This is a genomic window from Kineosporia rhizophila (genome assembly GCF_021277265.1).
In the GTDB taxonomy this organism is placed as follows: domain Bacteria; phylum Actinomycetota; class Actinomycetes; order Actinomycetales; family Kineosporiaceae; genus Kineosporia; species Kineosporia rhizophila.
This window is the reverse complement of sequence record NZ_JAJSOH010000012.1, coordinates 115,344-230,686: the sequence shown is the minus strand read 5'-3', so window position 1 is coordinate 230,686 and position 115,343 is coordinate 115,344. Positions and strand designations below refer to the sequence as shown.

Below are 115,343 nucleotides of genomic sequence, written 5' to 3'. Positions count from 1 at the left end.
CGCGGCCGCCTGATGCAGGCCCGGCCCGCCGGTGGCGCGATGGGCGCGCTGCAGGCGAGCGAGGACGAGGTGCGGGCCTGGCTGGCGGGCGTCGAAGGCGTCGAGATCGCCGCCGTCAACGGGCCGAACGCGATCGTCGTGTCCGGTGACGAGGCCGGCGTCGACGAACTGATCGAGCACTGGCGGGCGCAGGAGCGCCGGGTGCGCAGACTGCGGGTCAGCCACGCCTTCCACTCCGCCCGGATGGACCCGGCGCTGGACGAGCTCACCGCCGTCGCCGCCGGCCTGTCGCACCAGGCGCCCGCGCTGATCTGGGCCGGGGCCGCCTCCGGCGCGCTCATCACCGAACCGCAGGCCTCCTACTGGCCCGAGCAGGCCCGCCGGCCCGTGCGTTTCGCCGACGCCGTGAGCGCGCTGGCCGACCAGGGCGTCACCGTCTTCGTCGAGATCGGTCCCGACGCCACCCTGACCTCGATGGGCCCGGCCGCCCTGGGCGAGCGCGAGGGCACGTTCTTCCCGGTGCTGCGGCCCAAGACCGACGTGCCGGAATCCATCATGGCCGCCTTCGCCCGGCTCCACGTGGCCGGTGCTCCGTTGGCCTGGAAGGCCGTGCTGCCGGCTGGGCGCCGGGTGGCGCTGCCGACCTATGCCTTCGCCAGGCAGGAGCTGTGGGCCATGCCCACCCAGGGCTCCCGCCCCGCCTCTGTTGCCCCGACCCAGCCGGTGCTGCACACCGAAGCCCGGGATGCGGGCTCTGCATTGGGCCAGCGCTTGGCCGGGCTGCCCGAGGCCGAGCAGGACCGGGTGATCTCCGACCTGGTGCGCACCTGGGTGGCCGGAGTGCTGGGTCACGCCTCGCCCGAGGACGTGGACCTGGACTGGCCCTTCGGCGAGCTGGGCTTCACCTCGCTGATGGCGGTGGAGCTGCGCGACCGGCTCAACGCCGCCACCGGGCTGCGGCTGTCCGCCACCCTGGCCTTCGACCACCCCACGCCCGCCGCCGTCGCCCGGCACCTGCGCTCGCGCCTGGTCGACGGCGAAATGGTCGACCTGTCCGCCTTCGCCGCCCACACCTCGGCCACCGACGACCCGATCGCCGTCGTGGGCATCGGCTGCCGCTACCCGGGCGGCGCCAGCAGCCCCGAAGCGTTCTGGGAGCTGCTCGCCAACGGTCGCGACGTGGTCGGGCAGTTCCCCGGCAACCGCGGCTGGAACACCGACGACCTGTTCGACGAGGACCCCGAGCGCCGCGGCACCACCCACATCCAGAACGGCGGCTTCCTGCACGAGGCCGACCAGTTCGACGCCGGCTTCTTCGGGATCAGCCCGCGCGAGGCCCTGACCATGGACCCGCAGCAGCGGCTGCTGCTGGAGACCACCTGGGAAGCACTCGAGCGTGCGGGCATCGACCCGTCCGGGCTGCGCGGCTCCCGTACCGCCGTCTTCGCCGGGGGCACGGCCTCCCGCTATGGCGCCGACCAGCCCGAGGGCGCGCTCGACGGCGGGCTGGTCACCGGCACCGCCACCAGCGTGCTGTCCGGCCGCATCTCGTACACGCTGGGCCTCGAAGGCCCGGCCATGACCGTGGACACGGCCTGCTCCTCCGGCCTGGTCGCCGTGCACCTGGCCGCCGCCGCGCTGCGCTCCGGCGAAGCCACCCTGGCCCTGGCCGGATCGGCCTTCGTCACCGCCAGCCCGGTCATGTTCACCGACTTCAGCCGCGCCCTGGGCCTGGCCCCCGACGGGCGCTGCAAGGCGTTCGGCGCCGGGGCCGACGGCATGGGCGTCGCCGAGGGCGCGGGCATGATCGTCCTGGAGAGGCTTTCGGACGCTCGTCGCAACGGCCACCCGGTGCTCGCGTTGGTCGCGGGGTCGGCAGTGAACCAGGACGGCGCGTCCAACGGCCTCACCGCGCCCAACGGGCCTTCGCAGCAGCGCGTCATCCGATCCGCCCTGGCCTCGGCCGGACTCTCGGCTTCCGACGTCGACGCGGTGGAGGCGCACGGGACCGGCACGCCGCTGGGCGACCCGATCGAGGCCGGCGCACTGCTCGAGGCCTACGGTCAGGACCGCCCTGAGGACCGGCCGCTGTGGCTGGGCTCGGCCAAGTCGAACATCGGGCACGCCCAGCAGGCGGCCGGATCGGTCGGCCTGATCAAGATGATCCTGGCCCTGCGCAACGGGCTACTGCCGCGCACCCTGCACTCCGAAGAGGCCTCACCGCACATCGACTGGTCGGCCGGCGCGGTCTCGCTGCTGACCGAGGCCCGGCCCTGGCCGTCCGAACTGGCCGACGACGGACGGGTGCGGCGGGCCGGGGTGTCCGCCTTCGGCATCAGCGGCACCAATGCCCACGTCATCCTGGAAGAAGCTCCCCTCGAGAACGCGACCGTTGCCCCGTCCGTTGTTGAGACCCCGCTGCTGAGCGAGGTTGCGCCGGTCTGGTTGCTCTCCGGACGTTCGGCCGCGGCCCTGAATGCTCAGACCGAGCGCCTGGCCGCTTTCGCTGCTGAGCCGTCCTTGGATCCGCTTGACGTGGCTTGGTCGCTGGCCGCCACCCGTTCCACGCACGAGTACCGCGCCGCGGTGGTCGGCGAGCCCGGTGGTCACGCCGGTCTTCTGGGCGGCCTGACGGCCTTGCTTGCCGGTGAGCGCCGGCCCGGTGTCATCCCCGGCCCGGCCAACGGCACCTCCTCCGGCACCGGCCGCGTGGTCTTCGTCTTCCCCGGCCAGGGCACCCAGTGGCTCGGGATGGGCCGCGAACTGGTCGCCGAATCCCCGCTCTTCGCGGCCCGTCTGGCCGAGTGTGGTCAGGCCCTGAGCCCGTACATCGACTGGTCCTTCGAGGACGTTTTCAAGGGCGTCGAAGGATCTCCGGGCATCGAACGTGCTGATGTGGTGCAGCCTCTGCTGTGGGCCGTCATGGTCTCGCTCGCCGCGCTCTGGGAGGCCGCGGGCGTGCGTCCGGAAGCGGTCATCGGGCACTCGCAGGGCGAGATCGCGGCCGCGGTCGTGTCGGGGGCGCTGTCGCTGGAAGATGGCGCCCGCGTGGTCGCCGTCCGCAGCCGCGGCCTCTCGAGCCTGGCCATCTCGGCCGGGATGCTCTCGGTGGTCATGCCGGTGGCGGCTGTGGAGGAGCTGCTGGTCTCGAAAGAATCCTGGAGTGAACGGCTCTCCGTCGCTGCGGTCAACGGCCCGGCCACCACGGTGGTCTCCGGCGACATGGATGCCTTGGACGAGTTCGAGCGGGCCCTGTCCAAGCGGCGGGTGCTGCGCTGGCGCATCCCGCAGACCGACTTCGTGGCCCACTCCGCCCGCGTCGAGGTACTCGCCGAGCAGATCGTCCAAGACCTGGCCGGCATCCGGCCGCGGGCCGGGCGGGTGCCGCTGTACTCGACCGTGACCGGGGAACGTGTCGACGGCTCGGCGCTGGACGCCGGGTACTGGTACTCGAACGTGCGCGAGCGGGTCCGCTTCCAGGACGCCGTGGTTGCCCTGGCCGCGACCGGCCACCGCACCTTTGTCGAGGTCTCCCCGCAGCCGGTGCTCACCGGGCCGATCACCGAGACGTTCGAGGAGCTCTCGGGCCAGCCGGTGGTCGTGGGCACGCTCGAGCGAGAGGACGCCGGTGCGCGCCGCTTCGTGACCGCGCTGGCTCAGGCGCACGTGCAGGGCCTGAAGGTCGACTGGCTGCAGGTGCTGCCTGCTGGTCGCCGGGTCGATCTGCCCACCTATGCTTTCTCCCGCCAGTCCTACTGGCTCAAGTCCATGGCCCGGCAGACAGTCGCGGAACAGCCTGCGCGCGAGGTCGTGATCGACGACTGGCGCTATCGCGTCTCCTGGCCCGTGGTGGCCGGTGCAGACCGGGTGCGCCTGTCCGGCTCGTGGCTGCTCATCACCGGGGAAGCCGGTGCTGCTCAGGCTGCTGCGGTTACCCGGATGCTGGGCGAGTTCGGCGCTGTGGCAACGGTCTTGTCCGTAGGCGCGCTCGAGCGGGAGACGCTTCTGGAAGGTCTGGGGGAGACCGGAAAGCTCACAGGAGTGCTGTCCTTCCTGGCGCTGGACGAGACCCCGGTACTCGATCAGGTCAGTGCCGGGCTCGTGGGCACGATGGCGGTGTTCCAGGCCCTCGGCGATGCCGGGATCTCGGCGCCGCTGTGGGTGTTCACCTCCGGCGCGGTCTCGACGGCTGCCGATGACCCGCTGACGCGGCCGGTGCAGGCCCAGGTCTGGGGTTTCTCGCGGGTGGTTGCGATTGAGAACCCGGACCGCTGGGGTGGTCTCATTGACCTCCCGGACGACTTGGATGAGCTTGCCCTGCACCGGGTGGGTTCGGTGCTGGCGGGTCTGCGTGAGGACCAGGTCGCGATTCGGCCGAGCGGTATCCGGGCCCGGCGGCTGCAGCGGGCGCGGCGGGACGGTGCTCCGGCCGGGAATTGGAAGCCGCGCGGCACGGTGATGATCACCGGTGGTACCGGTGCGATCGGTCGGCACCTGGCTCGCTGGGGGGCTCAACGAGCGGTCTCGGCCCAGGCCGGACTCAGCCCGGTGGGTGCGCAGACCAGCCCTGGCACCAGTCGGATCGTACTCACCAGCCGCTCAGGCCCTCACGCGGCCGGGATCGCCGCCTTCGCCGCCGAACTGGCCGAGACCGGCACCAGAGTCGACGTGATCGCGGCCGACAGCGCCAACCGCGCCGAGGTGGCCGGGCTGCTCGCCTGGATCGGTTCCGACCTCAGCACGGTGATGCACACCGCCGGTGTCGTGGACAACGGTGTGGTGGACTCGCTCACCCCCGACCGCCTCGGCCCGGTGCTCAACGCCAAGGCCACCAGCGCCCAGCTCCTCGACGAGCTCACCGCCGACCTTGACCTCGACGCGTTCGTGCTCTTCTCCTCCGCCTCAGCGACCTTCGGTGCCGGTGGGCAGGCGAACTACGCCGCGGCCAACCACTACCTCGACGCCCTGGCCCAGAACCGTCAGGGCCGCGGCCTTCCCGCCCTGTCTGTGGCCTGGGGGCCGTGGGCTGGCGGCGGTGTGGCCGCGGCCAGCGAGGCAACGCGCAAGCGGCTGAGCCGCAACCGGTGGGAGGTCCTGATGGACCCGAAGCCGGCCCTGCGCGCCCTGGCCGACGCCCTGGAGGGCCCGGACAGCGCCCTGACCGTGATGGACATCGACTGGGAGCTGCTCACCACCGCGGGCGGCGAAACCGGTCTGCAGCACGCACCGTTCGTGCGCGACCTGCCCGAGGTGCAGCGGATGAACGCTGCCACCGCCGGCGACGGGGCCCTGCTGACCCAGCTTGCCGCGCTCTCGCGCGAGGAGCAGCTGCAGAATCTGATCGCCGTGGTGCAGGCCGAGGTCGGCGCCGTCCTGGACTACTCGAACCCCGAAGACGTCGACCCTGGGCGGGCGTTCAGCGAACTGGGCTTCGACTCATTGACATCGGTCGAACTACGCAACCGGCTCAGCGGCGTCACCGGTCTGCGGCTTCCCGCGGGCCTGCTCTTCGACCACCCCACACCGAGCGCCCTGGCCGAATACCTGCGCGGTGAAGTGCTGGGCGACGCGGCTGAGCTGGCGGCCGCCCCGGTCGCGGCGGTCGAGGGTGAGCCGATCGCGATCGTCGGTATGGGCTGCCGCTACCCGGGCGGCGTGAGCTCGCCGGAACAGCTGTGGCAGCTCCTGGCCCGCGGCACCGACGCGATCTCGGGCTTCCCGACCGACCGCGGCTGGGACCTGCCCGCCCTTTACCACCCCGACCCCGCCACCGCCGGGACGACGTACGTGCAGTCGGGCGGATTCGTCCATGAAGCAGGCGAGTTCGACCCAGCCTTCTTCGGGATCAGCCCGCGCGAGGCCCTGGCCATGGACCCGCAGCAGCGTCTGCTGCTGGAGATCTCGTGGGAGGCGCTGGAGCGGGCCGGGGTCGAACCGGGATCGCTGCGCGGCTCACGCACGGGTGTGTTCGCCGGTGGTTACAGCTCCAATTACGCGGTGGTCGGCGCACAGACCGGGCACGAGACGGCCGACGCCATCGAGGGCCACCTGATGGCCGGCAACGCCACCAGCGTCATCTCCGGGCGGGTCTCGTACGTGCTCGGCCTCGAAGGCCCCGCCGTCACGATGGACACGGCCTGCTCCTCATCGCTGGTCGCCCTGCACCTGGCCGCCCGCGCCCTGCGCTCGGGCGAGTGCGACCTGGCCCTGGCCGGTGGCGTCACCATCATGGCCACCCCCTGGGACCTGGTGGTCTTCTCCCGCCAGCGGGGCCTGGCCACCGACGGCCGGTCCAAGGCATTCGGCGCCTCGGCCGACGGTATGGGCATGGCCGAAGGCGCGGGAATGATCGCGCTGGAGAGGCTTTCGGACGCCCGCCGCAACGGCCACCCAGTGCTCGCGGTGCTTCGGGGTACAGCGATCAATCAGGACGGCGCCTCGAACGGGCTGACCGCGCCCAACGGTCCTTCGCAGCAGCGGGTGATCCGGGCCGCACTGGCCGACGCGCAGTTGAGCGTGGACGACGTGGACGTGGTGGAGGCGCACGGCACCGGCACGCCGCTGGGCGACCCGATCGAGGCCGAGGCGCTGTTCTCGACCTACGGACGCGGGCGCGAGGCCGACCGGGCGCTGTGGCTGGGATCGGTGAAGTCGAACATCGGGCACACGCAGGCGGCTGCGGGTGTGGCCGGCGTGATCAAGATGGTGCTGGCCCTGCAGCACGGCGAGCTTCCGCGCTCACTGCACACCGACGAGCCGACGCCGCACGTGGACTGGGCTTCTGGCGGCGTGCGGCTGCTGCAGGCGCCCGTGCCCTGGGCTGCGGGTTCGCGGGTGCGGCGGGCTGGGGTGTCGGCGTTCGGGATCAGTGGGACGAACGCGCACGTGATCGTGGAAGAGGCTCCCGTTGCTGCCGGTTGGGCGGGGGCGTGGGCTGACGACGGCGGTGGCTTCGGCGAGGCTGAAGGCCTGTCTCGGGCTGGTGAACCGGTAACGAGTGAACAAATGGTTGTTGGGGGGCCATCTATTCATTCGTTGTTCGGGGGTGGCGATAACAGGCCGTCGCCGAAGTGGGGAGGAGAGGGTTCTGGCGCCGTAGGTGAGGGTGGCGGAGCGTCGCTGGCGGACGGGGCGTCGCTGGCGGACGGGGCGTCGCTGGTTGACGGGGCAGCGCTGGTTGCCGGGGCGTCGCTGGCGGCCCCGATTGGCTGGCTGGTGTCTGGGCACACCACTGCGGCGCTCGCTGGGCAGGCGCGGCAGTTGGCGGCGCACCTGAAGACGCAGGAGTTCGAGCCGGCCGATGTGGCCTACTCCCTGGCCCGGCGCACTCTGCTGGAGCACCGGGCGGTTGTGCGCGGTCGGAGCATGGACGAGTTGGTGGCCGGGCTGAGGGCGCTGGCCGAGGGGCAGCCGGCGGCCAACGTGGTCACGGGTAAAGCGGGGCGGGCGAAGGTGGGCTTCGTGTTCGCCGGGCAGGGCGCGCAGAAGGCGGGGATGGGGCGGGAGCTGTACAGCGCCTCGCCGGTCTTCGCTGAGGCGTTCGACCAGGCTGCCGCAGCGGTCGAGGCCGAACTGGGCCACCCGATCCGCGATCTGGTGCTGGCCGCAGCTTCCGACGAGGAACCCGATCCGCGGGCCGACCGCACGCTCTACGCCCAGACCGGGCTGTTCGCGGTCGAGGTCGGGCTGGTCGCGGTGCTGGCCGCGGCCGGGATCCGGCCGGACGCGGTGGCGGGTCACTCGGTGGGCGAGATCGCGGCGGCGCACGCGGCCGGCGTGCTGAGCCTGGCGGATGCGGCGAAGCTGGTCGCATCCCGGGCCCGGCTGATGGAGAGCCTGCCGGAAGGCGGGGCGATGGGCGCGATCGAGGCCACCGAGGCCGAGGTCCGGGCGTCCTTGGAAGGTATTGCGGGCATTGGGGTCGCGGCCGTGAACGGGCCGACCGCAGTGGTCGTGTCGGGTGACGAGGCCGCCGTCGACCAGGTTGTCGAGCACTGGCGTGAGCAGGGGCGGCGGGTGCGCAGGCTGCGGGTCAGCCACGCCTTCCACTCCGCCCGCATGGATCCGGTGCTCGACGAACTGCGCGAGGTCGCGGCCTCGCTGCCGCACTCCGCGCCCGACGTCACCTGGATCGGAGCGCTCACCGGCGAGGCCGTGAGCACGCCGGAGCCGGGGTACTGGCCGTCGCAGGCCCGCGAAGCAGTGCGTTTCGCCGACGCGGTGACGGCCATGGCCGCCGCCGGAGTGTCGGTCGTGGTTGAGATCGGGCCGGACGGAACGCTGTCCGGGATGGGCGCCGGCGTGCTCGGCGAGCAGGTGGAGTTCGTGCCGGTGCTGCGCCCGCGCGCAGAGGCTGCCGACTCGCTGCTGGCCGCACTGTCCCACCTGCACGTGAGCGGGGCGGTCGTGGACTGGACCCGGGTGCTGCCGGCCGGGCGCCGGGTGGAGCTGCCCACGTACGCCTTCCAGAACCAGCGGTACTGGGCCGTGGGGCCGCGAAAGCTGCGGCTCGACGGAGGTTCTGCCTCGGTCGCGGCCACGGGCAGCGAAGCCGGCTTCTGGAGCGCGGTCGAGGACGGCGACCTGAGCGGTCTGGCCAAGACCCTGGAGATGGACGGCGAACGGCTGAGTGAGCTGCTGCCCGCGCTGACCTCGTGGCGCCAGCGCGAGCTGAACCGGTCGGCGACCGAGGGCTGGCGTCACCGGGTGGTCTGGAGCGCCCTGGCCGACCCAGAACCCGCGACGCTTACGGGCACCTGGTTGCTGCTGGCCCCCGAGGCCCCGCACCCGCTGCTGGACGCCTGCGCCCAGGGCCTGACGGCCGCCGGAGCCGAGGTGAGCGTCGTCCATTGCTCGACCGCCACGGTGACCAGAACCGAACTGGCCGCTCGAATCCCCGCCGACCTTGCCGGAATAGTCAGCCTGCTGGCGCTGGAGGAGACGCCACGGGCCGACTTCGCCGCCGTCAACAGCGGACTCGCCGCCAACCAGAACCTGGTACAGGCGCTCGGCGACGCCGAAAGTATCGCGCCGCTGTGGATTGTGACTTGCGGCGCCGTCGAGTCGGTGACGAACCCGGCACAGGCCCAGAACTGGGGGCTCGGGCGAGTGGTCGGGCTGGAACACCCTGAGCGCTGGGGTGGTCTGGTCGACCTGCCGTCGGTTGCGGACGAGCGCACGATTGCCCGGCTGGTGGCTGTGCTGTCGGGCGCTCTGGGCGACGAGGACCAGATCGCGATCCGCGGTAACGGATTGCTGGGGCGCCGACTGGAGCACGCCGGGGCTCCGCAGACCAAGCGCGTGTGGGCTCCGCAGGGCACCGTCCTGATCACCGGTGGCACCGGGGCGATCGGTGGGCACGTCGCGCACTGGATGGCCGAGCGTGGCGCTGAGCGGATCGTGCTCACCAGTCGGTCCGGCGCTCACGCCGACGGGGCGGTCGAGCGCGCGGCCAGATTGGCCTTGCAGGGCACAACTGTGGACGTCGTCCAGGCCGACATCTCTCGGCGCGCCGATGTCTCGGGTCTGGTGGATCGAGTTGCGGCCTCCGGCCCGCAACTGCGCGCGGTCATGCACACCGCGGGTTCCGGGCAGGCGACGGCGCTCGCTGAGACGAGCGTCGAACAGTTGTCCTCAATGGCCGCGGTGAAGACGGCCGGTACCCGGCACCTGGACGAGCTGACCGCCGACCTGGACCTGGACGCGTTCGTGCTGTTCTCGTCGATCTCGGCGGTCTGGGGCAGTGGCCTGCAGCCTGGCTACGCCGCGGTGAACGCCTTCCTCGACGCCCTGGCCGAGAACCGGCGGGCCCGTGGCCAGACCGCGACATCGGTGGCCTGGGGTCCGTGGGACGGCGGCGGTATGAGCGACCGCGAGGGCAAGGCCGCGATGGTCAAGCGCGGTCTGCGGCTGCTGGACCCGGAACCCGCCGTACGAGCGCTGAGTCAGGCGCTGGACGCGGACGAGACCACTCTGGTGGTGGCCGACATGGACTGGGCCACCTTCGCCCCGGCCTTCACCCTGCGTCGCCCCAGCCCGCTGATCGAGAACCTGCCGGAAGTGCGGGAGGCGCTGCAGGCGTCCTCTGGTGGTACTGAAACTGGCGAGACCAACGAACTGGCCGAGGAACTGGCCGGGCTGGAACCGGCCGACCAGGACCGGCGCCTGGTGGAACTGGTCCGGATCCAGGCCGCGGCCGTGCTCAGCTACCCCTCGCCCGAGGACGTGGACGCCGACCGGGCCTTCACCGACCTGGGCTCGGACTCGCTGACCGCGATCGAGCTGCGCAACCGGCTGAACACGGCCACCGGGCTGCGCCTGTCGGCCACCCTGCTGTTCGACCACACCAGCCCGCGGGCGGTGGCCTCGCACCTGCGCACGCTGCTGGTGCCCGAGGGTCTTTCGGCCGCCCAGCCGGTGCTGAGCGAACTGGACCGGCTCGAGGAGATGCTCGACGGCGCCGTGAAGGGTGATGCGGACGCGGCCGAGGCCGCCCGGATCACCGCGCGGCTGGAGTCGGTGCTGGCCCGCTGGAAGGAGACCCGCGCCGGAAAGGGCGGCGAGGACGTCTCCAAGAAGCTCGAGTCCTCCTCCGACGACGAGGTCTTCGACTTCCTCGGCAAGGAGCTGGGGATCTACTGACGTGACGAACCGCTGCTGCGCGAAAAATGGAGTCCGCAAGTGAGTGATGACGACAAGCTCCGGTATTTCCTGCGGCGGGTCACGGCGAACCTGCACGAGACCCGGCAGCGGCTGGCCGACATCGAGTCCGCGGCCGGGGAACCGATCGCGATCGTCGGGATGGGCTGCCGCTTCCCGGGCGGCGTGACCAGCCCGGAGTCGTTCTGGGACCTGATCGCCGGCGGGGTGGACGCGATCTCGCAGTTCCCCGACGACCGCGGCTGGGACCTGAGCGACTCCCAGGTCGAGGCGGGCGGTTTCATCGAGGGCGCCACCGAGTTCGATCCCGGCTTCTTCGGGATCAGCCCGCGTGAGGCCGTGGCGATGGACCCGCAGCAGCGCCTGATGCTGACGGTCGCCTGGGAGGCGCTGGAGCGCGCCGGGATCGACCCGCTGACGCTGCGCGGTTCGTCGACCGGTGTGTTCGCGGGCGCCTCGCACTCCGGCTACGGCTGGGGCTCCGGCGCGCTCGAGGGGCACCTCGTCACCGGTACTTCTGCCAGCATTTTGTCCGGCCGTATCGCCTACACCCTGGGCCTGGAAGGGCCCGCCGTCACGGTCGACACCGCCTGCTCCTCGGCCCTGGTCTGCCTGCACCTGGCCGCTCGCGCGCTGCGCGCCGGCGAGTGCTCGATGGCCCTGGTCGGCGGCGTCTTCGTGGCCTCCACGCCGGTCATGTTCACCGACTTCAGCGCCCAGCTCGGCCTGGCCCCGGACGGGCGCTGCAAGGCCTTCGGCGAGGGCGCCAACGGCATGGGCGTGGCCGAGGGCTCGGGCATGGTCGTGCTGGAGCGGCTGTCCGACGCACGCAAGAACGGCCACCAGGTGCTCGCGGTGATCCGCGGCAGCGCAATGAACCAGGACGGCGCCTCCAACGGGCTCACCGCGCCCAACGGGCCCTCGCAGCAGCGGGTGATCCGGGCCGCGCTGGCCGACGCCAAGCTCTCGCCGGCCGACATCGACGCGGTCGAGGCCCACGGCACCGGCACCTCGCTGGGCGACCCGATCGAGGCGCACGCCCTGCTGGCCACCTACGGCCAGGACCGCCCGGAAGAGCGCCCGCTGATGCTGGGCTCGGTCAAGGCCAACATCGGGCACGCCCAGCAGGCCGCCGGCATGGCCGGGCTGATCAAAATCGTGATGGCGCTGCGCAACAACCTGCTGCCGCGCACCCTGCACTCCGAGCAGCCCTCGTCGCACATCGACTGGGACTCGGGCAACGTCCGTCTGCTCACCGAGGAACGGCCCTGGGAGCCGGGGGAGCGCCCGCGCCGGATGGGCCTTTCCGGGTTCGGGATGAGCGGGACCAATGTCCACGTGATCCTTTCCGACCCGCCGGAACCCGAGGCTCCGGCGGCCGAGGAGCCGGAAGAGGGCGCAGCCCCGGCCGAACCGATCGAGGAGGAGGTGCCGGTTACCCCGGTGCTGTCCTCCGCGCCGTCGGTTTGGGTGGTTTCCGGTCGGACCGAGGCGGGCCTGGCCGAGCAGGCCACCCGCCTGGCGGCGTTCGCCCAGGCTCGGCCCGAGCTGGCCCCGGCCGACATCGCCTGGTCGCTCGCGCATACCCGTTCGAAGTTCGAGTACCGCGCCGCGGTGCACGCCGAGAACCGCGAAGATCTGATCGCCGGGCTGCAGGCGCTGGCCGCTGACCGTCGTGACCCCCAGGTGGTCTCCGGCGTGGTCACCACCACGGGCAAGACCGTGTTCGTGTTCCCCGGCCAGGGGGCGCAGTGGGCCGGCATGGGCGAGGAGATGCGCCGCGTTTCGCCGGTCTTCGCGGCCCGTCTGGCCGAGTGCGCCGCCGCGCTGGCGCCTCATGTCGACTGGAACCTGGAAGACGTTCTGGCCGGGCGGGAAGGCGCGCCCGGCATTGAGCAGGCGGCTGTGGTGCAGCCTGCGCTGTGGGCCGTCATGGTGTCGCTGGCTGCCGTCTGGGAAGCCTCCGGCATCGTTCCGGACGCCGTGGTCGGTCACAGCCAGGGCGAGATCGCGGCCGCGTCTTTGGCCGGGATCCTGTCGCTGGAAGACGCTGCGCGGGTGGTCGCCGCCCGCAGCCGGGCCCTGTCCGGTCTGGCCGTCGAGGCCGGGATGCTCTCGGTCGTGATGCCCGTGGCGGCGGTCGAGGAACTGCTGGCTACCAAGGAGAGCTGGCCTGAGCGGCTCTCGGTCGCGGCCGTCAACGGCCCGGCCACCACCGTGGTCTCCGGTGACCTGGACGCCCTCGACGAGTTCGAGCGGGCCCTGTCCAAGCGACGCATCCTGCGCTGGCGCATCCCGCAGACCGACTTCGTGGCGCACTCCGCCCGGGTCGAGCCGCTGGCCGCCGTGCTGCGCGAGCAGCTGGCCGCGATCACACCGCAGGCCGGCCGGGTGCCGCTGTTCTCCACGGTGACCGGTGAGCGGATCGACGGGCTCACCATGGACGCCGGCTACTGGTACTCCAACGTGCGCGAGCGCGTTCGCTTCCAGGACGCCGTCGTCGCGGCCGCCCGCTCCGGTGCCCGCACCTTCGTCGAGGTCTCGCCCCAGCCGGTACTGGCCGGGCCCATCGGTGAGACCTTCGAGGAACTGGCGCTGCCCACCGCGCCGGTGGTCACCGGCACTCTCGAACGCGAGAACCCCGGCGCTGCTCGCTTCCTCGCCGGACTGGCCCACCTGCACGTGCACGGGGTGAAGGTCGACTGGGCGCGGGTGCTGCCGTCCGGCTCGGTGGTCGACCTGCCCACCTATGCCTTCCAGACCGAGCGCTACTGGCTGGAGCCCGCCGCGGCCAAGGCCGTGCAGCGCGAGATCGAGCGCACCGATACGGCCTCCTGGCGCTACAGCGTCGAATGGATGCCGGTGGCCGGTTCCGGCCCGGCCCGGCTTTCGGGCCGCTGGGTCCTGGTGACCGGCGACGAACCAGATGTGGCTCAGCACTGCCGCCAGATGCTCAGCGCTCACGGCGCTGAGGTGCTGGAGATCGCCGGAGCCGGCCTGGACCGGGCCGCGCTCGCGGCGGCGGTGTCGGGTCTGAACGGTGTGACAGGCGTGTTGTCGCTCCTGGCCCTCGACGAAACACCGGTTTCCGAAGCAGAGGACGTGGTGGCCGGGGTCGCGGGCACGCTTGCCTTGATTCAGGGGCTGGGTGACGCGGGCGTCGAGGCTCCGTTGTGGATGCTCACCTCCGGTGCGGTGGACGCGGTGGAGGGCGACGAGCTCACCTCTCCCGTTCAGGCGCAGGCCCGGGCCCTGGGCCGGGTGGCGAGCCTGGAACACCGCGACCGCTGGGGCGGTTCGATCGACCTGCCGGTGAGCGAGTGGGACGGCGCCCAGAGTGCCCGCCTGGCCACGGTGCTGTCCGGCACCACCGGCGAGACCGAGGTGGCGATCCGCTCCGAGGGCCTGTTCGGGCGCCGCCTGGTGCCGGCCGACGTCGAGCACGAGAGCGACTGGCGGCCCGAAGGAACGGTCCTGATCACCGGCGGCACCGGGGCCATCGGCGGGCACGTCGCCCGCTGGCTGACCACCCGCCAGGCCCGGCGCATCGTGCTCACCAGCCGCTCCGGCCCGGCCGCGGCCGACCCGGTCCTGCTCGCCGAACTGGCCGAGGCCGGGTGCACGGTCGAGGTGATCGCCGCCGACGTGTCCGACCGCGCTGCCCTGACCGCGCTGCTGGAGCACATCTCGTCCTCCGGCCCCGAGCTGTCCAGCGTCATGCACACCGCCGGGTTGGTGGACAACGGCACGCTGGAACGACTCGACGTGCCCCGTCTGGCCAAGGTGCTCGCCGCCAAGGCCACCAGTGCCGCCCTGCTCGACGAGCTCACCGGCGACCTCGACGCGTTCGTCCTGTTCTCCTCGGCCGCAGCCACCTTCGGCGGCGGTGGGCAGGGCAACTACGCCGCCGCCAACGCCTACCTCGACGCACTGGCCCAGAACCGCCGCCACCGTGGCCTTCCCGGCACATCCCTGGCCTGGGGTCCGTGGGCCGGCGGCGGCGTGGCCCAGTCCAGCGAGAAGACCAAGCAGCGCCTGGCCCGCAACAGCTGGGAAGTGCTGATGGACCCGGCCCTCGCCGTGAAGGCGCTGGGCGAGGCCCTGGACGGCGACGACACCGCGCTGACGGTGATGGACGTGGACTGGTCGAAGATGTCCGGGGTGCCGGGCATGTCCGACCTGCACACCGTTCCGCTCGTGCGCGACCTGCCGCAGGTGCGCGCCCTGGCCCCCGAGGTCGTGGTCGAGAGCAGCGGGGTCAAGGCCGACGGCGCCCTGGCGCAGCAACTGCTGCGCCTGTCCCGGGCCGAGCAGGAGCGCATCCTCACCGACCTGATCCGCTCCGAAGTGGCTGCGGTACTGAACTATCCGTCGCTGCAGAGCGTGGACGCGGCCCGGGCCTTCAGCGAACTGGGCTTCGACTCCCTGACCGCCGTGGAACTGCGCAACCAGCTCAGCAGCGCCACCGGACTGCGGCTGCCCGCCAGCCTGCTGTTCGACTACCCCACGCCGTTGGTCTTGGCCGGTCACCTGAGGACGGGCCTGATCGGCGATGCGGGCGCGGCTTCGGTCGAGCCCGTGGCCGGGCACGCGTCGGCCGTCGACCTGGAGCCGATCGCGATCGTCGGCATGGGCGGGCGCTACCCCGGCGGCATCGACGGCCCGGAAAGCTTCTGGCAGATGCTGGACTCCGGGTCCGAGGGCATCTCCGGCATCCCGGCCAACCGCGGCTGGGACACCGCGAACCTGTTCGACCCCGACCCTGACCAGCCGGGCACCGCCTACGTGCAGGCCGGTGGATTCGTCCAGGAGGCCGGGCAGTTCGACCCGGCGTTCTTCGGGATCAGCCCGCGTGAGGCGCTGGCCATGGACCCGCAGCAGCGCCTGCTGCTGGAAACGTCCTGGGAGGCGCTGGAACGGGCCGGGATCGACCCGCGCTCGCTGAGGGGCTCGGCCACCGGCGTGTTCGCGGGCGGCTACAGCTCCGGCTACGCGATGGGCCTGCAGACCTCACCCGAGGGCACAGCCGGGCTCGAGGGCCACATGGTCACCGGCAACGCGGGAAGCGTCATCTCCGGGCGGGTCTCGTACCTGCTGGGCCTGGAAGGACCCTCGCTGACCATCGACACCGCCTGCTCCTCCTCGCTGGTGGCCATGCACCTGGCCGTGACCGCGCTGCGCTCGGGCGAATGCCGGCTGGCCCTGGCCGGCGGTGTGACGATCATGGCCACCCCGGCCGAACTGGTCGGCTTCTCCAAGCAGCGCGGCCTGGCCCAGGACGGGCGCTGCAAGTCGTTCTCCTCCTCGGCCGACGGCATGGGCATGGCCGAAGGTGCCGGGCTCATCGTGCTGGAGCGTCTTTCGGACGCCCAGCGCAACGGCCACCCGATCCTCGCGGTGATCCGCGGTACCGCCGTCAACCAGGACGGCGCCTCCAACGGCCTGACCGCGCCCAACGGCCCCTCTCAGCAGCGCGTCATCCGCGCCGCCCTGGCCAACGCCGGGCTGACCACTGACGACATCGACGCGGTGGAGGCCCACGGCACCGGCACGGTGCTGGGCGACCCGATCGAGGCCCAGGCCCTGGCCGCCACCTACGGTGCCGACCGCACCGATGAGCGGCCGCTGCTGCTGGGCTCGGTGAAGTCGAACTTCGGGCACTCGCAGGCCGCTGCCGGTGTGGCCGGAGTGATGAAGATGGTGCTCGCGCTGCAGCACGAACGTCTGCCGCAGAGCCTGCACTCGGCCGAGCGCTCCCCGCACATCGAGTGGGACGGCTCGGGCCTGCAGTTGCTGTCCGAGCCGGCCGAGTGGCCCTCCCGGCTGGCGTCCGAGGGGACGCCGCGCCGCGCCGGAATCTCGGCCTTCGGGATCAGCGGGACGAACGCGCACGTGGTGATCGAGGAAGCGCCGCTCCCGGTCAGTGAAGATCCGATTGAGGACGCCCGTGAGGCTCCGGGTGGCTCGGGCGCCCTGGTCGCTGCAGACGGTTCGATGGTGGTCGAAGCCGGGGCTGCTGCCGAACAGTCTGAGCAGTCCGGCCGGGCGTTGGTGGGTGGCCCCGTGGTCTGGCCGGTCTCGGCGCGCAGCACGGTGGCGTTGCCCGCGCAGGCTTCGCGGCTCGCGGAGTTCCTGCTCGCGCGTCCGGCGTGTGACGCGGCGGCGGTGGGGCGTTCGCTCGCCACCACACGCTCTTCGTTCGAACACCGCGCGGTTGTGCTGGGCTCAGGGACCGACGAATTGCTGACGGGCCTTGCCCATCTGGCGGGTGGGGCTTCTTCGGCGACTGGTTCGGCGGGTCTGACCGGCGTTGGTGAGGCTTCGGACGCCGCTTCCGTCATCACCGGTGTCGTACCGGCCTCCGCCCCGCGCGTGGGCTTCGTGTTCGCGGGTCAGGGCGCGCAGCGGGCCGGTATGGGCCGGGAGCTCTACGCCGCCTCGCCTGTGTTCGCGGACGTGTTCGACCGGGTCTGTGCCCTTCTCGAGCCTGAGGTGGGCCTGCCCATCCGCGAGGTCGTGCTGAGCGAGGGGGCGGACCCGCGCGCCGACCGCACCGGTTACGCCCAGGCCGGGCTGTTCGCCGTCGAGGTCTCGCTGGTCGCGGTGCTGGCCGCGGCCGGGGTCGTGCCGGCGGCGGTGGCCGGGCACTCGGTGGGTGAGATCGCTGCGGCCTACGTGGCCGGGGTGCTCACGCTGGAGGACGCCTGCCGCCTGGTGGGTGCGCGGGCGCGGCTGATGGAGGCCCTGCCCGAGGGCGGGGCGATGGCGGCGGTCGCGGTCACCGAGGCCGAGATGCTCGCCGAGCTGGCGAAGGAGCTGCCGACCGGGCTGTCCGGCGACCCGTCGCAGGACCGTGCTGCTGGATCCTCGGTCCGTCTGTCCGACGTCGTTTCGGTCGCTGCCGTCAACGGCCCCTCCTCCGTCGTCATCTCCGGCGACGAGGCGGCGGTCGACGCCCTGGTCGAGTTGTGGCGCGAGCGCGGCCGTCGGGTGCGCAAGCTGCGGGTCAGCCACGCCTTCCACTCGGCCCGGATGGAGCCGGTGCTCGACGAGCTGAGCGCCGTCGCCATCGGCCTGTCGCACGCCACGCCGACCATCACCTGGGTGGGCGCGCTGACCGGTGACGTAGTGACCAACCCGGAGCCGGGCTACTGGCCCGCGCAGGCCCGTCAGGCCGTCCGGTTCGCCGATGCGGTCACGTCGATGGCGGCGCAGGACGTCTCGGTGTTCATCGAGATCGGTCCCGACGCGACGCTGTCGGGGATGGGCCCGGGCGTGCTCGATTCGGCCGAGTTCGTGCCGCTGCTGCGCGCCCAGGCGCCGGCCGCCGAGTCGGTGACCACGGCCCTGGCCCGCGCTCACGTGCGCGGGGTCGAGGTGGACTGGACTGCGGTGCTTCCGCCCGCGCCGATCGTGCCGCTGCCCACCTATGCGTTCCAGCACCAGTACTTCTGGCCCGGTGGACCGCAGCGGCTGCGCCCGGTGGGGGAGTCTGCATCGGGCACCAGCGACTGGCTGTACCGCACGTCGTGGGTCTCCGCGCCGGTGGCTCCCGCCTCCACGCTGGACGGGACCTGGCTGATCGTCACCGGCGAAGCGGGCCGCGAGCGGGCCGAAAAGTTCGCACGCGCAGTCACTGTCGCCGGTGGGGAAGCTGCATTCGTCGAGCTGTCGGCCGGATCGGTCGACCGTGCCGGTGTCGCTGAGCAGGTCCGGGCTGCCCTCGGCGACGGTCTGAGCGGTGCGGACGGGGTTGGGGGTGGAGCTTCGGGGGATGCCGTTTCGGGTGTGATCTCGTTCCTGGCGCTCGATGATGCGGTGCTGCCGGGTGCTCAAGCAGTTCCGGCCGGTGTCGCGGGCACCCTTCTGCTTCTTCAGGGCTTGGGCGACGCCGAGATCGCTGCTCCGCTGTGGGTGCTGACTCAGGGCGCCGTCTCCACCTCCGACTCCGACCCGCTCACCTCGCCCGCCCAGGCTCAGGTCTGGGGCCTGGGACAGGTCGCGGCGCTGGAGCACCCGGACCGTTGGGGCGGTCTGCTCGACCTTCCCACCGACCTTGGTGACTCGACGACGTCCACAATCATTGCTGTTCTGGCCAACCGCCCCGGTGAGGACCAGCTGGCGATCCGGGCGGACAAGGTCCTGGCCCGCCGCCTGACCAAGGCCGTGGGCGTGCCCGAGCGGGCGCCGCGCTACAGCGGCACCGGCACGGCCCTGGTCACCGGCGGCACCGGCGCGATCGGCCGGCGGGTCGCGCGCTGGCGGGCGGCGCACAGTACCCCGGGCCTGGTGCTGACCAGCCGCACGGGCGCCCTGGCCGGCGGTGTCGCCGAGCTGGCGGCCGAACTGGCCGAGGCGGGCAGCGCTGTCGAGGTGCTGCAGGCCGACGTCTCGCAGCGCACAGACGTCGTGGGTCTGCTGGCGCACATCGACCATCTGAAGACTGTCGTGCACACGGCCGGCATCGTTGACGACGGCGTGCTGGACCGGCTGGACCCGTCTCGGTTCGACTCCGTGCTCGCGGCCAAGGCCCAGGGGGCGGCGCTGCTCGACGAGCTGACCGTCGACCTCGACTCGTTCATCCTGTTCTCCTCCTCGGCGGCTACTTTCGGCGGTGGCGGGCAGGGCAACTACGCCGCGGCCAACGCCTATCTCGATGCCCTGATCCAGAACCGCCGCGACCGTGGTCTTCCCGGCACCTCCCTGGCCTGGGGGCCGTGGGCCGGAGGCGGTATGGCTCAGGCCGACGACGCCGTGCGGCAGCGCCTCGAGCGGGGCGTACTGCGGGCCCTGGCTCCCGACCGGGCGCTCGATGTGCTCGGCCACGCGCTCGCCGGCCACGCCGAGGGCGTGCTGACCGTGATGGACGTGGACTGGGCCAAGGCGGGCGCCACGGCCGGGCTCGCGCAGATGCCGCTGGTGCGGGAACTGCCGGAAGTTCAGGCGTTGCTGCGGGCGGCCGAATCGTCGGTGCCGGTCGTGCAGGCCAACGACCTGACGCGCCGGCTGTCCGGGATGAACCGGGCCGGGCAGCTGCAGAACCTCACCGATCTGGTGCGTTCCGAGGCCGCGGCGGTGCTCGGACATGCGGGCGCGGCGGCCGTGGACAGCGAGCGCCCGTTCAGCGACATCGGGTTCGACTCCCTGACCGCGGTCGAACTGCGCAACCGCCTCACCGCCCTGACCGGGCTGACGCTCCCGGCGACCCTGGTGTTCGACCACCCGAGCCCGGCCGTGCTGGCCGCCTTCCTGCGGGCCGAACTGCTGGGCGACGCCGACCAGGGCCAGATCGCGCGGGGCCCGGCCGCGGTCGACGACGACCCGATCGCGATCGTCGGTATGGCCTGCCGTTTCCCCGGCGGGGTGGAGAGCCCGGAACAGTTCTGGGAGCTCCTGGCCAGCGGCACCGACGCGGTGACCGGCTTCCCGGTGGACCGCGGCTGGGACCTGGACACCCTTTTCGACGACGACCCCTCACGGCCGGGCAGCTCGGTCACCCGCGCCGGTGGTTTCGTGCATGACGCGGCCGACTTCGACCCCTCGTTCTTCGGGATCAACCCGCGCGAGGCGCTGGCGATGGACCCGCAGCAGCGCATCCTGCTGCAGACCTCGTGGGAGGCCGTGGAGCGGGCCGGGATCGACCCCCGCTCACTGCGGGGGAGCGAGACCGGCGTGTTCGCCGGGTCCGGCTTCAACGGTTACGGCGTGGGCGCCGAGGACAGCGGGCTGGAGGGCTACCAGCTCACCGGCATGGCCGCCAGCGTCATCTCCGGCCGGGTCTCCTACACCCTGGGCCTGGAAGGCCCCGCCGTCACGGTGGACACGGCCTGCTCCTCCTCGATGGTCGCCCTGCACCTGGCCGCCCAGGCGCTGCGCTCGCAGGAGTGCAGTCTGGCGCTGGCCGGCGGTGTGACCGTGATGGCGGTGCCCACCGGGTTCTCGGAGTTCTCCCGCCAGCAGGGCCTGGCCTCCGACGGGCGCTGCAAGGCCTTCTCGGCCTCGGCCGACGGCACCGGCTGGGCCGAGGGCGCGGGCATGCTCGTGCTGGAAAGGCTTTCGGACGCCCGCCGCAACGGCCACACGGTGCTCGCCCTGGTCGCGGGGTCGGCCATCAACCAGGACGGCGCGTCCAACGGCCTCACCGCACCCAACGGCCCCTCGCAGCAGCGGGTCATCCGGGCCGCGCTGGCCTCGGCCGGTCTTTCCACGAGTGACGTGGACGTGGTCGAGGCGCACGGTACCGGCACCACGCTGGGCGACCCGATCGAGGCGCAGGCTCTGCTGGCGACCTATGGGCGCGACCGGGACGAGACCCGTCCGTTGTGGCTCGGCTCGGTGAAGTCGAACATCGGGCACACCCAGTCGGCGGCCGGTGTGGCCGGCGTGATGAAGATGGTCCTGGCCCTGCAGAAGGGGGTGCTGCCGCGCACCCTGCACGTCGAGCGGCCCACCGACCAGGTGGACTGGTCGGCCGGGCGGGTGCAGCTGCTGACCCAGGAACAGCCGTGGCTGCCCGAGGGCCGTCGGCGCCGGGCCGGTGTCTCCTCGTTCGGCATGAGCGGCACCAACGCTCACGTCATCCTGGAAGAACCGCCCGCCGTCGACGTGGTCGACGCCGTCGCACAGATGCCCCAGGCGGCTCCGGCGCTGGGCCGGGTGCTGGCCTGGCCGGTGTCCGCGCGCACACCGGAAGCCCTGCGGCGCCTGGCCGCCCGGCTCACCGACCGGCTCGAGCACGCCGACGGAATGGACCCGGCCGACGTGGCCTGGTCGCTGGCCACCACCCGCTCGTCGTTCGAGCACCGGGCCGTCGTGCTCGGCCTCGACCGTGACGAGCTGATCGCCGGACTGGCCGCCCTCGCCGAAGGAACGTCCGACGCCGGTGTGGTCACCGCCGCCTCCGGCTCGGCCGGTGCGCCCGTGTTCGTGTTCCCCGGCCAGGGCTCGCAGTGGGTCGGCATGGGCCGCGAACTGGCCGCAGCATCGCCGGTGTTCGCCGCCCGCCTGGCCGAGTGCGGTGCCGCCCTGGCGCCGTTCGTGGAATGGGACGGCCGCTCGCTCGATGAGGTCCTCGGCGACGAAGAGGCTCTGCAGCGGGTGGACGTGGTGCAGCCCGCCCTGTGGGCGGTGATGGTCTCGCTGGCCGCCACCTGGCAGGCCGCCGGAGTGGAACCGGCCGCCGTGGCCGGGCACTCGCAGGGCGAGATCGCGGCCGCCGTGGTGGCGGGCATCCTGTCCCTGGAGGACGGCGCCAAGGTCATTGCCCGGCGCAGCCGCGCCCTGCGGGCCATCGCCGGTCAGGGTGGCATGCTGTCGATCGCCGAGCCGGTGGAGGTCATCACCGACCGGATCGAGCCGTGGGCCGGGCGGGTCGCGGTCGCCGCGATCAACGGCCCGGACGCGACGGTCATCTCGGGCGACCTGTCGGCCCTGACCGAGATCGCCGAGGTGTGCGAGAAGGCCGGGGTGCGGCGTCGGCTGCTTCCGGTCGACTACGCCTCGCACGGCCCTCAGGTCGACGCGTTGCGCGAAACCGTGCTGGAGGCGCTGGCCGGCATCGCGCCGCAGGCCGGGCAGATCCCGCTCACCTCGTCGCTGACCGGTGGGCTGATGGCCGGGCAGGACGCCGGGCCGGACTACTGGTACGCGAGTCTGCGCGCCACGGTCGAGTTCTCGCACGCCATCCAGACGCTGCACCACGCCGGGCACAACGTGTTCATCGAGGTGTCGCCGCACCCGGTGCTGGTCAACGCGATCAGCGCCACGGTGGAGCGGGAGATCGAGGTCGCGGCCGAGGACGGCGCCGAGTTCGCCGAGCCGGTGGTGGCGGGCACGCTGCGCCGCGAAGACGGCACGGCGCAACGGTTCCTGACCTCGCTGGCCGAGGTGCACGTACGCGGTGTGCGGGTGGACTGGGCCTCGGTGCTCACACCCGGCGGCACGGTCGCGCTGCCCACCTATCCCTTCGCCCGCGAGCGGTTCTGGGTGGAGGGACGCCTGGCGCCTCGGCGTTCGGACGTGGCTGCGGCGGGAGACTCGGGGGCGGACCTGCGATACCGGGTCACCTGGACGCCGGTTGCTGCGAGCGGGGCGGCCGGATCGGTGGAGCCGGATCAAAAGTGGCTGCTGGTCGTGGGCCCGGCCGGTGCCTCCTGGGCCGAGGTGGTGGCACGGACGCTGGCTGATCGCGGTGCGGACGTCGTGGTCGCCGCAGTGCCCGTCGGCGGGGTTGAGCCCCAGGTGGGCACGTTCGCAGCAGCGACGGCGGTCGAGGGCGCGGTTGTCGCTGCGCCGAGTTCGGCCGAGGTTGCGCGCTCCGTCATCATGAACCGGTTGCAGGAGGCATTGACCGATGGCCCGGTGGCCGGGGTCGTGTCGTTGCTCGCCCTGGAAGAACTCACCGTGTCCGACGCCGGAGCACTGTCGACCGGGCTGGCCTCCACGGTCGGGCTCGTGCAGGCGCTCGGTGACCTTGGGCTCGATGCACCGCTGTGGGTGCTGACCTCGGGTGCCGTGGCGGCTGGGGCGGACTCGGCTCCGCACAACCCGGCGCAGGCGCCGGTGTGGGGCCTGGGCCGCGTGGCCGCGCTGGAGCACCCGGATCGCTGGGGCGGTCTGATCGACCTGCCGCAGGAACTGGACCCGGCTGCGGCGGAGAAGCTGGTCGGGCTCCTCGCCCAGGGGCCGATCGCGGCAACTGCCCAGGGCTCGCCGTCCGATGCGAAGACGGGGGCCGAGGACCAACTGGCCATCCGGGGCGCGGGCGTGCTGGCCCGGCGTCTGGCGCGGGCGGGACGCCCTCGCAAGCAGATCAACACCTGGACGCCGCGCGGCACGGTCCTGATCACCGGCGGCACCGGCGCCATCGGTGGCCGCCTGGCCCTCCTGGCGGCCGAGCGGGGCGCGACCCGGGTGGTGCTCACGAGCCGCTCCGGGCCCGAGGCCAGCGGCGTCGCGACCCGGGCGGCCGAGCTGGCCCAGCAGGGCACAACAGTGGACGTGGTGGCCGCCGACGTGGCCCGGCGCGAGCAGGTTTCCGGGCTGGTTTCCTTCGCCGGGGACCTGAGCTCCGTCTTCCACGCCGCGGGCGTGGGTGGTGGCGACCCGCTGAACGAGCTCACCATCGAGGCGCTCGCTGCGGCGATGGCGGCCAAGGCGGCGGGTGGTGCGCATCTGGACGAGCTGGCCGGGGACGACCTGGACGCGTTCGTGACCTTCTCCTCCGGCGCGGCGGTCTGGGGCAGCGCGCACCTGGCCGGATACGCAGCCGCCAACGCGGCGTTGGACGCGCTGGTCGAGAGCCGGCGGGCACGGGGCCTGGCCGGTACGTCGGTGGCCTGGGGGCTGTGGGGCGGCGGGGGCATGGCTGAGGGCCGCTCCGGCGAGTTCCTGCAGCGCATGGGCCTGCGTGAGATGGATCCGGAGGTCGGCATCGAGGCCCTCGCGGCCGCGCTCGACCACGGCGACGTCACGCTCACCGTGGCCGACGTGGACTGGGAACGGTTCGCATCGGTGTTCAGCGTGCACCGGCCCAGCCCGCTGATCACCGGCGTGGCCGAGGCGCGGGCTGCGCTCACCGCGACGCCCACCGCCTCGCCGGCTCCCACCGCGGCGCCGGACAACGCCCTGGCCGCCCGCCTGGGCGGACTGACCCGCGCCGAGCAGGCCCGCACGCTCACCGACCTGGTGCGCACCGAGGCCGCGATCGTGCTGGGCCACAGCTCGGCCGAGGCTCTTCCGGCCGGCAAGGCGTTCCAGGAGCTGGGCTTCGACTCGCTGACGGCGGTCGACCTGCGCAACCGGCTGGGCGCGGCCACCGGGCTCACGCTCCCGGCGACTCTGGTCTTCGACTACCCGACCCCGTCCGCGCTCGGCGTCTTCCTGCGCTCCCGCCTGCTCGGCGACGAGACCCCGGCACACGAGACCGGCTCGCGGGCATCCTCCGACGAGCCGATCGCGATCGTCGGTCTGGGGCTGCGGTTCCCGGGCGGCGCAGACACGCCGGAGTCGTTCTGGAAGCTGCTGTCCGATGGCGCGGACGTGGTGGCGGATCTGCCGGCCGACCGCGGCTGGGACATGAACGCCATCCTCGACGCCTCACCCGACGGCCGGGCCCCGAAGGGCGGCTTCCTCTACGGCGCCGGCGAGTTCGACCCGGGCTTCTTCGGGATCAGCCCGCGCGAGGCCCTGACCATGGACCCGCAGCAGCGACTGCTGCTGGAGACCTCGTGGGAGGCGCTGGAGCGGGCCGGGATCGACCCGGGCAACCTGCGCGGATCGGCCACGGGCGTGTTCATCGGCGCTTCCTGGTCCGGCTACGGCCTGGACCGGCACGGCGGCGGGGACCAGGGGCACCTGCTCACCGGTACGTCGAGCAGCGTGCTCTCGGGCCGGATGTCGTACGTGCTCGGGCTCGAAGGCCCGGCGGTCTCCGTCGACACGGCCTGCTCCTCCTCCCTCGTGGCGATGCACCTGGCCAGCCAGGCGCTGCGCTCGGGGGAGTGCGGGCTGGCGCTGGCCGGTGGCGCCTTCGTCGCCGCCACGCCGGTCATGTTCACCTCGTTCAACACCCAGCTCGGCCAGGCGTCGGACGGGCGCTGCAAGGCGTTCGGCGCCGATGCCGACGGCATGGGCATGGCCGAGGGCGCCGGTGTGCTGGTGCTGGAGCGGCTTTCGGACGCCCAGCGCAACGGGCACCGGATCCTGGCGGTGATCCGCGGCAGCGCGGTCAACCAGGACGGCGCCTCGAACGGTCTCACCGCGCCGAACGGTCCCTCGCAGCAGCGGGTGATCCGGGCGGCGCTGGACTCGGCCGGACTGCAGGCGAGCGACGTGGACGTGGTCGAGGCGCACGGCACCGGCACCTCGCTGGGCGACCCGATCGAGGCCGGCGCTCTGATGGCCACCTACGGTCAGGATCGCGGCGAGAGCGCGCCGCTGTGGCTGGGTTCGGTGAAGTCGAACATCGGCCACACCCAGGCCGCCGCGGGCACGGCTGCGGTGATCAAGATGGTGCTGGCCCTGCAGAACCAGGAACTGCCGCGCACCCTGCACGTGGACGAGCCGTCCCCGCACATCGACTGGAACGCCGGGGACGTGCGCCTGCTGAGCGAGCCGGTCGCCTGGACCTCCGGTGGGCGAGTGCGGCGTGCGGGCGTCAGCGGGTTCGGGATGAGCGGCACCAACGCGCACCTGATCCTCGAAGAGGCTCCCGCGCCGGTCGAAGCGCCGATCGAGGACGAGTCGGGCGCGCCCGCGGTTCTGGCCGAACCGCTCGCGGTGTGGCCGGTTTCCGGACGGACCCCGCAGGCGCTCGCGGCGCAGGCCCAGCGCCTGATCGAGGGCCTGATCGAGGGCCTGAGCCAGGAGACCGGGGCCGAGGACGTGGCCTGGAGTCTGGCCACCGGACGGGCGGCGTTCGAGCACCGGGCCGTCGTCGTCGGCAGCGACCGCGCCGAACTCCTCGCCGGTCTGAGCGCCCTTACTGAAGGCGCATCTTCGTCCTCGGTGATCGGGGGAGTGGCTGACGGACGTCCTCGGGTTGGCTTCCTCTTCGCCGGCCAGGGCGCGCAGCGCGGCGGCATGGGACGCGAGCTGTACAGTGCCTCGCCGGTTTTCGCGGCGGCGTTCGACGAGGTCATGGCACTGCTGGAGGACGAGCTCGGGCCGCAGCTGCGGGAGCTGGTGCTGGGCGAGGCGGACGACCCGCGCGCCGACCAGACCGTGTACGCCCAGGCCGGGCTGTTCGCGGTCGAGATCGGTCTGCTGGCGGTGCTGAAGGCGGCCGGGGTCACGCCGGACATGGTGGCCGGGCACTCGGTCGGTGAGATCGCGGCGGCCTGTGCGGCGGGCGTTCTGAGCCTGAGCGACGCCGCAGCCCTGGTCGCGGCCCGGGGCCGGCTCATGCAGGAGCTGCCCACCGGCGGGGCCATGGCGGCGCTGGAGGCCACCGAGGCGGAGGTACTGGGGACCCTCGTGGAGGGGACCTCGATCGCAGCGGTGAACGGACCGACGTCCATTGTTGTCTCTGGTGACCAGGACGCCGTGGACGCCCTGGTGGAGGGGTGGCGCGAGCGCGGCCGGCGGGTGCGGCGGCTGCGGGTCAGCCACGCGTTCCACTCGGCGCGGATGGAGCCGGTGCTGGCCGAGCTGGGCCGCACCGCCGAGCGCCTCGAGCACTCCTCGCCGACCGCGACCTGGGTGGGGGCGCTCACCGGTGAGGTCGTCACCGACCCGTCACCCGCCTACTGGCCGCAGCAGGCCCGGGAAGCGGTGCGGTTCGCCGACGCGGTGCGCACCATGCGGGCCGCCGGGGTGAGGGTGTTCGTCGAGATCGGACCGGACGGGACCTTGTCCGGAATGGGCTCGGGCGTGCTGGCCGAAGACACGGATGCGGTGTTCGTTCCGGTGCGTCGTGAGCAGCTCAGCGCTTCGGAGGGTGTGCTGACGGCGCTGGCCCGCATCCACACGCACGGCGCCGACGTGGACTGGGCGCGGGTGCTCCCGGCCGGACGCACCGTGGACCTGCCCACCTACGCCTTCCAGCACGAGCGGTTCTGGGTCGAGCCCGCCACCGAGCCCGCCACCGAGCCCGCCACCGAGGACTCCGCATTCTGGAAGGCGGTCGAGGACGGCGACGCAGACGCGCTGGGCCTGCAGGACCAGGCGCAGTTGGACGCGGTGCTGCCGATCCTGAACTCCTGGCGCTCGCGCCGCAGCGCGCAGTCGGCCACGGCCGGCCTGCGCTACCGGGTCGACTGGGAGCCGGTGCCGGCGCTGAACACCGCCGTACCTGCGGCTTTGGCGGGCACCTGGCTGGTTGTGACGGCCTCGGACAGTGGGTCGGGGGCGGATGCGGGCACGTCCGGTGAGGTGACCGGCGCGGTTGATCGGGTCTTGCGTGGGGGTGGCGCCGAAGTGTTCGGTGTCGCGGTGACCTCGGAGGACGACCGGCGCACCATCGCCGGGAAGGTGGCCAATGCGTTGGCCGCCCAGAGCAGCGACGGCGGCGATGCGCTGTCGGGTGTGCTCTGGCTGCCTCCGGCCGGGTCCGACGCGGGTCTGCTGCGCACCGTCGAACTGGTGCAGGCGCTCGGCGATCTGGCCGTCGAGGCCCCGCTGTGGGTGCTCACCCAGGGCGCGGTCTCGCTCGGAACGGACATCGCGGACGCCCCGGACCCTGCCCAGGCGGCGATCTGGGGCTTCGGCCGAGTGGCCGCGCTCGAACACCCCGAGCGCTGGGGCGGTCTGGTCGACCTGCCGGCCTCGCTCGACGACACCTCGATGGCTGCTCTCGGTGCGGTGCTGGCCCAGAGCGAGCCCGGTCACGAGGACCAGGTGGCCCTGCGTGGGGACGTCCTGGCTCGCCGGCTCGTGCATGCGGCACCTTCGCGTCCGGTCGCCTTGGACGAACAATGGACGCCGCGTGGCCCGGTCCTGGTGACCGGTGGCAGTGGGGCGCTGGGCGCCCGGGTGGCCCGCTGGGCGGCCGAGCGCGGCGCCGAGCACCTGGTGCTGACCAGCCGCTCGGGTGCGCTGGCGGCCGGTGTCGGTGAGCTGGCGGCCGAGCTGGCCCGCAGTGGGACTGAGGTGAGCGTGCTGGCCGGGGACATCGGCGAGCGCGACCACGTCGCCGGGCTGCTGGGCTGGATCGCCGACCATGACGCGCCGGTGGACTCCGTGTTCCATGTGGCCGGCACTCCCGAGGCGGTGGCGGTCGAGGCCGTGGACGCCGAGGGCCTGCGTAAGGTCACCTCGGCCAAGGCCGATGGCGCCCTGTGGCTGGACCAGCTCACCGCCTCGCTGCGGCTGAGCGCGTTCGTGGTCTTCTCGTCGATCTCGGCCACCTGGGGCAGCGGGCACCAGCCCGGCTACGCCGCGGCCAACGCCTACCTGGACGCCCTGGTCGAGAACCGCCGGGCCCGGGGCCTGGTGGGTATCTCGCTGGCCTGGGGACCCTGGTCCGGCGCAGGCATGGCGGCGCTGGGCGAGGCCGAGACCGCCTTCCGCTCAAGGGGTCTGCGCTACCTGGACGGCGACCGGGCCATGACGGTCCTGGCCGACGCCCTGGACGCGGGCGATGCCCTGCTGACCGTCGCGGACGTCGACTGGGACCGGTTCGCCGGGGTGTTCACCCTGCGCCGCCCCAGCCCGCTGCTGCTCGGTCTGCCCGAGGTGCGCACCGCCCTGGCCACCGAAGACGTGCCCGAGACCACCGGCGTGGTCCATGACCTGACCGCCCGCCTCGAGGGCCGCCCGCGGGCCGAGCAGGACCGTATCCTGACCACCCTGGTCCGCACCGAGGCGGCCGCGGTGCTGGGCTACGCCTCGATCGAGCCGGTCGGTGCCTCGAGGGCGTTCAAAGACCTGGGCTTCGACTCCCTGACCGCCGTGGAGCTGCGCAACCGCCTGATCGCGGCCACCGGGCAGCGCCTGGCCGCCACCGTGGTCTTCGACTACCCGACCTCCGCCGACCTCGCCGCGCACCTGCGCGGCAGCCTGCTGCCCGAGGTGAACACCGCCCCGCCGGTGTTCACCGACCTGGACGCCCTGGAAGCCCGTCTGTCGGACATCCCGCAGGACAGTGCAATTCGGGCGGACGTCACCGTGCGGCTGCAGACTCTGCTCTCGAGCTGGATCGGCACCGGCCAGACGGGCGACGTGGCCCAGGACGCGGCGCAGCGCCTCGAGACCGCGGGTGCCGACGAGGTGTTCGACTTCATCGACCGGGAACTCGGGGTCTCACCCCTCGATGGCCAATGACCCGGTCGCCGCAGTTCCTGAGGGAGACCTGAAGATGGTTGAGAACGAGAAACTTCTGGCCTACCTGAAGCGGGTCTCCGCGGAACTGCACGAAACCCGTGCACGGCTGCGCCGGTTCGAGTCCGGCGAGGCCGAGCCGGTGGCGATCGTGGGAATGGGCTGCCGGCTGCCGGGAGGCGTCGACAGCCCGGAGGGAATGTGGGACCTGCTGGTCTCGGGCACCGACGCGATCTCTGGGCTACCCACCGACCGGGGCTGGGAACCGTCCACCGCCCAGGGCGGATTCGTCGAACGCGCGGCTGATTTCGACGCATCCTTCTTCGGGATCAGCCCGCGCGAGGCCCTGGCCACCGACCCCCAGCAGCGCCTGCTGCTGGAGACGGCCTGGGAGGCCCTGGAGCGCGCCGGGATCGACCCGCGCTCGCTGCAGGGCTCGGCCACCGGCGTGTTCGCCGGGGCCTCCACCTCCGGCTACCCCTCGGCCGCGGCGCCCGGTGCGGGCATGTACCAGCTGACCGGCACCGCGACCAGCGTGGTCTCCGGCCGGATCTCCTACACCCTGGGCCTGGAAGGGCCCGCGGTGACGGTGGACACGGCCTGCTCCTCCTCGATGGTCGCGCTGCACCTGGGCGCTCAGGCCCTGCGGGCCGGAGAGTGCTCGCTGGCCCTGGCCGGCGGCGTGACCGTGATGGCCGTGCCGGTGATGTTCTCCGAGCTCTCCCGCCAGCAGGGGCTCGCCCCCGACGGCCGGTGCAAGGCCTTCTCGGACGCCGCCGACGGCACCGGCTGGGCCGAGGGCGCCACCATGATCGTGCTCGAGCGCCTCTCCGACGCCCGCAAGAACGGCCACCCGGTGCTCGCCGTGGTGGCCGGCAGCGCGGTCAACCAGGACGGCGCCTCCAACGGTCTCACCGCCCCCAACGGTCCCTCGCAGCAGCGGGTCATCCGCGCCGCGCTGGCCTCGGCCCGGCTGACGGCCTCGGACGTGGATGCGGTGGAGGCCCACGGAACCGGCACCACGCTGGGCGACCCGATCGAGGCGCAGGGCCTGCTGGCCACGTACGGGCAAGACCGCGACCCCGAACGCCCGCTGTGGCTGGGGTCGATCAAGTCGAACATCGGGCACACCCAGGCCGCCGCGGGGGTGGCCGGGGTGATGAAGATGGTGCTGGCGCTGCAGCACGGCGTGCTGCCCGCCACCCTCCATGCCGACGAGCCCTCCGGGCACGTCGACTGGTCCTCCGGTGACGTCAGCCTCCTCACCGAGGCCCGCTCCTGGACTCCGGGCGAGCGCGTGCGCCGGGCCGGAGTCTCGGCGTTCGGCGTCAGCGGCACCAACGCCCACGTGATCATCGCCGAGGCCCCGGTGGCCGAACCAGCTTCTACGGGCGCGGCCAGCGGCTCGTCGGACGCGGCTCCTGATGCGCCGAGCGCGGCTTCCGGCCCGCTGGCGGTGCTCAGCGAAGCTCCCCACGCCTGGCTGATCTCCGGCCACACCCCCGAAGCCCTCACCGCCCAGGCTCAGCGGCTGCAGCACGCGGCTGGTGACCTGGACCCGCAGGACGTGGCCTGGTCCCTGGCCACCACCCGTTCGGCCTTCGAGCACCGGGCCGTGCTGCTGGGCGACTCCACCGCCCTACAGACCGATCTCGCCGCACTCATCTCCGGCTCGGCCGAGTCCGGCGCGATCGTCGGCTCGGTGCTGGGCGAGGACGCCGACCGTGTCGTGTTCGTGTTCCCCGGCCAGGGCTCGCAGTGGGTGGGCATGGGCCGCGAGCTGATCGCTTCCTCACCGGTCTTCGCCGCGCGGATGGCCGAGTGCGAGCTTGCGCTCGCCCCTTTCACGAGCTGGACGCTGACCGACGTCCTCAATGATGCAGTTGCTCTTGAGCGCGTCGACGTGGTGCAGCCCGCGCTGTGGGCCGTCATGGTCTCGCTGGCCGCCGTGTGGCAGGCGGCCGGAGTCCAGCCCGACGCCGTGCTCGGGCACTCGCAGGGCGAGATCGCGGCCGCCGTGGTCTGCGGCGCCCTGTCGCTGGAAGACGGCGCGCGCGTCGTGGCCCTGCGCAGCCAGGCCCTGAAAGCCCTGTCGGGCCGAGGTGGGATGCTCTCGATCGCCGCGCCGGTAGACGTCGTGCGGCAGCGCCTGACCGCCTTCGACGCGCTCACCGTGGCCGCAGTCAACGGGCCCAACGCCACCGTGGTCTCCGGCGATCCGGCCCAGCTCGCCGCCCTGATGTCGGCGGTCGAGGCGGACGGCGGCCGGGCCCGGCTGCTTCCGGTCGACTACGCCTCGCACGGCCCGCAGGTCGACGAGCTGCAGGCCGAGATTCTCCGGCTGCTCGCCGCAGTCACGCCTCGCACCGCGCAGATCCCGATGATCTCGGCGCTGTCGGGTGCCTGGCTGGACGGCAGTGAACTGGACGCCGGCTACTGGTACGACAGCCTGCGGGGCACGGTCGAGTTCAACCGCGCCGTGCAGGTTCTCGCCGAGGAGGGCTACCAGGCCTTCATCGAGGTCTCGGCCCACCCGGTGCTGACCACTTCGATCAGCGAGACCGACGCCGCACTGACGGTCAACGGCACCCTGCGACGCGACGAGGGCGGCGCGGCCCGCCTACTCACCTCGTTCGCCGAGGCCTGGGTGCGCGGTTGCCGGGTGAACTGGACCGCCGTCCTGCCCCCGGCCCAGCGCATCGCCCTTCCCACCTACGCGTTCCAGCACCGCCGCTACTGGCCCGACGTCGCTGCCGGTGCGGCCGACGTGGCCGCGGCCGGCCTGGGAACCGTGCGCCACCCTCTGCTCGGCGCCCGACTGGAGCTGGCCGACGGTGACGGGGTGGTCTTCACGGGTCGTCTGTCCACGGCTGCGCAGCCCTGGCTGGCCGACCACACCCTGGCCGGCACCACCATCTTCCCGGGCACCGGCCTGGCCGAGCTGGCCCTGGCCGCGGGATCACGGCTGGGCTGCCCGCACCTGGACGAGCTGACCCTGACCGCGCCGCTGGTTCTCAACAGCAGCGGCGTGCAGGTGCAGGTGGCGGTCGGTGCTGCGGAGGCTCACGGCGGCCGTTCGGTGGAGATCTTCGCCCGGCCCCTGGAGAGCAGCACGGTCTCCGGGGACGGCGCTGAACTGGACGGTGTGCCGGCCTGGACCAGGCACGCTTCCGGACAGCTGGGCCTGGCTGTCGCCGTCGAGGCGGAAGACCTGACGGTCTGGCCGCCCGCCGGGGCCGAGCCGGTTGCCGTCGGCGGCCGTTACGACGAACTGGCCAAGGCTGCCGGTCTGGGCCCGGCCTTCCGCGGCCTGCGGGCGGTCTGGCAGCGCGGCACCGACATCTTCGCCGAAGTTGCCCTGCCCGAAGGTCTTTCCACCGACGCCGAGTCGTTCGGTCTGCATCCGGCGCTGCTCGACGCGGCGCTGCACGCGCTGTGGGTGGCCGGGCCGCAGGGAGAGGGCGAGCCGCAGATGCCGTTCGCCTGGTCCGGGGTCTCGCTGCACGCGGTGGGCGCCGGGGTTCTGCGCGCCCGGGTGCGGCGTTCCGACAGCGGCGCGGTGTCGCTGGTGGCCGTGGACGCGACCGGGATGCCGGTGATCACCGTCGACTCGCTGGTGATGCGCCCGGTGACGCTGCCGGACTCGGCGGCCACGCCGGGCTGGGTGCGCGACGCGCTGTTCACCGTGCAGTACGCCCCGGTCAAGCTGCCGGTGGGCTCGGTACGGCGCTGGCAGTTGCTGGGCCTGGACCGCTGGAACCTGGCCGCCGGGCTGGAGCAGGCCGGAGCTGAGGTGGGCACATTTTCAGCTGCGGACACACCCCGCCCACCCGGGGAGACACACTCAGCTGAAGCAGAGGTTGAGGCGGCCGGCAGCCCTGGCGCTGCACCCGGTATCGAGGCTGCACCCGACGCCGCGTCGGTGGTGCTTGCCTTCCTGGCGTCGGAACCCGGGTTATCCCCGGCCGACGAGGCCACGCGCCTGGCCGGTGAGGCGCTCACCCTGGTGCAGCAGTGGCTGTCCTCCGAGACCACGGCCCGCCTGGTCGTGGTCACCCGGGGTGCGGTGTCGGTAGGCGAGAACGAAGAACTTACGGACGTGGGTGCGGCGGCTGCCCGGGGCCTGTTGCGTTCGGCTCAGTCGGAGAACCCGGACCGGATCGTCCTGGTCGACCTGGCTCCCGATCTCGACGGCGAAACCCTGGTGAGGACGCTGGCCGCGGCTGCGGAGGCGGGCGAGGCGGAGCTGGTGGTGCGGGAAGCAGGGACGTTCGCGCCCCGGCTCGCGCGCCCGGCCGCGCTGCCGGCCATCGGGTCCGAGGTGGGCGTGACCGCGGTCGGCGCCGAGACAATGGCGGCGGCCGGCGACGCCGATTCCGTACCGGCGACCGTGCTCATCACGGGCGGCACCGGCCGACTGGGTGGTGTCGTCGCCCAACACCTCGCCGACACCGGCCGCGCCGGCTCGCTGCTGCTGGTGAGCCGGTCCGGCCCCGCCGCGCCCGGTGTTGCCACCTTGGCGGCGGACCTCGCGAACGCCGAAGCCGACGTGACGATCCTCAGCGGCGACGTGGCGGAGCGCGCGGCCCTTGCCGCCATGCTCGACGGCCGCCGCGTCACCGGCGTGATTCACACCGCCGGTGTGGTGGACGACGGCACGATCGGCTCGCTCACCCCCGAGCGGGTGGCGACGGTCATGCGTCCCAAATCGGATGCCGCCTGGGCGCTTCACGAACTCACCCAGGACCTGGACTTCTTCGTGCTGTTCTCCTCGGCCGCAGCCACGATGGGCGCGCCGGGTCAGGGTAACTACGCCGCGGGCAACGCGTTCCTCGATGCGCTCGCCGCTCACCGCCGCGCTCGGGGCCTGCCCGCGATCTCGCTGGCGTGGGGCGCCTGGATGGCCTCGGAGGGAATCGGCCGGAACCTGAACCAGGGCCTGCTGAACCGGGCTACTGACGGCGGATCCGGTGAGCTGGACCGCGAAGAGGGTCTGCTGCTGCTGGATCTGGCCCTTCGGCGCCCGGACTCTCTGCTCCTGCCGGTGAGGTTCGACGTGGCCGGCCTGCGGGCGCGGGCCGAGCAGGGCGCCGACGTCCCGCCCGTGATGCGTGCACTGGCCGGAGCGGCCGGGCTGGCCCGGTCGGCCCGGTCGGGAACGGACGGGCGCGCCGCAGCGCTGCGCACGCAGCTTGCCGGGCTCACCGTGGCCGAGCGCGAGCGGGTGCTGATCGATCTGGTGCGGGCCCACGTCGCGGCCGTGCTGGGGCACTCCTCGGCCGACGAGATCGACGCCTCCCGTGCCTTCACCGACCTCGGCTTCGACTCGCTGACCGCGGTGGAGCTGCGCAACCGGCTGAGCACGGCGACCGGCCTGCGGCTGCCCGCCACCCTGGTCTTCGACTACCCGACCACCGCGGTCCTGGCCTCCCATCTGGGAGGCGAGCTGATCGGCGTCCTCAATGCGGTTTCCGCCCTGCCGAAGCCGGCCCGCGAGGACGACGACCCGATCGCCATCGTCTCGATGGGTCTGCGTTTCCCGGGCGGGGTGCGCGACCCGCAGGCGCTGTGGCAGCTGCTCTCCAGCGGCGGCGACGCCATCTCGACGCTGCCCACCGACCGGGGCTGGGACCTGGCGGGCCTGTACGACCCGGACCCCGACCAGGAAGGCACGTTCTACACCAGCCAGGGCGGCTTCCTGCACGATGCGGCGCAGTTCGACCCGGGCTTCTTCGGGATCAGCCCGCGTGAGGCGCTGGCCATGGATCCGCAGCAGCGGCTGCTGCTGGAGGTCAGCTGGGAGGCGTTCGAGCGCGGCGGGATCGACCCGGCCACTCTGCGCGGTTCGTCGACCGGCGTTTTCGCGGGCGGACAGTCCTGGGGTTATGGGCTCTTCGGTGACGCGGGCGGCTCCGAGGGGCATCTGCTGACCGGTGGCTCGACCAGCGTCCTGTCCGGGCGCATCTCGTACACCTTCGGCCTGGAGGGCCCGGCGGTCACGGTCGACACGGCCTGCTCGTCGGCGCTGGTGGCCATGCACCTGGCGGCCCAGGCTCTGCGCAGCGGCGAGTGCGAGCTGGCCCTGGCCGGCGGCGCGACGGTGATGGCCAGCCCGGGCGTGATGGTCGGCTTCTCGCGGCAGAAGGGCCTGGCGGTGGACGGACGCTGCAAGGCGTTCTCCGCCTCGGCCGACGGCATGGGCATGTCCGAGGGCGTGGGCATGATTCTGCTGGAGCGCCTTTCGGACGCCCAGCGCAAGGGCCACCCCGTGCTGGCGGTGCTGCGCGGGAGTGCGGTCAACCAGGACGGCGCCTCGAACGGACTCACCGCCCCCAACGGTCCCTCGCAGCAGCGGGTGATCCGGGCCGCGCTCGCCAACGCCGGGCTGACGGCGGCGGACGTGGACGCGGTGGAGGCGCACGGCACCGGCACCACGCTGGGCGACCCGATCGAGGCCCAGGCCCTGATCGCCACCTATGGACAACTCGACCAGGACCCTCCAAGGACTGGGCCGCTCTGGATCGGCTCGGTCAAGTCGAACATCGGCCACACCCAGAGCGCGGCGGGTATCGCCGGCGTGATGAAGATGATCCTCGCCCTGCAGCACCAGGAGCTGCCGCGCAGCCTGTACACCGAGGCGCCGGCCGAGAACATCGAGTGGTCGGCCGGACATGTCGCCCTGCTGGCCGAGTCGCAGCGTTGGGAGACCGAAACCAATGGACGGCGGCGGCGGGCCGGGGTGTCGTCGTTCGGCATCAGCGGCACGAACGCCCACGTCATCCTCGAAGAGGCCCCGCAGGCCGCACCCGTCGAGCCGGACCAGCGCCAGGCGCTGGTCGAGGGCGCGACGGCCTGGGTGACCTCCGGGGTCTCGGCACCCGCCCGGCAGGCTCAGGCCACCCGCCTGAGTGAGCTGACTGGGCTCACAGAGCTGGAACCGGCCGACGTGGCGTGGTCGCTGGCCACGACGCGTTCGCTGTTTGGGCACCGGGCGGTCGTCGTGGGTGGGACGCCGGAGGACCTGCACGCCGGCCTGGCCGCGCTGGCCCAGGGCCGTCCGTCGGCCAATCTCGTGACCGGTACGGCCAGTGCTCGCGGCGCCGGACGCGTGGTCTTCGTGTTCCCCGGTCAGGGCTCGCAGTGGGTCGGCATGGGCCGCGAGCTGGCGGCCTCGTCCCCGGTGTTCGCCAAGCGCCTGGAGGAGTGTGCGAGCGCGCTGCGGCCGTTCGTCGACTGGTCGCTCACCGACGTCCTGGGCGACGAGAACGCCCTGGAACGGGTGGACGTGGTTCAGCCGGTTCTGTGGGCCGTGAACGTCTCACTGGCTGCGGTCTGGGAAGCAGCCGGGGTGAAGCCGGACGCGGTGATCGGCCACTCGCAGGGTGAGATCGCCGCCGCGGTCGTCTCGGGGGCCTTGTCGTTGGAGGACGGCGCCCGCGTGGTGGCGCTGCGCAGCCAGGCCCTGAAGGCGCTGTCCGGCCGGGGCGGCATGCTCTCGATCGCCGAGCCGGTGGCCGAGGTCGAGCAGCGTCTGGTCGGCGACGTCACGGTGGCCGCGGTGAACGGCCCCAACGCCACGGTGGTCTCCGGTGACCCGGCCGCGCTCGAGGCGATCATGCAGGCGGTCGAGGCCGAGGGTGGCCGGGCCCGGATGCTGCCGGTGGACTACGCCTCGCACGGCCCCCAGGTGGACGAGCTTCAGGACGAGATCCTGCGCCTGCTCGCCGACGTGAGGCCGCGCCGGGCCGGCGTCCCGATGGTCTCGGCGATGACCGGCGAGCACCTGGACGGCACCGAGCTGGACGCCCGCTACTGGTACGCCAGTCTGCGCGCCAAGGTCGAGTTCGCGCGCGCGGTGGCAGTGCTCGGCGAGGCCGGGTACGGCGCCTTCGTCGAGACCTCGGCGCACCCGGTGCTGGCCTCTCCCACGCTGGAGACGCTGGAGAACATCCACACCGACCCGATCGTGGTCGGCACCCTGCGCCGCGAGGAGGGCGGTCCGGCCCGGCTGCTCACCTCGCTGGCCGAGGCGTTCGTGCGCGGCGTACCGGTGAACTGGAGCCTGGTGCTGCCCGCCGCCGAGCGCGTCGACCTGCCCACCTACGCGTTCCAGCACCGTCGGTTCTGGATCGAGTCGGCAGCCCCTGGAGCCTCCGGCCCCGCCAAGGACGTGACCGCGTCCTGGCGCTACCGCATCACCTGGCCCCTGCAGACCGACCTGGCCCCGGCCCGCCTGGACGGCACCTGGCTGCTGGTGCACAACGGGCAGGACGCTCTCGCGGCGTCCTGCCAGGCCGCGCTGGAAGCCGCCGGGGCAACCGTCCGAACGCAGCAGTTCCCGGGTGTTCTGGCCGGGGGTGAGCTTTCGGGCGTGCTCTCGCTCCTGGCGGCCGTCCAGACCGACGTCACTCCCGTCCAGAGCCTGGAGCTGATCCAGGCGCTGGGTGCGGCGGGCATCGAGGCCCCGCTGTGGTCGGTCACCCAGGGCGCGGTGGCCACCACCTCCGACGACAGGGTGAACGCCCCTGAGCAGGCTTCGGTCTGGGGCCTGGGCCGGGTCGCCGCTCTCGAGCACTCCTCACGCTGGGGCGGCCTGATCGACCTGCCCCCGACCATGGACGAGCAGGCCGGGCAGCGCCTGGCCGCGGTGCTGAACGGCAGCGAGGACCAGGTGGCCGTCCGGCCCGCCGGGATTCACGCCCGCCGTCTGGTGCGGGCCACCCCGAGCCCGGCCAAGAAGCCCTGGACGCCGCAGGGCACCGTGCTGGTGACCGGGGGGACGGGCGCCATCGGGGCCCGCGTCGCCCAGCTGGCCGCTCGTCGCGGAGCCCAGCAGATCGTCCTGACCAGCCGCAGCGGCCCGGCCGCGACCAACGTTCCCACGCTGGCCGCCGAGCTGGCCGAGAACGGGGCGACCACCCACGTCCTCTGTTCCGATCTGGCTGTTCGCGACGACGTCGTTGCTCTGCTGAACCACATCGGCCCGGTGGACTCGGTGTTCCACGCCGCCGGCGTGGGCCAGGTGATCCCGCTGGAGGAATCCAGCGCCCAGACCCTGGCCGAGGTGTCTGCCGTGAAGGCGCTCGGAGCCAAGCATCTCGACGAACTGACCACCGACCTCAGCGCCTTCGTGCTCTTCTCCTCCGGCGCGGGTGTCTGGGGCAGCGGCCACCAGGGTGGCTACGCCGCGGCCAACGCCTACCTCGACGCTCTGGCCGAGAACCGGCGCAGTCGAGGCCTGAACGCCACCAGCGTGGCCTGGGGGCTGTGGGGCGGCGGGGGCATGGCCTCCGACAACGACGGCCGCCTGGAGCGGATGGGCCTGCGGGAACTGAACCCGGCCCGGGCCATCGAGGTCCTGGGATCCGTACTGGACAGCGGCGAAGCCACTCTCACGGTCGCCGACGTGGACTGGCCCACCTTCCACCCGGTGTTCACCCTGCCCCGGCCCAGCGCCCTGCTGGCCGATCTGCCCGACCTGCGCGCCGCCGAGCCGCCGGCCGACGAGGCGGGCGGCTCGGACCTGCTGGACCAGCTGAACGCCGCGGACCGGGCCGGGCAGGAGGAGCTTCTGGTCGACCTGGTGCGGGCCGAGGCCGCCGCGGTGCTCGGGCACGCCTCGATCGACGACGTGGAGGCCGACCGGCCCTTCCGCGACCTGGGGCTGGACTCGCTCACCGCGGTCGAGCTGCGCAACCGGCTGGGCTCGGCGAGCGGCCTGCGCCTGCCCGCCACCCTGGTCTTCGACTACCCCACCCCGGAACTCGTGGCCGGGCACCTGCGCTCCGCCCTGGTCCCGCAGCTGGGGGCGAACGAGAACGAACCGCTGTCGGTCATCGACGAGATCGAGCGGCTGCAGACCGCACTGGGCCGGCTGAGCAGTTCCGCGCCGGACTTCGACCGGCATGACGACGTCACCCGGCTGCTGCGCGGGCTGCTGTCGAACTGGATCGGCCAGGCGCCCGCGCAGGAGCCCGCCGGCCCGGACCTGGAGTTCGGATCGGCCACCCCGGAGGAGGTGTTCAGCTTCCTGGACACCGAGCTCGGGCTGAACGGCTCCGCCGCCGCCGACCAGGCCAACTGAACCACCCATTCGCTTCAGGGAGTCCGTCATGGATAGCCAGGAAAAGCTTTTCGACTACCTCAAGCGTGCGTCGGCCGAGCTGCAGGAGACCCGCAGGCGGCTGCGCCGGATGGAGGCGGCCGAGCAGGAGCCGATCGCGATCGTCAGCCTGGGCTGCCGTTACCCCGGTGGCGTGAGCGACCCGGAGAGCTTCTGGCAGCTCCTGGAGTCCGGCACCGACGCGGTGGCCGGCCTGCCGACCGACCGTGGGTGGGAGAACCTTCGTCCCGAGGGGCTGGAGCCGGACGAGATCCCGTTCGCCCCGGTGGGCGGTTTCCTCTACGACGCGGCCCAGTTCGACCCGGCCTTCTTCGGGATCAGCCCGCGTGAGGCGCTGGCGATGGACCCTCAGCAGCGGCTGATGCTGGAGGTGGCCTGGGAGTCGCTGGAACGGGCCCAGATCGACCCGCGCTCGCTGCGCGGATCGGCGACCGGCGTCTACGTGGGCGCCGGTTTCGCCGGTTACGGCGAGGGCCTGGTGGAGGCCGACAGCGGCTCGGAGGGCTACCTGCTCACCGGCAGCCAGACCGCGATGATCTCCGGGCGGGTCTCGTACACGCTGGGCCTGGAGGGCCCTTCGGTGACGCTCGACACCGCCTGCTCCTCCTCGCTGGTGGCCCTGCACCTGGCCTGCCAGGCGCTGCGCTCGGGCGACTGTTCGATGGCCCTCGCGGGCGGTGTCGTGGTGATGGTCACCCCGGCCGCCTTCGCCGAGTTCACCAAGCAGCAGGGCATGGCCGCCGACGGGCGCAGCAAGGCCTTCGCGGCCGCCTCGGACGGCATGGGCTGGGGTGAGGGCGCCGGGATCCTGGTGCTGGAGCGCCTTTCCGACGCCCGCCGCAACGGCCACCCGGTGCTCGCGGTGATCGAGGGCAGCGCCGCCAACCAGGACGGCGCCTCCAACGGCCTGACCGCGCCGAACGGCCCCTCGCAGCAGCGGGTGATCCGCGAGGCCCTGGCCAACGCCCGGGTGCGCACCGACCAGGTCGCGGTGGTGGAGGCGCACGGCACCGGCACCACGCTGGGCGACCCGATCGAGGCCCAGGCCCTGCTGGCCACCTACGGATCACCCGGCCAGGAGCCCCGAAGGACAGCGCCGCTGCGGCTGGGCTCGGTGAAGTCGAACATCGGGCACACCCAGGCCGCCGGTGGCGTGGCCGGGGTGATCAAGATGGTGCTGGCGCTGCAGAACCAGCAGATGCCGCAGACGCTGCACATCGACGCGCCCACGCCGCAGGTGGACTGGTCGGCCGGCGAGGTCTCGCTGCTGACCGAGCCGGTGGCCTGGCCCTCGGTGCTGGCCGACGGTGGGGCCCCGCGTCGCGCCGGTGTCTCGGCGTTCGGGGCCAGCGGCACCAACGTCCACGTGATCCTGGCCGAGGCTCCGGCGGCTGCTCCATCGGACGAGGACGCGGAGCCGGCTCAGGTTGCCCCCGCGGCCGAGTCGGTGCTCAGCTCCGGAACCGCCTGGCTGCTCTCCGGCCGTACCGCCGACGCCCTGAGCGGTCAGGCTCATCGTCTGGCCGAGTTCTGCGGCGCCCGCGACGACGTCCCGGTCGTGGACCTGGGCTGGTCGCTGGCCACCACCCGTTCGGTGTTCGAGCAGCGCGCAGTGGTCGTCGGCACCTCACGCGAAGAACTGCTGAGCGGTGTGTCGGCGCTGGCTGCGGGGCAGCAGTCCGGTTCGCTCGTGCGTGGGGTCCCGAGCAGTGGACGCTCGCGTTCGGTCTTCGTCTTCCCCGGGCAGGGTTCGCAGTGGGTGGGGATGGGCCGGGCGCTGCTGGCCGAGTCGCCGGTCTTCGCCGCGCGCCTGGCCGAGTGTGCGAGCGCCCTGGCGCCGTACGTGGACTTCTCGCTCGAGGACGTGCTGGGCTCCGAGACCGACCTGGAGCGGGTGGACGTCGTCCAGCCGGTTCTGTGGGCAGTGAACGTCTCGCTGGCTGCGGTGTGGGAAGCGGCTGGTGTGAAGCCGGATGCGGTGGTGGGGCACTCGCAGGGTGAGATCGCTGCTGCGGTGGTTTCTGGTGCGTTGTCGCTGGAGGACGGCGCGCGGGTGGTGGCGTTGCGCAGTCAGGCGTTGAAGGCTTTGTCGGGTCGGGGCGGGATGCTCTCGATCGCTGAGCCGGTGGCGGCGGTGCAGGCGCGTCTGGTTGATGGTGTGACGGTGGCGGCGGTGAACGGGCCGAATGCCACGGTGGTGTCCGGGGATCCGGCTCTGTTGCAGACGTTGGCCGAGCAGGTGGAGGCTGAGGGTGGCCGGGCGCGGATGCTGCCGGTCGACTACGCCTCCCACGGCCCGCAGGTCGATGAGCTGAAGGCCGAGATCCTGCGGCTGCTCGAGGGCATCGCGCCGCAGACCGCCCGCATTCCGATGGTCTCGTCGATGAGCGGCGAGAAGCTGGAGGGCACTGAGCTCACCGCGCAGTACTGGTACGACAGCCTGCGCGCCCGCGTGGAGTTCTCCCGCGCGGTCGAGGCGCTGGCGCAGCACCGCATCTGGATCGAGGTCTCCGCGCATCCGGTGCTGGCCTCGTCCGTGCTCGACATCCTCGAGGCCGTCCCGGCCGCGGAAGGCACCACCCGGCCCGCGCCGATCGTCACCGGCACCCTGCGCCGGGACGAGGGCGGCGCGACCCGGCTGCTCGCCTCGCTGGCCGAGGTGCACGTCAACGGCGGCACGATCGACTGGGCCAAGGTGCTCCCGGCCGGGCGCCGGGTGGACCTGCCCACCTACGCCTTCCAGCGTCAGCACTTCTGGCCGATCCCGGCTCCGCGGCAGACGCGCACGGTCCAGGGCCTGGAGTCCCCGGCCCAGGAGAAGTTCTGGAACGCGGTCGAGACCGGCGACGTGGCCGCGCTGGCCGACACGCTCGCCCTCGACGGGCAGCGGCTGGAGGACGTCGTCCCGGCCCTGGCCAGCTGGCGACGGCGCGAGCGCGACGACTCCGCGACGGCCGACTGGCGTTACCGGATCACCTGGGTGCCGGTGCCCGGCCAGAGCCTGAACAACGTGATCGGCACCTGGCTGCTGGTCACCCCGGCCAACGAGGCCGGCCAGTCGCAACTGGTCCAGGACGTGACCGCCGCGCTGACCGCCCGAGGCGCGCACATCGTCCACAAGCAGATCGACACCAGCCAGACCGACCCGGCCGCCGTGGCCGCACAGTTGGCGGGCACCGACACGCCCAGCGGTGTGCTGTCGCTGCTCTCACTCGACGAGAGCTGGCTGCCCGGACACGGGCACACCACCGGCGGATCCGCTTCCACCCTCACCCTCGTGCGTGCTCTCGGCCTGGCCGGGATCGAAGCGCCGCTGTGGCTCATCACTTCCGGTGCCATCGGGGCCGCGCCCGGCGAGACCCCCGCGAACCCGCCGCAGGCGCAGGCCTGGGGTCTGGGCCGGGTCGCCGGTCTGGAGCACCCGGAGCGCTGGGGCGGCCTGATCGACCTGCCCACCACTCTCGACAGCCGTTCCGCGGAGCACCTGGTCACCGCGCTGACGCTCGGGGAGGACCAGCTCGCCGTTCGTCCCTCGGGGGTTCTGGCCCGCCGCCTGATCCGCGCCACGTCGGAGGGCGCACGCTCCTGGAGCCCGCGCGGCACCGTCCTGGTCACCGGTGCCAGCGGCGAGATCGGCCCCGAGCTGGCGCGCTGGCTGACCGGTGCCGGCGCCGGCAAACTCGTGCTGATCAGCCGCCGCGGCCCCTCGGTGGCCGGCGCCGCCGAGGTGATGGCCGCGCTCGCCGCGGCCGGGACCACGGTCAGCCTGATCACCTGCGACGTGACCGACAAACGTTCCGTGGCCGCTCTTCTGGACCACATCGACGCCCAGGGCCCGGCCCTGTCCAGCGTGATCCACGGCGCCCTGAACGTGAACCTGCAGCCCCTCACCGACACCGACGTGGACCAGCTCGACCTGGCCCTGGGCGCCAAGGTCACCGGTGCTCGCAACCTCGACGAGCTGACCGCCGACCGCGACCTCGACGCGTTCGTGCTCTTCTCCTCGATCGCCGCGACCTGGGGCGTGCTTGACCACGGCTCGTACGCCGCCGCCAACGCCCACCTCGACGCGCTGGCCCAGAACCGCCGTGCCCGAAGTCTTCCCGCGACCTCCGTGGCCTGGGGGGTGTGGGACACCGGGCAGGAGTCCGAGGCCAAGGCCGGGGTGGAACGCGCACTCAGCGTGGACCCCGAACGCCTGCGGCGCCAGGGTCTTCGTCTTCTGGAACCGGCCCGGGCCCTGACCGTTCTGGGACAGGTGCTGGCCGACGACGAGACCGCGGTCGCGGTGGCGGACGTGGACTGGAAGCGTTTCTCCGCGGTGTTCAACGCGGTGCGCTCCTGGCCGCTGCTGCAGGAGATCCCCGAAGCCCGCCAGGCCGAGAACACCGGCGAAGCAGCCGTTGTCGCCACCGGCGAGGCCGCGGATCTGTTGGGACGCCTGTCCGGCGCCTCGGTCGGTCAGCGCGAGCGCACGGTCACCGAGCTGGTGCGTCAGCACGCCGCCGCGGTGCTGGGCTTCGGCTCGGCCGGCGCGGTCGAGGCCGACCGGGCCTTCCGGGACATGGGTTTCGACTCGCTCACCGCGGTCGAACTGCGCACCCGGCTGAACCAGGCCACCGGCCTGCAACTGCCCTCCACGGTGGTCTTCGACTACCCGACGCCGCTGATGCTGGCCCGGCAGATCATCGAGCAGCTGCTGGGCAGCCAGAAGCTCCTCAACGGGGTCGTCGCCACGCGCGGCCCGGTCACCGACGACCCGATCGTCCTGGTCGGCATGGGCTGCCGCTTCCCCGGCGGGGTCGACAGCCCGCAGGCGCTGTGGCGGATGCTCGCCGACGGCGGTGACGCGATCGGTGGTTTCCCGGACGACCGGGGCTGGAACCTGGAGGAGCTGCTCGACGGATCGGCCGCCCGCGAGGGCGGTTTCATGTCCGGCGCGGCCGACTTCGACGCGAACTTCTTCCGGATCAGCCCGCGCGAGGCGCTGGCGATGGACCCGCAGCAGCGGCTGCTGCTGGAGACCTCCTGGCAGGCCCTGGAGAGCGCCGGTCTGGACCCGAACTCGCTGCGTGGCTCGCTGACCGGGGTGTTCGCCGGGGCGGCCTCGTCCGGCTACTCGGGTCAGGCCGGATTCACCGAGGACGTGGCCGGTCACCTGATCACCGGGAACGTGACCTCGGTGATCTCCGGGCGGGTCTCGTACGCGCTGGGCCTGGAAGGTCCGGCCGTCACCGTGGACACGGCCTGCTCCTCGGCCCTGGTCTCGCTGCACCTGGCCGCCCAGGCCCTGCGCGGCGGTGAGTGCGACCTGGCCCTGGCCGGCGGTGTCATGGTGATCACCGACCCGGGCGAGTTCATCGGCTTCTCCCAGCAGGGCGCGCTGGCCCTGGACGGGCGCTGCAAGGCGTTCTCGGCCGACGCCGACGGCATGGGCCTGGCCGAGGGCGTCGGCATGGTGGTGCTGGAACGGCTTTCGGACGCCCGCCGCAACGGTCACGAGGTGCTCGCGGTGATCGCGGGCAGCGCGGTGAACCAGGACGGCGCCTCCAACGGCCTGTCGGCGCCGAACGGGCCCTCGCAGCAGCGGGTGATCCGCGCCGCCCTGGCCTCGGCCGGGCTGTCGGCGGTGGACGTGGACGCGGTGGAGGGGCACGGCACCGGCACGAAGCTGGGCGACCCGATCGAGGCTCAGGCGCTGCTGGCGACCTACGGTCAGGAACGGGCCGGGGACCAGCCGCTGTGGCTGGGCTCGGTGAAGTCGAACATCGGGCACGCCCAGCAGGCCGCGGGTGTGGCCGGTGTGATCAAGATGGTGCTGGCGCTGCAGCACGGGCTGCTGCCGGCCTCGCTGCACGCGGGCGAGCCGAGCGACCAGGTGGACTGGTCCAGCGGCGCGGTCTCGGTGCTGACCGAGTCCCGGCCCTGGGCCGCGGGTGAGCGGGTACGCCGGGCGGGTGTGTCGGCCTTCGGGATCAGCGGGACCAACGCGCACCTGATCCTGGAGGAGCCGCCGGCCGCCCCGGCCGTCGAAGTAGCCGACCCGGACGTCAGGCCGGGGCTCGTGGGCGAGACGGCGTGGCTGGTCTCGAGCCGCACGCCGGCTGGGCTGGGCGTCGCCGCCGGACGCCTGCTGGCGGAGTTGGACACCGCGATCGAGCCGGTGGACGTGGGCTGGTCGCTGGCCACCACCCGCTCCACCTTCGAGCACCGCGCGGTCGTCACCGGTCAGCTGCATGAAGGGCTGCAGGCTCTGGCCGCCGGCCGGCCCTCGCCGGGGGTGGTCACCGGAACGGCTGCCGGGGTCGGGCAGAGCGTGTTCGTCTTCCCCGGGCAGGGTTCGCAGTGGGTCGGTATGGGCCGGGCGCTGGCGGCTGCTTCGCCGGTGTTCGCTGAGCGGCTGGCCGAGTGTGCGGTGGCTCTGTCGGCCTTCGTGGACTGGAACCTCCTGGAGGAGTTGGACGGCCCGCTGGAGCGGGTGGACGTGGTGCAGCCGGTGCTGTGGGCGGTGAATGTCTCGCTGGCTGCGGTGTGGGAAGCGGCCGGGGTTCGACCCGATGCTGTTGTCGGGCACTCGCAGGGTGAGATCGCTGCTGCGGTGGTTTCTGGTGCGTTGTCGCTGGAGGACGGCGCGCGGGTGGTTTCTCTGCGCAGTCAGGCGTTGAAGGCTCTGTCGGGTCGGGGTGGGATGCTCTCGATCGCTGAGCCGGTGGCTTCGGTGCAGGCGCGTCTGGTTGATGGTGTGACGGTGGCGGCGGTGAACGGGCCGAACGCCACGGTGGTCTCGGGTGATCCGGCTCTGTTGCAGGTGCTGGCTGAGCGGGTGGAGGCTGAGGGTGGCCGGGCGCGGATGCTGCCGGTCGACTACGCCTCCCACGGCCCGCAGGTCGATGAGCTGAAGGCCGAGATCCTGCGGCTGCTCGAGGGCATTGCGCCGCAGGCCGCGCGTATTCCGATGGTCTCGTCGATGAGCGGCGAGAAGCTGGACGGCAGCGAGCTGACGGCGCAGTACTGGTACGACAGCCTGCGCGCCCGCGTGGAATTCGCCCGGGCCATCGAGGTTCTGGCCGACGAGGGCTACGGCGTGTTCATCGAGTCCTCGGCCCACCCGGTGCTCACCGCGCCGATCGCCGACATCCTCGACGAGCAGGAAGCGGTGGTGGCGGGCACGCTGCGCCGCGAGGACGGCGGGGCCGACCGGTTGCTGGCCTCGCTGGCCGAGGTGCACGTGCGCGGGGTGCACGTCGAATGGCCCGAGGTGCTCCCGGCCGGGCGCCGGGTGGCCCTGCCCACCTACGCCTTCGAGCGTCAGCGCTACTGGCCCAAGGCCACGCCCAAGGCCGAGACGGGCGCGGTGCTGTCCGCCGAGGAGAGCGCGTTCTGGTCGGCGGTCAGCGGCGGCGACCTGAACGGCCTGGCCCAGACCCTGGCCGTGGACGAGGCGCACCTGCGCGAGGTGCTGCCCGCCCTGGCCGCCTGGCGCGAGCGCGAGCAGGGCGAGTCGGTGGTGGCTCCCTGGCGCTACCGGATCACCTGGACCCCGGTCGCGACGCCGGCCACGGCATCCCGGCCCCCGCTGTCGGGGACCTGGCTGCTGGTCGCTCCGGCCGGTTCGGTCGAGGCGGCCGGCCTGGACGCGGCCGAGGAGTCGGGCGCGGTCCCGGTGCAGGTGGCCCGGGCGCTTGCCCAGGCCGGTGCGGCGCTGCTGATCTGCGAGGTCGCCCCCGGCGAGGTGTCCCGCGACGTGCTGCGCACCCAGATCGCGGCGGCCGGGCAGGACCTCGCCGGCGTGGTCTCGCTGCTGGCGCTGGAGGAGGCCCCGCTGGCGACGGCCCCGATCGTCCCGACCGGTCTGGCCGCGACCACCAGCCTGATCCAGGCCCTCGGCGACGCCGGTGTGCAGGCACCCCTGTGGGTGCTCACCACCGGCGCCGTGAGCACGGTGGCCGGCGAGCCGGCGAGCAACCCGGTGCAGGCCCGGACCTGGGCGCTCGGCCGGGTGGCGGCCCTCGAGTTCCCGACCCGCTGGGGCGGGCTCGTCGACCTGCAGACCTCCTCGATCGGCAACCTGGCCGCCGTCCTGGCCGGAACCACCGGTGAGGATCAGGTCGCGCTGCGCGACAACGGAATCCACGCCCGCCGCCTGGTGCGGGCGGGCCGGGCCAAGAAGAAGGGCGCCGGCTGGACGCCGCGCGGCACGGTGCTCATCACCGGCGGCACCGGGGGAGTCGGCGGGCACATCAGCCGCTGGCTGAGCACCCGCGGCGCCCAGCGAGTGGTGCTCACCAGCCGCTCCGGTGCCACGGCGGCCGGAACCGCCGCGCTGGCCGCCCAGCTGGCCCAGGCCGGCACGAGCGTGGCCGTGCTCAGCAACGACATCGGCGACCGCGAGCAGGTCGAGAACCTGCTGGCCTGGATCGGGCGCACCGGCCCGGCCCTGAGCTCGGTGCTGCACGCCGCGGGAGCGCCGGTCGGCGGTCCGCTGGAAGAGGTCGGCCTGGCCGACCTGGAGCGCGCTCTGCAGGCCAAGGTCGGCGGCGCCGAGCTGCTGGACGAGCTGACCGAGGACCTCGACGCGTTCGTCATGTTCTCCTCCGGCGCAGCGACCTGGGGCAGTGGGCGCCTGTCGGCCTACGCCGCGGGCAACGCCGCCCTCGACGCCCTGGTCGAACAGCGCCGCGCTCGCGGCGAAGCCGGAACCTCTGCCGCCTGGGGCCTTTGGGGTGGCGGCGGCATGGGCGAGGGCTACGCCGGTGAACTGCTGCAGCGTCTGGGTCTTCGCGAGATGGACCCGGCCCCGGCGGTGGCGGCGCTGGCCCAGATCATGGACGCCGGCGAGGACCTGGTCACGGTCGCGGACATCGACTGGGACAAGTTCGCGACGCTTTTCACCGTGCAGCGCCCGAGCCGGCTGCTGGCCGACATCCCCGATGCCCAGCAGCAGCCGGTCTCCGAGGACGTCGGCGCCCAGGACACTGCGCTGCTGCGTCAGCTGCGCGGCCTGAGCGACGCCGACGCCGAGCGGGTCCTCACCGATCTGGTGCGCGGTGAGGTCGCGGCGGTGCTGGGGCACTCCTCCGGCGAGGTGGTGCTGCCCACCCGCCCGTTCAAGGACCTGGGCTTCGACTCTTTGACAGCGGTCGATCTGCGTACCCGGCTGAACACGGCCACCGGTCTGAAACTGCCCGCCACCCTGGTCTTCGACCATCCCACGGTGGCCGCGGTGGTGCAGTTGCTGCGCTCCGAACTGCTCGGCGAGCTCACCGAGCTCGACGCCCACGCACCCACCCTGCGCGCCGCCGACCTCGGTGAGCCGATCGCGATCGTGGGTATGGGCTGCAAGTTCCCCGGCGGGGTGAACGACCCCGAGGGCTACTGGCGGCTGATGGCCGAGGGCATCGACGCGATCTCGCCGTTCCCGACCGACCGCAACTGGGACAGCGAGGGCCTGTACTCCAACCTCGACGGCACCACCTCCGAGACCCGGGTCGGCGGTTTCCTCTACGACGCCGGGTACTTCGACCCGGAGTTCTTCGGGATCAGCCCGCGCGAGGCGGTCACCCTCGACCCGCAGCAGCGGCTCCTGCTGGAGACCGCCTACGAGGCGGTCGAACGGGCCGGCATCGACCCGGCCGCGCTGAAGCGCACGCCCACCGGCGTCTTCGTCGGTGCCGGCTTCGGCGGTTACGGCGCCGACCTGATCCACGAGGGCGGGCACGAGGGCTACATGCTCATCGGCGCCCTGACTTCGGTCATCTCCGGGCGCATCTCGTACACCCTGGGCCTGGAGGGGCCGGCCGTCACGGTCGACACCGCCTGCTCCTCGGCCCTGGTCGCGATGCACCAGGCCTGCCAGGCGCTGCGCGCCGGGGAGATCTCGATGGCCCTGACCGGCGGCGTGGCCGTGATGGCCACCCCCTCGGCCTTCGCCGAGTTCTCCCGCCAGGACGGCCTGGCCTTCGACGGCCGGTCCAAGGCCTTCGCGGCCGACGCGGACGGCATCGGCTGGGGCGAGGGCGCCGGGATCATCGTGCTGGAGCGCCTCTCCGACGCCCGGCGCAACGGCCACCAGGTGCTCGCGGTGATCGCCGGCAGCGCGATGAACCAGGACGGCGCCTCCAACGGCATCACCGCCCCGCACGGTCCCTCGCAGCAGCGGGTGATCCGGGCCGCGCTGGCCTCGGCGGGCCTGCGCCCGGACGAGGTGGACGCGGTCGAGGCGCACGGCACCGGTACCGCGCTGGGCGACCCGATCGAGGCCCAGGCGCTGCTGGCCACCTACGGCAGGAACCGTCCCGAGGGCCGGCCGCTGTGGCTGGGCTCGGTGAAGTCGAACATCGGCCACACCCAGACCGCCTCCGGCGTGGCCAGCGTGATCAAACTCGTTCTGGCGCTGCAGAACCAGCAGCTGCCGCGCACCCTGCACGCCGCCGAGCGCACCCCACAGGTGGACTGGTCGGTCGGTGACGTCGAACTGCTGAACGAGGCGGTGCACTGGCCCTCGACCCTGGCCGAGGACGGCCGGGCCCGCCGGGCGGGTGTGTCCTCGTTCGGGGTGAGCGGCACGAACGTGCACGCCATCATCGAAGAGGCCCCGATCCTCGAAGAGCTTCCAACCAAGGACGAGGGGCAGCTCGCCGAAGCGGGGGAGCTGCTCGAGCCGGCCCTGCCCGTGCTCACCGGCAACCAGGTGCCGTGGCTGGTCTCGGCCCGCTCCGGCGCCGCGCTGGCCGCCCAGGCCGCCCGGGTGGGCGCCTTCCTGCGCAGCCACGAGCGCGGGGCCGCCGAGGTGGCCTGGTCACTGCTGGCCAGCCGGTCGCTGTTCGAGCACCGCGCCGCCGTGATCGGCAGCGCCCCGGACGAACTGCTGGTTGGGCTCGGGGCCGTGGCCGGCGGTGAGCCGGCCGGGAACGTGGTGACCGGCGCGGTGCCCATCGGGGTCGGCATCGGCAAGGTCGCGTTCGTCTTCCCGGGGCAGGGCTCGCAGTGGGTCGGCATGGGACGCGCCCTGCTGGCCGATTCGCCGGTGTTCGCCGCGCGGATGGCCGAGTGCGCGGCCGCGCTGTCAGCCTTCGTGGACTGGAACCTGCTGGACGAGCTCGAGGGGCCGCTGGAGCGGGTGGATGTGCTGCAGCCGGTGCTGTGGGCGGTGAACGTCTCGCTCGCCGCCGTTTGGGAGGCCGCCGGCGTGCGTCCGGACGCCGTGGTCGGGCACTCGCAGGGTGAGATCGCCGCTGCGGTCGTGTCCGGGGCGTTGTCGCTGGAGGACGGCGCCCGGGTGGTGGCGCTGCGCAGTCAGGCGCTGAAGGCGCTGTCAGGTCGCGGCGGGATGCTCTCGATCGCCGAGCCGGTGGCCGCGGTCGAAGCCCGTCTGAGCGACGGGGTGACGGTGGCGGCGGTGAACGGACCGAACGCCACGGTTGTCTCCGGTGATCCGGACGAGCTGGCCGCGCTGCTGGCCCAGGTCGAGGGCGAAGGTGGCCGGGCCCGGATGCTGCCGGTGGACTATGCCTCGCACGGCCCGCAGGTTGACGAGCTGCGGGAGGAGATCCTGCGCCTGCTGGCCGAGGTCAAGCCCCGCCCGGCCCGCGTTCCGATGGTGTCGGCGATGACCGGCGAGAAGCTGGACGGCACCGAGCTCACCGCGCAGTACTGGTACGACAGCCTGCGCGCCCGGGTCGAGTTCTCCCGCGCCATCGAGGTTCTCGCCCGAGACCACTTCGGCGTGTTCATCGAGTCCTCGGCCCACCCCGTCCTGACCAACCCCGTCACCGACACCCTCGAGAAGGTGCTCGACGGCGCCGGGGCCCTGGTGCTGGAGCCGGTCGTGGCCGGCACCCTGCGCCGCGAGGACGGCGGCGCCGCCCGGATGCTGGCCTCGCTGGCCGAGGTGCACGTACGCGGGGTCGAGGTGGACTGGACCCGGATCGTCGCCGAGACCCCGATCGTCGAACTGCCCACCTACGCCTTCCAGCGCCGCCGGTACTGGCCCAACCCGGCGCCCGCGCCGGTCGCGACGCCGGCCAAGCAGCACGACGACGAGTTCTGGGACGCGGTGGAGTCCGGCGACCTCGAAGGCCTGGCCGGGAAACTGGCGATCGCCTCGGACGACCTGGAGCCGCTGCTGCCCGCCCTGGCCGGCTGGCGTCACCGCGAGCGCGACGAGTCGCTGAGTGCGGCCTGGCGCTACCGGATCACCTGGGTGCCGATGCCGGACGCCGCGCCGGCCCCGCTGAGCGGGACCTGGGTGCTGGTGGTCCCGGACCGGACCGACGCCTCCGAACTGGCCGACGCACTCAAGTCCGCCTTGAGCGAGCGGGGTGCCCAGGTCGTCCTCTGTTCGGTCCCGACCGACAAGGTGAGCCGCGCCGCCATCGGCGAGCTGCTCGCCGACCGCGTGGGCGAACAGGCCCTGGCAGGCGTCATCTCGCTGATGGCGCTGGCCGAGGAGCCGCTGCCGGGCCAGGTGCACGTGCCCACCGGCACCGCCGGTCTACTCGCGCTGGCCCAGGCGCTGGGCGACCTGGGTGTGGGCGCGCCGCTGTGGGCCCTCACCCGGGGTGGCGTGGGTACCGACCACGCGCCCACGAACCCGGTTCAGGCGCAGACCTGGGGCCTGGGGCGGACCATCGGCGTCGAGCACCCGGACCGCTGGGGTGGTCTGGTCGACCTGCCCGAGGTCTTCGACGAGCGGGCGGCGACGCTGCTCGTCGGTGCTTTGCAGAACCGCAGCGAGGACCAGGTCGCGATCCGCCCGGGTGGTCTGCTGGCCCGGCGCCTGGTCCGCGCCACCCCGCGAAAGACCACGACAGACATCAAGAACTGGGCGCAGGGCAGTGTCCTGATCACGGGTGCCAGCGGGGCGATCGGGCCGGACCTCACGGCCTGGCTGGTCGAGGCCGGCGTGCAGCACCTGGTGCTGACCACCCGCCGCGGCCCCCAGACCCCCGGCGCTGCAACGCTGGCGGCCTCACTGGCCGAGGCCGGGGCGACGGTCACCATGGTGGCTTGCGACGTCACCAGCAAGCCCGCGATGCAGGGGCTTCTGGACCACATCCCGACCGTGGCGCCGAAGCTCTCGATGGTCATCCACTCGGCCGTGGCGGTCGAGCTGATGGCCGCGGACGTGACCGGGGTGGACGACCTGGCCCTGGCCCTCGGCGCCAAGGTCGGCGGCGCGCAGGTGCTCGACGAGCTCACCGCGGAGCTGGATCTGGCCGCGCTGGTGTTCTTCTCCTCCATCACCGCGACCTGGGGTGTGGGCGAGCACGCGACCTACGCCGCGGCCAACGCCCACCTCGACGCCCTGGCCGAGAACCGCCGCGCCCGTGGCCTTCCCGCGACCTCCATCGCCTGGGGCGTGTGGGGTTCGGGCGGACGTTTCGACGACGACAACGCCGCCGAACGCCCGCTCAGCCTGGTCCCGGAGCGCCTGCGGCGTCAGGGCCTGAGCCTGCTGGAGCCGCAGCGCGCCCTCGGCGTGTTCGGGCAGGTGCTGGCCGACGACGAGACCGTTCTCTCCGTGGCCGACGTGGACTGGGACCGCTTCTCGGCGGTGTTCAACGCGATGCGCTCGTGGCCCCTGCTCGACGGAGTGCCCGAGGCCCGGCAGATCGTCACCCGCGCACCGGAGACGGTTTCGGGTGAAGGGGGTGCGCTGCAGGAACGCCTGCGCGGACTCTCGGCCGGCCAGCAGGAACGGATCGTCACCGACCTGGTCAGCTCGCACGCGGCGGCGGTGCTCGGCTTCACCTCCGGCGACTCGGTGCAGGCCGCGCAGGCGTTCCGGGACATGGGCTTCGACTCGCTCACCGCGGTCGAGCTGCGCTCCCGCCTGAACCAGGCCACCGGCCTGCAGCTGCCGACCACGGTGGTGTTCGACTACCCCTCGCCGGTGGTCCTGGCCCGCCAGATCATCACCGAGCTGACCGGAACCTCGGCAGCCGTCGCCCAGAGCCGGGTGGCGCCGATCGACGCCTCCGACCCGATCGTCATCGTCGGTATGGGCTGCCGCTACCCGGGCGGGATCGACAGCCCGGCGGCGCTGTGGAAGCTGCTGGACGAGGGCGGCGACGCCATCGGCGGCTTCCCCGCCGACCGCGGCTGGGACCTGGAGGAGCTGCGCGAGACCGCCTCGGCCACCCGCGAGGGCGGGTTCATGAGCGGCGCCGCGGACTTCGACCCGGCGTTCTTCCGGATCAGCCCGCGCGAGGCGCTGGCGATGGACCCGCAGCAGCGCCTGCTGCTCGAGACCTCCTGGGAGGCGATGGAGAACGCGGGCATCGCGCCCACCTCGCTGCAGGGCTCGCTGACCGGTGTGTTCGCCGGCGCTGCGGGCTCGGGCTACGCCGCGCAGGGCGGATTCGACGCCGAGACGGCCGGACATCTGATCACCGGCAACGTCACTTCGGTGATCTCTGGCCGGATCTCGTACACCCTGGGTCTGGAAGGCCCTGCGGTGACGGTGGACACGGCCTGTTCGTCGGCGTTGGTGGCACTGCACCTGGCCGCTCAAGCATTGCGGGCGGGGGAGTGCGACCTGGCTCTGGCCGGCGGTGTGATGGTGATCGCCGACCCCAGCGAGTTCATCGGCTTCTCGCAGCAGGGGGCGCTGGCGGCTGACGGGCGTTCCAAGGCGTTCTCGGCCGAGGCCGACGGCATGGGTCTTTCCGAGGGCGCCGGAATGATCGTGCTGGAAAGGCTTTCGGACGCCCGTCGCAACGGGCATCCGGTGCTCGCCATGGTCGCTGGTAGCGCTATCAACCAGGACGGCGCATCCAATGGCCTCTCCGCCCCCAACGGGCCTTCGCAGCAGCGCGTCATCCGCGCGGCCCTGGCCTCGGCCGGGCTGTCGGCGGCCGACGTGGACGCGGTCGAGGCGCACGGCACCGGCACCCGCCTGGGTGACCCGATCGAGGCCCAGGCGCTGCTGGCCACCTACGGCCAGGAGCGTCCGGCCGAGCGCCCGCTCTGGCTGGGCGCGGTGAAGTCGAACATCGGCCACTCGCAGCAGGCCTCGGGCGCGGCTGGGATCATGAAAATGGTGCTGGCCCTGCAGCACGGCCGGCTCCCGGCCACCCTGCACGCGTCCACCCCCTCGCCGCAGGTCGACTGGAGCACCGGCAACGTGCAGTTGCTGCACGAGGCAGTCGACTGGAAGGCCTCCGGTGAGCACGTCCGGCGGGCCGGTGTCTCGGCCTTCGGCATCAGCGGTACCAACGCGCACATCATCCTGGCCGAGCCGCCGGCCCTGGCCGAGGCTCCGGTGGCGGACGAGCACGCTCCTGTTGTCTCCGGGACCGCCTGGCTGATCTCTGCCCAGTCGGCGGCCGCGCTAAGGGAACAGGCCGCCCGTCTGGTCGGATCGGTGCACGGCACCACCCGGCCGGTCGACATCGGCTGGTCGCTGGCCACCACCCGGTCGACCTTCGAGCACCGCGCGGTGGTGACCGGATCCAGCGCCGAACTGCTCTCCGGCCTGGAGGCCCTGGCCGCCGGACTGCCCTCGCCCGCCCTGGTCAGCGGGGTCGCCGGGGCCACGGCCGAGCGGGTGGCGTTCGTCTTCCCCGGTCAGGGTTCGCAGTGGGTCGGCATGGGCCGGGCGCTGGCTGCTTCGTCGCCGGTGTTCGCCGAGCGCCTGAACGAGTGCGCTGCGGCGCTGTCGCCGTTCGTGGAGTGGAACCTGCTGGACGAGCTGAACGGCTCGCTGGAGCGGGTGGACGTGGTGCAGCCGGTTCTGTGGGCGGTGCACGTCTCGCTCGCTGCCGTCTGGGAAGCAGCCGGGGTCTCGCCTGACGCTGTAGTCGGGCACTCGCAGGGTGAGATCGCCGCCGCTGTGGTCTCGGGTGCGCTCTCGCTGGAGGACGGCGCTCGGGTGGTGGCGCTGCGCAGTCAGGCTTTGAAGGCATTGGCCGGGCGCGGCGCGATGCTGTCGATCGCCGAGCCGGTGGCTTCGGTGGAGACGCGGATCGCTGGCCTCGCGACTAGCCATGAAGAAAGTGTTGCTATAGCGCCGGAAATTCATGCCTTGGGAGAAGGTGTCGCTAATAGGCCGGGCCAGGAAGGCCGTGCCGCGGAAGACCTGGCGCCGGACGGTGGGGCTTCGGGCGTGACCGTGGCGGCGGTGAACGGGCCGAACGCCACTGTGGTCTCGGGTGATCCGGCGCTGCTGCAGCTGCTGGCCGAGCAGGTCGAGGCCGAAGGTGGCCGGGCTCGCATGCTCCCGGTGGGCTACGCCTCGCACGGCCCGCAGGTCGACGAGTTGCGGGACGAGATCCTGCGGGTGTTGGCCGCGGTCAAGCCCCGGCCGGCCCGGATCCCGATGGTCTCGGCCCTGACCGGGGCCTGGCTGGAGGGCACCGAGCTGGACGCCCGGTACTGGTACGACAGCCTGCGCGCCCGCGTCGAGTTCGCCCGAGCGATCGAGGTGCTCAGCAACGACGGCTACGGCGCGTTCGTGGAGTCCTCCGCCCATCCGGTGCTCACCGCGGGGATCATCGACCTCCTGGAGAGCCTGGGCCACGAGGACCCGGTCGTCACCGGCACCCTGCGCCGCGAGGACGGTGACGCCGACCGGCTGCTGGCCGCGCTGGCCAGCGTCCACGTGAGAGGCATCGCTGTCGACTGGACGTCGGTGCTGCCCAAGGGCGCGAAGGTGGCCCTGCCCACCTATGCCTTCCAGCGCCGCCGCTACTGGCCCGAGCCGGTGCCGGGTACCCGCCGCGAGCGTCCTTCGACCAATACCGAGAGCTGGCGTTACCGGGTCACCTGGGCCGCCCTGCCCGAACCCCAGCCGGCTCAGCTGTTCGGCACCTGGCTGGTCGTGGTGCCCACCGGATCCGGGGCCCTGGCCGAGAAGTGCGCCCAGGCCCTGATGGGTCACGGCGCCGAGGTGCAGGTGCTCGAGGCCGGCGGTGTGAACCGGGCGGCCCTGGCCACCCGGCTGACCGAGGCGGCCAGCGAAGAGCCGTTCGCCGGGGTGCTCTCGCTCCTGGCGCTCAACGAGAAGCCCATGGCCGAGCTGGGATCCGTGCCCCAGGGCCTGGCCGGGACGATGGTCCTGGCCCAGGCGCTGGGCGACAGCGGCATCACGGCACCGCTGTGGGTACTCACCACCGAGGCGGTCAGCACCGTCAAGGGTGAGGTGAAGCACCCCCGTCAGGCCGAGACCCAGGCGTTCGCCAGGGTGATCGGGCTGGAACACCCCGACCGCTGGGGTGGGCTGGTGGACGTCCCCTCGCAGTGGGACCCGACCACCGCCCCAAGGCTCGCCGCGGCGCTCACCGCGGTGGCCGCCGACGGTGGCGAGGACCAGATCGCGATCCGCGAGGAAGGGCTGTTCGGGCGCAGGCTCGTCCGTATTACCCGCCCGGCGACCCAGAACGCATGGACGCCCGCGGGCACGGTGCTCGTGACTGGCGGTACCGGCGGGGTCGGCGGGCACGTCTCGCGCTGGCTCAGCGACAAGGGCGCCCGGCGGATCGTGCTGTCGAGCCGATCGGGCCCGAACGCCTCCGGAGCCGTCGCGCTCGCCGTCGAGCTGGCCGAGCGGGGCACCGAGGCAACGATCGTGGGCTGCGACATCGGTGAGCGCGGGCAGACCGCGGCCATGCTGAAGTGGATCGACGGCAACGGCCCGACGCTCAGTTCGGTGATGCACGCGGCCGGGGCCGGGCTGGCCGGCCCGGTCGAGGGCATGGTGCCGGCCGAGCTCGAGGGCTCACTGAAGGCCAAGGCCGTGGGGGCCATGCACCTGGACGAGCTCACCTCCGGTCTGGACGCCTTCGTGGTGTTCTCCTCCGGTGCGGCCACCTGGGGCAGCGGACAGCTGTCCGGTTACGCCGCGGCCAACGGCGCCCTCGACGTCCTGGTCGAGAACCGCCGGGCCCGCGGGGAAGCCGGGACGTCGGTGGCCTGGGGTCTGTGGGGCGGCGGCGGGATGGGCGAGGGCCTGGCCGGCGACGTGCTGCAGCGGATGGGCATGCGCGAGATGGACCCGCGGGTCGCGGTCGGTGCCCTGGCCGAGGTGATGGCCGACGGCGAGGACGTGGTCGCCGTCGCGGACATCGACTGGGACCGGTTCGCCCCGGTGTTCACCGCGCAGCGGCCCAGCCGGCTGCTCGCCGAGATCGCCGAGGCGCAGGCCGCTCTGGGCCTGGCCGGGACCGAGGACGAGGCGGCTTCCGGCTCGGCGCTGAGCGAGCGGCTGGAGGGCCTGGACCGGGCCGGGCAGCAGGAGTTCCTGACCGACCTGGTGCGGGCCGAGGCCGCGGCGGTGCTCGGCTACGGCTCGATCGCCGACGTGCCGGGCGACCGTCCGTTCAAGGATCTGGGGTTCGACTCGCTGACCGCGGTCGACCTGCGCACCCGCCTCAACGCCGCGACCGGGCTGAAGCTGCCGGCCACGCTGGTGTTCGACTACCCGACCCCGGCGGTCCTGGCGGACTTCGTCCGCTCCCGCGCGGTGGACGAGAAGTCCGACTACGCGCTGGCCCTGGCCGAGGTGAAGAAGCTGGAACTGGTGGTGGCCCGGGCCAGCTGGGACGCCACCGAACGGCAGGACCTGACCGCCCGCCTGGAGGCGCTGGGCCTGCGCCTGCGGGGCGAGGCCCCGACCGCAGACATCGACCGTGAGCTGGAGTCGGCGACCGACGACGAGATGTTCGATCTCGTCGAGGCGGAACTCCGCGACGTCGACTTCGACTGACTCGACTTTCCACAAGAACTCTAGGGGTACTGGCGATGGCTGCAGAGAACGACGACAAGCTCAGGGACTACCTCAAGCAGACGACCGCGGCACTGCGCCGCACCCGTAAGCGTCTGCGTGACCGTGAGCGCGAGCCGATCGCTATCGTCGGCATGGGCTGCCGCCTGCCCGGCGGCGTCCGGGCTCCGGAGGACTTCTGGAACCTGATGGACGCCGGGACGGACGCGATCTCGCCGTTCCCGACCGACCGCGGCTGGGAGTCCGACGCCCTGTACGCCGGGATGGTCGGCGACTCCCAGATCGGCCAGGTCGGCGGTTTCGTCTACGACGCGGCCGAGTTCGACCCGCAGTTCTTCGGGATCAGCCCGCGTGAGGCGCTGACCATGGACCCCCAGCAGCGGGTGCTGCTGGAGACCGCGTGGGAGGCCCTGGAACGCGCCGGGATCGACCCGCTGTCGCTGAAGGGCTCCTCCACCGGCGTGTTCGCGGGTGCGGGCTTCGGCATGTACGGCGGCGGCCTGTCCGAGGAGGCGGCCGCCGAGGGGTACATGCTGATCGGCAGCATCACCTCGGTCATCTCCGGGCGCATCTCCTACACCCTGGGCCTGGAGGGCCCGGCCGTCACCGTCGACACCGCGTGCTCCTCGGCCCTGGTCGCGCTGCACCTGGCCTGCCAGGCGCTGCGCGCCCGGGAGTGCTCGATGGCGCTGGCCGGTGGTGTGGCGATCATGTCCACGCCGTCGGCGTTCGCCGAGTTCGCGGCCCAGGACGGGATGGCCTTCGACGGCCGCTGCAAGCCCTTCGCCGACAGCGCCGACGGCATCGGCTGGGGTGAGGGCGCCGGGATGGTCGTCCTGGAGCGCCTTTCCGACGCCCGCCGCAACGGCCACCGGGTGCTGGCCGTGGTGGCCGGCAGCGCGATGAACCAGGACGGCGCCTCCAACGGCCTGACCGCCCCCAACGGTCCCTCGCAGCAGCGCGTGATCCGCGCCGCCCTCTCCAGCGCCGGGCTGCGCGCCGAGCAGGTCGCCGCGGTCGAGGCGCACGGCACCGGCACCCGCCTGGGTGACCCGATCGAGGCCCAGGCCCTGCTGGCCACCTACGGCCAGGACCGCCCGGCGGGCGAGCCCCTGCTGCTGGGCTCGGTGAAGTCGAACATCGGCCACACCCAGACCGCCTCCGGCATCGCCAGCGTGATCAAGATGGTGCTGGCCCTGCAGCACCAGGAACTGCCCCGCACCCTGCACGCCGAGACCCCCAGCAGCGACATCGACTGGAGCGCGGGCGAGGTCTCGCTGCTGCAGGAGCCGGTGCCCTGGCCCTCCAGCCTCGCCGAGGGCGGCCAGCCCCGGCGCGCGGGCGTCTCGGCGTTCGGCGTGAGCGGCACCAACGTGCACGCGATCATCGAAGAGGCGCCGCTGACGGCCGAGGTCGAGGAGGACGCCGACGCCCCGGCCCCGGTGGTGGCCGAGGAAGAGGCGCCGCGGGTGCTCGACGGCGCGGTGCCGGCCTGGCTGGTCTCGGGCCGCTCCCACGCCGCGCTCGCCGCCCAGGCCGCGCGCCTGGACGAGTTCGCCCGGCGGCAGCCCGATCTCGACCCGGCCCAGGTGGCCTGGTCTCTGGTGCGCACGCGGTCGCTGTTCGAGCACCGCGCCGTGGTTCTGGGTGCCGATACCGCAGAACTGAGGACGGGTCTGGCGGCTCTGGCGGACGGGTTGCCTTCCGCCGGGGTGGTCAGCGGTGTCGTGCCCGCCGGGCGTGGGCGCATTCGCACCGCCTTCGTCTTCCCGGGCCAGGGGTCGCAGTGGGTCGGCATGGGCCGGGAACTGGCTGCCTCCTCGCCGGTGTTCGCGGCCCGCCTGGCCGAGTGTGCCGCCGCGCTGGCGCCGTTCGTCGAATGGGACCTGCTGGAAGAGCTCGAAGGCTCCCTGGAGCGGGTGGACGTGGTCCAGCCGGTGCTGTGGGCCGTGCACGTCTCGCTCGCCGCGGTCTGGGAAGCAGCCGGCGTGAAGCCGGATGCGGTGGTGGGCCACTCGCAGGGTGAGATCGCCGCCGCTGTGGTTTCCGGTGCGCTGTCGCTGGAGGACGGCGCCCGGGTGGTGGCGCTGCGCAGCCAGGCTCTGAAGGCTCTGTCGGGTCGGGGCGGGATGCTCTCGATCGCCGAGCCGGTGGCCGTTGTGCAGGCGCGTCTGACCGGCGACGTGACCGTGGCGGCCGTGAACGGGCCGAACGCGACCGTGGTCTCGGGCGACCCGGAGCTGCTGCAGGAACTGCTCGCGCGGGTGGAGGCCGAGGGCGGCCGGGCGCGGATACTGCCGGTCGACTACGCCTCGCACGGCCCGCAGGTGGACGAACTGCGCGGCGAGATCCTGCGCGTGCTCGCCGACGTCAAGCCCCGCCCGACGAACATCCCCATGGTCTCGGCCATGACCGGCGAGCACCTCACCGGCACCGAGCTCACCGCCCAGTACTGGTACGACAGCCTGCGCGCCCGCGTCGAGTTCTCCCGGGCGATCGAGGTGCTCGGGGGCGAGGGGCACAGCGTCTTCGTCGAGTCCTCGGCCCACCCGGTGCTGACCAACGCGATCGCCGAGATCCTGGCCCCGGCGCAGGACGCGGTGCTCGCCTCCGAGATCGTGACCACCGGCACCCTGCGCCGCGAGGACGGCGGGGCCGCCCGTCTGATCGCCTCGCTGGCCGAGGTGCACGTACGCGGCGTGGCCGTGGACTGGACCCGTGTCATCCCGGCGGCCGACCTGATCGAGCTGCCGACCTACGCGTTCCAGCGGCAGCGGTACTGGCCCAAGAGCCTGCCCACCTCGGCGGCCGAGGTGCGGGCCGGGTTCGGCGGCAACGCCGGTGAGGAAGAGTTCTGGAACGCCGTCGAGGCCGGTGACCTGGAAGGGCTGGCCCGCACGCTGTCCCTGGAGGGTGACGAGCTGGGCGCGGTGCTGCCCGCCCTGGCCTCCTGGCGGCAGCGTGAGCGCGACGAGTCGCTGACCGGGGACTGGCGCTACCGGGTCACCTGGCAGCCGCTCGCCGACGCAGCGCCCGCGCGGCTGGCCGGCACCTGGCTGCTGGTCAAGCCGGCCGAGAGCAGCGCCCTGGTGGACGCCGCCCGGCGGGCTCTGGGCGACCGTAGCGCAGACGTGCTCGAAGTGAGCACCGACGCCACCGAGCGCACCGCCATGGCCGCCGCGCTCCAGCAGGCCCTGGCCGATCGGGAGATCCCGCTGGTCGGCGTGGTGTCGCTGCTGGCCACCGACGAGGCGCCGATCGCTGGTCAGCCCGCGGTGCCGGTCGGGACCGCGGCCACGATGGCGCTGGTGCACGCCCTGGGCGACCTCGGCTCGAAGGCCCCGCTCTGGGTGCTGACGCAGGGCGCGGTCGGGACCGACCAGGCGCCCACCAACCCGGTGCAGGCGCAGGCCTGGGGTCTGGGGCGCACGGTCGGGGTGGAGCACCCGGACCGTTGGGGTGGTCTGGTCGACCTGCCCGGCACGGTGGACGCCAAGGCGGTCGAGCGGCTCGGTGCGGTGCTCAGCGGCGCCGAGGACCAGGTCGCGATCCGCGCGGGCGGGGTGCTGGTGCGCCGCCTGAAGCGAGCTGGCGCCGGTCGCGTCTCCGGTATCGGCCGGGACTGGGCCCGCGGCAGTGTGCTGGTCACCGGGGCCAGCGGCGCGATCGGCCCGGACCTGGCCTCCTGGCTGGTCGAGGAGCAGGTTCCGCACGTGGTCCTGGCCAGCCGCCGGGGCGCGAACACGCCCGGCGCCTCCTTCCTGGCCTCGATGCTGGCCGAGTCCGGCGCCGACGTCACGATGGTCGCGGTCGACGTGATGGACAAAGCCGCGCTGGCAAACGTCATCAATTGGATTCCTCGCGTGGCCCCGCCGCTTTCGGCGGTGATCCACGGCGCTGTCGCGGTCGAGCTGATGCCGGTCGACCAGGCCGACAACGACCAGCTGGCGATGGCTTTCGGCGCCAAGGTGGTCGGCGCGCAGAACCTCGACGAGCTGACCGCCGACCTGGATCTCGGCGCGTTCGTGCTCTTCTCGTCGATCACCGCGACCTGGGGCGTGGGCGAGCACGCCACCTACGCGGCGGCCAACGCCTACCTGGATGCGCTGGCCGAGAATCGTCGGGGCAGAGGACTTCCCGCAACGAGTGTGGCCTGGGGGGTGTGGGGATCGGGCGGACGTTTCGACGACGGCAACGACCTGGACCGCCCGCAGAGCCTGGTACCTGAGCGGCTGCGCAAGCAGGGGTTGCGGCTGCTGGACCCGATGCGCGCGCTGAACCTGCTCGGCCAGGTGCTGGCCGAGGACGAGACCGTGCTGGCGGTCGCCGACGTCGACTGGGCGCGGTTCTCGGCGGTGTTCAACGCGGTGCGGTCGTGGCCGCTGCTGGACGCCATTCCCGAGGCCCGGCAGATCAGTTCGGGCAGCGAGTCCAAGGCTGTGATGGTCTCCGGCGACGGCGCGGCCCTGCTGGAGAAGATCACCGGGGTCTCGCCCGCGCAGCGTGAGCGGATCATCACCGACCTGGTTGCCGGGCATGCCGCCGCCGTGCTGGGCTTTGCCTCAGCCGCCGACGTCGACCCGGCCCGGGCCTTCCGCGAGATGGGCTTCGACTCCCTGACCGCGGTGGAACTGCGCACCCGCCTGAACGAGGCCACCGGCCTGCAACTGCCTTCCACGGTGGTCTTCGACTACCCGTCGCCGGTAGTGCTCGCCCGTCAGATCATCTCCCAGCTCACCGGCACCTCCGCAGCCGCCGCCCAGTCTCGCGTGGCGCAGGTCGACTCCGAGGACCCGGTCGTCATCGTCGGCCTCGGCTGCCGCTACCCGGGTGCTGAGAACCCGGACGGCCTGTGGCGCCTGCTGATCGAGGGCGGCGACGCGATCGGCACCTTCCCCTCCGACCGCGGCTGGGACATCGCCGGCCTGCTCGACTCGATCCCCGGCCAGGAATGCTCCTCGTACACCAGTGAGGGCGGCTTCATCACCGGCGCCGCGGACTTCGACCCGGCGTTCTTCCGGATCAGCCCGCGTGAGGCCCTGGCGATGGACCCGCAGCAGCGCCTGCTGCTCGAGACCTCTTGGGAGGCGCTGGAACATGCCGGGATCGACCCGGTTTCGCTGCAGGGCTCGCTGACCGGTGTGTTCGCCGGCGCCGCCTCGTCCGGCTACGCCTCGCAGACCGGCTTCGGCGCCGACCTGGACGGCGCCGAGGGGCATCTGCTCACCGGCAACGTCACTTCGGTCATCTCCGGCCGGATCTCGTACACGCTGGGCCTGGAAGGCCCGGCTGTCACGGTGGACACCGCCTGCTCCTCGGCCCTGGTCTCCCTGCACCTGGCCGCCCAGGCCCTGCGCGCGGGGGAGTGCGACCTCGCGCTGGCCGGTGGCGTCATGGTCATTGCCGACCCGGGCGAGTTCATCGGTTTCTCCCAGCAGGGCGCGCTCGCGAAGGACGGCCGCTGCAAGGCGTTCTCGGCCGAGGCCGACGGCATGGGTCTTTCCGAGGGCGCGGGCATGATCGTGCTGGAAAGGCTTTCGGACGCCCGTCGCAACGGGCACACGATTCTCGCCACGGTCGCTGGTAGCGCTATCAACCAGGACGGCGCCTCCAACGGTCTCTCGGCGCCCAACGGGCCCTCGCAGCAGCGCGTCATCCGCGCGGCTCTGGCCTCGGCCGGACTGACGCCGGCCGACGTGGACGTGGTCGAGGCGCACGGCACCGGCACGGTGCTCGGCGACCCGATCGAGGCTCAGGCCCTGCTGGCCACCTACGGCGCCGAGCGCGGCGACGCCGGTCCGCTGTGGCTGGGCGCGGTCAAGTCGAACATCGGCCACGCGCAGCAGGCTTCGGGCGCGGCCGGGATCATCAAGATGGTGCTGGCGCTGAAGAACGGTCAGCTGCCGGCCACCCTGCACGCCCGCACCCCCTCGCCGCACGTCGACTGGTCGGCCGGTGAGGTCGCGCTGCTCACCGAATCGGTGGAGTGGGGTTCCACCGAAGGACGCACGCGGCGGGCCGGCGTTTCTGCCTTCGGCATCAGTGGCACGAACGCCCACATCATCCTGGCTGAGGCCCCGGCCGACGAGGTGGTGGTGCCCGCGGCCCCGGACCAGCCGGATGAGCTGACGGAGGTGCTGAAGGGCGAGCCGGCCTGGCTGATCTCCAGCCAGACCCCGGCCGGTGTGGCCGACCAGGCCCAGCGGCTCTTGGCGCACCTGGGCGCCGACCCGGAGCTGGACCCGGTGGACGTCGGCTGGTCGCTGGCCACCACCCGTTCCACGTTCGAGCACCGGGCCGTCGTGACCGGCGCCGACCTGCTCTCTGGCCTGCGGGCGCTGGCTGACGGTGTGCCCGACCCGGGCGTGGTCGTCGGCAGCACCGGTGGGGCCGGCCAGGTGGTGTTCGTGTTCCCTGGCCAGGGATCGCAGTGGATCGGCATGGGGCGCGCTCTGGCCGCTGCCTCGCCGGTGTTCGCTGCTCGCCTGGCCGAGTGCGGGGCCGCGCTGGCTCCGTTCGTGGACTGGTCGCTGGACGAGGTCCTGGCCGACGAAGCAGCCCTGCAGCGGGTCGATGTGGTGCAGCCCGTGCTGTGGGCCGTGATGGTTTCGCTGGCCGAGTTCTGGCAGGCAGCCGGGGTGACTCCGGACGCTGTGCTGGGGCACTCGCAGGGCGAGATCGCAGCTGCTGTGGTGGCGGGGATCCTGTCGCTGGAGGACGGCGCCCGGGTGGTGGCTCTGCGGAGTCAGGCTTTGAAGGCGCTTTCGGGTCGCGGCGGGATGCTGTCGATCGCCGAGCCAGTGGCAGTGGTGGAGGAGCGGATCGCTGCTCTGGCCGGAACGCAAGAACAAACTGTCGCTATAGCGCCGGAAATTCGTACCTTGGCCAGCGGGCGTGATAACAGGCCGCGCGTGGAGAGAAAGAAGGGCGCCTCGGACAAGGCTTCGTCGGACGAAGCGGCGTCAGGTGGCACGGCGTCTGGTCGTGCGGCGTCGGGCGTGACGGTGGCGGCGGTGAACGGGCCGAACGCGACGGTGGTGTCTGGGGACCCGGCGCTGCTGCAGAAGCTGGCCGAGCAGGTCGAGGCCGAGGGCGGCCGGGCGCGGATGCTTCCGGTGGACTACGCCTCGCACGGCCCGCAGGTCGACGAGCTGAAGGAGGAGATCGAGCGGCTGCTGGCCCCGGTCAGCCCGCAGGCCGGGCTGGTTCCGCTGGTCTCGGCGATGACCGGGGAGTTCCTGGTCGGGCCGGAGATGGACGCCGGCTACTGGTACTCCAGCCTGCGCGCTCCGGTGGAGTTCGCCCGGGCCACGGAGAAGCTCGGGCAGGCCGGCTACAAGGTGTTCATCGAGGCCTCGGCCCACCCGGTGCTCACCGCGCCGATCGCCGACACCCTGGAGAGCCTGGCGATCGAGCCGGTCGTCACGGGCACGCTGCGCCGCGACGACGGCGGCGCCGACCGGGCCCTCGCCTCGCTGGCCACGGCCCACGTCAACGGTGTTTTCGTGGACTGGACCGCGGTGCTGCCCACCGGCCGCCGGGTCGAGCTGCCCACCTACGCGTTCCAGAAGCAGCGGTTCTGGCCCAAGCACAAGCCGCTGACCCCGCCTGCGCAGGACGAGGCCGCGGTTCAGGACAGCGCGTTCTGGAGCGCGGTCGAGGGCGGCGACGTGGACGGCCTGGCCCAGAGCCTGGCGGTGGACGGCGCGAACTTGGCCGAGATCCTGCCCGCGCTGGCGGCCTGGCGCCGTAAGGAGCGCGGGGAGTCCGAGGTCGCGGACTGGCGCTACCGGATCACCTGGACCCCGGTCGTCTCGAAGCGCACCAAGCAGCAGACCAAGCTTTCGGGCATCTGGCTGCTGGTCGTCCCCAGCCACAAGCCGACTGACACCAACGCCGACACCGACACCGATACTGGCGCACCGACGTCCTCAAGCTTGCCGTTCGAGGTCGAAGCGGCGCTGGGGGAGCGTGGTGCTCACGTCGTGCGGGTCGAGGTGCCGGCCGGCCAGTTCGGGCGCACCGAGCTGGGCGACCACCTGGCCACCGCCATGTCCACGTTCTTCGCCGACCAGACGGTTTGGCCCGAGGGCATTCCGGCGGTCTCCGGCGTCGTCTCCCTGCTCGCCCTGGACGACAGCCCTCACCCGGCCGCACCTGTGGTGCCGACCGGTCTGGCCGCTACCACCGCGCTGGTTCAGGCCCTCGGCGACGCTGCGATCGAGGCGCCGCTGTGGGTGCTGACGCAGGGCGCGGTGGCCGCCGCTGCCGGTGAGACCGCGCAGAACCCCCTGCAGGCGCAGACCTGGGCCCTGGGCCGGGTGGCGGGGCTGGAGCACCCGAACCGCTGGGGCGGCCTGATCGACCTGCCCGCCACCTGGGACTCGCGCGCGGCCGACCGCCTCGTCACCGTGCTGAACGGCGACGAGGACCAGGTCGCCGTTCGGGCCGGGGGTGTGCTGGCCCGCCGCCTCGTGCGGGCGCCGCGCCCGCAAGCGTCCCAAATCTGGAAGCCCGACGGCACCGTCCTGATCACCGGCGGAACCGGTGGTGTGGGTGGGCATCTCGCCCGCTGGCTGGTCACCCGGGGCGCTTCGCGGATCGTGCTCACGAGCCGGTCCGGCGCCCGCGTGGGCAGCGTGCCCGCGCTCGCGGCCGACCTGGCGGCGGCCGGTACCGAGGTCAGCGTGGTGGCCGGGGACATTGCCGACCGCGCGCAGGTGCAGAACCTGGTGCGCTGGATCGGCGAGAGCGGCCCCCAGCTCAGCTCGGTGATGCACGCGGCCGGGGCCGGTGTGGCCGGGCCGGTCGAGATCATGACGCCCGCCGACCTGAACGAGGCCTCCCTGGCCAAGGTCGGTGGGGCGCAGGTGCTCGACGAGGTCACCGCCGACCTGGACCTGGACTCCTTCGTCCTGTTCTCCTCCGGCGCCACCACCTGGGGCTCGGGCCAGCTCTCGGCCTACGCCGCTGCCAACGCCGCGCTCGACGCCCTGGTCGAGGACCGACGCGCCCGTGGTCTGACCGGCACCTCCGTGGCCTGGGGCCTGTGGGGTGGCGGCGGGATGGGCAAGGGCACTGCCGGTGAGGTGCTGCAGCGCCTGGGGCTGCGCGAGATGGACCCGGCCAAGGCCGTGCTGGCCCTGGCCCAGATCCTGGACGCGGGCGAGTCGCTGATCGCGGTCTCGGACACCGACTGGTCGCGCTTCACGCCGGTTTTCACCGTTCAGCGCCCCAGTCCGCTGTTGGCCGACCTGCCCGACGCCCAGAAGGCGCTCGAGGCGGCCGCCGGCACCGAGGACACCGGTCAGGCCCGGTCGGCCCTTGGTGAGAAGCTCGCCGGGCGGGCCCGTAATGAGCAGGAGCGCATCCTCACCGAGCTGGTGCGCTCGGAGGCCGCGGCCGCGCTCGGGCACGCCTCGATCGATGCTGTTCCGGCGTCGAGGGCCTTCCGTGAGCTCGGTTTCGACTCGCTCACCGCGGTGGACCTGCGCACCCGCCTGAACGCGGCCACCGGGCTGAAACTGCCGGCGACGCTGGTGTTCGACTACCCGACGGCCGCAGCGGTCACTCAGCTGCTGCTGACCGAACTGCTGGGCGACCTTTCGGCCCCGAGTCAGGTCCGCGTGACGGCGGCCTTCGACGACGGGGAACCGATCGCCGTGGTCGGTATGGCCTGCCGCTACCCCGGCGGTGTAAGCGACCCGGAAAGCTACTGGGAGATGCTGGTCTCCGGCACCGATGCCATCGCCGCGTTCCCCACCGACCGCGGTTGGGACGTGGACGGGGTGTATGGCGGCGGCGGCAAGTCCACGCCCAAGCAGGGTGGTTTCGTCTACGACGCAACCAGCTTCGACGCGTCCTTCTTCGGGATCAGCCCGCGTGAGGCGCTGGCCATGGACCCGCAGCAGCGGCTGCTGCTGGAGACCACCTGGGAGGCGTTGGAGCGCGCCGGGATCGACCCGTTCTCGTTGCGAGGCAGCCAGACCGGCGTGTTCGCGGGAGCCACCTACTCCGCCTACGGCAATGCGATCGCCGACAACCCGGCCACCGCGGGCTACATGCTCACCGGCAACGCCGGAGCAGTCATCTCCGGCCGCATCTCGTACACGCTTGGCCTGGAGGGCCCGGCCGTCACGATCGACACGGCCTGCTCCTCCTCGCTGGTCGCCACTCACCTGGCTGGCCAGGCCCTGCGTGCGGGGGAGTGCGACCTGGCCCTGGCCAGCGGCGTCACGGTGATGGCGACGCCCGGCGCGTTCGCCGAGTTCGCCCGTCAGGACGGCCTGGCCTTCGACGGTCGCTGCAAGTCCTTCGGGGCCGACGCGGACGGCACCGGCTGGGGCGAGGGCTCCGGTGTGCTGGTGCTGGAAAGGCTTTCGGACGCTCGCCGCAACGGCCATCGCGTGCTCGCCTTGGTCAGTGGTAGCGCGGTCAACCAGGACGGCGCCTCCAACGGCCTCACGGCGCCCAACGGGCCCTCTCAGCAGCGGGTGATCCGGGCCGCGCTGGCCTCGGCGGGGTTGAAGCCCGGCGATGTGGACGCGGTCGAGGCGCACGGCACCGGAACGGTTCTCGGCGACCCGATCGAGGCCCAGGCGGTGCTGGCCACCTACGGCGCCGACCGCGCCGGGGCGGGGGCCCTGCACCTCGGCTCGGTGAAGTCGAACATCGGCCACACCCAGGCCGCGGCCGGCGTCGCCGGCATCATCAAGATGATCCTGGCCCTGCAGCACGACCGGCTCCCGCAGACCCTGTTCGCCGAGCAGCCCTCCCCGCACGTGGACTGGTCGGCCGGGGAGGTCTCGCTGCTCACCGATTCGGTGGCCTGGGAGACCGAGCCCGGACGCCCGCGGCGGGCCGGGGTATCGGCCTTCGGCGTGAGTGGAACGAATGCCCACATCATCATCGAGGAGGCTCCGGCTTCCGAACCTGCGGCTGTTGTTGAGAACGAGGCTTTGCCGGTGCTTGACCCGGCCCCGCAGGCCTGGCTGGTCTCCGGCCGCTCCGACGCCGGGCTGCTGGCCCAGGCCGGACGGCTGGCCCAGCACCTGGCGGTCCAGGCCGAGGTCGATCCGGCCGCTGTGGGCTGGTCTCTGGCCACCACCCGTTCGCAGTTCGAGCACCGGGCCGTCGTGCTCGGGGATGCCCTGGTCCAGGGGCTGTCCGATCTGGCCGCTGGTCTGCAGTCGGCTGACATCGTGCGCGGCGTGACCCCGGTGGGTGACTCGGCCCGCGTCGGCTTCCTCTTCGCCGGCCAGGGTGCCCAGCGTGCCGGGATGGGACGTGAGCTGTACGCGTCCTCACCGGTGTTCGCCGAGACCTTCGACCATGTCTGCGCCCTGCTGGAGGCCGAGACCGGCGCGCCGGTGCGGGAAGTGGTGCTCAGCGCCACCGAGGACCCGCGCGCCGACCAGACCCTCTTCGCCCAGACCGGCCTGTTCGCGATCGAGCTCGGCCTGGTCGCCATGCTGGAGGCTGCGGGCATCCGCCCGGACGTGGTGGCTGGCCACTCCCTGGGTGAGATCTCGGCGGCGCACGTCGCCGGGGTGCTCAGCCTTCAGGACGCCTGCCGCCTGGTCGGTGCCCGGGCCCGGCTGATGCAGTCCCTGCCCGAGGGCGGGGCGATGGCGGCGATCGCGCTGACCGAGGACGAGATCCGCACCTACGTCGCCGGGGTGGAAGGGCTTTCGGTGGCGGCCGTGAACGGGCCGTCGTCGGTGGTCGTCTCCGGTGACGAGGACGCGGTCGAGCAGGCCGTGGAGCACTGGCGCGAACAGGGCAAGCGGGTGCGGCGCCTGCGGGTCTCGCATGCCTTCCACTCGGCCCGGATGGACCCGGCGCTGGACGAACTGGCGCTTGTGGCGGAAAGCGTCACGCACAACACGCCCTCGGTCAGCTGGGTGGGGGCGCTCACCGGTCTGGCCGTGGACACGCCCGAGCCGCAGTATTGGGTGGCTCAGGCCCGGGAAGCGGTGCGCTTCGCCGACGCGGTGACCACCATGGCCGCCCGTGGGGTAACGGTGTTCGTGGAGATCGGCCCGGACGGGACGCTCTCGGCCATGGGCTCGGGGGTGCTGCCCGCCGACAGCACGGCGCCGCAGTTCGTGCCGGTGCTGCGCCCGGACACGGCCCCGGCCGCGTCGGTGCTGCAGGCCCTGGCCCGCGCTCACGTGAACGGCGTGGACGTGGACTGGACCCGGGTGCTGCCCAGCGGTGACCCGGTGCGCCTGCCCACCTACGCCTTCCAGCGCGAGCGGTTCTGGCCCGACGCCCCGGCAGTGCCGGCCCAGCGCACGAGCTCGTCCACGCCTGGTGAGGACCGGTTCTGGGCCGCGATTCAGGGTGGTGACCTGGCCGGCCTGGCCGGAGCCCTGGACGTGGACGGCGACCGGCCGTTCAGCGAGGTCCTGCCCGCGCTGGCCTCGTGGCGAGCGCGTGAGGTGGAGGAGTCGCTGACTGCCGGCTGGCGGTTCCGCGTGACCTGGTCGCCGCTGGCCGAGCCCGCGTCGGTGCGGCTGAGCGGCGCCTGGCTGGTGCTGGCCCCGGCCGGCCCGCTGGACGAGCTGGTCGCGGGCTGCGTGCGGGCGCTGCAGGAGCGCGGCGCGGCGGTGGTGCTGGTGCGCACCCCGGCTGCCCTTGATCTGGCCTCGGACACAGCCCGCCCACCCGGGGAGACACACGGGAATGCGGCATCGGTTGAGGCTGGTGCAGCGAGCGTGCCGGATGCGGCAGGCCCGAAAGGCGCCGCGAGGTCGAACGGTGCTGCTGGCTCGAACGGCGCTGTGGGCTTGAACGGCGCTGTGGGCTTGAACGGTGCGGCGGGCTTGAGCGGCGTAGCTGGTGCGCCGACCCTGCAGCCCGAGACTCTGGCCGCGAGCATCCGCGAGGCGCTCACCCAGGCGTCCGTGACCATGCCGGCCGGCGTCCTGTCCCTGCTCGCCCTCGACGAGACCCCGCTGGCCGAGGCCCCCTCGGTCACGGCAGGCCTGGCCGCCACCTCGACCCTGGTGCAGGCGCTCGGTGCGCTCTCGTTCCAGGTCCCGGTCTGGGTGGCCACCACCGGCGCGGTCAGCACCGGCCCGGCCGATCCGCTGACCCGTCCGGAACTGGCCCAGGTCTGGGGCCTGGGCCTGGTGGCCGGGCTGGAGCACCCGGAGCACTGGGGCGGCCTGATCGACCTGCCCGAACAGCTCGACGAGCGTTCCGCCTCCCGCCTGGCCGCCGTTCTGGCCGGTCAGGTCGCCGGGGAGGACCAGATCGCGGTCCGAGGCAGCGGTGTGCTCGGGCGGCGGCTGGTTCCGGCGGCGCCGGTGTCTGAAAAAGCCCAACAATGGACGTCGGCGGGCTCGGCTCTGATTACGGGAGGCACGGGCTCGGTCGGCGGGCACGTGGCGACCTGGCTGGCCGGTCGTAGTGTTCCGCGGATCGTCCTGGTCTCGCGCTCCGGGGCAGGCAGCCGCGGCATCGCCCAACGGGCCGCTGAACTGGCCCAGCAGGGTTCGAGCGTGGCCGTGCTGGCAGTCAACACGGCCTCGGCACAGCAGGTCTCCGAGGCGCTCGACTGGATCGACCGCACCGGCCCGGCCCTGCGCGCCGTGTTCCATGCCTCAGGCGTGTCCCAGGGCGCTCCGGTGATCGCGACCGACGTGGCCGAGCTGGCCAAGGCCGCCGACGCCAAGACCGCCGGCGCCCGCAACCTCGACCGGCTCACCGCCGACCGCGACTTGGACGCGTTCGTGGTGTTCTCGTCGGGCGCCGCGATCTGGGGCTCGCGCCTGCAGGCGGCCTACGGCGCGGCCAACGCCTACCTCGACGCCATCGCCGAGAACCGTCACCACCGCGGCCTGCCCGCGACCTCCGTGTCCTGGGGCCTTTGGGGCGGAGGCGGCATGGGCGACAGCGAGGGCGGCGCCCAGCTGCAGCGCCTCGGCCTGCGCGAGATGGACCCGGAGCTGGCCATCAACGCCCTGGCGGCGGTCCTGGACCACGGTGAGCGCCTGCTCACGGTGGCCGACGTGGACTGGGCCAAGTTCGCCCCGGTGTTCACGCTGCACCGGCCCAGTGCCCTGATCAGCCAACTGCCCGAGGTGACCCGCGCGCTCGCGGCGGGACCAACGTCCTCTGGTGGTGGCTCTGAAGCTCTGGCCACCACGGAACTGGGGCAGCAGCTGCAGACCCTGGACCGCGACGGGCAGGAACGCCTGCTGGTGGACCTGGTGCGCAGCGCGGCCGCCGGTGTGCTCGGGCACGCCTCGGCCGACGCCGTCGATGCCGCCAGGCCCTTCCGCGAGCTCGGTTTCGACTCGCTCACCGCGGTCGAGCTGCGCAACCAGCTGGGCGCCGCGACCGGTCTGGACCTGCCCGCCACGCTGGTCTTCGACTACCCGACCCCGGCCCTGCTGGGCGAGTTCCTCACCGACGAACTGGTCGGCGCCGTCGCGGCCCAGGTCAGCGTGGTCTCCGCCGCGAACACCGACGAGCCGATCGCGATCGTGGGCATGAGCTGCCGCCTGCCCGGCGGCTCGAACAGCCTGCCGGAGTTCTGGGACCTGCTGCGCACCGGCGCCGACGGCATCACCGCCTTCCCCACCGACCGCGGCTGGGAGGCGTACGTCACCGAGGAGCAGCAGAACTCGCAGTTCGCCCCGGTCGGCGGTTTCGTCTACGACTCGGGCGACTTCGACCCGGCGTTCTTCGGCATCAGCCCGCGCGAGGCCCGGGCGATGGACCCGCAGCAGCGCGTCCTGCTCGAAACCGTCTGGGAGGCGCTGGAACAGGCCGGGATCGACCCGAACACGCTGCGCGGCACCTCGGCCGGCGTGTTCACCGGCGCCTGGTCGTCCGGCTACGGCATGAGCCTGCAGCCGGGCGCCCCCCAGGTCGACGCGGCCGAGATGGCGGCCGGCGGCACGGAGGGCTACTTCCTGACCGGCAGCGCGACCAGCGTGATCTCCGGCCGGGTGGCCTACACCCTGGGACTGGAGGGCCCGGCCGTCACGATCGACACGGCCTGCTCCTCCTCGCTGGTGGCCCTGCACCTGGCCGCCCAGTCGCTGCGCTCCGGGGAGTCCAGCCTGGCCCTGGCCGGTGGTGTCACGGTGATGGCGACTCCGGGCTCGTTCGCCGAGTTCGCCCTGCAGAAAGGCCTTTCCGGTGACGGGCGCTGCAAGTCCTTCGGGGCGGGGGCGGACGGCACGGGCTGGGGCGAGGGCTCGGGCATGCTGGTGCTGGAAAGGCTTTCGGACGCCCGCCGCAACGGCCATCGCGTGCTCGCCCTGGTCAGTGGTAGTGCGGTGAACCAGGACGGAACCTCCAACGGGCTCACCGCGCCCAACGGCCCCTCCCAGCAGCGCGTCATCCGGGCCGCCCTGGCCTCGGCCGGGCTCTCCCCGGCCGACGTGGACGCGGTCGAGGCGCACGGCACCGGAACGGTCCTCGGCGACCCGATCGAGGCGCAGGCCCTGCTGGCCACCTACGGTGCGGCGCGCGACGCGGCCGACCCGCTGTGGCTGGGCTCGGTCAAGTCGAACATCGGGCACACCCAGGCCGCGGCCGGGGTGGCCGGGGTGATCAAGATGGTGCTGGCCATGCAGCACGACCTGCTGCCGGTCTCGCTGCACTCGGACGAGGTCTCGCCGCACGTCGACTGGTCCTCCGGCGGCGTGCGGGTGCTGAACCAGCCGGTGCCGTGGCCCGCCTCGGGCCGGGGACCGCGCCGGGCCGGTGTCTCCTCGTTCGGCGTGAGCGGCACCAACGCCCACGTCATCCTGGAAGAGGCTCCGTCCGTGGAGGTCGCGGCCGACGAGTTCGACGAGCCCGACCGTGGGACCAAGGTCTTCGGCGAGGAGGCTCCGGCGGCCTGGCTGATCTCGGCCCGCACCGCCGAGGCGCTGGCCGGGCAGGCCGCGCGCCTGGCCCCGCTGGCCGGGACCGCGAAGCCGTCCGACGTGGCCTGGTCGCTGGCCACCACCCGGGCCCGGTTCGACCACCGCGCGGTGGTGATCGGCTCGCCCGAGACCGGTCTGGGCGCGCTGGCCTCCGGTCTCCCGGTGCCCGAGGTGGTCTCGGGCCAGGTGCTCAGCGGCGACAAGCGGGTGGTGTTCGTCTTCCCCGGCCAGGGCTCGCAGTGGCTCGGCATGGGCCGCACCCTGGCCGCCACCTCGCCGGTGTTCGCCGCGCGCCTGGCCGAGTGCGAGCGCGCCCTGGCGCCTTACGTGGACTGGAAGCTCTTTGAGGCACTGGACGGGCCTCTGGAGCAGGTGGACGTGCTCCAGCCCGTTCTGTGGGCGGTTCATGTGTCGCTCGCTGCGGTCTGGGAGGCGGCCGGGGTGCGGCCTTCGGCCGTGGTCGGGCACTCCCAGGGTGAGATTGCCGCGGCTGTCGTCTCGGGTGCGCTGTCGCTGGAGGACGGCGCCCGGGTGGTGGCGTTGCGCAGCCAGGCTTTGAAGGCGTTGTCGGGTCGGGGCGGGATGCTCTCGCTCGCCGAGCCGGTGGCCGTGGTCGAGGCTCGCCTGAGCGGCGACGTGACGGTGGCGGCGGTGAACGGGCCGAACGCGACCGTGGTCTCGGGTGACCCGGCGCTGCTGGAAGAGCTCTTGGCGCAGGTCGAGGCCGAGGGCGGCCGGGCGCGGATGCTCGCGGTCGACTATGCCTCGCACGGCCCGCAGGTCGACGAGCTGCAGGAGGAGATCCTGCGGTTGCTGGCCGAGGTCAGGCCCCAGGCCGCACGGGTGCCGATGGTCTCGGCGATGACCGGGGCGTGGCTGGACGGCACCGAGCTCACCGCGCAGTACTGGTACGACAGCCTCCGGGCCCGCGTCGAGTTCTCCCGGGCCGTGGAAGTTCTGGGTCAGGACGGCTACCGGGTGTTCGTCGAGACCTCGGCCCACCCGGTGCTGACCGCGCCCGTCACCGAGATCCTGGAGACGCTGGGCGAGCCGGTGGTGACTGGAACACTCCGGCGCGACGACGGCGGGGCCGAGCGCCTGCTGGCCTCGCTGGCCACGCTGTACGTCAACGGCGTGCCGGTGGACTGGACGGCGGTCCTGCCCGAGGGCGAGCGCGTCGACCTGCCCACCTATGCCTTCGAGCACCGGCGCTACTGGTCCAAGGCCATGCAGGCCGGCGCCGGCGACGTGCGTTCGGCCGGTCTCGGCGCCGTCGGTCACCCGCTGCTCAGCGCCTCGGTCGAACTGGCCGGGGGCGACGGTGTGGTGGTCACCGGCCGACTGTCGCTGCGCACCCACCCCTGGCTGGCCGACCACGCCGTGGGTGGTGCCGTGCTGCTGCCCGGTACCGCCTTCGTCGACTTCGCCATGCGGGCCGGCTACGAGGTCAACTGCGCCCGCGTGGTCGAGCTCACCCTGGCCGCGCCGCTCGTGCTCCCGCCCAGCGGGGCCATCGCCGTGCAGGTCGTGGTCAGCGCGGCGGACGCCGACGAGCAGCGCACCGTGGACATCTACTCGCGGCCCGACGACGCCGTGGGCGAACCCTGGACGCAGCACGCCACCGGCCGCCTGGCTCCGGACACCCGGGTGGGTCTGCCCTCGGCGGGCGACTTCCTGGTCTGGCCGCCGCTGGACGCCGAGCCGGTGGACGTGAGCGACCTCTACGAGATCCAGGCCGCGGGCGGCTACGGCTACGGCCCGGTCTTCCAGGGCCTGAAGGCGGCCTGGCGCCGGGACGGCGCGATCTTCGCCGAGATCGCCCTGCCCGAGTCGGCAGGAGCCGACGCCGCTCGCTTCGGCATCCACCCGGCCCTGCTCGACTCCTCCCTGCACGCGGCAGGCCTGCTGGCCTCAGCGTCCGAGGAGGGCGTGCGCCTGCCGTTCGCCTGGACCGGTGTCTCGCTGATGGCGGCCGGCGCCTCCTCGCTGCGGGTGCGGCTGGCCCAGGACGAGGCCGGTGGCCTCACCCTGACCGGCGCCGACCCGACCGGCCGCCCGGTGGTCGCGGTCGAGTCGCTGATCCTGCGGGCAGTCAGTGCCGACGCGCTGAACGCGGCGCAGGGCAGCCAGAGCAACTCCCTGTTCGCGGTGGACTGGGTTCCGGTCAACGGCGGCTCGGCCGAGCTGCCCACCCGCTGGGCGCTGCTCGGCGAGGACCACTTCGCCGTGGGCGACGCGCTGCCGGGTGACGGGCTGCGCGTGGCCGACCTGTCCGCGCTCGCCGATTCGGTCGCCGGCGGGGCGGCGGCTCCGGACCTAGTAGTTGTTTCTGTTGGCGGTAAGGGTTCAAGTACGGACGCCCATGACGGCGCCGATGTCGGCTCCCGCGCACGGGTGCTCACTGCCGAGATCCTGAGCCTGCTGCAGCAGTGGCTGACCCTCGACGCCCTGGCCGACGCCCGCCTGGCACTGGTCACCCGAGGAGCGGTGGCCGCTGCGGACGGGGACGCGGTGGACGACCTGGCCGCCTCCGCGGTGTGGGGTCTGGTGCGCTCGGCGCAGTCGGAGAACCCGGACCGGATCATCCTGGTCGACCTGCCCACGGGTGCGGGTGCGGGTGCGGCGGGCTCGGCCGAAGCCGAGTCGGTTCTCCAGCTGGGAGGGTCAGCTGATAACAGGCTCACGCCATCCCTAGCCCCCGCCCTCCCAGGGGATAAGACACGTGAAGACGGGTCTGCGGTTGAGCCGGCGGACGGCGCCGGTGCCGCACTCGTGAGCGCCCTGGCCTCGGGTGAGCCTGAGGTTGCCCTGCGGCAGGGCGTCGCGCTGAGCCGGCGGCTGGTCCGCCCGGCGAGCGCCGAGGTCCAGGAGCCCGGCGAAGCGGCCGAGCCCGGCGCGGTGCTCATCACCGGCGGCACGGGTCTGCTCGGGGCGCTGGTGGCCCGTCATTTGGCCGAGCACGGCCGGGCCGAGCAGCTGGTGCTGATCAGCCGGTCCGGGCCGCGGGCGGGCGGGGTGGCGGCTCTGGCGGCGGATGTGGCGCAGAGTGGCGTCGCCGTCCAGGTGACCGCCGCCGACGCCGCTGACCGCTCGGGGCTGGCAAGCGTCCTCAAGCCGTTGGCCCTGAGGCTCACCGGGGTGATCCACACCGCCGGGGTGCTCGACGACGGCGTGATCGGCTCGCTGACTCCCGCGCGGCTCGACCAGGTGATGCGCCCGAAGACGGACGCGGCCTGGAATCTGCACGAATTGACGGCAAACTCCCCGCTGCAGGAGTTCGTGCTGTTCTCCTCCGGGGCGGCCACGTTCGGCTCGCCGGGGCAGGGCAACTACGCCGCGGGCAACGCGTTCCTCGACGCGCTGGCCGCGCACCGCCAGGCCGCCGGGCTGCCGGGGCAGTCGCTGGCCTGGGGCCTGTGGGCCGATGCCAGCGCGATGACCGGCCACCTGAACGAGGCCGACCGTCAGCGCAACAACCGCAGCGTGATGAGCGAACTGAGCACGCAGGACGGCCTGGCCCTGATGGATGCCTCGCTGGCCCGGCCGGAGGCGCTGCTGGTGCCGGCGAAGGTGAACGTGGCCGGGCTGCGGGCCCAGGCCGCCCGCGGAGGCCGGCTGGCGCCGGTCTGGCACGCCCTGGCGGGCCGCCCGGTGGGGGCCGCTCCGACGGTGGATCCGCAGGCCGGACGACTTCTGCGGGCGCAGTTGAACGCTGTAGCGGACCCGGACCGTGACCGGGTACTACTGAGCCTGGTTCGGACACATGGGGCCGCAGTTCTGGGTCACTCCTCGGCCGACGCCGTGGGGGCCCAGAAGGCCTTCAACGAACTGGGATTCGACTCGCTGACCGCTCTGGAGCTACGGAATCGCCTGAATGCAGCCACCGGGCTGAAGTTGCCCGCCACCCTCGTGTTCGACTACCCGACGCCGGCCGCGCTCGCCGGCCATCTCAAGGAACAGCTCGTCGACGGAAACGACGAGCAGGCCGACTCCGGGGCCCTGGCCCTGGCCGAGGTCGGCCGCCTGGAGGAGATGGCCCGTGCGATCAAGGCCGGTGACGGATCGCGATCCGCCCTGGCAGCCCGCCTGAAAGCCCTTGTCCTGACTCTGGAGACGGAGCAGGACCCGAAGGCCGAAGGGGGTGCCGACACCGATCTCCGGGCAGCCACGGTCGAGAACATCTTCGATCTTCTCGACAACGAGCTCGCCGACTGACACGCGGTCCGGGCCCCCGGACCAGTAAATGGTTCGAGGAGCTGTTTCATGGACACCGAGGACAAGTTTCTCGACTACCTCAAGCGGGCCACCGCCGACCTGCGCAAGGCCCGCAGGCGGGTGCGCGAGCTGGAGGACCGCGAGGCGGAGCCGATCGCGATCGTCGGGATCGGCTGCCGCTTCCCGGGCGGGGTGAACGACCCGGGAAGCTTCTGGCGGCTGCTGTCCTCGGGCACCGACGCGATCGCGGACTTCCCCATTGACCGCGGCTGGGACGTGGAGGGCCTGTACGGCTCGGCCGGCCCGCGCGAGGAGTCGTCGAACACGATCCAGGGCGGGTTCGTCCACGACGCGTCGGGTTTCGACGCGGGGTTCTTCGGGATCAGCCCGCGTGAGGCGCTGGCGATGGACCCGCAGCAGCGGGTCATGCTGGAGACCTCGTGGGAGGCACTTGAGCAGGCCGGGATCGACCCCTCGAAGCTGAAGGGGTCGGCCACCGGCGTCTTCGCGGGCGCGGGCATGACCGCCTACGGCGCGCAGGTTCCCGCGGCCGACGCCGAGGGCTACGTGGTCACCGGCAACGCCACCAGCGTGATCTCCGGCCGGGTCGCCTACAGCCTGGGCCTGGAGGGCCCGGCCGTGACGGTCGACTCGGCCTGCTCCTCGGCGCTGGTCTCGATGCACCTGGCCGCCGCCGCACTGCGTTCCGGCGACTGCACGCTGGCCCTGGCCGGCGGTGTCACCGTGATGGCCGAGCCGGGCAGCTTCGCCGAGTTCTCCCGGCAGGGCGGCCTGGCCTTCGACGGCCGCTGCAAGGCGTTCTCGGCCGAGGCCGACGGAACCGGCTGGGCCGAGGGCGCCGGTGTGCTGGTGCTGGAGAAGCTTTCGGACGCCCAGCGCAACGGCCGCACGATCCTCGCGGTCATGCGCGGGTCGGCTGTCAACCAGGACGGCGCCTCCAACGGCCTCACCGCTCCCAACGGCCCCTCCCAGCGGCGCGTGATCCGCGCCGCGCTCGCCAGCGCCCGGCTCTCGCCGGCCGAGGTCGACGCGGTCGAGGCGCACGGCACCGGAACGGTTCTCGGCGACCCGATCGAGGCGCAGGCCCTGCTGGCCACCTACGGCCAGGACCGCCCGGAAGGCCGCCCGGTGCGGCTGGGTTCGGTCAAGTCGAACATCGGTCACACCCAGGCCGCGGCCGGTGCGGCCGGGGTGATCAAGATGATCCTGGCGCTGCGCAACGAGATGCTGCCGCGCACCCTGCACGCCGATCAGCCCTCTCCGCACGTGGACTGGAGCGCCGGTGACGTCGCGCTGCTGACCGAGGCCGAGCCCTGGCCCTCGCGGCTGGCCGACAACGGCGCCCCGCGGCGGGCGGGCATCTCGGCGTTCGGCATCAGCGGCACCAACGCCCATGTCGTCCTCGAAGAAGCTCCCGCCCCGGTCGCGGCTGCGGCCATCGACGCCGACGCCGAGAAGCCCCTGGCCGTTCTCGACGGCGAGCAGCACGCCTGGCTGATCTCCGGCCGTAACCCCGAGGCCCTGCGCGCGCAGGCCACCCGGCTGGCTTCCCACGTCGCCGATGCCGCGGTGGAACCCGCCGACATCGCCTGGTCGCTGGCCACCACCCGCACGGCGCTGGAGCAGCGCGCCGTCGTGGTCGGCCGCACCACCGCCGAACTCACCGTCGCCGTCAGCGACCTGGCCACGGGCGTCCCCACGGGCTCGATCGTGACGGGCGCCGCCTCCACCACGCCGCGCGTGGTCTTCGTCTTCCCGGGCCAGGGTTCGCAGTGGGTCGGCATGGGCCGCGAGCTGGCCGCCTCGTCGCCGGTTTTCGCCGCTCGTCTGGCCGAGTGCGGCGCCGCGCTGGCGCCCTTCGTGGACTGGTCGCTCGAGGACGTGCTGGGCGACGAGGAGGCCCTGCAGCGGGTCGACGTGGTCCAGCCGGCGCTGTGGGCGATCATGGTTTCGCTGGCCGAGTTCTGGCGCGCCGCCGGGGTTCGGCCGGACGCGGTGCTGGGGCACTCGCAGGGTGAGATCGCCGCCGCCGTGGTGGCCGGCATTCTCTCGCTGGAGGACGCCGCCCGGGTGGTGGCGCTGCGCAGCCAGGCGTTGAAGGCGCTCTCGGGCCGGGGCGGGATGCTCTCGCTCGCCGAGCCGGTGGCCGTGGTCGAGGCCCGGATCGCTGGCCTGGCCGGTGTGACGGTGGCGGCGGTGAACGGGCCGAACGCCACGGTGGTGTCGGGGGATCCGGCGCTGCTGCAGGAACTGCTCGAGCGTGTGGAGGCCGAGGGTGGCCGGGCGCGGATGCTGCCGGTCGACTACGCCTCGCACGGCCCCCAGGTCGATGAGCTGCAGGACGAGATCCTCCAGGTCCTGCAGGGGCTCACCCCTCAGCCCGCGACCACGCCGATGATCTCGGCGATGACCGGCGAGTGGCTGATCGGCCCCGAGGCGGACGCGGGCTACTGGTACGCCAGCCTGCGCGCCCGGGTCGACTTCGCCCGCGCCGTCGAGACTCTCGCGCGTGATGAGTTCGGTGCGTTCGTCGAGGTCTCCGCCCACCCGGTGCTGACCAACGCGGTCACCGACATCGTCGAGACCGCGCTGCAGGTGAGCGGCGACGAAGGACCGGTGGTCACCGGCACCCTGCGCCGTGAGGACGGGGGCGCCTCCCGGGCGCTGTTGTCGCTGGCCGAGGCCTACACCCGTGGCGTGGCCGTGGACTGGACCGCTGTGCTGCCCGAGGGCCGGCGCGTGGACCTGCCGGCCTACGCCTTCCAGCGTGCGCACTACTGGCCCCTGCCCGGCACCGACCTCCCGGCCGCGGACCTGCGCGAGCTGACCGAGGGCGAGGCGCAGTTCTGGGCGGCCATCGAGGCCGACGACATGCAGAGCCTGGCGTCGGCGCTGGCCGTGCAGGGCGATGAGTCGTTCGCCGAGATCGTGCCCAAGCTGGCGGCCTGGCGCCGCCGCGAGCGCGACGCCAACGCCGTGGCCGACTGGCGCTACCGCGTCACCTGGACCTCCGTCGACGCCCCCGAGGCCACGCCGCTGGCCGGCACCTGGTTGCTGATCACCCCCACCACCCCGGCCGACCACCTCGTCACGCAAGCTCTGCGCGCTGCCGGGGCGGACGTCCGAACGCTGACCGTCACGCCCGCAGACCTGGACCGGGCCGCGCTCACCGCGCTCCTGGACGGCCTGAACCCGGCGGGAGTGGTGTCGCTGCTCGGCCTGGACGAGGCGCCGACGGCTGAACTGCCGGTCGTCACCCAGGGCCTAACGGGCACGCTCGCCCTGGTGCAGGCGCTGGGCGACACCGGGATCAAGGCCCCGCTGTGGCTGCTCACCAGCGGCGCCGTGCTGTGCGGCCGGACTGACACCACGCCGAGTCGTCCGCTGCAGGCGCAGATCTGGGGTCTGGGCCGGGTCGCCGGTCTGGAGCACCCCGACCGCTGGGGCGGCCTGATCGACCTGCCGGAGACCTTCGACGAGACCGCCGCGCAGCGCCTGACCGCATTCCTGGGCCAGAGCTCCGAGGACCAGCTGGCGATCCGCTCCACCGGCGTGCAGGCCCGCCGCCTGGTGCAGGCCCGCCCGCGCGCCTCCCGGCCCGGTGACGAGCGCTGGAGCACCCGCGGCAGCGTCCTGCTCACCGGCGCCTCCGGTGCGATCGGCCCCGACCTGGCCGCCTGGCTGGCCGCCTCCGACGTGCCGCACGCCGTGATGGCCAGCCGCCGCGGCCCGCACACCCCCGGCGCCGCCTACCTGGCCGCACTGATGGCCGAGGCCGGCACCGGCGTCACCCTGGCCCGCACCGACGTGTCCGACCGCGACCAGGTGGCCGGTCTGATCGACTGGATCCCCACGGTCGGCCCGGACCTGTCCGCGGTGATCCACGCCGCCGTCTCGGTCGAGCTGCTGCCGCTGATGCGCACCGACGCCGAAGGCCTGGCCCTGGCCTCACAGGCCAAGGTCGCCGGCGCCGCGCACCTGGACGAGCTCACCGCCGACAAGGACCTGGACGCGTTCGTCCTGTTCTCCTCGATCACCGCCACCTGGGGTGTGGGCGACCACGGCGCCTACGCCGCGGCCAACGCCTACCTCGACGCCCTGGCCGAGGACCGCCGCCTGCGCGGCCTGCCCGCCACCTCGATCGCCTGGGGCGTGTGGGAGTCCGGCGGCCGCTTCGACGAGACCCCCGCCAACGACCCCGCGAGCGCGCCGCAGCACCAGGAATGGCTGCCGCAGAGCCTGATCCCCGACCGCCTGCGCCGCCAGGGCCTGGTGCTGCTGAACCCGGACCGGGCGCTCACCGCGATGGGCCAGGTGCTGGCCGACGACGAGACCGTGCTCGCGGTCGCCGACGTGGACTGGCCGCGCTTCTCCGCCGTCTTCAACGCCTCCCGGCAGTGGCGCCTGCTCGACGAGATCCCGCAGGCCCGCCAGGTGGAGAGCACGCCCGGCGAGGTCGCGGTCAACGGTGAGGCCGCCGCTCTGCTGGCCAAGCTGCTCGGGGTCTCCCAGCAGCAGCGCGAGCGCATCGTCACCGACCTGGTACGCCAGCACGCCGCCGCCGTTCTGGGCCACAGCTCGGCCGGCGAGGTGCAGGCCGGGCGTGCCTTCCGCGACATGGGTTTCGACTCCCTCACCGCGGTCGAGCTGCGCACCAAGCTCAACCAGGCCACCGGTCTGCAGCTGCCCAGCACCGTCGTCTTCGACTTCCCCTCCCCGCAGGTCCTGGCCCGGGAGATCCTCACCCGGCTGATCGGTACGCAGGCCACCGCCGACGCACAGGCATCCCGGGTGACGCCGGTCTCGGCCGACGACCCGGTCGTGATCGTCGGTATGGGAGCCCGTTTCCCCGGGGCTGTGGACAGCCCGGAGGCGATGTGGGACCTGCTGATGAACCGCGGCGACGCGATCTCGCAGTTCCCGGCCGACCGCGGCTGGGACGCCCTGGGCGAGACCGGCGGCTTCACCCCGCGCGGTGGCTTCATGTCCGGGATGGCCGAGTTCGACCCGGCGTTCTTCCGGATCAGCCCGCGTGAGGCGCTGGGCATGGACCCGCAGCAGCGGCTGCTGCTGGAGACCTCGTGGGAGGCGCTGGAGCGGGCCGGGGTGGACCCGGTCACCCTGCGCGGCTCGCTCACCGGCGTCTTCGCCGGTGCCTCGAACTCCGGCTACGCCGGGCTGGCCGGTTACGGCGCCGGGGTGGAGGGCTCCGAGGGCCACCTGATGATCGGCAACCTGACCAGCGTGGTCTCCGGCCGGGTCTCGTACACCCTGGGCCTGGAGGGCCCGGCCGTCACGGTCGACACCGCCTGCTCCTCGTCGCTGGTGGCCCTGCACCTGGCTGCCTCGGCGCTGCGCGCGGGGGAGTGCGACCTGGCCCTGGCCGGCGGCATCATGGTGATCACCGACCCGGCCGAGTTCATCGGCTTCTCCCAGCAGGGCGCGCTGGCCGCGGACGCCCGCTGCAAGGCCTTCTCGGCCGACGCCGACGGCATGAGCCTGGCCGAGGGCGTGGGCATGTTCGCGCTGGAGAGGCTCTCGGACGCCCGTCGCAACGGCCACCCGGTGCTCGCGGTGATCGCGGGCAGCGCCGTGAACCAGGACGGCGCCTCGAACGGGCTGTCCGCCCCCAACGGCCCCAGCCAGCAGCGAGTCATCCGCGCGGCTCTGGCCAGCGCAGGGCTCACCCCGGCCGACATCGACATCCTCGAGGCGCACGGCACCGGCACCAAGCTGGGCGACCCGATCGAGGCGCAGGCCGTGCTGGCGACGTACGGCCAGGGCCGGCCCGAGAACCGGCCGCTGCTGATGGGCTCGGTCAAGTCGAACATCGGCCACGCCCAGCAGGCCGCCGGCGCCGCCGGGGTGCTGAAGCTGGTGCTGGCCCTGCAGCACGGCGTGGTCCCGGCCACGCTGCACGCCGAGGTGCCCACCCCGCACGTGGACTGGGCCGCCGGTGACGTGAAGCTCCTGAACGAGCCGGCGCAGTGGCCGACTGGGGGCGAACGGGTGCGCCGGGCAGCGGTCTCGGCGTTCGGGATCAGCGGCACCAACGCGCACATCATCCTGGCCGAGCCGCCCGCCGACGAGCCCGCCGGCATCGAGCCCACCGACGAGCCGGCTCTGCCGGTCCTGACCGGCGACGACCTGGCCTGGCTGGTGTCGGGCCACACGCCGGACGGCCTCACCGCCCAGGCCGAGCGTCTGGCCGCGCACGTCAGCGACCAGAACCCGGCCGACCTGGCCTGGTCGCTGGCGGCAACCCGCTCCGCGCTGGAGCACCGGGCCGTGATCCTCGGTTCCCGGACCGGCCACCTGCTCGCCGGTCTGGAGGCACTCCGGGCGGGCACCCCGTCCTCTGCCCTGATCTCCGGCACGGCCGCCGCGGCCGACCCGGTCGTGTTCGTCTTCCCCGGCCAGGGTGGTCAGTGGGTCGGCATGGGGCGTGAGCTTCTCGCTCAGAGCCCCGTTTTCGCGCAACGGATGGACGAGTGTCGCGCGGCTCTGGCGCCTCATGTCGAGTGGGACCTGCTCGAGGTCCTGGACGACGAGGAGCAGCTGGCCCGCCTCGACGTGGTGCACCCGGCGCTGTGGGCGACGATGGTCTCGCTCGCCGCGCTCTGGGAGGCCTCCGGCGTCGTGCCGGACGCGGTGATCGGGCACAGCCAGGGCGAGATCGCGGCTTCGGTGGTGGCCGGGGTGCTTTCGCTCGAGGACGGCGCGCGGGTGGTTGCCCGGCGCGGTCGGGCGATGCTCGCGCTGGCCGGCAAGGGGGGCGTGCTTTCCGTCGCCGCCTCTCGTGAGGTTGTCGAAGGGCTCGTGGGCGCTTACGACAAGATCGCTGTCGCAGTGCTGAACGGCCCGTCGGCCACGGCCGTCTCGGGTGACGTCGGGCAACTGCAGGCCCTGGCCGCCGACTGCGAGAAGCAGCAGATCCGCACGCGTTTCGTGCCGATGGACTACGCCCCGCACGGCCCGCAGGTGGAGAGCATCCGCGACGAGATCCTGACGGCGCTGGAGGGCCTGACGCCGAACCCGGCGCTGATCCCGATCGTCTCGGGCATGAGCGGCGACTACCTCGACGGCACCGAGGCCGACGCGAGCTACTGGTACGAGAGCCTGCGCGCCACGGTCCAGTTCACCGACGGCATCAAGACTCTCGACCGGGACGGCTACGGCGTCTTCGTCGAGGTCTCCCCGCACACGGTGCTCACCGCCGCGATCGGCGCCACCCTGGAGCGGGAGGACGATCGTCCCGCCGCCGTGGTGACCGGAACCCTCAAGCGTGAGGACGGGGGAGCCGCGCGCTTCCTGGCCTCGCTCGCCGAGGTGCACGTTGGTGGCGGCCACGTGGACTGGAAGGCCGTGCTGCCCGAGGGCAAGCGCGTCGACCTGCCCACCTACGCCTTCCAGCGCCAGCGCTACTGGCCCAAGGCGATCGCCGCCACCGGCGCCAGCGTCCAGGCCCTGGGACTCGATGCGGCCGGCCACCCGCTGCTCGGTGCCGCCGTGCAGCGCGCCGACGGGCAGGGCCTGCTGTTCACCGGCCTGCTCTCCACCCGCACCCAGCCCTGGCTGGCCGACCACGTGATCGCCGGTGCGGTGCTGCTGCCCGGCACCGCCTTCGTCGAGCTGGCCGTGCGAGCCGGCTACCAGGCCGGCACTCCGCGCCTGGAAGAGCTGACCCTGGCGGCGCCGCTGATCATCCCGGCCGAGCGCCCGGTCCGGATCCAGGTCGCGGTCGGCGCCCCGGACGAGAGCGGTCACCGGTCCGTCGAGATCTACGGAAACGTCGACGAGACCTCCGAGGAAGGATGGACCCGTCACGCCGGTGGTCTGCTGGCCCCCTACGTCGCTGCGGGCGATGCCGAGGCGGGCGACTTCCTGGTCTGGCCGCCGTCCGACGCCGAGCCGGTGGACGTGTCCGACCGTTACGAGTCGACGAGCGCGGGCGGCTACGCGTTCGGCCCGACCTTCCAGGGGCTGAAGGCGGCCTGGCGCCGCGGCGCGGACGTGTTCGCCGAGGTTGCGCTGCCGGACGAAGCTGCTTCGGAGGCGTCTGCTTTCGGGGTGCATCCGGCTCTGCTGGACGCCTGCCTGCACGCGGCCGGGGTCGCCGGTGACGCCTGGGCAGGGCACCTGGACGCCGAGCCCGGTCAGATGCTGCTGCCCTTCGCCTGGACCGGCTTCTCGCTGCACGCGGCCGGGGCGGCCCGGTTGCGGGTCCGGCTGCGGCCGGAGGCTGCGGGCGGGATCGCCCTCACCGCAACCGATGTCGCAGGGACGCCGGTGGTCACCGCCCAGTCGCTAGTGCTGCGGCCGGTCTCGGCCGCTTCGATGCCCGCCACTGGTCCCTCGGTGGACGACGCGATGTTCGCGGTCGAGTGGGTGCCGGTCGAAGCGGGAACAATGGACGCTTCCTGGGCCGTTGCCGGTCCGGACGCCTTCGGTCTCGCGGCTGGGATCGCGGCAGCCGGTCAGACCCCGGCGCTGTACCAGAACCTGGCCACGCTGGCCGAGGCCGTGAGCGCCGGCGCCCCCGCGCCCGCACTGGTCGCAGTGGCCGTGGACGGCCCCTGGGATGCGGCTGACCCGGCCGTTGCGGCCCGTGAGGTGACTGTCCAGACCGTCGCGCTGCTCCAGGAATGGCTGGCGCTCACCGCGCAGGACGCGCTTGCCGAGGCCCGCCTGGTGCTCGTGACGCGTGGAGCGGTGGCCACCGGCACGGGTGAGGACGTGTCCGACCCGGCCGCCGCCGCGGTCTGGGGTCTGGTGCGCTCGGCGCAGTCCGAGAACCCCGGGCTGATCACGATCGTCGACCTGCCCACCCGGACGGTTACCAACACCACCGTCGACACCACCGTCGACACCACCCTTGACACGACGCAGGTCAGCCATCTGCCCGCCGCGCTCGCCACCGGGGAGCCGGAACTGGCGATCCGCGCGGGCCGCCTGATGGCCCGCCGCCTTTCCCGGCCCTCCGCAAGCCTTCTCAGCCCCGAGACCGACGGGCCCTGGCGGCTGGACGCGGCGCAGAAGGGCAGCCTGGACGGCCTGGCCCTGGTTGCTGCCCCGGAGGCCGAGGCGCCGCTGGAGCCGGGCACGGTCCGGATCGCCGTTCGCGCCGTGGGTCTGAACTTCCGCGACGTCCTGATCGCGCTGGGCATGTACCCGGTCGACGCGCTGGTGGGCACCGAGATCGCCGGCGTGGTGACCGAGGTGGCCACCGACGTCGTCAATTTCGAAGTCGGCGACCGGGTGCTGGGCATGGGATCGGGGGCCGCCGGCCCGTTGACCGTCACCGAGGCCCGGCTGCTGACCCGGATGCCGGACGCCTGGTCGTTCGCGACCGCCGCGTCGGTGCCGATCGCCTACTCCACGGCCTGGTACGCCCTGGTCGACCTGGCCCAGGCCCGGCCCGGCCAGAAGCTGCTGGTGCACGCCGCGGCCGGTGGCGTGGGCACGGCCGCCGTCTCGGTGGCCCGGCACCTCGGGCTGGAAGTGTTCGCCACCGCCAGCCCGGCCAAGTGGGACGTGCTGCGGGCGATGGGGCTGGACGACGAGCACATCGCCTCCTCCCGAGACGCCGCCTTCGAGGCGAAGTTCAACGCCGCGACCGGGGACGAGGGCATGGACATCGTGCTCAACGCCCTGGCCGGCGAGCTGACCGACGCCTCGCTGCGACTGCTGCCGCGCGGCGGCGCGTTCCTGGAGATGGGCAAGACCGATGTCCGCTCCGAGGACGACCTGGCCCGCGACTTCCCGGGCGTGCGCTACCACGCCTTCGTCACCGGTGAGGCCGAACCTCGGCGCCTGACCGCGATTCTCGACGAGACCACGGCCCTCCTGGCCGAGGGCGTGCTGGCCATGCCGCCGAAGAAGGTCTGGGACGTGCGCCGGGCGCCCGAGGCGTTCCGCTTCATGAGCCAGGCCAAGCACGTGGGCAAGCTGGTGCTCACCGTGCCTTCCGCTGCGCGAGGCACCGTCCTGATCACCGGCGGTACCGGCACTCTGGGTGGGCTCGTGGCCCACCATCTCGCTTCGACCGGTCGTTCCGACGAGCTGGTGCTGACCAGCCGCCGGGGCCCGGGTGCGGCGGGAGTGGCTGCTCTGGCCGCCGGGGTGGCCGAGGCCGGGGCCGGTGTGCGGGTGCTCGTGGCCGATGCGGCCGACCGTGACGGCCTGGCGACTGTGCTGGCCTCACTGCCGAAGCTGACCGGGATCATCCACACCGCCGGTGTTCTCGACGACGGTGTGGTGGAGTCCCTTACGCCGGAGCGGATCGACGCGGTGATGCGACCGAAGGCCGACGGCGCCTGGAACCTGCACGAGCTGACCCTCGGGCGCAACCTCGACCAGTTCGTCCTCTTCTCCGCCGGTGCAGCCACGTTCGGTGGCGCCGGGCAGGGCAACTACGCCGCAGCCAACGCCTTCCTCGACGCCCTGGCCGCGCACCGGGTGGCGCAGGGCCGGCCGGCCGTGTCGCTGGCCTGGGGCCTGTGGGCCGACTCCAGCGGTATGACCGCCAACCTCAGCGGCGCCGACAAGGACCGGATGGCCTCCGGCGGGGTGAAGCCGCTGAGCTCGGCCGACGGCCTGGCCCTGCTCGACCTGGCGCTGAGCCGGGACGAGGCCCACCTGGTGCCGGCCCGCCTGGACATCGCCGGGATCCGCCGGCTCGGGGCCGACCTGCCGCCGCTGTGGCGGAATCTGGCCGGTTCCGGGCGGCGGGCCATTCCGCAGGCCGCCGCCGCGACCGGTTCGGGCAACCTGGGCCAGCAGCTGGCCGCCCTGCCCGAGGCCGACCGCGAGCGGGTGCTCCTGGACCTGGTCCGCGGGCACGTCGCGGCCGTGCTGGGCCACGCCTCCCCGGACGCGATCGAGCCCCGCCGCGCCTTCCGCGACCTCGGCTTCGACTCATTGACATCGGTCGAACTGCGTAACCGGCTCTCCACCGCGACCGGCCTGCGGCTGCCCGCCACCGTCGTCTTCGACCACCCGTCCTCCACCGCCCTGGCCGAGCACCTGCGCGCCAAGCTGCTCGGCGGGGCCGCCTCGGTGGCCGCCGTCACCGCGAAGCCCGCGGCCACCGGTGAGCCGATCGCCATCGTCGGCATGAGCTGCCGCTTCCCGGGCGAGGTCCGCGACCCCGAGTCGCTGTGGCAGCTGCTGGCCGAGGGCGTCGACGCGATCGGTGACCTGCCCCGCGACCGCGGCTGGCCGGTGACCGGTTCCAGCACCGGGCAGGGCGGTTTCATCAGCACCGCGGCCGACTTCGACCCCGGCTTCTTCGGGATCAGCCCGCGCGAGGCCCTGACCATGGACCCGCAGCAGCGGCTGCTGCTGGAGACCGCGTGGGAGGCCGTCGAGCGGGCCGGGATGGACGCGAGCGTGCTGCGCGGCACCCCGACCGGCGTCTACGTGGGCGCGGCGTTCTCCGGCTACGGCGACGGCCTGCCGCCCGAACTGGCCGGGCACATGATGACCGGCACCGCGGCCAGCGTGATGTCCGGCCGGATCTCCTACACCCTGGGCCTGGAGGGCCCGGCCGTCACGATCGACACGGCCTGCTCCTCCTCCCTGGTGGCCCTGCACCTGGCGGTGGCGGCCCTGCGTTCCGGCGAGTGCACGATGGCCCTGGCCGGCGGCGCCACGATCATGGCGACCCCGGGCGGGCTGGTCAGCTTCTCCCAGCAGCAGGCCCTGGCGGCGGACGGCCGTTGCAAGGCCTTTTCCGACTCCGCCGACGGCATGGGCATGTCCGAGGGCGCGGCCATGCTGGTGGTCGAGCGGCTCTCGGACGCGCAGCGCCTGGGGCACCCGGTGCTGGCGGTGATCCGCGGCAGCGCGATGAACCAGGACGGTGCCTCCAACGGCCTGACCGCCCCGAACGGGCCCTCGCAGCAGCGGGTGATCCGCGCCGCGCTGGCCAACGCGCAGCTCAGCGCGGCCGACATCGACGTGGTCGAGGCGCACGGCACCGGCACCGAGCTGGGCGACCCGATCGAGGCCCAGGCCCTGATGGCCACCTACGGGCAGGAGCGCCCGGACGGGCAGCCCCTGCTCATCGGCTCGGTGAAGTCGAACATCGGCCACACCCAGTGCGCGGCCGGCGCGGCCAGCGTGATGAAGGTGGTGCTGGCGCTGCAGAACGAGCAGCTGCCGCGCAGCCTGTACGCCGAGAACCCGTCCGACCACGTCGACTGGAGCGAGGGCGACGTCCAGCTGCTCGCCGAGGCCCAGCCGTGGACGGCCGGGGACCGGGTGCGCCGGGCGGGCATCTCCTCGTTCGGGATCTCGGGCACCAACGTCCATCTGCTCATCGAGGAGGCCCCCGCGGCTGCGGTGGCGAAGCCCGAACTGAGGACGCCGGTGCTCACCGGTGGCGCGTCGGCGTGGGTTGTGTCGGCGCGGACCGAGGAGGCCGTGGCGGCCCAGGCCGACCGGCTCGCCTCGTTCGTCGCCTCGCAGCCGGTCGGTGAGGCCCGCCCGGCCGAGGTGGCCTGGTCGCTGGCCACCAGCCGGGCGGTGTTCGAGCACCGCGCGGTGGTGATCGGCTCGGAACCGGACGACTTCCTGGTCGGCCTCGACGCCGTGGCCTCGGGTCTGCCCGCCGCCGGTGTGGTGGGCGGTTGCGTGCCGAGCGGTGGAGCGGCCGGCCGCAAGGTCTTCGTGTTTCCCGGTCAGGGTTCGCAGTGGATCGGCATGGGCCGGGCGCTGGCGGCTGCTTCGCCGGTGTTCGCTGAGCGTCTGAACGAGTGTGCGGCCGCGCTGTCGGCCTTCGTGGACTGGAACCTGCTGGAGGAGCTCGAGGGCCCGCTGGAGCGGGTCGACGTGGTGCAGCCGGTGCTGTGGGCGGTGAACGTCTCGCTCGCGGCGGTGTGGGAAGCGGCCGGGGTTCGTCCTGACGCTGTTGTCGGGCACTCGCAGGGTGAGATCGCCGCTGCGGTGGTCTCCGGTGCGCTGTCGCTGGAGGACGGCGCCCGGGTGGTGGCGCTGCGCAGCCAGGCGCTGCGGGCGCTGGCCGGACGGGGCGGGATGCTCTCGATCGCCGAGCCCGTGGCTGTGGTCGAGGCTCGTCTGAGTGGTGACGTGACGGTGGCGGCGGTGAACGGGCCGTCGGCGACGGTGGTCTCGGGTGATCCGGTTCGGTTGGCTGAGCTGCTGGCCGAGGTGGAGGGTGAGGGTGGCCGGGCGCGGATGCTGCCGGTCGACTATGCCTCGCACGGCCCGCAGGTCGAGGAGTTGCGTGAGGAGATACTGCGGCTGCTGGCCGAGGTCCGGCCGCAGGCCGCTCGAATTACGATGGTTTCGGCCATGACCGGGCTGAAGCTGGAGGGCACCGAGCTCACTGCGCAGTACTGGTACGACAGCCTGCGTGGCCGGGTCGAGTTCTCCCGTGCTGTCGAGGCTCTGGCCGATCATGGCGTGTTCGTCGAGTCCTCGGCCCACCCGGTGCTCACCGCCCCGGTTGCGGACGCCCTCGAGAACCTGGGCGTGGAAGCGGTCGTCACCGGCACCCTGCGCCGCGAGGACGGCGGAGCGGACCGGATGCTGGCCTCGCTGGCCGAGGTGTACGTGCGCGGCGTCGAGGTGGACTGGCGTTCGGTGCTGACACCGGCCGTCCGGGTCGACCTGCCCACCTACGCCTTCAGCCCGCAGCGCTTCTGGCCCACCGCGAGCGTGGCCGGTGCCGACGTGGCCTCGGCCGGTCTCGGCTCGGTCGGGCACCCCCTGCTGGGCGCCCGGGTCGAGCTCGCCGACGGCGAGGGTGTCGTGGTCACCGGCCAGCTCACCCCGCGCAGCGCCCCCTGGCTGGCCGACTACGAGGTGGCCGGCGTGACGCTGGTGCCCGGCACGGCCCTGGCCGAGCTCGCGGTGGTGGCCGGTCACCAGGTCGGCTGCCCGCGGATCGAGAAGCTCACGCTGACCACTGCGCTGGTGCTGTCCGAGAACCCCACCCAGGTGCAGATCGCTGTGGGCAACGCGGACGACGAGGGACGCCGCACCGTCCAGATCTACGCCCGGGTGGACGAGCCGTCGCAGACCGACGAGGGCGGCTCCTGGACCTGGCACGCCAGCGGCGTGCTGGCCCCGGCCGTCGAGGCCGCGCCCGGCACGGCACGTGACCTGCTCACCTGGCCCCCGGCCGACGCCACCCCGATCGCACTGCCGACGCTGCACGAGGCCCTGGAGACGGCCGGTCACCGCTACGGCCCGGCGTTCCAGGGGCTGCAGGCGGCCTGGCTGCGCGGCGGCGACATCCTTGCCGAGGTCGCCCTGCCGGAACCGGCCGCGGCCGACGCGGGGTTGTTCGGGGTGCACCCGGCCCTGCTCGACGCGGCCGTGCAGGCCCTGGTCATGGCCCCGGACACCACCACCCCGGCCGACCAGACCCGCGTGCCCTACGCCTGGAGCGGAGTCTCGGTCTACGCGCCGGGCAAGAACCGGTTGCGGGTGCGGCTGAGCCCGACCGACGCCGGCTGGTCGCTGACCGCAGCCGATGCCACCGGGGCGGCCGTGCTGGAGGTGCAGGAACTCCTCCTGCGCGGAGTGTCGGCGGCCCAGCTGCGGATCGCCGGGAACACCCTGCGCGACGCGCTGTTCTCGCTCGGCTGGGCGCCGGTCCCGGACCCGACCGTGGCCGTGACCGGCCCGTGGGCGGTGCTGGGCGAAGACCACCTGGGCCTGGCCGAGGGGCTGGCCGGGATGGGCGTCACCGCGGCCCTGCACCCCGACCTGGCCTCGCTGTCCACCTCGGTGGAGGCGGGGGAGGCGGTGCCGCAGTTCGTGCTCACCGCGCCGCGCATGCCCGAGAGCGACGCTGCTGGCTCGGCGGCGCAGTCGGTCGAGAAGCTGCTTTCCGAGTGGCTGAACCTCACGGCGCCGGCCGCGGCGCGGCTGGTGCTGATCACCCGGGGGGCCGTCGATACCGAAGACCTCCCGATGCACTCGGCACAAGCCGCTGCCGTCTGGGGCACTGTTCGTGCGGCCCAGCGTCGCAACCCCGGGCGGATCACCCTGGCCGACCTTTCCTCCGGCGCCCAGGCGGCCAACGACCGGCTGAGCATGCTCGCCGCCTCGCTGACCACTGAAGAGCCGGAACTGGCGCTGCGCGGCGACGTCGTGCTGGGCCGGCGGATCACCCGCCCGGCGCAGGTCTTCGACCCCACCGCGACGGTCGAGGGCACCCTGCTGGTCACCGGTGCGGCCGGCACCGCGACTGCCACGGCGGTGCGGCACCTGGCCCGAACCGGCCGCGCCCCCGCGGTGATCCTGGCTCTGTCCGGCGGCCCGTCCTCGGCCACCACGGCCGAGCTCGCGGCCGAGCTGGTCGGGCTCGAGGTGCCGGTGTGGTCGGTCGACCCGAGCACGCTGCTCGACCCGGCCGACACCGAGGGCCTGTCCCGGCTTCTGGCCCGCATCGGCCACCCGCTCACCACGGTGCTGCACTCGGCCGAGGACCAGAGCGACCAGGCCGACGAGACAGACGAGACCGCCTGGGCAGTCCACCGGCTCACCCAGGCCCTCACCGACGTCCACAATTTCGTGGTCTTCACCGACCTGACCGCCACCCTCGGTGCGGCCCCGGCGGAAATCAGCCAGGCCGCAACCGGTCTCGAAGCACTGGTATGCCAGCGGCGGGCGGCCGGACTGGCGGCCACGGTCGTGGCCTGGGGTCCGCTGGAGGGCGACGGCGAGGCGGCCCTGACCGGGGCGGCCGCACTGACCGCGCCGATCACCGGGCTGATCGGGACCCTGGGCGTGGACGACGCGGCGGCCCTGCTCGACCTGGTGCTCGAACGCGGCGACGGGCAGCTGGTGGCGGCCCGGCTGAACCTGACCCGGCTGCGGCAGACCACCGGCTCGGCGTCGATCGCGCCGACCGTGTGGCGGGCCCTGGCCGGCGCGCCGGTGCAGGCCGAGGCCGACGACGAGGAACGCTCCAAGGTCACCGAGGCGCTGCGGGCACAGCTGGCCGAGCTGTCACCCGCCGACGCCGAGCGCACCCTGCTCACCATGGTGCGCGGGCACGTCGCGGCGGTGCTCGGGGAGTCCTCGCCCGAGTCGATCGACCCGCGGCGGGCCTTCAGCGAGCTCGGCTTCGACTCGATGATCGCGGTCGAGCTGCGCAACCGGCTGAACACCGCCACCGGCCTGAAACTGCCGGCCACCGCGGTGTTCGACTACCCCTCGACCGCCGCCCTGACCACCTACCTGCTGGACAACCTCGGCCCGGACGGCGAACGCGCCGGCGACGCCGAGGAGGCCCGCCTGCGCCGGGTCCTGGCCACGGTGGCGATGTCCCGCTTCCGCGACGCCGGGATCCTCGACGAACTGCTGCGTCTGGCCGACCCCGACCGGCCGGCCGAGAAGACCGGCGCCGAGAACGGCCACGCCGCCGTGGAGATCGACGACCTGGACGCCGACAGCCTGATCGCCCTGGCGATGGGCTCGGGCGACGACGACCTCGACGGCCGGGTGCCCGAAGGTGCTGACCACTGATGCTTGAACTGTTCCGCGACGTGCGTGGACCGGGCAACGACTGGAGTGTCTCCTGATGACCAAGCCCGAGGACAAGGTTCTCGACGCGCTGCGGGCCTCCGTGAAGGAGACCGACCGGCTGCGCCGCCGCAACCGGCAGCTGACCGAGCAGGTCGAGGCCACCTGGGAGCCGATCGCGATCGTCGGGATGGGCTGCCGGTTCCCCGGCGGGGTCCGCAACCCCGAGCAGCTGTGGGACCTGGTCTCCGGCGGGGGTGACGCGATCTCGCCGTTCCCGACCGACCGTGGCTGGGAGGCCGTGGTCGCCGCGGCCGGCACGAACTACGTGCAGACCGGTGGTTTCGTCGAGGAGGCACCGCAGTTCGACCCGGCGTTCTTCGGCATCAGCCCGCGCGAGGCGCTGGCCATGGACCCCCAGCAGCGGATGCTGCTGGAGGTCACCTGGGAGACCCTGGAGCAGGCCGGGATCGACCCGGCCGCCCTGAAGGGCAGCCGCACGGGCGTTTTCGCGGGCGGCACCAACTCCGGTTACGGCTTCAGCGTGGCCGGCACCGAGGGCACCGAGGGCTACATGCTCACCGGTGGCCTCACCGCCGTCATCTCCGGCCGGATCGCCTACACGCTCGGCCTCGAGGGCCCGGCCGTCACGGTCGACACCGCCTGCTCGTCCGCGCTCGTCGCGCTGCACCTGGCCTGCCAGGCGCTGCGCGCGCAGGAGTGCAGCATGGCCCTGGCCGGCGCGGTGACCGTGCTGGCCACCCCCGACTCGTTCGCCGACTTCGCCCAGCAGGGCGGGCTCGCCGCCGACGGTCGGTGCAAGGCGTTCTCCGGTTCGGCCGACGGCATCGGCTGGAGCGAGGGCGCCGGAATGTTCCTGCTGGAGAAGCTTTCGGACGCCCGCCGCAATGGTCACCCGGTGCTCGCGGTGATCTCCGGCAGCGCGGTGAACCAGGACGGCGCCTCCAACGGCCTCTCGGCCCCGAACGGCCCCTCGCAGCAGCGGGTCATCCGGGCCGCCCTGGACAGTGCCCGGCTCTCCCCGGCCGACGTGGACGTGGTCGAGGCACACGGCACCGGCACGGTTCTCGGCGACCCGATCGAGGCCCAGGCCATCCTTTCCACCTACGGCCGGGACCGCGCGGCCGAAAAGCCGCTGTGGCTCGGCTCGGTCAAGTCCAACCTGGGTCACACCGGCGCCGCTGCGGGCGCGGCCGGGCTGATGAAGATGGTCCTGGCGCTGCGGCACGGGCAGATGCCGCGCACCCTGCACGTGGACGAGCCGACACCTCGCGTGGACTGGTCGGTCGGTGAGGTCGAACTGCTCACCGACGCACGCTCGTGGGACCCCGAGGCGGAACACGTTCGTCGGGCCGGTGTCTCGGCATTCGGGATCAGCGGAACGAACGCCCACCTGATCGTGGAGGAGGCGCCGGCCGAGATCCCGGCCGAGGCGACGGACACGGACGAACCGCTGCCGGTGCTGAGCTCGACCGTTCCCGCCTGGCTGGTCTCGGGCCGCACCGAGCCCGCACTGGCCGACCAGGCTGGCCGTCTCGCAGGCTTTCTGGCCGAACGGCCCGAGATCGGGGCCGCTGATGTGGCCCGGACCCTGGCCACCGCCCGTTCGCACTTCGAGCACCGCGCCGTCGTCACCGGCGACCTCGCCGCCGGGCTGAGCGCGCTGGCTGAGGGCGCCGACGCGGCCAACGTGCTACGCGGCAACGTCCCGGTCGGCGGGGACACCGGCCGCACCGTGTTCGTCTTCCCCGGCCAGGGCGGCCAGTGGGTCGGCATGGGCCGCGAGATGCTCCTCACCAGCCCCGTTTTCGCAGCACGCATGGACGAGTGCCGCGCGGCCCTGGCCCCGCACGTGGATTGGGACCTTTTCGAGGTTCTCGGCGACGAGGAACAGCTTTCCCGTTTGGACGTGGTCCACCCGGCGCTGTGGGCCGTGATGGTCTCGCTCGCGGCGGTCTGGGAGGCCGCCGGGGTGACGCCGGACGCCGTGCTCGGGCACAGCCAGGGCGAGATCGCCGCCGCCTGCGTGGCCGGGGTGCTGTCGCTGGAAGACGGCGCCCGGGTGGTCGCCCGCCGCGGTCAGGTCATGAAGGCCGGCCTGGCGGGCAAGGGCGGTGTGCTGTCGATTGCGGCCACGCTGGAGGACGTGCAGGCGCGGCTTTCGCGCGGATCGTTCGAGGGCGTTGCGGTCGCGGTGCTGAACGGGCCGAACGCCACCGTGGTCTCCGGGCCGGTGGCCTCGCTGCAGGCGCTCGCCGAGGAGTGCGAGAGGGACGGTGTCCGAGCCCGTTTCGTGCCGATGGACTACGCGCCGCACGGTCCGCAGGTGGAGTCGATCCGCGACGAGGTGCTGGCCGCGCTGGAGGGTGTGACTCCTCAGGCCAGCCGGGTGCCGATGATGTCGGCGATGACGGGGGAGTACCTCGACGGTCTCGAGGCGGGCGCCCAGTACTGGTACGACAGCCTGCGTGCCACCGTCCAGTTCTCCCGTGGCGTCGAGCGCCTCGGTCGGGACGGGTACGGCGTCTTCGTCGAGGTCTCGCCGCACCCAGTGCTCACCGCTGCGGTCACCGACACGCTGGAGCACGCGGGTATCGCCTCGGCGGTGGTCGGAGGAACCCTGCGCCGTGAGGACGGCGGCTCCGAGCGGCTGATCGCCTCGATGGCCGGCTTCCACGTGCGCGGGGTCAAGGTCGACTGGTCGGCCGTGCTCCCCGCCGGCCGTCACATCGATCTGCCCACCTATGCCTTCCAGCACCAGCGCTTCTGGCCCGCCTCCCTGGCCGGTGGCCTGGGCGACGTGCGCGCCGCCGGGCTCAACCCCGTCGGCCACCCTCTGCTCGGCGCCGCGGTCGAACTGGCCGACGGCGACGGCGTCATCCTCACCGGACGCCTCTCCATCGCCACCCAGCCCTGGCTCGCCGAGCACACGATCAACGGCACCCCGGTCTTCCCGGGCACCGGCCTGATCGAGCTCGCCGCCGTGGCCGGGCACCTGGTCGGCTGCACCCGGATCGACTCGCTCGACGTCGAGGCCCCGCTGGTCCTCACCGACGACGTCCAGGTCCAGGTGACCGTGGGAGCGGCAGGCGACAACAGCGAGAATGGTGTCCGTACGCTCGAGATCTTCGCCCGGACCATGGACCCGGCGCTCGACCAGAACGACTGGACCCGCCACGCCACGGGCCAGGTCCGCCCGGTCACTGCCCCGCCCTCGGCCGCCGACCTGGCCATCTGGCCCCCCGCCGACGCCGAGGCCGTGCCCGTCGACGGCCTGTACGAGTCGCTCGCCGCCGTGGGCCAGGAACTGGGCGAGTCGTTCCAGGGCCTGGACGCGGTCTGGCGCCGGGGCGAGGACGTCTTCGCCGAGGTCCGCCTGCCCGAGTCCGCCGCCGCGCTCGGCGGCGTCTTCGGGCTTCACCCCGCCGTGCTCGACGCCGCGCTTCAGGCCGTGCGCCTCGCCCGCCCCGCCGACGCCCCGCTCATGCCGCTGCGCTGGGACGAGGTCTGCCTCTACGCCGCGGGCGCGACGGTCCTGCACGCCCGCCTGCGCGTGGACGCCGCCGGTGTGGTCTCTCTCCTGGCCGTCGACACCGCCGGCACACCCGTGGTCTCGATCGGTGGCCTCACCCTGGGCCCGGTCTCGCTCGCCGCCGAACTGTCGGTGCTGCGGGATACGCTCTTCGCAGTTGAGTGGAAGCCCGTCACCGGCGGCGAGACCCCCACCGATCCGTGGGCCGTGCTCGGCACTGAGGGCGCTGAGCTTGTGGGTGCGTTGGCCGCTGCGGGTGTTGAAGTGGCCGCGCACGCGGACCTCACCGCGCTGTCGGCTGCCGCGGGCGTGGCTGACTCTGGTGTGAGTGCCGCGGGTGCCGGTGCGGCTGCTGTGCACATAGCTGGCTCCGGTGGGGCCGACGCAGGTACGGGTGCCACAGGTGTAGCTGATGCGGCTGCGGGCAACACGGGTGTGGCCGGTTCCGGTAGCGGTGCCGCCGGTGGGGCTCGTTCGGGTGTGGCTGGTCCTGGCGCTGCTGCTGCCGAGTCCGGCCGGGTTTCGCAGACGGCGCCGGGGCTGAACGCCGGCGTCCCGGCCTCGGCGAACGCGGCGGCTCCGGCGGCTGCGGTTGTTCCCGCGGTCGTCGTGGCCCCCCTCGTCTCCGCCGACCAGGACCAGGCCGCCGCGGCCCACGCACTCGCCACCCAGGCCCTTGAACTCGCCCAGCAGTGGCTCGCCGCCGAAGCCTTCGAGGACAGCCGCCTGGTGATCCTCACCCAAGGGGCCGTTGCCGCCGAAGCCGGTGAGGACGTCCTCAGTGTGGGTGCCTCTGCCGTCTGGGGCCTGGTGCGCTCGGCCCAGGCCGAGAACCCCGGCCGCTTCGTGCTCGCCGACCTTCCGGCCGGCGCCTCCGCCTCCACTCTGTTCGCCGCGCTCGGCACCACCGAGCCGGAACTCGCCGTCCGCGGCACCCAGGCCTACGCCCGCCGGCTGGTTCGTGCTGCCTCGAACGCGGCCGACAACGCCGACACGCGCCCGCGCACCGGCGGCACGTTCCTGGTCACCGGGGGTACCGGCGTGCTGGCCGGCATCACCGCCCGGCACCTGGCCGTCACCGGCCAGGCCGACCGTCTCGTCCTGGTCAGCCGCTCGGGCGCCCGGGCTGACTCTGCGGCCACGCTGGCCGCGGGCATCGCCGAGGCCGGGGCGGAGGTGCGGATCGTGGCGGCCGACGTCACCGATCGCGCAGCCATGGGGCAGGTCGTCGCGAGCATCGAAGAGCTGCGCGGCGTCATGCACACCGCGGGCATCGTCGACGACGGCATCATCAGCTCACTCACCGCTGACCGCCTTGGTGCGGTCATGCGTCCTAAAGCCGATGCGGCCTCGATCCTCCACGAACTCACCGCTGACCGCGAACTCGACTACTTCGTCCTTTTCTCCTCCGCCGCAGCCACCTTCGGTGGGCCGGGCCAGGGCAATTACACCGCCGCCAACACGTTCCTCGACGGGCTCGCCGCCCACCGCCGGGCCAACGGCCTGGCTGGGCAGGCGCTGGCCTGGGGCTCCTGGATGGCCGGCGAGGGTATTGGCAAGCACCTCAGCCAGAACCTGCTGAACCGCGCCAACAACACCGGCGAGCTGAGCACCGAGGAAGGCCTGGACCTCCTCGACGAAGCTCTGACCCGCGACGAGGCCCACCTCGTCCCGTTCCGGCTCGATGTCGGTGCGCTGCGGGCCGTGGCTGCGCGGGGCGGGGTACTGCCGGCGTTGCTGCACGAACTCGCTCCGGTGCGCGCTGGTGTGGCTACCGCCGTCAACACCGGTGGTAGTTCCGGGGCTCTGCGTCAGCAGCTGGCCGGGCTGCGACCGGCTGAGCGCGAGCGGGCTGCGGGCCAGTTGGTGCGCACCCACGTTGCTGCGGTGCTCGGGCACGCCTCGCCCGACGCCATTGACCCGGAACGGGCTTTTACTGAGCTCGGTTTCGACTCGCTCACTGCGGTCGAGCTGCGCAACCGGCTGAACCAGGCGACCGGGCTGAAGCTCTCGGCCACCCTGGTGTTCGACCACCCCACGCCGAAGGCCCTGAGCAAGCATATTGTCGGGGAGCTCACCGGCGAGCAGAGCGCCCGCAGCGCCTCGAACATCAGCGCGCTGAGCGACGATCCGATCGCGATCGTGGGCCTGGGCTGCCGCTTCCCGGGCGGGGTGGACTCGCCCGAGGCGATGTGGCGGATGCTGTCCGAGGGCACCGACACGATCAGCCGCTTCCCCGGTGACCGCGGCTGGGACCCGACGCTGTTCAGTGCCGACCCGCAGAGCCTGGGCACGTCCTACGCCGACGAGGGCGGGTTCATCGAGCGGGCCGGTGATTTCGATCCCGGCTTCTTCCGGATCAGCCCGCGCGAGGCGCTGGCCATGGACCCGCAGCAGCGGTTGCTGCTCGAAACTTCCTGGGAAGCACTGGAGCACGCGGGGATCAACCCGGATGCGCTGCGGGGCTCCAGCACCGGCGTGTTCGTCGGTGCGGCCGCTTCGGGCTACTCCGCGCTCGGCGTGGCCGGTGCTGACGGCGCCGAGGGGCACCTGCTCACCGGCAACGTGCCCAGCGTCATCTCCGGCCGCGTCTCCTACACCCTGGGCCTGGAAGGCCCGGCGGTCACGGTCGACACCGCCTGCTCGGCCTCCCTGGTCGCCCTGCACCTGGCCGCGGCCTCGCTGCGCACCGGTGAGAGCGACCTGGCCCTGGCCGGCGGCGTGATGGTGATGGTCGACGCGGCCGAGTTCCTCAGCTTTTCCCAGCAGAAAGCACTCGCGGCCGACGGCCGTTCCAAGGCCTTCTCCGCCCAGGCCGACGGCATGGGTCTCGGCGAGGGCTCCGGAATGGTCGTGCTGGAAAGGCTTTCGGACGCTCGTCGCAACGGTCACGCGGTGCTCGCGGTGATCGAGGGCAGCGCGATGAACCAGGACGGCGCCTCGAACGGCCTGACCGCGCCGAACGGTCCCTCGCAGCAGCGGGTGATCCGGGCCGCCCTGGCCCAGGCCGGGCTGGGGCCGAACGACGTGGACGTGGTCGAGGCGCACGGCACCGGCACCTCGCTGGGCGACCCGATCGAGGCTCAGGCACTGCTGGCCACCTACGGCGAGAGCCGGCCCGAGAACCGTCCGCTGTGGCTGGGGTCGGTCAAGTCGAACATTGGCCACGCCCAGCAGGCCGCCGGTGTCGCCGGGGTACTGAAGATGGTGCTGGCCCTGCAGCACGCCCAGCTCCCGGTCACCCTGCACGCCGACGAGCCCAGCACCCACATCGACTGGTCGGCCGGTGATGTGCGGCTGCTCACCCAGCCGGTCGTCTGGGAACCCACCAACGATGGACGTCCGCGGCGAGCGGGTGTCTCGTCGTTCGGGATCAGTGGTACCAACGCGCACCTGATCCTGGCCGAGGCACCTCCTGCTCCCGAGGCCGCCCAGACTCCCAAGACTTCCGAGCCGAAGCAGCCGTCTGTGCTGAACGGCGAGGGCGAGAACGTGACGGCCTGGCTGGTCTCCGGTCGCTCCCCGCTCGCCCGCTCCGCCCAGGCCGCCCGCCTGGCCGCCTGGGTCGGTGAGGCTGCTCCGGAAGACGTGGCCTGGTCGCTGGCCACCGCCCGGGCTACCTTCGAGAACCGTTCCGTGGTGCTTGGCTCCACCCGTGACGAACTGCTCACCGGGCTCGCCGCCCTGGAAGCCGGCGAACCGGGGGCTGCGCTGGTCACCGGAACCGCCGCCGGCACTGACCCGATCGTGTTCGTCTTCCCTGGTCAGGGCTCGCAGTGGGCCGGCATGGGACGGGAGCTGGCCGCCGCCAGCCCGGTCTTCGCCGCTCGCCTGGCCGAGTGCGAGGCCGCGCTCAGCCCTCATGTGGACTGGTCATTGGCCGAGGTCCTGGCCGGAGCCGAGGGGGCGCCCAGCCTGGACCGGGTCGACGTGGTGCAGCCCGCGCTGTGGGCGCTGAACGTCTCGCTGGCTGCCGTGTGGCAGGCCGCCGGGGTCGAACCGGACGCCGTGGTCGGGCACAGCCAGGGTGAGATCGCGGCCGCGGTGGTGGCCGGGATCCTGTCGCTGGAAGACGCCGCCAAGGTCGTGGCCCTGCGCAGCCAGGCGCTGACCGCGCTGTCCGGGCGGGGCGGAATGCTCTCGATCGCCGAGCCCGCCGAGGCGGTGCAGACGCGGATCGAGGCGCTGGGGCTGGCCGGGCTCAATGCGACCAATGGCCGGGCCGGTGGCCTGAGCATCGCCGCGGTGAACGGGCCCAACGCCACGGTCGTCTCCGGCGACCCGGCGCTGCTCGAAGCCCTGATGACGGCGGTGGAGGCCGACGGCGGCCGGGCCCGCATGCTGCCGGTGGACTACGCCTCGCACAACGCCCAGGTCGACAGCATCCGCGAGCGCGTGCTCGAGCTTCTGCAGGGCCTGAACCCCCAGCCGGCCCGTCTGCCGATGATCTCGGCGATGACCGGCCAGCCGCTGACCGGGCCCGAGGCCGACGCCGGCTACTGGTTCGCCAGCCTGCGCGCCTCGGTCCAGTTCGACCGGGCCGTGCAGGTGCTGCGGCGCGACGGGTACGGCGTGTTCGTCGAGGTCTCGGCGCACCCGGTGCTGACCAATGCGGTCGCGGAGACGCTCGAAGCGGTCGGCGGCGCCAAGGAACCGATCGTCGCGGGCACGCTGCGCCGCGACGAGGGCGGCGCTCGGCGGATGCTGGCCTCGCTGGCCGAGCTGCACGTGCGTGGCGTCGAGATCGACTGGGCCTCCGTGCTGCCCCGGGGCCGCCGGATCGCCCTGCCCACCTACGCTTTCGAGCACCGGCGGTTCTGGCCCAGCGGCGTCGGCCACGTGGCCGACCTGCGCTCGGCCGGTCTGAACACGGTCGGCCACCCCCTGCTGAGTGCCGCGGTCGAGCTGGCCGAGGGCGACGGGCTGGTGCTCACCGGCCGCCTGGCGATCAGTGCCCAGCCGTGGCTGGCCGACCACACCGTCGGCGGCACGGCCTTCTTCCCCGGCACCGGTTTCGTCGAACTGGCCGTCGTGGCGGGCCATCTGGTCGAGTGCACCCGGATCGACGAGCTCACTCTGGCGGCACCCCTGGTGCTTCCGGCCGAGGGCGAGATCCAGATCCAGGTCACGGTCAGTGGCCCAACAGAGGACGGCCTGCGCGCCGTCGAGATCTTCGCTCGCCTCGGCGCGGGTGAGGGTTGGATGCGGCACGCCAGTGGGCGCGTCGGTCCCGTCTCAACCGCTCCGGACGCCGGTGATCTGGCGATCTGGCCGCCGCTCGACGCGTCCCCGATCAGCGTGGACGGCCTGTACGAGGCCATGGCCGCGGCCGGACAGGGGCTGGGCCCGGCGTTCCAGGGCCTGGACGCCGTGTTCCGGCGGGGCGACGATGTCTTTGCCGAAGTGACCCTGCCCAGCGAGAACACCGGCAGCACCGGCATGTTCGGTCTTCACCCGGCCGTGCTGGACGCTGCGCTGCAGGCGATCTGGGTGGCGAACCCGGAAGATGCCGCGCAGGGACCGCGGATGCCGTTCGTCTGGTCCGACGTTTCGCTGTACGCCGCGGGAGCCACGGCGCTGCGGGCCCGGCTGCGTCGTGACAGCACCGGCGCGGTGCAGTTGCTCGCCGTCGACGCGGCCGGCTCGCCGGTGGTCTCGGTGGGCTCGCTGGTGTTGCGCCCGGTCTCGGTGGCCACCCCTTCGGGGCCGCAGCACCTGCTGCGCGAGGTGATGTTCGGGGTCGAATGGACGCCGGTGGCCGTCTCGAGCGCGCCGGTGGCCCGTTGCGGTCTGCTTGGGGACGACGTCCTGGGCCTGGGTGGGCTCGGCACCGACGTGGTTGGTTACCCGAGCATCGACGCGCTCGCCGATGTGGAACTGCCGCCGGTGGTCCTGGTCGGCCTGGGGAGCACCGACGCGAACCAGGGACCGGCCGCGCGTGAACTGGCGGCCTCCACCCTGACGCTGCTGCAGGACTGGCTGGATCGCGGCCCGGAAGACGCCCGCCTGGTCGTGGTGACCCGGGGCGCGGTGGCGGCTTCGCCGGCCGAGATGGTTACCGATTTGGCCGCGGCCGCGGTCTGGGGTCTGGTGCGCTCGGCGCAGATGGAGAACCCGGGCCGCTTCGTGCTGCTCGACCTCCCCACCGAGACCGGCACCGCCGAGACCGACAACATCGGTGCCCCCGAGCGTCCATTGGCTTCTCTGCTGGCGAGCGCCCTGGCCACCCCCGAGCCGGAGATCGCCTTCCGCGACGGGCAGATCCTGGGCCGCCGCCTCGTGCGTTCGTTCACCGGGGCCGAGGACGAGAGCACCCCTGAGGCCACCAAGACCCCGGGCGCGGTGCTGATCACCGGTGGTACCGGCACCCTGGCCGGTCTCACCGCGCGTCACCTGGCCGCCACCGGCCGGGCCGCCCACCTGCTCCTGGTCAGCCGCTCCGGCCCGGCCGCGGCCAAGGTCGCCGAGCGTGCCGCCGCGATCGCCGAAGCCGGGGCCGATGTACAGGTGGTCGCTGCCGACGTCACCGAGCGGACCGTCGTCCGTAATCTTCTCCGCGCCCTTCCGGCCCGGCACCCGCTCACCGGGGTCGTGCACACCGCAGGCATCGTCGACGACGGGCTGATCGGCTCGCTCACCCCGGCCAAGGTCGGGGCCGTGATGCGGCCCAAGACCGACGCCGCCTGGATCCTGCACGAGCTCACCGCCGGGCTCGGGCTCGACCTGTTCGTCATGTTCTCCTCCGCGGCAGCCTCTTTCGGTAGCGCCGGGCAGGGCAACTACGCGGCCGGCAACGCGTTCCTCGACGCGCTCGCCGCCCACCGCCGGGCAGCCGGGCTGCCTGGTCTGTCGCTGGCCTGGGGTGCCTGGGTGGCGAGCGAGGGCATTGGCCGCAACCTGAACCAGGGTCTGCTGGCCCGGGCCACCGGCAGCGGTACGAACGAACTGTCGGCCGACGAGGGCCTGGTGGTGCTCGACCACGCTCTGGCCCGGGACGAGGCCCTGCTGGTGCCGTTCCGGCTCGACGTGGCCGGGCTGCGCGCGGTCGCGGCCCAGGGCGGGGCGCTGCCGTCGCTGCTGCAGGCGCTGGCGCCGACCCGGCGGGGCGTCGCCACTGCCGCCAACACCGGTGCCACGGCCACGGCGCTGCGCGACCAGCTCTCCCGGATGCCGGTGGCCGAGCGCGAACGCCGTCTGGTCCAGCTCGTGCGTGACCACGTCGCGGCCGTGCTCGGGCACGGTTCGGGCAGCGCGATCGAGCCCGGCCGCGCCTTCAGCGACCTGGGTTTCGACTCGCTGACCGCGGTGGAGCTACGCAACCGTCTGAACGAGGCCACCGGTCTGCGCCTGCCGGCCACGCTGGTCTTCGACTACCCCTCGACCGCCGTGCTGGCCGCGCACCTGGGCTCCGAGCTGCTTGGGGTGCTGGTCGACGGCGCAGCCTCGCAAAGCGTTGCGGTGAGTGCGGATCCGGCCGAGCCGATCGCGATCGTGGGCATGGGCTGCCGCTTCCCGGGCGGCATCCACGACCAGGAGGGCCTGTGGGAGCTGCTGGCCGAGGGCCGCGACGCGATCACCGGCCTGCCCACCGACCGCGGCTGGAACCTGGACGCGCTGTTCGACCCGGACCCGGACAAGCCCGGCACCTTCTACACCGCCTCCGGCGGGTTCCTGCACGACGCCGGACTTTTCGACCCGGGCTTCTTCGGGATCAGCCCGCGTGAGGCGCAGGCGATGGACCCGCAGCAGCGGCTGCTGCTGGAGGTCAGCTGGGAGGCGCTGGAGCGCGCCGGGATCGACCCGGTGAGCCTGCGCGGCTCGCAGACCGGTGTGTTCGCCGGTGGCTCGTCCTGGCACTACGGCTCGACCGGGGGCGGCGGCGGGGCCGAGGGGCACCTGATGACCGGCGCCTCGACCAGCATCATCTCCGGCCGGGTGGCCTACACCTTCGGCCTCGAGGGGCCGGCCGTCACGGTGGACACGGCCTGCTCCTCGGCGCTGGTGGCCATGCACCTGGCCGCCCAGGCGCTGCGGGCGGGGGAGTGCTCGCTGGCCCTGGCCGGTGGCGTGACGGTGATGGCCACCCCCGGTGCGCTGGTCGGCTTCTCCCGCCAGCGCGGTCTGGCCGCCGACGGCAAGTGCAAGGCGTTCTCGGCCGAGGCCGACGGCATGGGTATGGCCGAGGGCGCGGGAATGATCCTGCTGGAGCGGCTTTCGGATGCCCGCCGCAACGGTCACCAGGTGCTGGCGGTGATGCGCGGCAGTGCGATCAACCAGGACGGCGCCTCGAACGGTCTGACCGCGCCGAACGGGCCCTCGCAGCAGCGGGTGATCCGGGCCGCCCTGGCCAACGCCCGGCTGAACGCCGACGACATCGACGTGGTCGAGGCGCACGGCACCGGCACCACCCTGGGCGACCCGATCGAGGCTCAGGCCCTGATGGCCACCTACGGCCGCGACCGCGCCGCCGACGACCCGCTGTGGCTGGGCTCGGTCAAGTCGAACCTGGCCCACACCCAGAGCGCGGCCGGTGCCGCCGGGGTGATGAAGATGGTGCTCGCCCTGCAGCACAACCTGCTGCCGCGCAGCCTGCACGCCGACCAGCCCGCGCCCTACGTGGACTGGAGCGCAGGCACGGTGGCTCTGCTGGCCGAGGAACGGCCCTGGAAACCGGCCGAGGGCAAGGTCCGCCGCGCCGCGGTCTCGTCGTTCGGGATCAGCGGCACCAACGCCCACGTCATCATCGAAGAGGCCCCGGCCCAGGACCGCCCAGCCCCCGCCGACCCGAAACCGCACGTGCTCGCCGAAGGTTCGGCCCTGCTGGTCTCCTCCCGCTCGACCACCGGCCTCGGTGACCAGGCCGACCGACTGGCAACATTCGTCCATAATTCCCCGCAGGCCACCCCCGCCGAACTGGCCTGGTCGCTGGCCACCACCCGTTCCACGTTCGAGCACCGGGCAGTTGTGCTGGGCTCAACCCGCGCCGAGATCCTGGCCGGCCTGGCCGCGGTGAGCAGTGGTGAGCCTTCGGACCAGGCTGTGTCCGGGGTGATCCCGGCCGGTGGGGGCGGCGGGCGCACCGTGTTCGTCTTCCCGGGCCAGGGTTCGCAGTGGCTCGGCATGGGCCGCGCGCTGGCCGCTGCTTCGCCGGTGTTCGCAGCTCGCCTGGCCGAGTGCAGCGCCGCGCTGGCGCCTTTCGTGGACTGGTCGCTCGACGAGGTTCTGGCTGACGAGGAGGCCCTGCAGCGGGTCGATGTGGTCCAGCCCGCGCTGTGGGCGGTCATGGTCTCGCTGGCCGAGGTCTGGAAGGCCTCGGGCGTGTACCCGGACGCCGTGGTCGGGCACTCGCAGGGTGAGATCGCGGCCGCCGTGGTGGCGGGCATTCTTTCGCTGGAGGACGCCGCCCGGGTCGTGGCCCTGCGCAGTCAGACGTTGACGGCGCTGTCGGGCCGTGGCGGGATGCTGGCCATTGCCGAGCCGGTGGCGACGGTGGAGGCGCGGATCGCCGACCAGGCGGGGGTGACGGTGGCGGCGGTGAACGGGCCGAACACCACGGTGGTCTCCGGGGAACCGGCGCTGCTGGAAGGCCTGGCCGCGCAGGTGGAGGCCGAGGGTGGCCGGGCGCGCATCCTGCCGGTCGACTACGCCTCGCACGGCCCCCAGGTGGAGGAGCTGCGCGAGGAGATCCTGACGCTGCTGGCCCCGGTCACTCCGATGGCCGGGCAGACGCCGCTGGTCTCGTCGATGACCGGCGAGACCATCGAGGGCACCGAGGCCGACGCCGGGTACTGGTACGCCAGCCTGCGCAACCGGGTCCGCTTCGCCGACGCCGTGCAGTTCCTGGCCGACGGCGGCCACAACGTATGGATCGAGAGCTCCCCGCACCCGGTGCTGACCACCTCGGTCGAGGCGATCGCCGAAGGTGCGGTGATCACCGGGACGCTGCGTCGCGACGAGGGTGGCCCGCAGAACCTGCTCGCCGCGCTGGCCGCCGTGCACACCCAGGGCGTGCGGGTGGACTGGCCGAGCGTGCTGCCGCAGGCCCGCCAGATCGCCCTGCCCACCTACGCCTTCCAGCACGAGCACTTCTGGTATCTCGGCAGCGGCGGCCCGGCCACCGACGTCACCTCGGCCGGCCTCGACCCGGTGCCGCACCCGCTGCTCGGCGCGGCGGTCGAGCTGGCCGACGACGAGGGCCTGGTGGTCACCGGCCGCCTGGCACTGAACGAGCAGCCCTGGCTGAACGTGGACGTCACTGCGGGAACCTCGGCGACCGTGCTCGCGGAACTGGCTGTGGTGGCCGGGTTCCAGGTCGGCTGCCCGCGGATCGCGGAGCTGACCGTCACCGAGCCGATCGTGCTCCCGGCCGGTGAGCAGCTGCAGGTACAGGTGCAGCTCGGCCGACCGGAAGACAGTGGACGTCGTTCGGTCGAGATCCGCGCCCGGCGAGCTCGTTCCGAGGTCGCCTGGACCCGGCACGCCAGCGGTGTGCTGGAGCCCGACAGCCCGGAGGTGCACGCGGCGGTCAAGCCGGTGAGCTCCGGGGCCTGGCCGCCCGCCTCCGCGGTTCCTCTGCTGGGCACGGCCGAGGGCCTGCTGAAGGGCGCCTGGCGGGACGGGCAGGACATCCTGGCCGAGGTCTCGCTGGGCGAGGACACCACGGCGGCCATGTTCGGTGTGCACCCGGCGCTGACCGCGGCCCTGCTGGAGGTGCTGTCGGTCGCCGGTGAGGGTTGGCCCACCGCCGGTCACTCCGACCTGCTGCTGGCCTCGGCCTGGAACGGCTTCACCGTGCACACCCCGGGCGCCACCACGCTGCGGGCCCGGCTGTCGCGCACCCACAGCGGTGCACTGAGCCTGGTCGCGGCCGACGCCAACGGCACCGCGGTGCTGTCGGTGGAATCGCTGACCCTGCGCCCGATCCCGGCCGCCAGTCTGCACTCCGGCGCGGCCCGCCTGCACGATGCCCTGTTCGCACTGGACTGGGCGCCGGTACGGATCCCCGTCGCGGCCTCGGCGGGGCGCTGGAGCGTGCTCGGGACCGACTCGATCAACCTGGTCAGTGGGCTGGCCGCGGCCGGTGTGGACGTGGACGCGCACAGCGATCTGACCCGCCTGGTCGCTGCCACCGAGGGCCAGAAGGCCCCGGAGGTGGTGCTCGCGGTCGTCGAGACCCCTGACGAGCTCGACGGACGCCTGGGTGACGGCACGCCGCAGGCCGCCCGCGAGACGGCCGGCAACGTGCTGCTCCTGCTGCAGCAGTGGCTGGCGCTGGAGGGCTTTGAGGAGTCCCGCCTGGTCCTGGTCAGCCGGGGCGCGGTCGCGGTGCACGAGGGCGACCCGGTCGCCGACCTGCCCGCCGCCTCGGTGTGGGGTCTGGTGCGCTCGGCCCAGTCCGAGAACCCGGACCGGATCGTGCTGGCCGACCTTTCCGGTTCTGCGGAGCAGGCTGATCCGGACCTGGACGTCGCCACCCTGGCCGCCGCGCTCAGCACGAGCGAGCCGGAACTGGCGGTCCGCGACGGTCACGCCTACGGCCGCCGCTTGATCCGTCCGGCTGGGTCAACCGCTGTGCTCGCGGCTGGGGAGGCCACCGGCACGATCCTGATCACCGGTGGCACCGGCACCCTGGCGGCCCTGGTCGCCCAGCACCTCGCCGCCACCCACCGCGCGGCCCACCTGCTCCTGGTCAGCCGCCGCGGGCCTTCGGCCTCCGGCGCTGCTGCTCTGGCCGCGAGCATCGCCCTGACGGGCGTCGACGCCCGCATCGTCACCTGCGACGTCACCGACCCCGACACCACCTCCGGACTCCTGGCCGCCGTCGCCACCGACCCGGGGCAGGCTCCCCTGATCGGCGTCGTCCACACCGCCGGCGTGCTCGACGACGGCGTGATCGGCTCGCTCACCCCCGAGCGGATCGACACGGTGATGCGGCCCAAGGTCGACGCGGCCTGGACCCTGCACCGCCTCACGGCCGGTCTCGACCTGCGCATCTTCGCGCTCTTCTCCTCGGCCGCGGCCACCTTCGGCTCGGCCGGGCAGGGCAACTACGCAGCGGGCAACGCCTTCCTCGACGCCCTGGCCGCCCACCGCCGCAGCACCGGGCGCCCCGCCGTCTCCCTGGCCTGGGGCCTGTGGGCCGACGCCAGCGGCCTGACCAGCCACCTGAGCGACGGCGACCGAGAGCGGATGTCCCGCGGCGGCGTCACCGCGCTGACCGCCGAGGAGGGCCTGGCCCTGCTCGACGTGGCCCTGGCCCGCGACGAGGCCGTGCTCGTCCCGGCCCGCCTGAACGTCACCGCGCTGCGCTCGCAGGTCGCCCAGGCCGGCACCAACGCCCTGGTCCCGCCGCTGCTGCGGGTGCTCTCGGGCGGCACCGACCGGCCGGTGGGCGGCGCCAAGGGGACCAGCGCGGCCGCCCAGGCGTTGCAGGCCCAGCTGGCCGGGCTCTCGCCGCTGGAGGCCGACCGGATGCTCACCGACCTGGTGCGCACCCACGCCGCGGCCGTGCTCGGGCACGCCCCGACCGACCTGATGGAGCCCGGCCGGGCCTTCCGCGAGGTGGGCTTCGACTCGCTCACCGCCGTCGAGCTGCGCAACCGCCTGGCCATGGCCACCGGCCTGAAGCTGCCCGCCACGCTGGTCTTCGACTACCCGGCGCCGGCCGTGCTGGCCGCGCACATCCGGGCCGAGCTCAGCGCCCGCCCGGCCCCGGCAGCTGCCGAGGCCGTGCGGGGGGCGGTGTTCACCGACGAGCCGATCGCCATCGTCGGCATCGGCTGCCGCTTCCCGGGCGGGGCCAACACCCCCGAACGCTTCTGGGAACTGCTGCGCTCAGGCACCGACGCGATCGCCGGTTTCCCGACCGACCGCGGCTGGGACACCGAGGGCATCTACGACGCCGACGCCGACACTGCCCGGTCCTCGACCACCATGCAGGGCGGGTTCCTCTACGAGGCACCGGAGTTCGACCCGGGCTTCTTCGGGATCAGCCCGCGCGAGGCGCTCGGGATGGACCCGCAGCAGCGCCTGCTGCTGGAGACCTCCTGGGAGGCCCTGGAGCGGGCCGGGATCGACCCGGCGACGCTGCGCGGCAGCAACACCGGGGTCTTCGCCGGTGGCTACGGATCGTCCTGGTACGGCATCGGTTCCGACAGCTACGGCATGACCGGCACCTCAGGAAGCGTGATCTCCGGACGGGTGTCGTACACGCTCGGCCTGGAGGGCCCGGCGGTCACCGTGGACACCGCCTGCTCCTCGTCGCTGGTCGCCCTGCACCTGGCCGCCCAGGCCCTGCGGGCGGGGGAGTGCACGCTGGCCCTGGCCGGTGGCGCCACCGTCATGTTCAACACCGGCCTGTTCAGCGACTTCTCCCGGCAGGGCGGGCTGGCCTCGGACGGACGCTGCAAGGCGTTCGGCGCCGACGCGGACGGCACCGGCTGGGGTGAGGGCGCCGGAATTCTCCTGCTGGAGAGGCTTTCGGACGCCCAGCGCAACGGCCGTCAGGTACTCGCCGTGATCGCTGGCAGCGCGGTCAACCAGGACGGCGCCAGCAACGGCATCACCGCCCCCAACGGCCCGGCCCAGCAGCGGGTGATCCGCACCGCGCTAGCCAGTGCCGGACTGCGCCCGGCCGACGTGGACGCGGTCGAGGCACACGGCACCGGAACGGTTCTGGGTGACCCGATCGAGGCCCAGGCCCTGCTGGCCACCTACGGCCAGGACCGCCCCGAAGGCCGCCCGGTGTGGCTGGGCTCGGTGAAGTCGAACATCGCCCACACCGGCGCCGCCGCGGGTGTGGCCGGTGTGATCAAGATGGTGCTGGCCCTGAACCACCAGCTGCTGCCCAGGACCCTGCACGCCGAAGAGCCCAGCCCGCACGTGGACTGGAGCGACGGCGACGCGCGGATCCTGACCGAGGCCAGGCCCTGGCCGCGCAACGGTCAGCCGCGCCGGGCGGGCGTCTCGGCCTTCGGGATCAGCGGGACGAACGCGCACGTGATCGTCGAAGAGGCCCCCGTCGCAGTGGAGGTGCCGAACGAGATCGAGGACGAGCGTCCCCGCCTGCTGCACGAAGCCCCGGTTGCCTGGGTGGTCTCGGCGCGCTCGGCCCCGGCGCTCGCGGCGCAGGCGGGTCGGCTGGCCGAGTTCGCCGCCGGTTCCGCCGGTGTCGACCGGGCCGCCGATGCAGTCGCGGCCGGCGTGGATCTGGCCGACGTGGCCTGGTCGCTGGTGACCACGCGTTCGCAGTTCGAGCACCGCGCGGTGGTGCTGGGCGCCGATCCGGTGGCCGGTGCGCGCAGCCTGAGCGCCGGCACCTCGACCGGTTCGGTGGTGACGGGTTCCATTCCGGCGGGCACCGTGCCGCGGGTCGGTTTCCTGTTCGCCGGGCAGGGGGCGCAGAAGGCCGGGATGGGGCGTGAGCTGTACGCCGCGTCGCCGGTCTTCGCCGAGACGTTCGACCGGGTGGTCGCCATGCTGGAGACCGAACTGGGTCTGCCCGTCCGGGACGTGGTGCTCGCAGATGCCACGTCCGGTGACGAGAACGCCGACCGGGAAGGCCTGGCCGACCAGACGCTGTACGCCCAGACCGGTCTCTTCGCGGTCGAGGTCAGCCTGGTGGCCATGCTCGCCGCGGCAGGGGTCACGCCGGACGTGGTGGCCGGTCACTCGGTCGGTGAGATCGCCGCCGCCCACGCGGCCGGGGTGCTCACCCTCGAGGACGCCTGCCGCCTGATCGCCAACCGCGCCCGTCTGATGCAGGCCCTGCCCACCGGCGGCGCGATGGCGGCGGTCGAGGCGACCGAGGACGAGGTGCTGCCCACCCTGACCGACGGTGTCTCGATCGGCGCGGTGAACGGCCCCACGGCGGTGGTGGTCTCCGGCGACGAGGCTGCGGTCGAGCAGGTGGTTGCGCACTGGCAGAACGAAGGACGACGCACGCGCCGCCTGCGCGTCAGTCACGCCTTCCACTCGGCCCGGATGGATCCGGTGCTGGACGAGCTCTCCGCGGTCGCCTCCGGCCTGGCCCACAACGCGCCTCGGGTTGCCTGGGTCGGGGCGCTGCCGGGCGAGCTGGTGAGCGCGCCGGAGCCGGGCTACTGGGCCGAGCAGGCGCGTCAGGCCGTGCGGTTCGCCGACTCGGTGCAGGCCATGGCCGACCTGGGCGTGACCACGTTCATCGAGATCGGCCCGGACGGGACTCTGTCGGCCCTGGGTCAGAACGCCCTGCCCACGGACGAGTCCGGGGCGCCCGCCGCGGCTGACTTCGTGCCCCTGCTGCGTCCCAAGACCGCGGCCGGCGCTTCGGTGCTGAACGCGCTGGCCCGCGCTCACGTGCGCGGTGTGACCGTGGACTGGACGGCGATCCTGCCGCGGGGCAAGAAGGTCGACCTGCCCACCTACGCCTTCTCCCGCAAGCACTTCTGGGCCGAGCCGGGCGTTCCCTCGGGTGCGCCGGTCACCGCGGGCAGCGGGACCGAGGCCGAGGCCCAGTTCTGGGCCGCGGTGGAGTCCGGCGACCTGGCCGGCCTGTCCGGCGCGCTCGACCTGGACGGCGACCGGCCGTTCAGCGAGGTCCTGCCGATGCTGGCCGGCTGGCGTCAGCGCGACCGGGAAGAGATGGCGGTGGCCGACTGGCGCTACCGCATCGCCTGGAGCCCGGTGGCCGACCCGGAACCGGCTGCCTTGAGCGGGACCTGGCTGCTGGTCACCAACGCCGCGCACCGCGCCGACGCCGACGAGGCCGCCCGGGCGCTGAGCGCCCGTGGGGCCGAGCCGGTGATCGCCGAGGTCCCGGACGGTGAGATCACCCGGGAAGGGCTCGGTGCTCTGGTCGCAAGGGTCCTGACCGAGGCGACCACCCAGCTTCTCCCGGACGAGGTCCTGGCTGCGAACGGGAGCCTGAACGGTTCTGTCAACACCGATGACGCAGGCGCCGGGATGCTCGACGGCGCCGGGACCGAACAGTCCCAGCCACCCGCGGACCTGAAGACTGCCCTCGCAGGTGTGGCCGGCGTTCTCTCGTTCCTTGCTCTGAACGAAAGCCCGCTGACCGAGAACCCGGAGGTCTCGACCGGTCTGGCCGCCACCGTGGGCCTGATCCAGGCGCTCGGCGACGGGCGCAGCAGCTCCCCGCTGTGGCTGCTCACCCGGGGCGGCGCCGCCGCCAAGACCGACGAGGTGCCGATCAGTCCTGCCCAGGCGCAGATCTGGGGTCTGGGGCGGGTCACCGCGATGGAACACCCGGACCGCTGGGGCGGCCTGATCGACCTGCCCGCAAGCCTGGACGAGCGGGCCGGTGCCCGGCTGACCGCGGTGCTGGCGCGGGCGGTGCCCGAGGATGCGGTGGCGATCCGTTCGACAGGTATCAATGGACGGCGGCTGGTGCGGGCCCGGCGGGCTGCCGGTCTCAAGGCCGCCGAACTGACCGAAACGCCCGTGGGAGAGGCCTTTGCCAAGGGCACGGTGCTGGTCACCGGCGGTACCGGGGCGATCGGCATGCAGGTGGCGCAGTGGCTCGCTGAGCAGAACACCGCGCAGGTGACGTTGTGGAGCCGGTCCGGAGCGCGAGCGCGGGGCGTGGCCGAGTTGGCCGCGAAGGTGGCCGAAAGCGGCTCGACCGTGCAGGTTCTGGCCGGTGACGTGGCGCAGCGCGAGCACGTGCAGGCGCTGCTGGGCTGGATGGGCGAGCACGGCCCGGCCCTGACCGGGGTGATGCACACGGCCGGCGTCAATGACGACGGCGTGCTGGACCGGATGACGCCGGAGCGGCTGGGTGGGGTGCTGGCCCCCAAGGCCGCCGGGGCGGTGCACCTGGACGAGCTCACCAGCGACCTGTCGGCCTTCGTGCTGTTCTCCTCGGCCACGGCCATCTTCGGCGGTGGCGGTCAGGGC

Annotated in this window: 7 protein-coding genes (2 of these 7 cut by a window edge); all 7 read left to right on the top strand. The window is 73.0% G+C overall.

Going from position 1 to position 115,343, the window contains the following annotated elements; genetic code table 11:
- Tightly spaced (at most 55 nt apart), the 7 genes in view from LWF15_RS18630 to LWF15_RS18595 form a layout consistent with a single transcriptional unit that may run on beyond the window.
- Positions 1-10,641: the 3' portion of an SDR family NAD(P)-dependent oxidoreductase gene (locus tag LWF15_RS18630; protein WP_332879915.1), read on the top strand. The gene continues 39 nt to the left of window position 1, outside the view; 10,641 of the gene's 10,680 nt are visible here — the last part of the coding sequence; its start codon lies off the left edge, out of view; its stop codon occupies positions 10,639-10,641.
- 12 nt (positions 10,642-10,653) lie between these two features.
- Positions 10,654-29,421 (top strand): type I polyketide synthase, encoded by an 18,768-nt coding sequence (locus LWF15_RS18625; RefSeq protein WP_456298974.1) that lies wholly within the window; start codon positions 10,654-10,656, stop codon positions 29,419-29,421.
- 34 nt (positions 29,422-29,455) lie between these two features.
- A complete protein-coding gene (locus tag LWF15_RS18620; RefSeq protein WP_232812114.1) occupies positions 29,456-39,502 on the top strand; it encodes a type I polyketide synthase in 10,047 nt (3,348 codons plus the stop codon).
- Positions 39,503-39,530: 28 nt separating this feature from the next.
- A complete protein-coding gene (locus tag LWF15_RS18615) occupies positions 39,531-58,247 on the top strand; it encodes a type I polyketide synthase (RefSeq protein WP_232812113.1) in 18,717 nt (6,238 codons plus the stop codon).
- Complete coding sequence (locus LWF15_RS18610) at positions 58,244-78,370, top strand: type I polyketide synthase (RefSeq protein WP_456298973.1); 20,127 nt, start codon at positions 58,244-58,246, stop codon at positions 78,368-78,370. The genes LWF15_RS18615 and LWF15_RS18610 overlap by 4 nt, the downstream gene beginning before the upstream one ends.
- A 48-nt stretch (positions 78,371-78,418) precedes the next feature.
- Positions 78,419-94,897: a type I polyketide synthase gene (locus LWF15_RS18600; protein ID WP_232812112.1), complete on the top strand. Its 16,479-nt coding sequence runs from the start codon at positions 78,419-78,421 to the stop codon at positions 94,895-94,897.
- 55 nt (positions 94,898-94,952) lie between these two features.
- Positions 94,953-115,343: the 5' portion of a type I polyketide synthase gene (locus tag LWF15_RS18595; RefSeq protein ID WP_232812111.1), read on the top strand. 876 nt of this gene lie beyond the right edge of the window; only the first 20,391 of its 21,267 coding nucleotides appear in the window; it begins with the start codon at positions 94,953-94,955; its stop codon lies beyond the right edge, outside the window.

Bases quoted from the DNA above. Each gene is read 5' to 3' on its own strand.
- LWF15_RS18620 (WP_232812114.1), top strand. From the start codon at position 29,456: ATGGTTGAGAACGAGAAACTTCTGGCCTACCTGAAGCGGGTCTCCGCG.
- LWF15_RS18615 (WP_232812113.1), top strand. From the start codon at position 39,531: ATGGATAGCCAGGAAAAGCTTTTCGACTACCTCAAGCGTGCGTCGGCC.
- LWF15_RS18600 (WP_232812112.1), top strand. From the start codon at position 78,419: ATGGACACCGAGGACAAGTTTCTCGACTACCTCAAGCGGGCCACCGCC.